Source organism: Amycolatopsis sp. cmx-4-83 (assembly GCF_046548815.1).
Lineage (GTDB): Bacteria > Actinomycetota > Actinomycetes > Mycobacteriales > Pseudonocardiaceae > Amycolatopsis > Amycolatopsis pretoriensis_A.
Genome location: NZ_JAEBEF010000017.1, coordinates 110,944 through 219,487, shown reverse-complemented (window position 1 = coordinate 219,487; position 108,544 = coordinate 110,944). Strand labels below are relative to the sequence as shown.

The window sequence follows — 108,544 nt, the reverse complement described above, 5'->3', positions numbered from 1 at the left end:
CATCCGCTGCCTCAAGCGCTACATCGCCCGCGAAATCTACGCCAACCTTCCTCGAACAACACCCCACTCACAACCACCGCACCCCCATGCCGCTTGACGAATATAGGAGCATCGAACGGTTCCACCGGACACTGACCGAGGGATGGGCCTACGCCCGCTTCTGTCCCTGCGAGCAGCAACGCCGAGCAGCGCTACCGGGCTGACTGCACTTTTACAATCACCACCGACCCCACAGCTCAACCGGCGGCAAGCCGCCGGTCACCCGGCTGACCAACTTCCCCGGACATCACAGCTAGGTCCGCAGCAGGCTCCCGAGCCAGCCGCCCAGTACCTGCTGGACCTCGGCGCGGGTCGTCGCGGGGTCGGCCGCCGCGGCGATCATCCGCGCCGCCTCCATCACCGCGCTGAGCACGAGCTGGGCCAGGGCGCGGACGGGCTGCTCGACGATCAGCCCGTCCGCCCTGGCCTGCTCCAGCACGGTGACGAGCAGGCCGAGGCCGTACTCCGCCTCGATCTCGCGCCAGACCTCCCAGCCCAGCACGGCCGGGGCGTCGGTGAGCGAGATGCGGCGGACCTCTTCGCGCAGGCAGGCGTCGAGGAAGACGCCCAGGCCCTGCAGCATGCCGGTCAGCGGGTCCGCGGCACCGGCGAACGCGGCTTCGACCTCTTGGGTCAGCTCGCGCTCGAGCTCCTCGACGACGGCGCGGAACAGGCCCTGCTTGTCGGCGTAGTGGTGGTACAGCGCGCCCCGGGTGACGCCGGCGGCGCGGGTGATCTCGTCCGCCGGCACGGCCTGGTAGCCACGGCTGGCGAACAGCTCGCGCGCGGCGGTGACCAAGGCGGCCTTCGTGCCGGCGGAACGGTCCTGCTGGGTACGTCGCACCCGCCTAATCTGCCACGGCAACCGCGAACTCGACGACGTGGCGGGCCAGCACGGCGGGCTGGTCCTCGGAGATGAACGTGTAGGAGTCGGGCACCTCGACGAGTTTCGCGTCCGGCAGCAGCGCGGCGAGCCGGTGCGCGAGCCGGATCGGGAACAGCTTGTCCTCGGCCGCCCAAGCCAGGAGCACCGGCCGGTCGAAGGTCCGCAGCTTTTCGGCCGCGGCCAGGGTGTGCCGCGGATGGACTTCCCGGAGCAGCTTGCGCAGGTCCCGCCGCACCCCGGCCGACTTCCGCAGCTGCCCGAGGTAGGCCTGCGCGACCGCGTCCGGCAGCGGCCGCTTGGTCACCCAGCCGAACAGCAGCGGAAGCCGGTACAGCGCGCGGATCCGCAGCAGCTGCCCCAGCACGGCCATCGACCCCGGGATCCGCGCGATCGGCGGCAGCGCCTTGAAGATCGGCGGGAAGAAGTACTCGAAGCAGTCGGACGGCGTGAGCACCACGCGCCCGACCCGCTCCGGACGGCGGCTGAGCACGATCTGCGTCAGCGCGCCGCCGGTGTCGTTCGCGACGAGCGTGACGTCGCGGAGGTCGAGCACCTCGAGGAAGCCGGCGATGACGTCGGCGTTCCCGGTGGGGGACAGGTCGGCGTCCGCGCGCATCGGCAGGTCGTGCGCGCCGAGCGGCAGGTCGGGCGCCAGGCACCGGAACCCGGCCGCGGCGATGTCGGGGACGACTTTCCGCCAGAGTTCCGCGTTCGTCAGCACCCCGTGGACGAACACCACCGGGGCGCCGGAGCCCCGCTCGAAGTACCGCACCTCGCCGGCGGGCAGCCGGACGCGGTGCTCCTGACCCAGGGTTTCGCTCCGTTGCGTCATGCGGTCAGGTTACATACATGATGTATGTATGTAAATCAGTTCGCGACGGTGAACCGGGTCCGGTGGTGGCGCGGCCGTTCCGCTTCGTCCAGCAACGCGACCGCGAAGTCCTCCATCGAGATCGCCGACCGGCCGTCGGAGTCGACGAGCAGTTCGTCGCCGCCGAGGCGGTAGTGGCCGGTCCGTTCGCCCGGTTCCAGGAGTGCGGGCGGGCTGGCGTAGGTCCAGTCGACGGCGGTGTCGGTCCGGTATTCGTCGTGCTGCGCCTGGCATGCCGCGGCGATCGGGCGCAACTCGGCGGGGAAACCCGGGTCTTCGAGCACCGTCGTGCCGGCGGGGGTGAGCAGGCTCGCCGCGCCGCCGACGGCCAGCAGCCGGATGCCGGTGCCGGCGAGACCTTTGAGCAGGCCCCGGGTCGCTTCGACCAGCTCGTGTTCCCGGCCGGGTGCGGGGCGGGTCGCCGTGATCACGAGGTCCTGGCCCCGGCCGAGCGCGGCGACGTCGTCGGGGTTCGCGGCGTCGCCCGGGCGGACGGGGACCGGCAGATCCTCGGCGCGCCGAGGATCGCGGGCGACGGCGGTGACTTCGTGACCTCGGGCGACGGCTTCGGCGACGACGCGGCGGCCGACGTTGCCGGCCGCGCCGAACACGGTGATGCGCATGGGGACTCCTCTGCGTCAAATTGCTTAGCGCTAAGAAGTCTAGCTTAGGGCTAAGGTAACTGTGCGCGTCAGGAGCCGGGTACGAAGGACTGGCGACGGGAAGGCGGCGCGATCGGCCGGGGAGGCGCGGCGGTGCCCCGGACTTGGCTTCGGGGAAAGGTCGGACCCGGGGCCCCGCCGCCCGCGGGACAGCTGACACGGTGTCCTGCGGTGGATCCACCCTACGAACCGCCGGGGCGCCTGACCAGGGCCTCGATCCGGTGTCGAAGGTTTGTCGCCCGGTCGGTCACGACACCTACCGAGAGTGGTCCGTGGTAGCCTGAAGTTGAAACTTCAATCGATTACGTACCGCGTGCGGGAGTCCCGATGTCGATCTTTCGCCTGAACCACGCCGTGCTCTACGTCCGGAACCTGGCGGAGAGCGTCGCTTTCTACCGGGACGTGCTGGGTTTCGGCTACATCGACGGCGGCGACGCCCACCGCGGCGCGGCCTTCCTGCGCGCCCCCGGCTCGACCAACGACCACGACCTCGGCCTCTTCGAGATCGGCGCGCACGCCGAGGATTCCGGCGCGGGCCAGACGTCGGTGGGGCTCTACCACCTCGCGTGGGAGGTCGACACCCTCGGCGACCTCGAGCGGATCGCGGGCCGGCTCCGCGAGGCAGGCGCGCTGGTCGGGTCGTCGGACCACGGCACCACGAAGTCGCTGTACGCCAAGGACCCCAGCGGCATCGAGTTCGAGGTGGTCTGGATCATCCCGCGCGAGCTGCTGACCGACGCGGACCGCGCGAAGAGCGCGGCCATCGGCCGGCTGGACCTCGCGGGCGAGCTGGCGAAGTACGGCCCGGACGCCCGCAGCGGCGTGGGCATCTCCCGCTAGGCGAACCCGGCGGCGCACCGGTGGAGCGGGCGCCGCCGAGCCCTCCCTTCGTCAGGCGGTGACGCTGGTCCGGTCCGGCTGTGCTTCCCGCTGTCGCGTCGCGAGGTTGCCGAGCGCGAAGCGGCCGGGGCCCACGAACGCGACGATGAGCAGCGACCAGCAGAACAGCGTCGCCGCTTCGCCGCCGTTCTGGATCGGGAACAGGCCGTCCGGGGCGTGCGAGGAGAAGTACGCGTAGGCCATCGAGCCGGAGCCGAGCACGGCGGCGACCCGGGTGCCGAAGCCGACGCAGACGAGCACGCCGCAGACGAGCTGGATGAGCGCGGCCCACCAGCCCGGCCAGGCGCCGACGGCCGTGGGGGCCTTCGCGCCGAACAGGCCGAACAGGGTCTTGAGGCCGTGGCAGGCGAACAAGAAGCCGATGACGATGCGGTACAGCCCGATGACGTGCTCGCGGGCCGGGTCCAGGCGGTGCATGGTGCCTCCGGTGTCGGTGCTGGGCGGCATCGAACCGGCCGGGGGAGGGACCGGCCGCTGCGAATTCGGTACGCGCCCAGATATACCGTCCGTCAGTGACTCGTCACAAGGTCCTAAGGTCGGTTAAGCACATTTAAGTAATGGTATTCACTGGAGTTTCCGGCCGCAGGCAACGTAAAACCGCCGTCCGGGTGATCTTGATCCAGTGGTCCAGACCAGTTTGCGGAGTGGTCCGCTCCGGTGTTTCGGGAATGTTTCCGAACCATTGACCCTGAACATTGTTCTGAGAAAATTCTGAGGACTCGAACCGTACCCTGACGGTGACGTGGCACACCCGAACACGTTCGTCACGAACATGTTCGCTATGGTGGTGGCATGGCACCGGACAGCACGTACAACCGGCGGGAGCGCCCGGCGAAGCCGGCGTTGACGCGGGACGGCATCGTGGCGACAGCGGTCGCGCTGATGCGCGCCGAAGGCGTCGAGCGCGTCACCATGCGACGGCTCGCCAAGGAGCTCGACACCGGGGCCGCGTCGCTCTACGTCTACGTCAAGGACACCGAGGAACTGCACGCCGCGGTGCTCGACGAGCTGCTCGCCGAGGTCGACCTCGGCGGGGAGGGGGACTGGCGCGAACGCCTGTGGGCGGTGCTGGACTCCTACCGGGCGGTGCTGTTCGCGCACCCCAGCCTGGCCCGCGTCGCGCTGGTGACGCGGCTGAGCGGGCCGAACTACTTCACGCTCGTCGAGCGCGTGCTCGCGCTGCTCGACGAAGGCGGCATGGCACCGGGGCAGGCGGCGTGGGCGGTCGACGCGCTGCTGCTGAGCGCCACCGCGGCCGCCGTCGAGCACGGCAGCCGCCGGGAGAAACCCGGTGCCGCCCGCGAGCACGACGTCCTGGTCGAGTCGGTGGCGACGGCGTCGCCGCGGACCCACCCGCACATCGCCGCGCTGGCCGCCGACCTGGTGTCCGGCCCCGGCCCCCGCCGCACGAGGTGGGCGTTCGACGCGCTGCTCAACGGCGCGCTCGCCACCCCGCGCCCCGAACCCGAGGAGTCCTGATGCCCGCGATCGCCATCACCGGCGGCGGCCTGGGTGGGCTCACCCTGGCCCGCGTCCTGCACACCCGCGGCATCGCCGCGACGGTGTACGAACTGGACGCCACGCCCACCGCCCGCGACCAGGGCGGCACGCTCGACCTGCACGAAGAATCCGGGCTGCGTGCCCTGGCCGAAGCCGGCCTGCTCGACGGATTCCGGGCCCTCGCCCGGGAAGAAGGCGAAGCCCTGCGGATCCTCGACCGCCACGGCGTCGTCCGGTTCGAAGAGGCCGCCGAAGACAGCGGGGGCACCCGGCCCGAGATCGACCGCGGTGCCCTCAAGCGGATCCTCGTCGAATCGCTGCCGGACGGAGTGGTCCGCTGGGGTGCCAAGGTGACCGCGGTGGCGCCCGGGCGGCTCACCCTGGACACCGGCGAAGTCGTCGAAGCCGATCTGGTGGTCGGCGCGGACGGCGCGTGGTCGAAGGTCCGCCCGCTGCTGTCGGACGCCGTGCCGCGCTACTCCGGGCTGTCCTTCGTGGAGGCCCGGCTGTCCGATGTGGACGACCGGCACCCGGCGGTGGCGGCGCTGGTCGGCGCCGGGTCGATGTTCGCGCTCGCCGCGGGGAAGGGGCTGATCGCCCAGCGCACCGGCGGCGGGTGGATCCGGGTGTACGCCGCCGTCGAGACCGCGGATCCCGCCGCGGTCGCGGACTTCGCCGAGCGGGACCGGTTGCTCGAGGTCTTCGCGGACTTCGACGCCGGGCTCCGGGCGCTCATCGCGGAAAGCGACGGTGCCCTGATCCCGCGGCCGATCCACGCCCTGCCGGTCGGGCACCGCTGGGCGCGCGTCCCGGGTGTGACACTTCTGGGCGATGCCGCACACGTGATGTCACCCTTCGCCGGCGAGGGCGCGAACCTCGCCATGCTCGACGCCGCCGAACTGGCCCTCGCGCTGGCCGGGCACGACGACGTCGAAAGCGCTCTCTCGGCCTACGAAGCCGCGATGTTCCCCCGTGCGGAAGCCGCCGCCCGGGACTCGGCGGACAACCTCGAAGCCTGCTTCGCCCCCGGCGCGCCCGCCGCGATGGTCGAGCAGATGACCCGGTTCGCCGCCCACCGCTGACGAAAGGGACCACCATGACCTTCGACCTTCTCGACACCGGTGCCGGCGACCGGACGGTGCTGGTGCTGCACGGCGGCGCCGGACCCCGCGGCGTCACCTCGATCGTCGAGCACTTCGCGCCGCGCGCCCGGGTGCTCGCCCCGACGCACCCGGGCTGGTCGGGCACCCCGCGCCCCGACTGGTGCACCGGCGTCGACGACCTCGCGCTGGCCTACCTCGAACTGCTCGAGGACGAAGACCTCACGGACGTCACCGTGGTGGCCAGCTCCTTCGGCGGCTGGGTCGCGGCCGAGCTGGCCGTCCGCGACCGGGGGCGGCGGCTCGGCAAGCTCGTGCTGCTCGACGCCATCGGTCCCGAGGTCGACGGCGTCCCCGTGCGGATGCCGCAGCCGCCGGCCGGTGCGCCGCAGCCGCCGCCCGGCGCGCCGGGGCCGAACCCGGCCGACCTGGAGGCGCTGCGGACCTACGCCGGCCCCGGCCTGGCCGATCCGAAACTGTTGCGCCGCCTGGCGCGGGTCCGGATCCCGGCGCTGCTCATCTGGGGCGAGGACGACACCGTCGTCCCGCCGGCCTTCGGCAAGGCCTACGCGGCCGCGTTCGCCGACGCCCGGTTCGAGGTCGTCCCGGGCGCCGGGCACATGCCGGCGCTGCAGGCTCCCGATGCGACGTTCGACTTGATCGACGTGTTCCTCGAATAGCTTGATCCATACCCCGTAGAGTGGCTCCATGGTGGACGAAGAAGTCGTCTCGGAGCGCATCCGGCAGATGGCCGCCGCACTGGCGGGCCGCGCGGACGAACTCACCGGCGAACTGATCCAGCTGTACGCGGCCGACCTGCCGCAGCTGGTCAACGACGACGAGCGCATGGTGAGCCTGCTGTCGGCGAGCGTCTACCAGAACATCGAGACCGCGCTGCAGATCTTCCGGCACGGCATCGACCCGGCGACCGTCGAGCCGCCGGCCGCGGCGATGGAGTACGCGCGGCGGCTGGCGCAGCGCGGCACGCCGGTGTTCGACCTGATCCGCGCGTACGACCTCGGCCAGGCCGCGATGCTCGACTTCGGGTTCCAGGAGTGCATCCGGGTCGTCGACGACGCGGCGCTGCTCGGCGCCATGATGCGCCGGCTGCTGAAGGTCGCCTACGAGTTCATCACCCGGGTGGTCCGCCAGCTCGTCGGCGTCTACCAGGACGAACGCGACCGGTGGCTGCTCAACCGGAGCGCCGCGCGGGCGGCCAAGGTGCTGGACCTGCTCAGCGAGAACGGCGGCCCGCCCGACGTCGACGCCGCCGAGGCGGTGATCGGCTACCGGCTGCGCGGCACGCACGTCGGGCTGGTCGTCTGGCACGCGTCCGAAGCCCACGACGTGCTGTCGCACCTGGAATCGGTCGCGGGCGCGGTGCTCGAACGCGCCGGTGGTGCGGGCCGCCCGCTGTTCGTGCCCCGCGACGAAGCCGGCGCGTGGGCGTGGCTGCCGGTCGAGGCGGTCCGGCGGGAAGACCTCGACGCGGCCCTCGCGGACGCCGATCCGGGCGTGCGGGTGACCGTCGGCGACCCCGGCACCGGCGTCGACGGCTTCCGCGACACCCACCAGCAGGCCCGCCGGGTGCACGCGCTGGCCCTGGCCGCCGGCGAACACTGCGACCGCGTCCTGACGTTCCGGGAAGTCGGCACGGTCGCGCTGATGACGAGCGACCTCAACGCGGCGCGCCTGTGGGTCGCGAGCACGCTCGGGCCGCTGTCGGCCGACGACGAGAACTGCGGGCGGCTGCGCGAGACGCTGCGGGTGTTCCTCGCTTCCGGCGGCAGCTACACCGCGTCGGCGGCCGAGCTGACGATGCACAAGAACTCCGTCCAGTACCGCGTCCGCAAGGCGCAGGAGCTGCTGCCGCGCGGGCTCGGCGAGGGACGGCTCGACGTCGAGCTGGCGCTCAACCTGTGCCGCCGGCTCGGGGCAGCCGTGCTGGCCGCGGCGTGACTTTGGTGCCGCGGACCACCGGTGGCGGAGATCATTGGGTCGCGGGCACGAAGCCGTGATCGGCCGTTCGGCCTACCGTTCGGCTATGGGTGAGAACGGTGGGATGCTCGCGCTGGTGCGGCTTCGCCGAGGCGTCGTGGGCGAAAGCAGACGCGTCTGCCACCTGATCCCCGTCCCGGCGGGCCCGGTCCCGGGGCACCTGACGGCGCTGTGCGGCGAGGCGATCTTCCCCGGCGAGGCCGAGGTGCTCGACGGGCTGCGCGGCATGCCGTGCCACGCGTGCCTGATGCAGAGCGCCCCGGCGGGCGGAGACCTCCTGGCCAACGCGGGCTGAGCCGCGCGCGGCGGGGAGTGAGCGCGGCGGGAGCCCGCTAGAGCGAGCCCCAGGCTTGGGCGCGCTGGAGCAGGCGGTCGCGCACCAGGCTCACCGCCGGGCGGGGCGGCGTCGTGCGGGTGACCAGGTACCAGGTGTTGAGCGGTGGGGTCTCGGGCTCGTGGACCAGCTCGACCGAGCCCGCCTCCAGCGCCGCCGCCGCGAGGTAGCGGGGCAGGACCGTCGCGCCCGCGCCCGCGATCACCACCGCCAGGACCGCGCGCAGGTCCGGGACCACCACCGCGACCCGGTTCGGCGGGCGCCTGCCGAACTCGCTGCGCCAGTAGCGGCGGATGATCGGCAGCTCCTCGGCGTAGGCCACGAGCGGCAACGCCGCCAGCGCGCCGATCGGGTCGGCCGCCAGCCGGGCCGGGTCGACGCCGCGGGCCAGGGCCGGGGCGGCGACCAGGACGAACTCTTCGTCGATCATCGGGGTCGCGGTCAGCGCGCGGTCGCGCGGCCGCACCGACGAGACGACGAGGTCGAGGCGGGCCGCGGTGAGCGCGGCCAGCAGTTCCTCGGCGAGGCCGAGTGTCACGGTGAGCTGGAGCCCGCGCGTGACCAGCGGGGTGAGCGCGGGCAGCACCCGGGTCGCCATCGCGTCGCTCGCGCCGCCGAGCGCGACCTTGCCGAGCGGGACGGCGTCGTCCGGGCCGGGCGTGAGCGCGCCCCGCAGTTCGTCGATCCGGGTGCCGACGCGCGCGGCCAGCTCGACCGCGCGGGCAGTCGGCGCGGCGCCGTGGCGGGACCGGGTGAACAGCGGCTCGCCCAGCTCCTTCTCCAGCCTCGACAGCTGGCCGGTGACGGCGGGCTGGGTCAGGCCCAGCTCCGCCGCGGCGGCCGAGAGCGAGCCGCGGCGGTAGACCGCGACGAACGTGCTGAGCAGATCCAGACTTGGCACGCAAGCCACCTTCCATAAGCACCGTTATGGATGGTACCGGCCGCGGCGGACTACCGGCCGGGCTCGCGCGGTTGACCCCGGCGTGCGGGGCACCGGGTCCCGCGGACAAGGAAAACCCCGACATGGCACGGATCCTGATGATCGTTTCGGCCGCCGGCCGGCTGCGCCTCGCCGACGGCACCGACCACCCGACCGGCTTCTGGGCCGAGGAGGTCGCCGAGTCGCACCGGGTGCTCACCGAGGCCGGGCACCGCGTCGACGTCGCCACCCCGGAGGGGCGGCAGCCGGTCGCCGACCCGGTCAGCTTCGACGAGCGCGGCGGCGTCGACCCCGTGGCCGGCGCGAAGTACCGCGCGTACCTCGACGCGCTCGACGACCTGGCCGCGCCGCTGAAGCTGGCCGACGCGACCGTCGACGGCTACGACGCGCTCTACCTGCCCGGCGGGCACGGGCCGATGGCCGACCTGGCCACCGATCCCGCGCTCGGGCGGCTGCTGGTCGCCGCGGACGACGCGGGCAAGCTCGTCGCGGCGCTGTGCCACGGCGTCGCCGGGCTCCTCGCCGCCCGCCGGGACGACGGGACGTTCGCCTTCGCCGGGCGCGTGATGACTTCCTTCAGCGACGACGAAGAACGCCAGGGCGGCCTGGGGGAGCGGACGCCGTTCTTCGTCGAGGCGCGGCTGCGTGAGCAGGGTGCCGCCGTGACGCCGGGCGCGCCGTGGTCGAGCACGGTCGTCGCCGAGGCGAACCTCGTCACGGGCCAGAACCCGCAGTCCAGTGTGGACACCGCGGCCCGCGTCGCGCGGCTGCTCGATTCTGGATCGATTTCGTGAAATGGATTGTCGGTGAATATCCGACCGGCAAAGGGAACAATTCGCCGGTGGTCACGTGCAGTAGTGGATCGGGTGTCCACAGTGGCGGGTGGGCCGGGTTCGATCATGGATCGCGTGGCGAACTCGTGCGTCTGGTCCAGGATCGATAGGTCATTCGGCTGAACTCTGCGGATTGCGTATCCCCCTGCGGCGTCTTGAGCCTTAACCTTGCGTGATTCTTCACCATGAATCGCACTGGGGAGTGAGATGAAGTCGACGTCACCGCCGTGGTTTCCGCGCGCCCATTCGCCGTCGGGAGCCGATACCCGGCGATGACGCAAGACGGCTGCATCAGACGTTTCGCGGGAATCGCGCGGCAGTCACCCGACCGGATCGCCGTGGTCGAGCACGACTCGGTGGTCAGCTACGCGCGGCTGGCGGAGCTGGCCGGCGGGCACGCCGCCCGGCTGCTCGACGCCGGCGTCCGGCCGGGTGAGTTCGTCGGCCTGCTCACCGGGCACGGGACCGCCGCGATCGCCGCGATCCTCGGCACCCTGGCCGCGGGCTGCGCGTACGTTCCGCTCGACCCGACGTTCCCGCGGGACCGCCTCGCCCACCAGGTCGCGGCGGCCCGCGTGTCGGCCGTGCTCACCGTCCCCGAGCACGGCGACCTCGCGGAAGCGTTGTGCCGCAACGCTTCCGCGCGGGTCGTCCGGTCCGGTGCGGACACCGCGCCGCTGCCGGTGCCCGACCCGGACCCGGCCGCGCCGGCCTACGTGCTGTTCACCTCCGGCTCCACCGGCACGCCGAAGGCGGTCGCGCAGACCCACCGCAACCTGCTGCACGTGGTGGACAACCAGATCGCGACGCTCGCCGTCACCGCCGCCGACCGGCTCAGCCTGCTGGCTTCCTTCGGCTTCGACGCGGCGATCCCGGACCTCTACCCGGCGCTGCTGACCGGCGCCGCCGTGGTGCCGGTGGACGTGCGCGCCCACGGCGTGGCCCACGCCGCGCGCGAACTCGCCCGGCACCAGGTCACCGTCTACCACTCGACGCCGACGGTCTACCGCTACCTCCTCGACGCGCTCGAGGGCGACCTGCCCGCGGTGCGGACCGTCCTGCTGGGTGGTGAGCAGGCGACCTACGCCGACGTCCGCCGCGGCCGCTTCGCCGCGGATTGCGTGTACGTCAACGGGTACGGCGCGACCGAGGTGACCTTCGCCGCGCAGTACCGGCTGACCGCCGCCGACGTCCCGGCCGACGCCACCGGCCCGCTGCCGATCGGCACCGCGCTGCCCGGCTACGCGCTCACCGTGCTCGACGGCGGCGAACTCGAAGTCAGCGGCGAGTACCTGGTCGACGGCTACTTCGACCAGCCGGGCCCAGCGTTCGGCACCACGGCCGGCGGCGTCCGCAGCTACCGCACCGGCGACCTCGGCGAGGTCCGGCCGGACGGCACCCTGGTCTGCCTCGGCCGGCTCGACCGGCAGGTCAAGGTACGCGGGTTCCGCGTCGAGCTGACCGAGGTCGAGGCCCGCCTCGGCGAACAGCCCGGCGTCGCCGAAGCGCGCGCGATCGTGCGGGACGGCGAGCTGCTCGCCTACGTCGTGCCGGCCGGGGAACCGGACGTGACGGCGTGGCGGGCCGCACTGGCCGACGTGCTGCCCGCGCATTCGGTGCCCGCCGCGGTCGTCGCCGTCCCGGCTTTCCCGCTCACGGTCACCGGGAAGCTGGACGAGGAAGCTCTTCCGGACCCGCGCCCGGCCGCGCCCGTCGAGGCCGGGCCGATGACCGCGGCGCAACGGCGGGTGCACGCGATCTGGGCCGCGGTGCTGGGCCACGACGGGTTCGGCGTCGACGACGCCTTCTTCGACGTCGGCGGGCACTCGCTGCTGCTGGGCCGGGTCCAGCAGCGGCTGGCCGCGGCGTCCGGCGCGGACGTCCCGCTGCTCGGCCTGCTGGAGCACCCGACGGTCGCGGCGCAGGCCGCCTACCTGGAACCGGCTGCTTCGGACGGTCCGCGCACCGCGGTGGCCGAGCCGGACGACGACGAGCCGGGCAGCGACCTGATCGCCGTCGTCGGCCTCGCCTGCCGGTTCCCCGGCGCGCCGGACGCGGACGCGTTCTGGTGGAACCTCTGCGCGGGCGTCGACGCGATCCACGACTACGCCGACGACGAGCTGGCCGCGCTCGGCATCGGGCCCGGCCTGCGCGCCGACCCCGCGCACGTGCGGGCCGGCGGCCGCCTCGACGGGGTCGAAGACTTCGACGCCGGGTTCTTCGGGTTCACCGCGGAGGAAGCGGCGCGCACCGACCCGCAGCACCGCCTGTTCCTGGAGACGGCGTGGCGGGCGCTGGAGGACGCGGGCCGCGACCCGGCGCGGGAACACGGCCCGGTCGGGGTGTTCACCTCCGCCGGGGTCAACCGGTACTTCCTCTTCCACCTCTTCGGGAACCCGGCGGTGACCGGCGACGTCGACCCGGACGACTGGGAAGGCCGGCTGCTCGGGCGCCAGCTCACCGACCACCTGCCCGGCCAGGTCGCCTACCGGCTCGGGCTGACCGGGCCCGCGCTCGCCGTCCAAAGTGCCTGCTCCAGCTCGCTCGCCGCGGTCGGCCTGGCCGCGCAGAGCCTCGCCGAATACCGCTGCGACCTGGCGATCGCCGGAGGCGTGAGCGTGACGTGGCCGCGGTACCGCGCGGGCGGAATGGCCTCGGCGGACGGCCGCTGCCGCTCGTTCGACGTGGCCGCGGACGGGGCCGGCTTCGGGTCCGGCGCCGGGGTCGTCGTGCTGCGGCGGCTGTCGGACGCGCTCGCCGACCGCGACCACATCCACGCCGTGCTGCCCGGCTGGGCGATGACCAACGACGGCGCCGACCGCGCCGGGTACGCCGTGCCGAGCCCGGCGGGCCAGGCGGCCGCGATCGCCGAGGCGCTCGCCGTCGCCGAGGTCGATCCGGCCGACGTGGGCCTGATCGAAGCGCACGGCAGCGGCACCCCGCTGGGCGACGCGATCGAGGTCGCCGCGCTCAACCGGGTGTACCGCGACGTCCCGCCCGGGACGTGCGCGCTCGGTTCGGTCAAGACGAACATCGGGCACCTGGACGCGGCCGCCGGCGTGGCCGGGCTGATCAAGGCCGTGCTTGCGGTGCGCCACGGCGTGATCCCGCCGAACCTGCACTTCACCGCGCCGCACCCGGAGGTCGACCTGGCCGGCGGCCCGTGCTTCGTGCCGGTCAAGGCGACCGACTGGCCCGACGCGCCCCGCCGGGTGGCGGGGGTCAGCGCGTTCGGCATGGGCGGGACCAACGTCCACGTCGTCGTCGAAGAAGCACCGGCGCCGGGCCCGCGCGTGACCGCCGAGGGCCCGCACGTCCTGCCGATCTCGGCGCGCGACCCGCAAGCGTTGCGGGAAGCGCTGTCCGCGGTGCGTGACCGGCTCGCGGCCGACCCGCCGGACCTCGCCGACGCCGCTTACACCCTCGCCGTCGGCCGCCGGGAGTTCGCCAGCCGCGCGGCCGTGGTCGCTTCGACCGCCGAGGAAGCCGTCGAGGCCCTCGACACCCTGCTGGCCGAGGCCGGCGACGTCGCCGGCCCGCCGGGCGCGGCCAGGGAGCTGGCCCTCCGCTGGACCGGCGGCGCCGACGTCGACTGGACCGCCCGCCACGACGGCGCGGAGCCGGGCCGGGTGCCGCTACCCGGCTATCCGTTCCAGCGCGGCAGGTTCTGGATCGACCCGCCGGTTCCGGGACACCACCCGTGAGCCGCACGCACCACCACCCGGCCGCCACCGCGGCCGGACCGAACTGGGGAGTTCTTCGTGACCGACACGCTGCCCGTCGCGGGCACGCACGGCCCGCCGCCGTCCTTTCCGGACACCACGGTCGCCGGCCTGGTCCTGGCGCAGGCGGAGAAGACGCCGGACGCGCTCGCCGTGCGGCAGGGCACCACCCGGCTCACCTACGCTGAGCTCGTCGCCGCGGCCTGGGGCGTCGCGGCCGCCCTGCGCGAACGCGGGGCAGGCCCGGGAAGCCGGGTCGGGGTGTGCGCCCACCGGACGCCCGCCCTCGTGAGCACGGTGCTCGGAGTGCTGCTGTCGGGCGGCGCCTACGTCCCGCTCGACCCGGGCGGGCCACGTGCCCGGCTGACGGGGATCGCCGCCGACGCCGGGGTGTCCGTCGTCGTCGGCGACGCCGCGGTCGCCGAATTCGGTGCGGGAACGGGGATCGGCGTCCCGCCGCCCGCCGCGCCCGGCACCTGCCCGGCCACGCCGGACACGACCGCGCACGTGCTCTACACCTCCGGCTCGACCGGACGGCCCAAGGGCGTGCTCACCAGCCACCGCAACGTCGTCGCGTTCGTCACCGGGTTCGCCGGCCGGCTCGGCGTCGGCCCCGGCACCCGCACGCTCGGCATCTCCTCGCTGGGGTTCGACGCCTTCACGATGGACGTCTTCGTGCCGCTGGCGGTCGGCGGCTCGGTGCAGCTGGCCGGGACGGCCGACCGGGCGGACCCGGAACGGCTGCGCCGGTTCGTCGTCGAGCACGACGTGAACTGGGGCTTCATCACCCCGACGCTGCTGTCGCTGCTCGACCCCGCCGACGTACCCGGCTGGCGGGCCGTGGCCTGCGGCGGCGAGCCGGTGCCCGCCGAACTGGCCGCCCGCTGGCTGCCCGGGCGCCGGTTCTTCCACGTCTACGGCCCGACCGAGACCACCGTCGTCGTGGTCACCGACGAGGTGACCGGCGTGCCCGCCGACCCGCTGCCGCTGGGGACGCCGACGCCGTGGCACCGCGCCCACGTCGTCGACGGCGAACTGCGGCCCGTCGCGCCGGGTGAGGTCGGCGAACTGGTCATCGGCGGGCCCGGGCTCGCCGCGGGCTACCTCGGCAGCCCGGAGCTGACCGCGCGGAAGTTCGTCGAGGACCCGTTCACGCCGGGGGAGCGGCTCTACCGCACCGGCGACCTGGCCCGGCTCCGCCTCGACGGCAGGCTGGAGTTCGCCGGCCGCGCCGACCGGCAGGTGAAGATCCGCGGACAGCGCATCGAACTCGGCGAAGTCGAGGCCGCGCTGGGCGCGCACCCGGACGTCGGTGCCGTCGCCGTCGAAGCCGTGCCCGGTCCGGGCGGCACCCGGCTGGTCGCGTTCCTCAGCCCGGCGTCGGCACCGTCCGATGTGGACCTGCACGCGTACGCGGGGGAGCGGCTCACCGAGGCGATGCGCCCGGCCGTCGTCCGGCGGCTGGACGTGCTGCCGGTCAACCCCGTCACCGGGAAGGTCGACCGGCCCGCGTTGCGGGCGCTCGCCGAAGAGGCACCGGTCGGTGACCTGGGCGGCTCGCCGGTCGCCGAGGTGTGGCGGCGGGTGCTGGGGGCCGGTGCCGGACCCGACTTCCTGCTGTCCGGTGGCGACTCGATCGCGGCGATGCGGCTGGTGGCGGCCCTCCGGAAGGACCTCGCCGCCGATGTGTCCGTCGAGGACGTTTTCGCGGGGCGGACGCTCGAGGAGCTGACGCGGCGGGTGGCCGCGGCCGCCCCGCTCACCGGCCCGGGCTTGACCACCGGTCACGCGCCCGCGCTGTCCCCGCCCCAGCGGCGGCTGTGGTTCCTCGACCAGCTCGCCCCGGACGCGGCGCCGTACAACATCGCGATGGCGTTCCGGCTGACCGGACCGCTCGACGTCGGCGCGCTGCGCGCGGCCCTTCGCGCGGTCGCCGAACGGCACGACGTGCTGCGCTGGCGGATCCGGCCGGTCGACGGCGTCCCGCGGGCGGACTGCCTGCCCCCGGCCGACGTCGAGCTGCCGGTGCGCCCGCTGACCGAAGCCGCCGTCGGTGAGCGGCTGGCCGCCGACGCGGCGGCACCGGTCCGGCTCGACCGCGAAGCGCCGTGGCGCGTGCGGCTCTACGAGCTGGGGCCCGAGGACCACGTGCTCGGCTTCACACTGCACCACGCCGTGTTCGACGGCTGGTCGCAGGAACTGCTCTGCGCGGACCTCGCCGCGGCCTACCGCGGCGAACCCCTGCCGCCGCTGCCGGTGTCCTATGCGGACTACGCGGTGTGGCGCGCCGAGCGCGACGGCCGTCGCGAAGCCGTCGACCTCGCCTGGTGGACCGAGCACCTCGCGGGCGCGCCGTCCACAGTGGACCTCCCGCGGGACCGGCCGCGCCCGGCCGTCCAGACCTACCGCGGCGCGACGCACCACCAGACCTTCCCCGACGGCGTCGCCGAGGCCGTCGCAGCGCTGGCCACCCGCACCGGAACCACCCGCGCGGGCGTGGTGCTCGCCGCGTTCGGGCAGCTGCTGCACCGGCTCACCGGCGGGGACGACCACCTGGTCGCCACCGTCGTCGCGGACCGGCAGCTGGCCGAAACCCAGGACGTCGCCGGGTTCTTCGTGGACATCGTCCCGGTGCGGCTGCGCGCCGCGGACGCGGACTTCACCACGCTCGTCCGGCGCGGCGGCGAGGAGCTGCTGGCCGCCACCGCGCACCCGGCGGCGCCGATCGACCGGCTCGTCGGCGCGCTCGGCGTACCCCGCGATCCTTCGCGAGCGCCGCTGGTGCAGGTGATGGTGAACGTCCTCAACTTCACCGAACCCCGGCTCGACCTGCCCGGGCTGCGGGGAACGTGGGTGCCGGTCGAGAAGCCCGGTTCGCCGTTCGACCTGACCGTCTACGTCCTCGGGCACGGCGTCGAGCTGCTGTACAACCCGGACCTGTTCGACGCGGCCCGGGTGGCGGCGCTCGCCGAGGACTTCACCGCGCTCCTCGCGGCGCTGGCCGCCGAGCCGGACCGGCCGGCCGGGGCGTGCGCGCCGGAACTCCCGCGGGCCTCGGTCCGCACGGCCGCACCGGAAGCGGCCGCGCGGCCGAAAGCCGAGCCGGCACCGGTCGTCGACCCGGCCGCGCTGGCGGCGACCGAGGCGCTGATCGCCGCCACCTGGCGGGAAGTGCTCGGCCTCGACGCCGTCCGGGTGACCGACAACTTCTTCGACGTCGGCGGGCATTCGCTCGCCCTGGCGAAGGTGCACGCCGAGGTCACCGCCCGGCTCGGCCGCCGCATCCCGATGGTCGACCTGTTCACCCACCCCACCGTCCGCGCCCTCGCCACCCACCTCCACGCGGGGGCCGCGCCCAGCCCGGAACTCGCCAGGGCCGCCGAGCGGGTCGCCGCCCGCCGGGGGCGCACCCCGTCCAGAAGACCCCGCCGCAGTGCCGGCACAACCGGCCACGAACAGGAGCGACACCAGTGACGAACGACCTCGAACCGGGCGCCGAACCCATCGCCATCGTCGGCATGGCCGCCCGTGTCCCCGGCGCCGGTGACCTCCGGCAGTTCTGGCGCAACCTCGTCGACGGCGTCGAGTCCATCAAGCCCGCCACCCGGGAAGAACTGCTCGCCCGGGGCGCCGACCCGGCCACTTTGGACGATCCCAGCTGGGTCAACGCGACGACCGTGGTCGACGGCTTCGACGAGTTCGACGCCGACCTGTTCGGGATGACCAGCCGCGAAGCCGAGATCACCGACCCGCAGCACCGGGTCTTCCTCGAGGCGTGCCATTCGGCGCTGACCGACGGCGGCTACGACCCGGCCCGCTACGGCGGCGCGATCGGCGTCTACGGCGGCACCGGGCGGACCGGCTACCTGATCGAAAACCTGCTGCGCAACGAGCGTGTGCTGGCCTCGCAGCACGGCGGCATCGGGATGTCCACCGGCAACCAGCCCAGCTACCTGACCACGTCGGTGTCCTACAAGCTGAACCTGCGCGGCCCGAGCCTCGCGATCCACACGGCGTGCTCGACGTCGCTGGTCGCGGTGCACCTGGCGTGCGAGGCGCTGCGCAACGGCGAGTGCGACCTCGCGCTGGCCGGCGGCGTGAACCTGGAGATGCCGCACGGCATCGGGTACATGGGCGTCGAGGGCTTCACCTCGCCGGACGGGCACGTGCGCGCGTTCGACGCCGGCGCCAACGGCACGGTGTGGAGCAGCGGCGTCGGCGTCGTCCTGGTCAAGCGGCTCTCCCAGGCGCTGGAGGACGGCGACCACATCCGCGCGGTCGTGCTCGGCAACGCGATCAACAACGACGGCGCCACGAAGGTCGGCTTCTCCGCGCCCAGCGTCGCCGGGCAGACCGAGGCCATCGCGCAGGCGGTCGGCATGGCCGGGGTCAACCCGCGCACGATCGGCTACGTCGAGGCCCACGGCACCGGAACGGCGCTGGGCGACCCGATCGAGATCACCTCGCTGTCCACTGTGTACGGCCACGGCGTCCCGGACACCGGCTGGTGCGCGATCGGCTCGGTGAAGTCGAACATCGGCCACCTGTCCCAGGCCGCCGGTGTCGTGGCGCTGATCAAGACCGTGCTGGCGATGGAACACGGCCTCATCCCGCCGACCATCAACTACGAAGAAGCCAACCCGGGCATCGACTTCCCCCGGAGCCCGTTCCACCCGGCGACCACCGTGACCAAGTGGGAAGCCGCCGACACCCCGCGCCGGGCGGGCGTGAGCTCCTTCGGCGTCGGCGGCACCAACGCCCACCTGGTGCTGGAAGAGGCACCCGCGCCGCGGCGGCACCGCCGTCCGCGCCCGGCGCACCTGCTGCGGGTGTCGGCGAAGACGCCGGAAACGCTCGCCACCGCGGTCGAGCGGCTCGCCGACCGGCTGGCCGGCGACGTCGACCTCGACCTGGCCGACGTCGCGCACACCCTCGCCGCCGGGCGGACCGAGTACCCGCACCGCGCGGTCGTCGTCGCCCGCGACTCCGAAGACGCGGTCGACGGCCTGCGCGACCCCCGCCGGCTCGCCACGGCCCAGGCCGGTGAGCTCAAGGTGGCGTTCCTGTTCTCCGGGCAGGGATCGCAGTACGCGGGGATGGGCGCCGAGCTGTACCGCAGCGAGCCGGTCTTCGCGACGGCGTTCGACGAATGCTGCGAGCTGTCCGGTCTTCCCGGCCTGAAAGAGCTGGTGCTCGGCCGCGGCGGGGACGCCGAGCTGAAGGAGACGCGCTACACGCAGCCCGCGCTGTTCGCCGTCGAGTACGCGCTGGCCCGGCTGTGGCGGAGCTGGGGCGTGCGGCCGGGCGCGATGATCGGGCACTCGGTCGGCGAGTACGTGGCTGCGACCGTGGCCGGGGTGTTCACCCTCGCCGACGCGATGCGGCTGGTCGTGCGGCGCGGCGAGCTGATGCAGGCGATGCCCGCCGGCGCGATGCTCGCCGTCCAGCTCGACGAGGAATCCGTCGCGAAACGGCTGCCGGAAGGGCTTTCGATCGCCGGGGTCAACGGGCCGGGGACGTGCGTCGTCGCCGGGCCGTCCGGTGCCGTCGCGGACTTCGCGTCACTGCTGAAGTCGAGCGACGTGCAGTGCCGGGAACTGGTGACCTCGCACGCCTTCCACTCGCCGATGATGGACCCGATCCTGGCGGAGTTCACCGAGGCCGTCGCCGCGGTGCCGCGGTCGGCGCCGTCGCTGCCGTTCCTCTCGAACCTGACCGGCGGCTGGATCACCGCCGAGCAGGCCACCGATCCCGCGTACTGGGCCGCGCACCTGCGCCGGGCGGTCCGGTTCGGCGACTGCGTGCGGACGCTGGCCGGCGGCGGCGAGCGGTGGGCGCTCGTCGAGTGCGGCCCCGGCCACCAGCTGGCCGGCCTCGCCCGTGGCCAGGTGCCGAAGGGCTCGCCCGCGCCGCAGCCGAGCCTGCCCGGCCGCAGCGACCGCGAGGGCGACGTCGAAACGCTGTACGCCGCGGCCGGTCTGTTGTGGACACACGGGGTGTCGGTCGACCTCACGACGGACGGCCACCGCGTGCCGCTGCCCGGCTACCCCTACGCGCGCAAGCGGTACTGGGTCGACCCCGATCCGAAGGGGACACTGGCCGAGCTCGCACAGCCGAGCGGGCCGCTGCCGCTCGACGAGTGGTTCGCGGTCCCGTCCTGGCGGCAGGCGGGTCCGGAACTGCGGCGCGAGCCGTTCGCGTCCTGCCTCGCGTTCGTCGGCGACGACGTCCTCGCGGACCTGCTGCGGGACGCCGGGGTCGCGGTCACCGAGGTCCGTCCCGGCGACGCCTTCACGACGACCGAGCGCGGCTTCACCGTCCGGCCCGGGGTGCGCGAGGACTACGACGAACTGGTCGCCGCCCTCGGCGACCGCCCCGAGCGGGTGGTCCACGCGTGGGCCCTCGACGGCACCGAAACCGGGATGGCCGCCCAGGAGCGCGGGTTCTTCAGCGTGCTCAACCTGGTCCAGGCCTGGGGCGAGCCGGTCCGGATCGACGTGCTGAGCACCGGCACCGCGGACGTCACCGGCACCGACCTCACCCGGCCCGAACACGCGACCCTGGCGGGCATCGCGCGGGTACTGCCCCTGGAAGTCCCCGGCACGCTCGTGCGGCGGATCGACGTCGAGGCCGTGACCGAGGACGTCGTCGCCGAGCTGTTCCGCGCGGCCGGCACCGAAGCCGAGGTCGCCCTGCGGCGGGGCCGGCGCTGGGTCCTGGAGCACACGCAGCTCACCGTGCCCGAAGCGGCGCCGGTGCTGCGCGACGGCGGCCGGTACCTGATCACCGGGGGCACCGGCGGCATCGGCGTCACCCTCGCCGAGGACTTCGCCCTGCGCGTGCGCGCGAAGCTCATCCTGCTGACCCGCAGCGGCCTGCCGCCGCGCGAGGAGTGGGACGCCCATGACGGAACCGACCGGACCGGGCGCGCGATCCGCGCGATCCGGCGGATGGAGGCCGCCGGGGCGGTGGTGCTCGTGGTCGCCGCCGACGTGACCGACCCGGCCGCCCTGCGGCGGGTCCGCGAGCTGGCCGAAGCCGAGTTCGGCGGGCTGGACGGCATCGTGCACGCGGCCGGCCTGCCCGGCGGCGGCGTCGCGGAGGTCAAGGAGCGGGCGGCCGCGGAAGCGGTGCTGGCCCCGAAGATCGGCGGCACCCTGGCGCTGGCCTCGGCGTTCGCCGATTTGCCGATGGACTTCGTGGCCCTGTGCTCGTCGGTCACCGCGGTCTCCGGCGACTTCGGGCAGGTCGACTACTGCGCGGCCAACAACTTCCTCGACGCCTACGCGCGCGGCGACCACGGCTGGCGGGCCCGGGTCGTCTCGCACAACTGGGGTGGCTGGGACGAGGTCGGTATGGCCGCCGAAGTGGCCGCGCCGGCGACGATCCGGTCCACCCGCACGAAGGCGGACGGCCCGATCGCGCACCCGGTGCTCAGCACGCGCACCGGCGAGGACTGCCACGGCCTGGTCTCGGCGGCCGCGCACTGGCTGCTCGACGAGCACCGGATCGCCGGCGTCCCGGTCGTGCCCGGCACCGGGCACCTGGAAACCGTGCGGGCGGCCGTCGAGGCGGCGCTGCCGAAGCCCGGCGACGGCCACGTCGTCGAACTGCGCGATGTCGCCTTCCTCGAACCGTTCTCGGTGCCCGAGGGCACGGTCGCGGAGTACCGGGTCGGCTTCGACGGTGACGGGTTCGCGGTGACCAGCCGCGCGGGTGGCGTGACGAAGACGCACGTCCGGGGTTCCGCGGGCTGGGTGCCGGCGCCCACGGCGTCCACTGTGGACCTCGACGCGGTGCGGGACCGGACGAGCGTGCTCGACGACGGCAACGCGTTCGGCACCGGCCGGACCAGCATGGTCACCTTCGGCCCGCGGTGGGCCGCGCTGCGCACCCACCACGTCGGCGCGCACGAGGAGCTGGCCTCGCTCGTCGCGCCGGTCTTCGACACCGGCTGGGGGCTGCACCCGGCGCTGCTCGACGTCGCGACCGCGTTCGGCCGCGGCCGGGGGAGCGGCACGTACCTGCCGATGAGCTACGGCCGGGTGGTCGTGCACGACGTGCTCCCGGCGAGCTTCCACAGCCACCTGCGCTACCGCGACTCCGGCGGTGACCAGGTCATCGCCGCCGACCTGACGCTGTGCGGCGACGACGGCCGCGTGCTCGTCGAGATCGAGGACTTCGTGCTCCGCCAGGTCGACGAGGGCGCGGTCAGCGGCGGGCTCACGGCGCCGGTGGCCAGGTCCACTGTGGACTCCAGCGGGATCCGGCCGGTCGACGGCGCCGAGGCGTTCCTCCGGGCGCTGACGCCGGGGCTCGGCGGCCAGGTGGTGATCAGCACCCGCCCGGTGCGCGACCTGTTCGCCCGCCGGGTCACCGCCGAAGCGCTGGAAGAAACCGAAGAGGTCGCCGAAACCGTCCAGCCGACGGCCCAGGACGACTACGTCGCCCCGCGGACCGACCTCGAAGCCGAGATCGCCCGGCAGTGGGCCGAGGTGCTCGGCGTCGAGCGCGTCGGCGTCGACGACGACTTCTTCGCCCTCGGCGGCAACTCGCTGGTCGCCATCCAGCTCATCGCCCAGGTCCGCAAGACCACCGGCGCCCGGCTGGCCATGAAGACGCTGTTCGAATCCTCCACGGTGGCCGCGCTGGCCGAGCGGATCGAGGAGCTGCGGACCGCCGCGGCCCCCGCCGCCGAGGCGCCGGCCGCCACCACCATCCCCAAGCTCGAGCGCTGAAGCAGGAGACATGACCGACACGAAGGAATGGACGTTCCCGGCCTCGTTCGGGCAGGAGCGGATCTGGCTGTCGAACCAGCTCGACCCGGCGTCCCCGGTGTACAACCTCCCTTGCCAGGTGCGGCAGGACCTGCCGCTCACCGAGGGGCAGTGGCGGGCCGCGCTCGGCGTGGTCGTCGGGCGGCACGAAGCCCTGCGCACGGCGTTCCGGATGGACGGCGGCGAGCTCGTCCAGGTGGTGCACGCCGACGTCCCGATCGACCTCGAGGTGCACGACCTGCGTGACCTCCCGGAGCGGGAGGCCCGCGCGGCCGAGCTCGCCGAGGCGATCGCCCGCCGCCCGATCCCCCTGGACTCGGCCCCGCCGTGGCGGGCCCAGCTGTGCCGGCTCGGCGACGCCGACTGGCTGCTGACGTTCGTCGTGCACCACACGGTGTTCGACGCCGGCTCGGTCCTGGTGCTGGCGAGCGAACTCGACGAGGCCTGCGACGCGGCCGCGGAGGGCCGGCTGCCGAAGCTGCCCGAGCTGGCCATCCAGTACCCGGACTACTCGGCGTGGCAGCGCGGCCAGCTGCCGCTCGTGCGCGCGCAGCTGGACTACTGGCGCGAGCGCCTCGCCGGGCTCCCGCCGGTGCACAGCCTGCCCACCGACCGGCCGCGGCCCGCGGGCTTCGGCTTCGACGGCGGCCAGGTCGACTTCACCCTCCCGGACGGCCTGCTCGACCGGGTCGGGGAGGTCGGCCGCGAGCTGTCGGCGTCGCCGTTCATGGTGCTGCTCGCCGGGTACACCGCGCTGCTGGCGCGGCTGTCCGGGACGACCGACGTCGTGGTCGGGGTGCCGGTCGCCGGGCGCGACCTGCCCGAACTCGCGCCGCTGATCGGCATGTTCGTCAACCAGCTCGCCATCCGCGTCGACTGCGGCGGCGACCCGGCGTTCGCCGAGCTGGTCGGCCGGGTCCGCACCGCCGTGCTCGACGCCATCGAGCACGGCCGCGTCCCGTTCCAGCTGGTCGCCGACGCGGTGCGCCCGGAGCGCGACCCGGCGGTGCAGGCGCTGTACCAGATCGGCTTCAACTTCATCCCCGACTCGGGCATCGAGCCGGTCCGCTACGCCACCGCCAAGGACGACGTCGCGATCGACCTCACCGCGACCGGTGGCCGGCTGCTGTACCGCACCGACCTGTTCGACCGCGAGACCGCGGAGTCGATGGCGGAGCGGTTCCTGCGCCTCCTCGTCGCGGCGGTCGAGGACCCGGCCGTCGCGGTCACGGACCTGCCGCTGCTGTCGGACGCCGAACGCCGTCAGGTCGAAGAGTGGAGCGGCTCGTCCACCGAGGACGCTCCGCTGTTCGTCGAGCGGTTCGAAGAGCAGGTGCGGGCGACGCCCGACGCGGTCGCGGTGGACCTCGGCGGCACATCCCTGACGTACGCCGAGCTGAACGCGCGGGCCAACCGCGTCGCGCACCGGCTCGGTGCCGGCGGGGTCGTCGGCGTCTGCGCACCGAACTCGGCGGAGCTGGTCGTGGGCATCCTGGCCGCGCTCAAGAGCGGCGCGGCCTACGTCCCGCTCGACCCGGCGAACCCGGCCGCGCGGCAGGCACTGGTCCTCGCTGACGCCGGGGCCGGCGTCGTGCTGACCGCAGGCGACGGCACCCTCGACGTCGAGACGCTGGACCTGGGCGATCCGGCGGTGTGGGCGGAGTCGTCCGAAGCGGACCCCGCGCGGCCGGGGCCGGACGACGTCGCCTACGTCATCTACACCTCCGGCTCGACCGGGCGGCCCAAGGGCGTCCAGGTGGGGCACCGGGCGCTCGCCACCTACCTCGGCTGGGCGCGGGAGGCGTACCCGAGCCTGGCCGGCCGCGCGCTGCTGCACACGTCGGCGTCGTTCGACCTCACCGTCACGACGCTGCTCGGCCCGCTCACCGCCGGCGGGTCCATTGTGGACTCGGGGCGGCCGGACTTCGTCAAGGCCACCCCGACGCACCTCGCCGTGCTGCCGGAAGAGTCGTACCCGACCGGTGACCTGGTCCTCGGCGGCGAGGCGTTGCCGGGCGAGGCCGTGCGGCCGTTCGCCGAAATCTCCGTCACCAACGAATACGGGCCGACCGAAGCGACCGTCGGGTGCATCGCCCACCGGCTGGACGGCCCGGTCGACGGGCCGGTGCCGATCGGCCGCCCGACCCCGGGCACCCGCGCCTACGTCCTCGACGAGCGCCTGCGGCCGGTGCCGCCGGGCGTCGTGGGCCAGCTCCACCTGGCGGGCGCCCAGCTCGCCCACGGCTACCTCGGGCTGCCCGAGCTGACCGCGGAACGGTTCCCGGAGGGCCCGTACGGGCGGATGTACGCCACCGGCGACCTCGTCCGCTGGCGCCGCGACGGCACCCTCGACTACCTCGGCCGGACCGACGACCAGGTCAAGCTGCGCGGCTTCCGAATCGAGCCGGGGGAGGTGGAAGCCGCCCTGCGCGAGCTGCCGGAGATCCGGGACGCGGCCGTCGCGGTCCGCGAAGGAACCCTCGTCGGGTACGTCGTCGGCAACGCGGACGGCGCCGCGGAGGCGCTGCGGGCCACGCTGCCCGAGTACCTGGTGCCGACAGTGTTCGTCACGCTCGCCGCGCTGCCGGTGGCGGCGAGCGGCAAGCTCGACCGGGCCGCGCTGCCCGATCCGCAGCTCGGCGGCGAGGCGGAGTACGTGGCCCCGAGCACCGCGGCCGAGGAGCTGGTCGCCGAAGTGCTGGGCGAACTCCTCGGCATCGAGAAGCTCGGCGTGCACGACGACTTCTTCGCCCACGGCGGCAATTCACTGCTCGCGATCCGCGCGATGGCCCGGATCCGCAAGCAGGTCGGCGTCGAACTGCCGGTTCGCGGCCTGTTCTCGTTCACCACGGTGGCCGGGCTCGCCGCCGAGGTCGAACGGCGGCTCGAAGCCGACCTCGACCAGCTCAGCGACGAAGAGGTCCGGGCCCAGCTGGCCGAAGGTGAGCAGGCGTGACGACGATCGACGAAACCAGCAGCGCGGCCGCGCGCCGGGCCCTGCTGGAACGGCGGCTGCGGCGGCGCGCCGAGCCGGCCGCGACCATCACCCCGCGGCCGGAGTGCGACGACGTCCCGTTGTCGTACCAGCAGGAACGCGTCTGGTTCATGGAGCAGTTCGCGCCCGGGACCACGTCGTACAACATCCCCGTGCCGATCCGGCTCACCGGCCGCCTCGACGTCACCGCGCTGCGGGCGGCCCTCGATTCCCTGCCCGTGCGGCACGAGGCCCTGCGCATGCGGTTCCCGGCCGGGGACGACGGGCAGCCGTCCGTCCACGTCGAACCGGTCGTCACCGTCCCGCTGTCCCTGGTGGACGCGGCGGACGAGGAAGCCGCCCGGGCGGCCGTCGACGCCGCCGCGGCCGAGCCGTTCGACCTGGCCGGAGGACCGTTGCTGCGCGCGACCCTGGTGCGTGTTGCCGATGACGAGCACCTCCTCGCCGTGTGCACGCACCACATCGTCGGCGACGGCTGGTCGGTCGACCTGCTGCTGCGCGACCTCGCGGCGGGCTACCACGGGACGGCGGCCGCGTTGCCCGCGCTGTCCATCGGCTACGGCGACTTCGCGCACTGGCAGCGCCGGACGCTGACCGGCGCCGAACTGGACCGGCAGCTCGACCACTGGCAGGAGACCCTCCGCGGCGTCGAACCCCTGGAGCTGCCCACCGACCGGCCGCGGCCGGCGACCCAGACGTTCGACGGGGCGATCCACGAGTTCTTCGTCGAGCAGGACCTCGTCCGGGCGCTCGGCGACCTGAGCCGCGAGCACGGCGTCACGTTGTTCATGACGTTGCTGGCCGCCTACCAGGTGCTGCTGTCCCGGTATTCCGGGCAGGAGGACTTCGCGGTCGGTTCGTCGTCGGCCGGGCGCGGGCTGCCGGAGCTGGAAGGCGTCGTCGGCATGTTCATCAACATGCTGCCGCTGCGCGCCCAGCTCGAGGGCGACCCGGGCTTCACCGAGCTGCTGGCCCGGACCCGGCGGCACGTGCTCGACGCGTTCGACCACGCCGACGTCCCGTTCGAGCGCCTGGTGAACGCGCTCGGCGTACCGCGTGACGTCAGCCGCTCGCCGGTGTTCCAGGCGATGTTCGTGCTGCAGAACTACGAAATGGGCCGGCTGGGTGCGGCGGGGACGTCCGAAGTGGACTTCCGCTGGCTGCCGATGGACCTGCCCTCGACCCGGTTCGACTTCGAGTTCCACGCCATCGAGGTCGAGTCCGGGCTGATCGGCAAGTTCGTGCACAACACCGCGCTGTTCGGCGCGGAGACCGTCGCCGGCATGGCCGGGCGCCTGGTCACGCTGCTGCGTTCGATCGTCGCCGACCCCACGCGGCCGCTGTCCGGGCTGGACATCCTGGGTGACCAGCGGGACCTGGTCGTGCACCGGTGGAACGACACCGCGGGGGAGATCCCGCCGGGCACGCTGCACGGCCTCGTCGAGGCGCAGGTCGCGCGCACGCCGGACGCGCCCGCGCTGACCTTCCGCGGTGAGTCGCTGTCCTACCGGGACCTGGACGCCCGGGCCAACGGGCTGGCGCACCGCCTGCGTGAGCTGGGCGTCGGGCCGGGCGCCCTGGTGGGTGTCTTCGCGAACCGCTCGTTCGAGCTGGTCACCGGCCTGCTCGGGGTGCTCAAGGCGGGCGGCGCCTACGTGCCGCTCGACCCCGAGTACCCGGCGGACCGGCTCGCGTTCATGCTCGAAGACGCGGCCGCGCCGGTCGTGCTGACCCAGGCCGCCCTCCGGGACACCCTCCCGCCCGGCGACGCGACCGTCGTGGTGCTGGACGAGCTGACCGGCCCGGCCACCCCCGTGGAACCCCTGGCGAGCGCGGAAGATCCCGCGTACGTCATCTACACCTCGGGCTCCACGGGACGGCCGAAGGGCGTGCCCAACGGGCACCGCGGCATCGTCAACCGGCTCGACTGGATGCAGCGCGAATACGGCCTCGACGGTTCGGACGCGGTGCTGCAGAAGACCCCGGCGAGCTTCGACGTCTCGGTGTGGGAGTTTTTCTGGCCGCTGATGACCGGCGCCCGGCTGGTGCTGGCCGAGCCCGGCGGGCACAAGGACGCCGCCTACCTGCGGGAACTCCTGGGCACCGAGGGGATCACGACCGCGCACTTCGTCCCGTCGATGCTGACCTTGTTTTTGAATGAGCGGGGCATCGAGTCGGTGACGGCGTTGCGCCGGGTCGTCTGCAGCGGCGAGGAACTCCCGCTCGACACCGCCCGCGAGTTCGTCCGGCGGCTGCCGCACTGCGAGCTGCACAACCTGTACGGCCCGACCGAAGCCGCGATCGACGTCACCGCCTGGCACTGCACGCCCGAAGCGCTGGCCGAGGTGGCGTCCGTGCCGATCGGGGCGCCGATCCGCAACCTCCGCGTCTACGTCCTGGACGGGCGCGGCAACCCGTGCCCGGTCGGCGTACCCGGCGAACTCCACATCGCCGGCGTGGGCTTGGCGCTGGGGTACCACAACCGGCCGGAGCTCACGGCGGAGCGGTTCGTCACGGATCCGTTCCACGGCGGCCGGATGTACCGCACCGGCGACCTCGCGCACTGGCGATCCGACGGCACGATCGCGTTCCTCGGCCGCCTCGACCACCAGGTCAAGCTGCGCGGGCTGCGCATCGAGCTGGGCGAGATCGAGGCCCGGCTGCGGGAACAGCCCGGCGTGGCCGACGCCGTCGTGCTCGTCCGGGAGGACACGCCGGGGGACAAGCGGCTGGTCGGGTACGTGGTCGGCGAGGTGGAAGGCCTGCGGACCGCGTTGAAGGAGACGTTGCCGGACTACATGGTGCCGCCGTCGTTCGTCACGCTCGACGCGCTGCCGCTGACGCCGAACGGGAAGCTCGACCGCAAGGCGCTGCCCGCCCCGGTCGCCGCCCGGGACGCGAGCACCGCGCTCGTCGCACCGGCCGGCGCCCTCGAAGTGCTGCTCGCGGACATCTGGCGGGACGTGCTCAAGGTCGAGGAACTGGGCGTCGACGACGACTTCTTCGACCTCGGCGGCCACTCGATGCTCGCCACGCAGGTCGTCGCGCGGATCGCGAAGGCCGGGCACCAGGCCGGCGTGATGGACCTGTTCCAGCACCGCACGATCCGCGAGCTGGCCGGGTTCCTCGACGGCGACCGCGACGACTCGGGACACCTGCTGTACGAGCTGACCAAGCCCGTCGCTAAGCCGACCCTGACGTACGTCTGCTTCCCGTACGGCGGCGGCAGCGCGATCGTCTACCAGCCCCTCGCCGACGCGCTGCCCGGCGGGTATTCGCTGTTCTCGGTCGCGATCCCCGGTCACGACGTCGGCCTGTCCGAGGAGGCCGTGCCGTTCGACGAACTGGTCGAGCGCCTCGCCGGCGAGGTCCTCGAGCGGATCGACGGGCCCCTGGCCATCTACGGCCACTGCGGCGTCGGCAACGCCCTCGCCGTCGGCGTGGCCCGGCGCCTGGAGGAGCGCGGACGGGAGCTCGAAGTCGTGCACATCGGCGCGATCTTCCCGTTCGCGCGGATCAAGGGTGCCGTCGGGACGCTGCGGACGCGGCTGGAGAAGCTGCGCAGCAACCGGTACTACGCGAACTGGCTCAAGGGCATGGGCGTCGACACCGACGACCTCGACCCGGCGCAGGCCGACCGGATCATCAGCAACATGCGGGCCGACAGCCGCGCCGCCGAGGAGTACTTCAGCGGCCTGCTCGACGCCCGCGTCGCCAAGCTGCGCGCGCCGATCATCTCGGTCGTCGGCTCGGAGGACCCGGTCACCGACTACTACGCCGAGCGCTACCGCGAATGGGAGTTCCTCACCGACCGCACCGCGCTCGTCGTGCTCGACCAGGCCGGGCACTTCTTCCTCCGCTACCGCGCGGAAGAACTGGCGGAGATCATCACCCGGGTGCACCCCGCCGTGGACGAGCCCGGCGACCTGCACGTTTCCGCCCGGGGCGAGGACGCGGGCTGGGCGGTGCACGACACCCACCGGTCCGAAGTGGACGACAAGCCCGCCGTGCAGCCGAGCATGGCCCGGTTCGTCACGGTCACGGTGGGCCAGCTGGTCTCCTCGACCGGCTCCGCGCTGACGTCGTTCGCGGTGCCCATCTGGCTCTACACCAGGACCGGCTCGGTCACCGACCTCGGCCTGCTCTGGGCGCTGGCCCTGCTGTGCGGGGTGCTGGTGCTGCCGGTGGCGGGCGCGCTCGTCGACCGTGGCGACCGCCGCAGGATCATGATCGCGGCCAGCGCGCTCGCCGGCGTCATCCAGCTCGCGCTCGCGGTGCTGCTGACGGCGGGGAACCTGCAGCTCTGGTGGCTCTACACGCTGATCCCGCTCGGGTCGGTCGCGGGGTCGATCCAGCGCATCGCCTACCAGTCGTCGGTCGCGCAGCTGGTGCCCAAGCAGTACCTGGGCCACGCGATGGGGCTCGCCCAGCTGTCCAACGGCTTCGCGCAGCTGCTGATGCCGGTGATCGCGGCCGGGCTGCTGGCGGCGATCCAGCTGACCGGGATCCTGGTCCTCGACATGGCGAGCTACGTGTTCGCCATCGTCAGCCTGCTGTTCGTCCGGTTCCCCGACCTGCTCGGCTGGCGCCCGCGCGAGCCGCTGCTGACGGCGATCGCGGGCGGGCTCAAATACTCGTGGAACCACCGCGGCTTCCGCACGATGCTGCTGTACTTCGCGCTGGCCAACGTCTTCCTGGCGCCCGCGCTGGTGCTCGTCTCGCCGCTGGTGCTGTCCTTCGGCACCGTCACCGACGTCGCCCAGGTCGCGCTGGCCGAGGCGGTCGGCGCGGTGGCCGGCGGCATCGGCATGGCGCTCTGGGGCGGCCCGCGCAAGCGGCGCATGGTCGGCGTCCTCTTCGGCAACGTCGGCATCGCGCTCGGCAGCCTCGTGATGGGGCTGCGGCCGTCGCTCATCGTCGTCGCCGCGGGGGTGTTCCTGCTGGCCGCGGCGATGGCCGTGTCGCAGGGCATCTACGCGACGCTGGTGCAGGTCAAGGTGCCGCAGCGCTACCACGGGCGGGTGTTCGCCATCAACCAGACGATCACCTGGTCGACGCTGCCGATCGGGTTCGCGGTGCTCGCGCCGCTCGCGGTCGGCTGGTTCTCGCCGCTGCTCGCGCCCGGCGGCGCGCTCGCCGGGTCGGTCGGCACGGTCCTCGGCACCGGCGAAGGCCGCGGGGTCGGGCTCGCCTTCGTCGTCTACGCGCTGATCCTGCTGCTGATCAACGCCGGCGGGTTCGCCGTGAAGCTGCTGCGCCGGTTCGACACCGAGGTCCCGGATTCGCTGCCGGACGACCTCGTCGGCGCTCAGGAACGGGAGCGCAAGCTCGCCGGGAAGGAGGCCGCGTGAGCGACGTCGTGCTGATCAGGGAAGCGCGCGGGCACTGGGTCGGCGAGGTCGCCGCCGCGGTGCACGCGGCCGGGCACCGCGCGGTGCTGTTCGCGCCGTCGGTGGCCGCGGCCGAGCGGACCTCGCTCGCCGCGGTCGTGGACGAGGTGGTCGCCGTCGACGACGTCTACGACGCCGAAGCCGTCGCCGCCCGGATCCGCTCGGCGGTCGGGGTGCCCGCCGCCGTGCTGACCGGTTCGGACGGGGCCATCGCGAGCACCGCCCGGGTCGCCGAGCTGCTCGGCGTCGCGCGGTGCCCGGCGTCGGTGTTCGCCCTGTGCGCGGACAAGTTCGCGGTCCGGGAAGCGCTGGCCGCGGCCGGCCTGCCGGGTCCCGCGGTGGCGCTGATCTCCTCGGCCGCTTCGGCGGCCGAGGTGGCGGAGCGGGTCGGGCTGCCCGCGATCGTCAAGCCGGTCAACGGCGCCGGAAGCAACCTCGTGCGCACAGTGTCCACTGTGGACGAGCTGGCGGCCGCGTACGAGCTGCTGGCCGCGCGGCTGCCGGAGTCCGCGGACCCGCGTTATCACCGCCGGTTGGGGACGCTCGACCCGGCGTCGACGTTCCTCGTCGAAAGCCTGCTGCGGGGGCCGGAGTACGCGGTGGACGTGCTGGTCCGCGACGGCGTCGCCGAGCCGGTCGAGATCCTCGACAAGCCGCTGATCGACGAGCGCAAGTTCGAGCTGGTGCTGTCCTGCCCGCCGGCCGGGCTCTCCGGCGAGCGGGCCGCACTGGTCACGTCGGCGGCGTCCGCCGCGGTCCTCGCGCTGGGGCTCGACAACACGATCGCGCACGTCGAGGTGATCGACGACGAGCGGCGCGGCCCGACGATCGTCGAGGTCAACGCGGGCCGCCCGGCGGGCTCGATCATGCCGCTGCTGGCCAAGCTGCGCACCGGCGTCGACGTGTTCGCCGAGCTGACCGCCCTCGCCCTCGGCGCGCCGCCGCCCGCGCGCGAGCCGGCGAAGCTGCCGATCCCGCTGGGCATGCTGATCCTCTACGCGACCGGGTCCGGCACCCTGACCGGCATCGGCGGCCTCGACGAGGTCGCCGCGCTGCCGGAGGTCGTCGACGTGGTCACGACGGTCTCGCCCGGCCAGGTGCTCACCGACGAGCAGGAGACGTACGCGGTCAACCTCGTCGTCGCCGGGTTCGCCGACCACGAAGACCTGGCCGCGCTGCACGCCGAAGCGAGCAACCTGATCCGGCTGGAGGTCGCGTGAAGACCGCGTTCATCGTGCGGGAAACGCACGGGCAGTGGATCGCGGACTTCGCGGCCGCCGTCCGGGACGCCGGCTGGCGGGCCGAGCTCGTCACCGAGCCCCTGGACGACGGCGAGCCGGAGTACCAGGTCGACGGCTTCGTCGTGGTCGACGACGTCCGGGATGCGCCCGCGGTGGCCGAAGCGCTCCGCGACCGGGAGCCCGCCGCGGTGCTGACCGCGGCGGAGGGGATCATCGCGAGCACCGCCCGGATCGCCGAGCTGCTCGGTGTCGCCCGCTGTCCGGCGGACGTGTTCACGCTGGCGCACAACAAGTTCGCTGTCCGGCAGGCCCTCGCCGCGGCCGGGTTGCCGGGGCCGCGGGCCGCGTTGTTCGCCGATCCGGCGCAGGCGCCCGCGATCGCCGCGGAGGTCGGTCTCCCCGCGATCGTCAAGCCGGTCAACGGCGCCGCCAGCACGCTCGTCCGCACGGTGTCCACCGTGGAGGAACTGGTCGCGGCCTACCACCTCCTGGCCACCCGGCTGCCGGAGAACCCGGACGCGCGCTACCACCGCCCGCTGCCGGGACCGCTCGACCCGTTGCGGGTGTTCCTCGTCGAGAGCCTGCTCGACGGGCCGGAGTACGCGGTGGACGTGCTCGTCCGCGACGGGGCCGCCGAACCCGTCACCGTGGTCGGCAAGCCGCTGATCGACGAGCGGAAGTTCGAGCTGGGCATGGTCTGCCCGCCGTTCGGGCTGGCCGGGGAGCGGGCCCGGCTCGTCACCGAAGCCGCGTCCGCCGCGGTGCTCGCCCTGGGGCTGGACTCGACGTGCGCGCACGTCGAGGTGATCGACGACGCCGTCCTCGGCCCGGTGGTCGTCGAGGTCAACGCCGGGCGGCCCGCCGGGGGAGCGCAACCGGCGCTGCTGAAGCTCGCCACCGGCATCGACGTCACCGCCGAAGCGGTTTCCCTCGCGCTCGGTACGCCGCCGCCCGCGCGCGGCACCGGGCTGCCCGTGCCGGTCGGCTACCTCGTCCTCTACGCCGAGGGCACCGGACGGCTCGTGCGCGTCGAAGGCACCGAAGAAGTCGCGGACCTGCCGGAGGTCCTCGACGTCGTCACCATCGTTTCGCCCGGCCAGGTGCTCAGCGACGACCAGGAGATCTACGCCGTGAACGTCCTCGTCGCCGGCTTCGCCGACGTCGACGACCTGGCCGCGCTGCACGCCGAGGCCGCCAAGCTTGTTCGATTCGAACTGGAGGGGTCATGACCGCCGATCTCGCGGCGCCGCTGGGGCAGCTGCAGGGCAACGAGCACACCAAGATCGCCGTCTTCCCGGCCGCGGACTTCGCGGCCGTCGAGGCGCAGCTGCCGCAGGTGCGGGAGCACCTGCGCGACCACGGCGCGATCCTGCTGCGTGGCCTGCCCGCCGACCTCGACCTGTTCAACCGGGTCACCGAGACGATCGGTGGCGCGCTGCTCAGCTACACCGAACGCTCGACGCCGCGGTCGAACGTGGCGGGCAACATCTACACCTCGACCGAGTACCCGCCCGCCGAGTCGATCCCGATGCACAACGAGAACTCGTACTCGGCGAGCTGGCCCGCGCGGCTGTTCTTCCTGTGCGACACCGCGGCGGAAACCGGTGGGGCCACGCCGATCGCGGACAGCCGGGCGATGTACCGGCTGCTGCCGGCAGACCTCCGCGAGCGGTTCGCCGGCGGCGTCACCTACGCGCGTGCTTTCCGCGAGGGGCTCGGGCTGACGTGGCAGGAGGCGTTCCAGACCGAGGACCGCGCGGTCGTCGAGGACTACTGCGCGCGCAACGGCCAGACGTTCGAATGGACCGAGGAGGGGCTGCGCACCCGGCACGTCCGGCCGTCGTTCGTGGTGGAAGAGCACACCGGGGACACCGTGTGGTTCAACCAGGCCAACCTGTTCCACGTCTCGAGCCTCGGTGAAGAGGTCAGCGAGGCGTTGCTGGAGCTGTACCCGGAGGCGGACCTGCCGCGCAACGCCTACTTCGCCGACGGCAGCCCGATCCCGGTCGAGGACCTGGCGAAGGTGCGGGAGGTCTACGACGAGGTCAGCTACGCGTTCCCGTGGCAGGCCGGCGACATCATGGTGATCAACAACATGCTGATGGCGCACGGCCGCGAGCCGTTCACGGGCAAGCGGCGCATCCTGGTGGCGATGACGGGATGACCGCCCCGGTGGTGGTACTGCTCGCGCACCCGCGGCCCGGGAGCTTCAACCACGCGCTCGCCGGCCGGGTCGTCGCGGCGCTGGAGCGGGCCGGGGTGCCGGTGCGGTTCCACGACCTGTACGCCGAGGGCTTCGACCCGGTGCTCACCGCGGAAGAGGCCTACACCAGCGGCACCCGGGCGGAGGAGTTCCTCGCCGCCGAACCGGACCCGCTGGTGCGGCGCCACCGCGAGGAACTGCGCGAAGCGGGCGGGCTCGTCGCGATCCACCCGAACTGGTGGGGCAAACCACCGGCGATCCTCAGCGGCTGGCTCGACCGGATCCTCGTCCCCGGCGTCGCGTACCGCCTCGACGACGCGGGCGGCGCCCCCGAGTCGCTGCTTTCGTTGCGTCGGCTGCTGGTGGTGAACACGTCCGACACGACGGAGGAGCGCGAGCGAACGCTGTTCGGCGACCCGCTCGACGCGATCTGGCGGCGCTGCCTGCCGCCGTACCTCGGCGAGCCGGAGGTCCACCGGCTCGTGCTGCGGGTGGTGGCCGACGCGGGCGGAGACCGCCGTGCGGAGTGGCTCGACGAGGTCGAAGCAGCGGCGGCCCGGCTCTTCGGGGCGCGGGTGACGTCGGACGGCGGGTCTTGACCTCAGCGCGGTAGGGCGGCCGGGTGGCCAATCCGCCAACCCGACGCCTTCCCCGACCCGCCAACCCAACGCCCGACCCAGCGCTCGCCCGACCCGGCAACCCAGCGCTCGCCCGACCCAGCGCTCGCCGGACCCGCGCAACCCCCTCGGCCGCCCGAGCCGCTACCCGCCTACCGGCGGCCGCCGCCCGCTGGCGGGGTTGGCCGGGGCCAGGGAGCCGGTGCGGTGAACGACCCTTTCATGAGCTTCTCCGGGCCCTCAGCGGTAGGTGTCGAGGGCCAGCTTCGCCGCCTGGGCGAGCAGGCGGTCGTCCGGCTTGGCGTTCTTCGCCTTGCGGTCGGACAGCACCACCAGCACGATCGGCGCGCGGCCCGGCGGCCAGACGACCGCGATGTCGTTGCGCGTCGCGTAGTCGCCGGTCCCGGTCTTGTCGGCGACCGTCCAGCCGGCCGGGGTGCCCGCGCGGATCACCGCGTTGCCCGTGAGGTTGGCGCGCATCGTGTCCGTGTAGAAGGTCCGCTGCTCGGCGGGCAGCGCCGTGCCGACGGCGAACGCGCGCAGGTCGGCCGCCATCGCGTGCGGGGTGCTCGTGTCGCGGACGTCGCCCGGGGCCAGGTCGTTGAGGCCCGGCTCGATCCGGTCGACGTGCGTGGTGGTGTCGCCGATCCCGCGCAACACCGCAGCCAGCCCGGCCGGGCCGCCGAGCTCGCGGAACAGCAGGTTGGCGGCGGTGTTGTCGCTGTAGCGCAACGCCGCGTCGATCGCGTCGCGCAGGGACAGCCCGGTGTGCTTTTCGCCGATCGGCGAGTTCGGCTGGACGTCGACCTTCGTGTAGGGCAGCACCTTCGCCAGCCCCGCCATGTTCGTGCGCTGGAGGACGGCCGCGGCGGAAAACGCCTTGTGCGTCGACGCGTAACCGAAGCGCTCGTCGGCCCGGTGGGCGATCTCGCGGCCGGAGCCGGTGTCGATCGCGTACACGCCGAGGCGGGCGTCGAATTCGCGTTCGAGCGGAGCGAAGTCCGGTTGAGGCGCCACCGCGATCGAGGACGTCGACGGCGCTGCCGGGGCCGGCGTTTCGGCGGCGCACGCGGTGAGCGGGACGAGGGCCAGCGCGGCGAGCGCGGCCCACCGGACGTGGGGGAACGGCACGGTGCTTCCTTCCGGTCTTGATCGACATCCGCAGTGTCGCCGCAGCCGCTCATGCTGTCCAAGACGCGAACGCACGGTTTGATGCCGGAATCGCATAGAGTGAGGTCGTGGACCTGGTCGGCGGCTGCAGAGCGTTCGTGAGCGTGAGCGAGACGGGGAGCTTCACGGCGGGCGCGGCGCTCGCGCGCATCCCGCAGCCGGTCGCGAGCCGGCGGATCGCGGCGCTCGAGCGGCACTTCGGCGAGCGGCTCTTCGACCGCTCCACCCGCCGGGCTCGGCTGACCGCGTTCGGGCGTGACGTGCTCCCGTCGGCCCAGCGGCTCGTCCGGCTGGCCGACTCGCTGGAGCACGACGCCCGGCGCGCGCGGCTGCGGCCGATGCGGGTGGCGGTGCCCGGCACGTGCGGGGTGCGCGAGCTCGCCGAACTGGCCGCCGAAGCCCGGGCGCTCGACGTCCACCTGGAGTTCCGCGCCGCGGAGCCGGGGGAGCGGGCCGAACTCGTCCGGACGAGCGAAGTGCGGGCCGCGCTCACCGCCGTCCCGGCCGAGGAGGGCGTGTGGTCGGTGCCGCTGGGCGTCGCCGGGGTGGCGCCGCCGGGAGCGCGGGTCGTGCACCTGGAGACGCTGCGGGCGGGCCGGTCCGGCGGCCCGCGGCGGCGCGTGTGGATCCAGCCCGAGGACGACGTCCCGCACGTCCGCGACCGGGTGCTGCGGGTCCGCGACGCCGTCGGGCTGCCCCCGGCGCAGGTCGCGGTGGCCGGCTCGCTGACCGCGGCGGCCGCGGAGGTGTTCGCCTCGGCGGACCTGCTGGTCTGCTCGGTCGCGCAGGCCGCCGACCTCGGGCTGCACTGGCGCCCGATCGGCGAACTCGACCTCGCGCGCGGCTTCGGCGTCGCGGCCACGCTGGGCGAAGACGCCGAACGGCTGCGCACGGTGCTGCGGGAAGCCGTCGGACGCTGCCTGGGAGCCGCGTCGTGAGCACCGAAGCACTGGTCCGCGACCTGCGGGCGGAACTGGACGACGGCGGCCTGCGCGGCTCGTTCCTGGTGCGGGACCTGCGGTCGGGCGCCGAGGTGGGGATCGACCCGGACCGCGAGTACCCGATCGCGTCCCTGGTGAAGGTCCCGCTGGCGGCGGCGACCCTGGAGCGCATCCGCCGCGGCGAGCTCGATGGCGCCACTCAGCTGGAGGTCCCACCCGGCCGCGTCACCACGCCCGGCCCGATCGGCGTGACCCGCTTCCGCCACCCGGCCCGCATCGCCGTCGAGGACCTGCTGTACCTGAGCACGTGCCTCAGCGACGGCCAGGCGGCCGATGTCCTGTTCGGTCTGACGCCGCCGGCCGAGGTGGCGGCCCTGCTGACCGGCTGGGGCCTGAGCGGGATCGCGCTCCGGCACGAGCTCCGCGACCTGGTGGACACCCCGGCCGAGCGCTTCGACGCGGCCGAAGCCGACCTGGCCCACGCCCTGGCGATCGGCGCGGGCACGGCGGGCCAGGGCCACCGCCTGGCGCAGCTCGACGTATCGCGCGCGAACACGGCGTCCGCCCGGGCGGTGCTGGAGCTGTTACAGGCGCTGTGGACCCCGTCGAAGATCGACCCGACGGTGGCCGCGGGGGTGCGCGAGCTGATGGCGAACAACGTGATCCGCCACCGCCTGACCCCGGACTTCGCCTCCGACGCGGCGAAGTGGTCGTCGAAAACGGGAACGCTGCTGAACATGCGCCACGAGGCCGGCGTCGTCGAGCACGCGGACGGCGGGGTGTTCGGTGTGGTGGCCTTGACTGAATCCCGTGTACCGGCGGCGGTCCAGCCGGAGGCGGACGTGCTGATGTCCCGCGTCGCGCGGGCGTTGCGTGACCACTTGCGTGGTGCGTGAACGTCGATGGCTACGCGGCAATGGACGAGCACGGACGCGAGCTGACGGTCCTGTACTACCGCGACGCGGCGGCGATCGAGGGCTGGAAACAGCAGTGGTACGCGAACTACTACATCGAGGTGACGAGGGTGGAGCGCGCTTACGGCTTCACGCGGCAGGAGGAGCCGAGCGAACCGGCGTGGCTCGGCAGGCGCGCGGGAGGACCTGCGCGCGAAATCGACCGTTGGCCGACGAGCTTTCCTGTTGCGCCTTCGCTCGCGCGCGGATCGGCCTGAGTCCGCAACCCGCTGTCGCACCGCGCTCGGCTCACCCAGAGCCCTCGGCCCGCCGTCGGACCTCGCGTCCGAAGCCCTGCCGACCCCAGCCGCCGGCCCGCAACCCGGTCTCTCTCAAGCCGGCGTGGTCACCCCGAACTCCACCTCCTCCGTGGTCATCGCGCCCGCCGTGCGGCCTGGCGCCGTCTGGTACTGCCAGTACAGGTTCGTGTGGGCGATCACCTGCCCCGGCGGCGGAGCACCATAGGCCGACAGGTCCTCCGTCGTGTGCGCGTCCGAAACCAGCGCCGCGTCGTACCCCCGCGCGAGCGCCCCGTGCAGCGTCGACCGGATGCACGCGTCCGTCTGCGCCCCAGCCACCACCAGCGCACCTACCCCTCGTTCGGCCAGCACCGCCTCGAGATCGGTGGCCTCGAACGAGTCCCCGTATTCCTTGTGCACCAGCGGTTCCGCCTCCCGCCGCACCAGCTCCGGCACATAAGCCCACGTCTCGCTGTCTCGTGGCAGCTCGTCGCTGGTGTGCTGCACCCACACCACCTCCGTCCCCGATGCACGGGCTTTCTCCACCAGGGTCACGATGTTGGCGAGCACGGACGAGCGGTCGTGGGCCGACGCCATCACGCCGTTCTGGACGTCGACGACGAGCAACGCGGTCTTCGGCCGGTCAGTCAATGTGGTCATGGCGGAACCCTAGCCACCACCACCGACAATTTCCGGAAGTAGCATGTCCCGCCATGGACTACGGGATGGTGTTGCTCGGTGTCGCCGTGCTGGCCGGGGTCGTCGCGCTGGGAACGTCGGCCACCGACCGGCGGCTGACGCGGGTCGACCGGCGGCTGGCGCGCGTGGAGCGGAAGCTCGACGCCATCGCCGAAAAGCTCGGGGTGGCCGTCGAGGAGCCGGCGCTGCCGGAGGTCGTCGCGCTGGTGCGAGAAGGCAAGAAGATCCAGGCGATCAAGGTCTACCGCGAACGCACCGGCGCCGACCTCAAAGACGCCCGTGACGCCGTGGAGCGCCTCGGCTGACGCCTACGGCGCCCCGCCGATGTGCTTGGCCGACACCGCCTCCCAGACGGCGTCGAAGTTCTCGTACCGGTCGCTGTGCGGCAAGCCGCCCAGTGAGCCGAGGACCGAGTCGCCGCCGCCGGCCGCGGCCGCTCGGCGGAGGAGTTCGTCGCGGCCGCATGGGTACTCCGTCTCGGCCAGGTGCTGTTCGAGGCTGGTTCGGTCCGGTGCAGGCATGCTCGTCGCGTACCCGCCGCGCCCGGCCCGAAACTCAGCCGACGACGATCGTGTGGTCCCCGCGCGGGACCAGCTCCCCGATCACGGGGTGCCCCGGCAGCTCCCCGGCGACCAGCAGCCCGCCGGACGTCTGCGCGTCCGCGAGCAGCAGCGCCTCGTCCTCGGACACCCTCGACAGGTCCGTGTGCGGCCGGACCCAGTCGAGGTTGCGCCGGGTGCCGCCGCTGACGTACCCCTCGCGCAGCGCCGAACGCGCGCCGTCGAGGTACGGCACCGCTGCCGGGTCCAGCCGGGCCGTGACGCCGCTGGCCCGCGCCAGCTTGAACAGGTGGCCCAGCAGGCCGAACCCCGTCACGTCGGTGGCGCACGTGGTCCCGGCCGCCAGCGCCGCGCGGGAGGCGGGCGCGTTCAACGTCGTCATGACGTCGATCGCCTGCTCGAACCGTTCCCCGGTGGCCTTGTGCCGCGAGTTCAGCACGCCGACGCCGAGCGGTTTCGTCAGCGTCAGCGGCAGCCCGGCCCGCCCGGCGTCGTTGCGCAGCAGCCGCGCCGGATCCGCAATGCCGGTGACGGCCAGGCCGTACTTCGGTTCCGGGTCGTCGACGCTGTGCCCGCCGGCGAGGTGGCAGCCCGCCTCGCCGCAGACGTCCAGGCCGCCGCGCAGCACTTCGGCGGCCAGCTCGAACGGCAGCGTCTCCCGCGGCCAGCCGAGCAGGTTGAGCGCCACCACCGGCGTCCCGCCCATGGCGTAGACGTCGGAGAGCGCGTTGGCCGCCGCGATCCGGCCCCAGTCGTAGGCGTCGTCGACCACCGGGGTGAAGAAGTCCGTCGTCGCGATGAGCGCGGTGTCCCCGGAAATCCGGACCGCGGCCGCGTCGTCGCCGGTGTCCAGCCCGACGAGCAGCTCGCCCGGCGGGTCGACGGGCGAGGCGCCGGTGAGGCCGCGGACGGCCGCTTCGAGTTCGCCGGGCGGGATCTTGCACGCGCACCCGCCGCCGTGCGCGTACTGCGTCAGTCGGTAACCCACGGGTTCATCGTGCCCGCTCGCCGCGACCTTGGCAGGATGGCTGCCATGGTTCAGGGAGGCGTATCCGGCCTGGTGACCGGCGCGATCTTCAAAATCGCCGAGCGGCAGGTCCTGCCGCTGGCGGGTTCGATTCCCGTCCGCCTCCGCCATGCCTGACCCCCGCCGCGCGATCCCGCGCACCGACGCGCTCCTGGCCGAGCCCGGGATCGCCGAAGCCGCCGCTGAACTGGGTCGTGACCTGGTGAAATCCGTCGTCCAGGACGTCCAGCGGGCGGCGCGGGCGGGGGAACTCGCCCCGGCCGACGTCACCGCCACCGTGCTCGCGCGGTTGCCCGGGAGTGCCGCTTCGCTGCGGCCGGTGATCAATGCGACCGGCGTCGTCGTGCACACCAACCTCGGCCGCGCCCCGCTGTCGGCGGCCGCGCTCGCCGCCCTCGTCGCGGCCGGCGGCGCCACCGATGTCGAGTTCGACCTCGCGACCGGTGACCGGGCCCGCCGCGGCCGGAGCGCGCTGTCCGCGCTGGCCGCCGCCGTGCCGGACGCCGGCGCCGTCCACGTCGTCAACAACAACGCGGCCGCCCTCCTGCTCTGCGCGCTCGCTATGGCCCCCGGCCGCGAGATCGTCGTCAGCCGCGGCGAGCTGGTCGAAATCGGCGACGGCTTCCGCATCCCGGACCTCCTGGCGTCGACCGGCGCGCGGCTGCGGGAAGTCGGCACCACGAACCGGACGTCGGTCCGCGACTACGCCGCCGCGCTCGGCCCGGACACCGGCTTCGTGCTCAAGGTCCACCCGTCGAACTACCGGATCACCGGGTTCACGGCGGAAGCACCGCTCGAGGAGCTGGCGAAACTCGGCGTACCGGTCGTCGCGGACATCGGCTCCGGCCTGCTCGCCCCGCACCCGCTCCTGCCGGACGAACCGGACGCGGCGACCGCGCTGCGGGCGGGCGCCGCGGTCGTCACCGCGAGCGGGGACAAGCTCTTGGGCGGTCCCCAGGCCGGGCTGCTCTTCGGCGACGAGGACGTGATCGAACGGCTGCGGCGGCACCCCGCGGCCCGCGCCCTGCGCGTCGACAAGCTCACCCTCGCCGCGCTCGAAGCGACCCTGCGCGGCCCGGTGCCCCCGGTGCGCGCCGCGCTCGAAGCGTCCGTCGAGGACCTGCGACGCCGCGCCGAAGCCTTGGCGCGGAGCCTGCGGGACCTCGGCGCGGAAGCCGTCGAATCGGCCGCGGCGGTCGGTGGCGGTGGCGCGCCCGGCGTCGAACTGCCCAGTGCCGCGGTCAGCCTGCCCGCGCGGTACGCGGCGGCCCTGCGGACGGGCGAGCCGCCGGTCGTCGGCCGGGTCGTGCGCGACCGCTGCCTGCTCGACTTGCGGACCGTGCGCCCGGACGAGGACGCGAAGCTGCGGGAAGCCGTGCGCCGATGCGGGTGATCGTCACCGCCGGCCACGTCGACCACGGGAAGTCCACACTGGTCCGCCGGCTGACCGGGATGGAGCCCGACCGGTGGGCCGAGGAGCGCCGCCGCGGGCTCACCATCGACCTCGGGTTCGCGTGGACGCGGATCGGCGGGGAGGACGTCGCGTTCGTCGACGTGCCGGGCCACGAACGGTTCGTGCCCAACATGCTGGCCGGGGCCGGACCCGCGCCGGCCGTGCTGTTCGTCGTCGCCGCGGATGAGGGCTGGATGCCGCAGTCGGCGGAGCACCTCGCCGCGCTGGCCGCGTTCGGCGTCCGCCGCGGCCTGCTGGTCGTGACCAAGGCGGACCGCGCCGATCCGGCCGCGGCCACCGGGGCGGCGCTCGCCGAGATCGCCGGGACGTCGCTGGGCACCGTGCCGAGCGTCGCCGTCAGCGGCCGGACGGGCGAGGGTCTCGACGAGCTGCGCACGGCGATCGGCGAGCTGACCGGCGGCCTGTCCGCACCCGATCCCGCCGCCGACGTCCGGTTGTGGATCGACCGCGCCTTCACGGTGTCCGGGGCGGGCACGGTCGTCACGGGCACCCTGGCCGCGGGGACGATCGCCGTCGGCGACGAGTTGCACCTGGGCACGACGCCGGTGAAGGTCCGCGGCCTGCAGGCGCTCGGGGAGCCGCACACCAGCGTCACCGCCGTGGCCCGGGTGGCGGTGAACCTCCGGGGCACGCCGCGGGGTGACGTCGGCCGCGGCGACGTCCTGCTGACGCCCGGCCGCTGGCGCACCACGGCCGAGTTCGACGTGCGGCTGCGCGGTGCGGCGGCCGCCGACCTGCACCGGGACCTCGTGCTGCACCTGGGAACGGTGGCGCGGCCGGTGCGCGTCCGTCCACTGGGGACGGACACCGCACGGCTCACCACGACCACCGCGCTGCCGTTGCGCGTGGGGGACCGGGGCCTGGTGCGCGACCCGGGCGAGCACCGGATCGCCGCCGGGTTCGACGTCCTGGACGTCCGCCCGCCGCCGTTGTCGCGCCGCGGCGCCGCGCGGGACCGCGGCCGCGAGCTGACCGACCCCGACCTCGCCCGGAGTTACCTGCGCCGCCACGGTTTCGTCCGCGCGGACGACTTCACCGCGATGGGCCTGCCCGAGACGGGGGAGCGCCTGGGCGGCTGGTGCGCGGACCAGGACCGGTTCACGGCGTTGCGCGCGGAGGCGGCGGAGATCGTGGGCGGCTGGGACCGGATCGCCGCGGGCGTGCCGGTGGAAGCGCTGCGGCAGCGGCTCGGCTTGCCCGCGCCCGAACTGGTCGTCCCCGTCCTGCGCGGGACGGGCTTCGAGGTCGCGGGCGGGCTGGTCCGCCGCCCCGGCGCCGGGCTCGCCCCGGCGGTCGAGGAAGCCCTCGAAGCGGTGGCGAAGCGGCTGGTCGAGCACCCGTTCCGCGCCCCGGAAGCGGACGAACTGCGCGCACTCGGCCTCGGCCGACGCGAACTGGCGGCGGCGACCCGCCTCGGCCGGCTGACAGCGCTCGCCGAAGGGGTCGTGCTCGGCCCGGACGCGGAGGACCGCGCGGTGGCCGAGCTGAGCAGGCTTCCGCGCCCGTTCACGGTTTCCGAGGCGCGCAAGGCGCTCGACAGCACTCGCCGGGTGATGATCCCGCTGCTGGAACGCCTCGACGCGGCGGGCCGCACGGAACCGCTCGGTGACGGGACCCGCCGGGTGCGCTAGATCCCGCCGTCACGCGTCCGAGGTGCGTCGACCGCGGCCCGGCTCGGCCCGGCCGTCGAACAATCGCGACCCTGGATCCCGCCGAAGAAGTCGCCGAGCGCGGTGGCCAGTGCTTCCGGGTTCTCCTCGGCCATGTGGTGCCCGGACTCGATCGCGTGCCCGCGCAGGTCGGTCGTCCACCCGCGCCAGACGTCCAGGACGTCGCCGTAGAGGTCTGCCAGGTCGTCGTCGCTGGACCACAACACCAGTGCCGGGCAGGTGATCCGCCGCCCGGCGGCTTGGTCCGCGTCGTCGTGGGCGCGGTCGATGCCCAGGCCCGCGCGGTAGTCCTCGAGCATCGAGGTGACCGTCGCCGGGTTGTGGATCGCGCGGTGGAAGTCGGCGAAGTTCGCTTCGCCGAGCCGCTCGGGCGTGTTCTTGGTGCCGACATTGTACCAGGCGTCGGGGTCGGCGGTGATCACCCGTTCGGGCTTTTCCGGCTGGGCGAAGAAGAACCAGTGGAACCACTCGCGCGCGAACCGCGCGTCGCAGCGGGCGAGGGCCTCACCGATCGGGACGGCGTCCAAGATCGCCGCGCCGCGCACCACCGTGGGGTGGTCGAGCGCCAGCCGCGTCGCCACGTACGCGCCGCGGTCGTGCCCCGCCACGAAGAACCGGGGGTGCCCGAAGTGCTCCATCAAGGCGACGCAGTCGGCCGCCATGACGCGTTTGCTGTACGGCGTGTGCCCGGCGTCGGTGGGCGGCTTGGTGGACTCGCCGTAGCCGCGGGTGTCCGGGCACACCACCGTGAACCGCTCCGCCAGCCGCGGGGCTACGCGGTGCCACGTCGTGTGCGTGCGCGGGTGCCCGTGCAGCAGCAGGACCGGCGGGCCGGAACCGCCGTGGCGCACCCGCAGGGTCACGTCGCCGACGTCGACGTGGTCGAGCGTGAAGCCGTCGAACATGGTCGCCCCCGAACGCGAAAAGCTGCCGCACCCCGGGAAGCCCGGGGTGCGGCAGCGGCAGGACAGGTCAGTTCTTGTCCTTGACGCCCTTCACGGCGTCTTTGATCTTCTCGCCGGCCTGCTTCAGCGAGCCCTTGGCCTGGTCGGACTTGCCCTCGGCCTGCCACTGCTCGTTGCCCGTGGCGTCGCCGACGGCTTCCTTGGCCCGGCCCTTGAGCTCTTCGCCCTTGTTTTCGATCTTGTCGTTCATCGGGGTGCACCTTCCCGTTGCGGCGACATTTCCGGATCGGCCAGTCGCCAAAAGGGCCTTGACAAGTGGTTACCCGGCCGTCGCGGATCTACACATCAGGTCGCCGGGAGGTGGCCGCCCATCCGTTCGATCCGCTGGATCGCCGGTTCCGCGATAACGCCGTGCACCAGCACCGACACGGCGACGGCGAGCGCGCCGACCCGCCACAGCACGTCCTGCTGCGGCACCGGGAGCCGGTTGAGCGCGTAAGCCAGGTAGTAGAGCGTGCCGATGCCGCGGACGCCGAAGAACGCGATCGCCGCGGTGGCCGGGCGCCCGGCGGAGCTGCCGAACAGCGAGAGCCAGCCGATCACCGGCCGCACGACCAGGACCGCGGTGACGGCGATCACCACTTCGAGCACGCGCAGGCCGCGCAGCAGCCCGTCGCCGATGGCGAGCCCGAGCCCCAGCAGGGCGAGCGGGACGAAGAGCCGCTCCAGCTGGTGGCCGAAGGCGTGCAGGACGCCGTGGTAGTCGTGCTCCCGCTCCAGCTTGCGGACGACGACCGCCGCGACGAACACGGCGGCGAAACCGTTGCCGTGGGCCACTTCCGCCAGCGCGTACGGCAGGAAGGCGAGCGCGAGCAGGACCAGTCCGTCGCCGTATTCGGCCAGCCGCAGCCGGTCCGACGACGTGTGGAAGATCGCCCAGCCGAGCGCGCGCCCGGCGAGCAGCCCCACCAGCACGCCGATCGCCACGGGCAGCAGGAGGTCCACCAGCACCCACGAGAAGTCGAGGTTCGGCCTGCTGCCCGCCAGGGCGAGGCCGAGGAGGACGAACGGCATGGTCAGGCCGTCGTTGAGCCCGGCCTCCGTGGTCAGCGTGAAGCGGATTTCGTTGTTCCTGGCCAGGTCCGGTTCGACGTCGGGGTGCGGCACGCCGACGTCCCCGGCCAGCACCGGGTCGGTCGGCGCCAGCGCGGCGGCCAGCAGCAGCGCCACCCCGGGGGCGAGCGCGAGCCACCAGTACCCGAGCACGGCGATCACCGCGATCGACAGCGGCATGGTCAGGGCCAGCAGCCGCCACGTCGAGCCCCAGCGCTTCAGGCCGAACCGGCGGTCGACGGACAGGCCGGCCCCGGCGAGCGCGACGAGGATACCCAGCTGGGTGAAGGATTCGACGCCTTCCAGGTGGGCGGCGGGATCGCTCCAGCCGTTGCCGTAGGGCGCCGGCAGCGGCAGCAGGCCCAGCACGATCCCGGCGATCAGCATCACCAGCGGTACCGAGAACGGCCGGTCGGCCACGAGTTTCGGGACGATCGCGGCGGCGAGGGCGAGCAGTCCGGCCACACCGAACAGCACCGTCAACGACGACAAGGGTTCCTCCTGCCCGCTCAAGCCGTGCCGCCCGGGCGGGAGGTCCGTGCCGGGACCAAGCCGAGCGTGAGCCGGGTCCGCCGTCGCCCCGGATCGGCCGTGCCGGAGTAGCGTTGGCCGTCAAGGTGCGTCGCGCCCGGAGTTCCCGGCTGTGCGTGCGGCGAAACCGGTGAGGAGGCGGCGTGACGGCGAGCAACGGGGCCGGCCGGCCGTGCCGGTTCTGCGGCCGGAACCTCTACCCGCGGGTCCCCGGCCGGTCCGGGCCGATCTGCCTGGACTGCGTGCGGGCCGGCCTGCGGGTGATCCGGGACGGCGCGGACCGCCGGACTCCGGCGGGTGACGTGCTGGCGGCGGTGACGTCGCCGCTGGCCGCGGTCTGCGACTTCTGCGGCCGTCGCGAGCGCCGGACGTTCCTCGGCCTGCGGCGTCCGCTGCTGCGCGTGGACTGCGCCGCGCGGGACGCGGTGATCTGCGCGGACTGCCTCGACCACGCGGGGGACGTGCTGAACGTCGCACTGCGCGGCTGACGGCGTTTCCGGCGGGGCGGCCCAGGGTAGCCGGGCGCCATGACCTCCACCCAAGGGAAGATCGACACCGCTTCGGTGGCCGAGACGGTCAAGGTCGCCATCGGTGTGGCACTGCCCACTTTGGTCGGCGGGGTGATCAAGCGCCGCCCGCCGGCGATGGCGCTGGTTGAGAAGCTGCAGGCCGACCGCCCGGCCGTGAAGCTGTTGCGGCGCCTGCGCGAGCGCCACGAGGGGCGGCCGCTGAAGCTGCGCGTGCCCGGCCGGTCGGTGGAGCTGGCGTTGTCCGGTGAAGACGTCGGCGCGCTGCTGGCCGCCGCGCCGACGCCGTTCAGTCCGTCCACAGTGGAGAAGCGGGCCGCGCTGCGGCACTTCCAGCCGCACGGCCTGCTGATCTCGGACGCGGCGGAACGCGAGCCGCGCCGGGCCTTCACGGAAGCCGTGCTCGAGCCGGGCCGTCCGCTGCACGAGCTGGCCGGGCCCTTCGCCCGGGCGATCGCGGACGAGACCGCCGTCCTGCTGGGTGAGGCGACCCACGAGGGCGAACTGAACTGGGACGCCTTCAACGTCGCTTGGTGGCGGCTGGTCCGGCGCGTGGTGCTCGGCGAGCGGGCCCGCGACGACGAAACGCTCACCGACCTGCTGGAGAAGCTGCGCTTCGACGCGAACTGGGCGTACGCGCACCCGCGGCGGAAGCGGGTGCGCGCGGAGTTCCACGAACGCCTGACCGCCCACCTCGGCCGAGCGGAGCCGGGCAGCCTGGCCGCGGCGATCGCCGCCACGCCCGGCGACGGCACGGCGGCCGACCAGGTGGCGCACTGGCTGTTCGCCTTCGACGCGGCGGGCATGGTGGCCTTCCGGACCCTCGCCCTGCTGTCCACCCACCCGGCGGCGGCCGATCGCGCCCGCGGGGAAATCGCCGGGATCGACCCGGGGGAGCCGCACCAGCTGAGCTACCTGCGGGCGTGCGCACTGGACGCGATCCGCCTGTGGCCGACGACGCCGATGCTGCTGCGCGAGAGCACCGAAGAGACGCCGTGGGGCCCGGCGGGGACGACGGTCCTGGTCTACACGCCGTTCTTCCACCGAGACCCGGAGCTGCCCTACGCCGACAGCTTCGCCCCGGACATCTGGCTGGACGGCCGCGCGGCGGCGAACCCGGCCCTGGTCCCGTTCAGCGCGGGCCCGGCGATCTGCCCGGGTCGTGACCTGGTCCAGTTCTGCGTCAGCACGCTGCTGGCGAACCTGCTGCGCAACCACGCGTTCGAGCAGACGGCGGGCGGGGTACTGGCCCCGGACCGCGCACTCCCGGCAACCCTGGACAACTTCCACCTGAAGTTCACCGTGCGGCCGGTGCCGCCCCGCGAAGGCGGCGGCACCGGCTGACTCCCTACGCGGGAGCGGTGAACACGTACGAACCCGCCGGCACGAAGTACGTCCCCGCCGCCGACGGGACCGCCTCCGCCGGGGCCACCACCGCGCCCGGGTTCGACGTCGGGACCTTGACCGTCGCCGACGACCCGGGCGGGACAGTCACCCGCAGCGTCAGCCTCCCGGCCGACACCGACCAGTCGCTGACAGCGCCGCCGTACGGCGTCTCGTAGGCCGACTTCGCCGACGTCAACCCACCGCCCGGCCTGGGCGCCACCAGCAGCGACCCGTACCCCGGGGACGCCGGTGACAGCCCGCCGACCGAGCGGTACAGGAAGTCGCCCACCGAGCCGAGGCCGTAGTGGTTGAACGAGTTCATGCCCGGGTCGTTGAAGGTGCCGTCCGGCTTGATGCCGTCCCAGCGCTCCCAGATCGTCGTCGCGCCGTGGCCGATCATGTAGCCCCAGCCGGGGAAGCCCGGCTGCAGCAGCACCTGGTACGCGACGTCGGCGTGGCCGTGCGCGGCCAGCACCGGCAGCAGGTTCTCGACGCCGAGGAAGCCGACGCTGAGGTGCCCGTTCGCCGCCGCCACCCGGGCGGCCAGCTTGTCCGCCGCCGGCTGGACGCGGGCCGCCGGGAGCAGCCCGAACGCCAGCGCCAGGACGTACCCGGCCTGGGAACCGGACCCCACCGTGCCGTCGGCCTGCGAGAAGCGCGAAGTGAACGCCGCCCCGATCTGGTCGGCGAGCGTCCCGTACTTCGCCGCGTCCGCCGTCCGGCCGGTGGCCGCCGCCATCCGGGAGACCAGCCGCGCCGACCACGCGAAGAACGCGGTCGAAATCAGGTCCTGCGCGGTGTTGTCGTTGACGTTGAGCCAGTCCCCGAACGTCTGGTGGTCGCGGATCAGGTCCGCGCCGGAGGTCGAGCGCAGGTACTCGACCCACTTGACCATCGCCGCGTAGTGCTCGTCGATCACGCCGGTGTCGCCGTAGCGCTGCCACAGGGTGTAGGGCACGATGACGCCCGCGTCGCCCCAGCCCGCCGTGCCCGAGCCGCCCAGCACACCCGGCGCGACGTCGGTGAACGAGCCGTCGTCGTGCTGCGCGTCGACCAGGTCGTCGCTGAACTTGCCGAGGAAGTTCGCGACGTCGAGGTTGAACGTCGACGTACCCGCGAAGATCCCGATGTCGCCGGTCCAGCCGAGCCGCTCGTCGCGCTGCGGGCAGTCGCTCGGGACGGACAGCATGTTCGACCGCTCACCCCACAAGATGTTGTGCTGCAGCTGGTTGACCAGCGCGTTCGACGTCGTGAACGTGCCCGTCTGCGCGCCGGACGTCCACATCGCCCGGCCGGTCAACGTCGAGGCCGTCGGAGCTGACGGCAGGCCGGTCAGCTCGACGTACCGGTAGCCGTGGACGGTGAACCGCGGCTCGTACGTCTCCGCGCTCCCGGTACCCGCCAGGGTGAAGCGGTCGGTCGCCTGCGCCGCGCGCAGGTTCGTCGTGTAGATCGTGCCGTCCGGGTTGAGTACTTCGGCGTGCCGGACGGTCACCGTCGTACCCGCCGCTCCGGTGACCGAAAGCCGGTTCCAGCCGCTGAAGTTCTGGCCGAGGTCGGCCACCCACACACCGGGCTTCGGCTGCGTCCACGCGACCGGCTCGAACTCCTGCTGCACCGTGACGCGGTTGTCCACTTGGGACACCAGGTTCGGCTTCGCACCGGACCGCAGGCGGGGTGCCGCCCAGCCGCGGTCGTCGAAGCCGGGCCGGTCCCAGCCCGCCGGGGCGAGCCGGGCGTCGTACGTTTCGCCCTGGTAGAGGTCGTCGGCGCGGATCGGGCCGTCGGCGGTCTTCCAGGTGCCGTCGGACGCGACCGTCGTGCTGGTCCCGTCGGTGAACGTCAGCACGAGCTGCGCCGAGTACCACGGCTCGGTGCCGTACTTCTGGCTGCCGGCGATGCCGACGCTGCCGGAGTACCAGCCGTTGCCCAGCATCGCGCCCAGCGCGTTCTCGCCCGGCCGGATCTGCCCGGTGACGTCGGAAACCCGGTACTGGACGCGTTTTGCGTAGTCGGTCCAGCCGGGTGCGAGGACCTCGTCGCCGACCTTGACGCCGTTGAGGTGCGTCTCCTGCAGTCCGAGCGCGGTGGTCAGCAGCCGCGCGCTGGCCACCGGCTTCGAGACCGTGAAGCTCTTGCGCAGCAGGGGAGAGGGCGCCGAGACGGCGACGTTCGCGCCCCACGGACCGGTGCCGTACGCGGTCAGCGCGCGGGCCGCGGTCCACGAGCTGTCGTCGAACGTCCGCTGCTGCCAGCCGTCCGGGCCGGTCTGGCTCGCCTTCCACGAGCCGTCGGTGCTCACGGCCGGTCCACCGGGGACGGTCAGCTTCGCGATCAGCCCGGCCGGGCTCTGCGTGGTGTTCTCGGCGCTGATCGCGACCGTGTTGGACCCCGCCGTGAGGAGGCTGCCGACGTCGACGACGGCGGCCGTCTTCCACGAGTCGGTGACCCGCGGGGAATCGCTCACCTTCGTGCCGTTGACCCACACGGTCGCGGTGTCGTCGCCGGTCACGACCAGCGTCGCCTTCCCGGGCGCCGCCGCGAGGTCCACGGTCTTGCGGAAGAACCGCGTGGCCGGGGGCACTCCGCCGAGCGGATCGCCTTCGGGGTACCAGATCCAGTTCGCGCCGGCCAGGTCCGGGCCCGCGGTGGCGCGGCCGAGGAACGCGCCGGTCCATTCCGTCGTCGGCGCGCGCAACGCGGTTTCGAAGCGCTGCACAGCGCTCCAGCCGCTCTGCCGTCCCTGGCCATCCCAGACGCGGACGCGCCAGGTGTACGCCGTGAGCGAGGCCAGCGCCGGACCGCCGTAGGCCACGTCGGCCTGCTGCGCGGAAGCGACGCGGCCGCTGTCCCAGACGTCCGTCCCGCCGGCGGACACCACGAGCTGGTACGCGGACTGCCGTTGCTGCGGTGCGGAAGAGCCCAGTTTCCAGCCGAACCGCGGCTGCGCCGGGTCGACGCCGAGCGGGTTGACCCGCTGCCCGACCGTGGCGCTCGCGACCGACAGCGGGGTCTGGTCCGAGCCGTTCGGCGCACTGATGCCGGTGCCCCACGGTGCCGTGCCGAACGCGCCGAGGTCTTGGGCCGCGGCCCAGCCGCCGTCGGCGAAACCGGGCTGTTCCCAGCCTTCCGGCGCGGTGGTCGCGCTCTTCCAGGTGCCACCGGTGGTCACGTCCGTGGTGCCCGAGCCGGTGGTGACGCGCAGCCGCCCGAGCAGGCCCGCCGGTCCGCCGGCGTTGCGGGCGGCGACGGCGAGGGTGTTGACGCCGGGCTTGAGCGCCGGCTTCAGGTCCACGGTCAGCGCCGTCCGCCAGGAATCCGCGGTGCGCGCGGAGGAAGCGAGCGGCGTGCCGTTGAGCCAGACGTCCGCGGTGTCGTCGCCGGTGACGGCGAACCGGGCGTCGGTGACGGCGCCGGCCGGGATGGTGAACGTCGTGCGGAAGTACCGGGTGGCGGCGGGCGCCGAGACGCGGGCGTCGCCTTCGGGGTACCAGATCCAGTGCGCGCCGGCGAGGTCGACGGGTGGCGCGGCGCCGGCCGGGGGCACCGCGGCGGCCGAAAGGACCAGGATCGCGGCGAGCGTGGTGGTGGTCGCGCGCCAAAGCTTGGAGGGCAGCATACGGGCTCCCTGGTGGCGGGGATGGGCGACGAATTTGAACGTTTCAATAAGACGTGATACGTGACTGTAATGACGAACTCACACGTTGGCAATACTCCACCGGGGCGCACGCGCTGCATCGGTGCAGGTAAATGTAAATCGTTTTAGATCGCAAGGATGTCCGTTTCGCGACTGATGGGGGCGTTGACGAACGGGGGATCGGACTGGATAGTGCTCGCTGGTAACGCTCACATCATTCGGCCAAGCCATGGAGGCTTTTATGTCTCACCGTCGAGACGGCAAGAATGTTAGCGCTAACAGTCGGCCGAGGTTTTGGCTCTCGCTCGCCGGTGCCGTGGTACTGGCACTCGCGAGCTTGATGACCGCCTCGACCGCGTCGGCCGCCGCTTCGCTGCCGTGCGACATCTACGGGGCCGCGGGCACACCGTGCGTCGCCGCGCACAGCACCACCCGCGCCCTCTACGCCGCCTACAACGGCCCGCTCTACCAGGTCCAGCGCGCGTCCGACGGCGCCAAGACGAACATCGGCCTGCTGGCCGCGGGCGGGTACGCCAACGCCGCCGCGCAGGATTCCTTCTGCGCCGGGACGACGTGCCTGATCACCGAGCTCTACGACCAGTCGCCGCGCCACAACGACCTGACGATCGAAGGCCCCGGCGGCGCGGGCGGGCAGGACACCGGCGTGCCGGCGGACGCCCTGCCGGTGACCGCGGGCGGCCACCAGGTCTACGGCGCTTCCTTCTCCGGCCGCATGGGCTACCGCGACAACTCGACGTCCGGCGTCGCGAAGAACGGGCAGCCCGAAGGCATGTACATGATCACCTCCGGCACCCACGTGAACGGTGCCTGCTGCTTCGACTACGGCAACGCCGAAACGAACAACCAGGACACCGGCAACGGCCACATGGACGCCCTCAACTTCGGCACCGAGTGCTGGTTCCAGCCCTGCCACGGCGCCGGCCCGTGGGTGCAGGCCGACCTCGAGAACGGGTTGTTCCAGTCGAGCGCGGGCGGCAGCCAGAACACCGCCAACACCGGGATCACCGCGCCGTTCGTCACCGCCCTGCTGAAGAACAACGGCCAGAACTTCTTCGCGCTCAAGGACGCCAACGCCCAGTCCGGCGGCCTGCGGACGACGTACTCCGGTCCGGAACCGACGCGCGCCGGGTATTCGCCGATGCACCAGGAAGGCGCGATCGTGCTGGGCACCGGCGGGGACAACAGCAACGGCTCGATCGGCTCGTTCTTCGAAGGCGTCATGACCGCCGGGTTGCCGTCGGACGCGGCGGACAACGCGGTCCAGGCCAACGTCGTGTCGGTCGGTTACGGCGGCCCGACCGGCTCCACCGGCACCTTGAACCCCGCTTCGGAGATCTCCCTGCGCGCGACCACCGCGTGCTGCACGAGCGACTACATCCGCCACCAGAACGACAACGCGGTGATCTCGGCCGTCAGTTCCACTTTGGACAAGGGCGACGCCACCTGGATCGTCCGCCGCGGGCTGGCCAGCGCGTCCTGCGTGTCGTTCGAATCCCGCAACTACCCCGGTGACTTCCTGCGGCACTTCAACTTCCAGGTGTACCGCCAGCCGATGGACGGCAGCGCGGCCTTCCGCGCCGACGCGACGTTCTGCCCGGTGACCGGGAAGAACGGCCAGGGTTCGTCGTTCCGGTCCTACAACTACTCCGGCAAGTACCTGCGGCACTACAACAACACCCTCTACATCGCCGACACCAGCGGCGCCCACGCCTGGGACGCCGCCGGATCGTACAACGACGATGTCAGCTGGGTCGTGGCCCAGCCCTGGGCGCCCTGATCCGGCGCACGGCCACGACCACCGCCGCGCCGAGCAGGATCAAGACGATCGGCACGGCGGTGGGCAGCCACGGCCAGGCCCGGCCTTCGAACACGACCCCGTCGGTGGGCAGCTCCAGCACCTTCGCCGTCCAGCGGGCGGTGGCCACGTCGGTGCTGCGCGCGAGCCGGCTCACCGCGGTGTCGTAGGCGAAGCCGGGCCGGTCGTGGACGTACTCGGGGGCCGGCCCACCGGCCGGTGGCGTGATCCCGCGGGCCGCGCCCGGCACGAGCAGCCGGTCGAGGCCCGGCGCGGTGAGCGCCGCCCGCGGCAGGAACGTCAGCCCGTGCCGCGACCGGACCGGGCCGCCGCCGGCGCTGAGGGCGAGCGTGCGCGAGGACAGCGACTGCCCCTCGGTGTCGAACACCGAGGCCAGCTCGATCTCCCCGACACCGTCGGTGAGCAGCACCCCGACGGTGTCGGGGTTCCAGCGGAACCCCGCGTTGACGATCGCGGCGGCGTCCGGGACCCCGGCGGGCGGCGTCACCGGCACCTGGGTGCCGTAGTGGCGCCAGCCGATCTTCGCAGCGGTGGCGGCCGCCACCGCGGGCCCGGCGAGCCGCTCGACCCAGTGCAGCGTCCCGTCGATGCCGGAGAGGACCCCGGCGGTGGTGACGACGTCGCCGTCGTCGACGAACCGCTGCCCGCGCACCCACTTCACGGCCGGGTACTCCTTCGCCCAGTCGTCGAGCTTCAGCCAGTGCGCGGTGGCCGGGCGCCCGTCGAGCAGCCCCGCCGAGGCGAGCACCCCGCCGCCGTTGCAGACGCTCAGCAGGTTCGCGCCGTGAGCGGCCTGGGCGCGCAGCCACGCCGTGACGACGTCGCTGCCGGGCTCGCCGACGTCCGGCAGAGCGAGTACGACGACCAGGTCCGGCGCCTTCGGGCCGAGCCGCGCGGCCAGGTCGTCGAAGCCGAAGTCCGGCACCAGGTCGAGGCCGCCGGTCAGCGGCTCCGGCTCGCGGTGCGGTGCGACCGTGTAGACGTTGAACTTGCCGGTCGAGGCGAGGATTTCGTACGGCGCCAGCGCGTCGGAGACGACGGCGCCGTGGTCGCCGACGACGATCACCGCGGTCGGCTTCGCCGGGTCGTGGGGGACCGGCGCCGCGGCCGGGAGGGGCCGCGCCGGACCGGGGGCGTAGAGGGCATCGAACGCCGAGAGGGCGGAGACGGTCGCGCCGACGGCCGGGACGGCGAGCACGGCGACGACGAGTGCGCACCACTTCAGGAAGGTCCGCACGTCAGTGCCAGTACTCGGCGCGGCGCCACACCATGGCGGCGAGCATCAGCGGGACCATGAGCACGTGCCCGGCGACCATCAGCGCGGTGCCGGAGAGCGCGCCGAGCCAGTAGGGCACGAGCAGCGCCACGAACGGCAGGTACATGGCGGCGGCCATCTCGGCGATCCGTGGCCAGGAGTGCCGGCGCAGCGCCATGGCGAGCACCATCGCGACGGTCATGTCCGTGGCCATCACGAGCGCTTCGACATCGGCCCGCTCGAGCCAGGCCGACGGCCACAGCGGGGCGAGCGCGACCATGCCGATCAGCATGGCGACGACCATTTCGACGTAGTGGCCGGCGAACCGGGCGAGCTTGCGGGTGGTGGATCTCGGTGTCTCGGCGGTGGTCATCGCGGGTCCCTCCAGGTTTCGTCCTGGACGAGAATCCCGGTCCGGCGCCGTGCTGCCAGGTGCCGGAAGTCATGACCCGGGTCATGTGACCGCGTCAGAGCAGGCCGAGGTCCCTCGCGCGCAACGCGGCTTGCGTGCGGTCGCGGGCACCGAGCTTGCCCAGCAGGTTCGTCACGTGGTTCTTCACCGTGCCCTCGGCGAGGAACAGCGTCGTGGCGATCTCGCGGTTGCTGCGGCCGCCGGCGAGCAGGCGCAGCACCTCGAGTTCGCGGTCCGACAGCGGTACGACCAGCGGCTGCGGCCGCGGCTCGGGCGCGTCGGCCAGCTGCGCGAACCGCGCGACGACCTTCGCGGCGACCGAGGGCTGCAGCACGGACTCCCCGCGCGCGGCGGCCCGCACCGCCTCGATCAGCCGCGCCGACGAGACGTCCTTGAGCAGGTAGCCGACCGCACCCGCGCGCAACGCGGCGAAGACGTCTTCGTCGTCGTCGAACGTGGTCAGCGCGATGACCTGGACGGCCGGGTGCGCCCGCCGCAGCCGCCGGGTGGCGCCGACGCCGTCGAGGACCGGCATGCGCAGGTCCATCAGGACGACGTCCGGGGTCAGCGCGGCCGCCTGGCTCAGCGCTTCCTCGCCATTGCCCGCTTCGCCGACGACGTCGATGCCGTCGTGGGTGGCGAGGAGGGTGCCGAGGGCTTCGCGGAAGAGGGCCTGGTCGTCGACGAGCAGGACGCGGACCGGCGTCATCCCGGGACCTCCATGCTCAGCGCGCTGCCCTCGCCGGGCGCCGAGGTGAAGTCGAGCTTGCCACCCAGGTTCTCGGCGCGTTCCCGCAGCCCCAGCAGCCCGAAGCCGGCGGGCGCACCGTCGTCGCTGCCGACGCCGTCGTCGCGCACCGAGACCCGCACCGACGTCTCGGCGTAGTCCAGCAGGAGGTCCACCCGCCCGGCGGACGCGTGCTTCCGGACGTTCGTCAGACCCTCCTGCGCGGCCCGGAACAGGGCCTCCCGGTGTGCTTCGGGCAGCGGGCGTTCGGCGCCGGACACGGTGAGCCGCGCCGGCACCCCGGCTTCGGTGGCCAGTGCCTCCAGGGCGTCCGGCAACGGCGCCGGCCGCGGTTCGCGCAGCGCCTTGACCGACCGGCGGACTTCCGCGAGGGCGTTCTCGGCCTGGTCCTGAGCCTTGGCCAGGACTTCGTCGGCCTTGCCGGGATCGGTCGGCAGCACCGCCCGCGCGGCCTTGACCTGCATCTGGACGACAGTGAGCGAATGCCCGAGCCCGTCGTGGATGTCCCGGGCGACCCGGTTGCGCTCCTGCGCCGTGGCCAGCCGTTCCGCCTGGGTGGCGTAGTCGCGCAGCTTCGCGTGCGCTTCGGCGAGTTCGCCCCGGGACCGCTGCTCGCGCACGAGGAGTTCGGTGATGACGGCCGCGAACAGCACCGAAACCAGGGTGCCGAGCCCTTCGCGCAGGCCTTCGCCGAGCGACATCCCGAGGTGCACGAGCGGCACCACGGCGATCACCAGCGCGACCACCGGGAGCGGCAGCCGCAGCAGCACGCACTGGCTGACCAGCACGACCAGGAACAGCGTCGCCCCGACGCCGGCGTTGACCGTGAAGACGAAGAAGGACAGCGGGAGCTGCACGGCGACGTAACCCGCCGCCCAGCCGAGCCGGCCGCGGTCCTGCACCCAGCCGAAGCCCAGTGTGGCGAGGGCGGCGAAGACGGCGCCCAGCACGAGGGAGAGCACGGGTTCCCCGGAACCGAGGACCCCGAGCACGACGGAGAGGAAGGCGCCGCAGGTCAGCACCCCGAGGGCCCGGTTCGTGGAGCCACTCTGGGGCGTCGCCGGGCCGCGGTCAACCACCGCGGACCGGAGGAAAGCGCTCTCTGCTCACGCGGCCGCCCGCCGCCACAACCCGTAGGCTGGCGGTGACGGCGAAGCCGAGACGGGAGTCCGACATCGATGTCAGTGCTCTGGGGCGTGTCCTTCGACGCCACCCCGCTATCCGGGGTCGTGGTGGAGTTCCTCAAGACGGCGGGCCGGCTGCGCGGGCGCCGGGTGCACCTCGACCTCGGCTACGACATCAAGGCCGACAAGGGTGCTTTCTTCCGGCCCTACCGCGACGAAGCGGGCCTGCTGCCGGACTGGGTCACGCTCGACCGCGTCGAGGGCGTCGAGCAGATCCGCGGCTACGACCGCGCGTTCGTCGAACGGGTGCTCCGGGAAGTGGTCCAGGGCGGTGACGAGACGCTGCGCCCGGAGATCGACCGGATCGCCGGGGAGCTGGCCACCCGCATCGTCGCGACCTGGGAACGCCTCGGCGTGACCATGGTGGCGGTCGAAAACGGGACCCTGCCGGAGAACCTGACCTACACCGAAGCGCTGTACCGGGCGATCGACCGCTACGGCGCCCGGCACCGGCTCGGCCGGTTCGTGTTCTGGCGCGACCACGACCTGATGTGGCAGAGCGAACCGGGGATCGCCAAGTACGGCCGGTTCCCGTACCCCGGCGTCCCCGCGCCGCGGAACTCGCCGCACATCCACTACTTCGCGCTCCACGAGCAGGCGAAGGCCCGGACCCTGGAATGGGTTCCCGGTCTGCGGAACATCGACGTCCTGCCCAACGCGTTCGCCATCGCCCCCGCGCGGATCGACGAGCGCAACGCCGGTTTCCGCCGGGACCACGGCATTCCCGCGAACGTCCCGCTGCTGGCCCGGATCACCCGGATCATCCCGCAGAAGCGCGTCGACCGGGACCTGCACCTGCTGGCGCTGCTGCCGGACGCCTGGCTGTTCGTCGCCGGCGACGTCGAAGAGGCACCCGCCGAGCACACCCGGCTCGTCGCGCTGGCGGACCGCCTCGGTGTGCGCGACCGCGTCGTCTTCGGCGGCTGGCTGACGCCGTACGACACGGCGCTGCCCGGCCGCTACTCGGTGCGCGACCTGCTCGCGCACGCGACGGTCGTGTCGTTCCTGACCTCTTACGACTACGAGAGCTACGGCAACCCGGTCAGCGAAGCCATCGCCTCCGGGACGCCGTACATCACCAGCGGGTACGAGCTCTACGACGTCGTCTACGGCGGGTTCCGGGCCCCGGTGCTGGACATCCGGGCGCGCGACCTGCCGGACGCGGCGTTCGCCCGCGAGGTGGCCGAGCTGATCACCGACGAAGGGAAACGGGCGGAAGTGGTGCGGGCGAACTCGGAACTCGGGCGGGCGCGGTTCGGCACGCCGGTCGTCGACGGCCTCGTCGACCGGCTCTACCCGCCGCCGATGGGGGCGGGCACGCGGCTGAGCGTCGTGCTGCCGGTGTACAACGAAGCCGCGAACCTGCCGGAGGTGCTGCGGACGCTGCACGACCAGCGCGACGGCGACGGGCCGCTCGACCGGGGCCGCTACGAGGTCGTGCTGGTGGACAACAACTCGACCGACGACACCGTGTCGATCGCCCGCGACTTCGCGGCGGCCCACCCGGACCTGGCGCTGCACGTCATCCACGAGTCCGAGCAGGGGGTTTCGTGCGCGCGGCGGGCCGGGATGGACTTCGCCGCGGCGCGCAGCCGCAACCGGCCCGACACCGATCCGGGGGAGCGGTTCTACCTCGTGTCGGCCGACGCCGACTGCCGCGTCGACGCGCACTGGCTCAGCGAGCTCTTCGCCGCGATGGAGACGAGCAAGGCCGCGATCGGCGTCTGCGACTACTACTACAACGCCGGGCACTTCACCGGCCGCCCGCGGCTGTGGGACGCGATCCAGCGGACGCTGCGGTGCCGCGCGGTGACGTTCTCGCTGTTCGGCGGCTTCCCGGACGGCAAGGGGTTCGCCGTCGAGCGCGACGCCTACGAGCGCGCCGGCGGCATCGAGATCTTCTACCAGCTGCAGGACGGGAAGTTCGTCAGCCACCTCTCCGACGACTGGGACTTCGGGATCAAGGTGGCCAGCGGCGGCGACGCGATCACGTACGCGCCGCGCTCGCGCGTCGAGATCAACCCGCGGCGCGTGGACCACGCCATCGACGAGGTGATCGCGGGCCGGGCGTACGGCTCGGACGGCATCATCGTCATGCGCGACATCCGGCCCGCGACGCCCGCCGCCGCGGCGGACCTGACCGAAGCCGAGGCGCGGCAGGCGTGGGAGTTCTCGATCAAGGACTTCACGCCGAAGAACACCATCCTGCCGGTGCTGCTGACCCCCGCGCTGCTCGAAGACGACGCCGTCATCGCGTTCTTCGGCGCGGAGCTGGCCGCCCGGCTGGCCCGGCGGATCGCGGAGATCCGGGACGAGATGCGCGTCGTCGACTTCACGCCGATCCACGCCTACAAGACGCCGTCGTACCGGCTGTACTTCGAATTCGCCGACGAGCTGTTCGCGTGCCTGCGGGAGCACGTCGGCGAAGACATCGGCTTCCCGCCCCCGCTGCCGCCGTGCTTGGCGGAGATCCCTCCCGCTCGCTTCGCGGAGTTCGTCCACTACTACTGCGAGGATCGCGAATCGGGGGAAGCCCACAACTACTTCGGCAACGGAGGGGTGTTCTGATGACGCTCGCCTACGAAGCGGCGATCGGGTCGCTGCACGGTCTCGACCCGGCGTGGCCCCGGCCCGCCGTGCTCGACGCCCTGGAAGCGCCCGAGAACCGGCACCTGCTCGAGTTCGTCCGCGAGGACCCGTTCGGGGCGCACGTGTTCCCCGGCAACGTCCCCGGCACGCCGGCGGAGTTCCTGCGCGACCTGGACGCGCAGCTCGCGTCCGCCGGCCCGATCCACCTCTGGTCCTACATCCCGACGTGCGCCTACCGCTGCCGCTTCTGCCAGTACCCGGTGGTGCTGGTGAAGGGCAAACCCGAGGTGACGTACGAAAAGGCGAAGCACTGGGTCGACCTGAACATCGCCGAGGCGAAGCTGTGGCTCGACGCCGTGCCGAACCTGGCCCGGGCCGAAGTGGGGGAGTTCAACGTCTTCGGCGGCACGCCGTCGCTGCTGCCGGAGCCGGAGATCCGCCGGCTGCTGGAGTTCTACCGCGCGCACTTCGGGTTCACCGGCGACACCACGATCCGCTTCGAGGGCGATCCCAGCACGTTCACCCCGGCGAAGCTGGACCTGCTGCGGGAACTGGGCTGCACCAAGCTGTCCAGCGGCGTCCAGTCGTTCGACGACCACGTGCTGGAGCTGTGCGGCCGCGAGCACAGCGCGGCGATGTGCGTCGACTTCGTCCGCAACGCGCAGCGCGCCGGGTTCGACTGGATCAGCATCGACCTCATGTACGGCCTGCTCGACCAGACCCTCGACAGCGTCCGGCGCGACCTGGACGTCGTGCTGGAGAACGAAGTCACCGCGGTCGTGTGCACGAAGCTGCACCTGGCGTCCTACAGCGACACCCGCACCGGCGTCACGGGGGAGAAGCCCGCCGCGTGGCAGCTGCCGTCCTACCGGGACAAGCTGGTGCGCGACGGCCACCGCTGGCCGACCCTCGGCGAGCAGTACCAGATGCGCGAGCTGCTCACCGACGGCCTGCGCGCGGCCGGCTACACCGAGCACCCGACGATGTACTTCGCGCGCGACGGCCTCGGGCCGGAGAAGTGGAAGTCCATCATGGTCGACCAGGACAAGCAGGAGGCCGAAGTCGCGATCGGGCTCGGCGGCAGCTCGAGCTGCCACGCGTCCGAGGCGATCACCGACGTGAACTCCCGGCGCTACCCCGAAACCGTGGCGGCCGGGCGCATCCCGCTGGGGTCGGCGACGCGGTTCACCCCGGAGGCACAGGAGGCGCGGGCGGTCAAGATGGCGCTGACGACGTTGCAGCCGCTGCGGGACTCGCTGCACCGCTCGCGGTTCCCCGGCCGGTCGCTGTTCGCGGAGCCGTGGCTGGGCAAATTCCGCTCGCTGGCCGCGCGCGGGCTCGTCCGGTTGGACCCGGACGACGGCGTCGTCGAACTGACCCGGGTGGGGGAGGTCCTCGTGGAAGCGATCATCACGACCGAGCTGTGAGTCACTACATCGAGTGACAGAAGTGTCGCGAAGAGCGACACGGGCGGGCAGCATGGGCTTCGGACGTGCCAGTACCGAGATCGGAGCCCGGATGAGCCGAAGCCTGGCCGAACAACCGAAGTGGCGGGCGCGGCTCGCGGGAGCGGGCGCGCTGGCCGCGCTCGCGGCGGTCGTCACCGCCCCGCCCGCGGCGGCCGCCCCCGACTATTCGCTGGCGGACGCGAACTACGCCGGCACGCAGATCGCGCTCCACGAAGGCGTCCAGGGCACCCCACGCCTGGACGACGTCGGGCAGACGCTCGGCCACGACGTCAGCGGGCACCAGGGCCCGGTCGACTGGGCCGCCGCGGCCGGCGCCGGCGCGCAGTTCACCTACGTCAAGGCGACCGAAGGCACCGGGTTCGTCAACCCGCAGTACGGGCAGCAGTACGACGGCGCGCACGCGGCGGGCATCATCCGCGGCGCCTACCACTTCGGCCGCCCGGACGTCTCCGGCGGCGCCGAGCAGGCGGAGTACTTCATCGCCCACGGCGGTGGCTGGCGCGCCGACGGCACGACCCTGCCGGGCGCGCTGGACATCGAGTACAACCCGTACGGCGAGGTCTGCTACGGCAAGAACGCGGCCGACCTGACGGCGTGGATCGCCGACTTCACCCGCACCTACCTGGCGAAGGTGAAGCGCAGCGCGCTGATCTACACGAGCACGGCGTGGTGGAAGCGCTGCACCGGCAACGCGGGGCAGTTCGGGAACACCAACCCGCTCTGGCTCGCGCGTTACGGCGCGGACGTCGGCGAACTGCCCGCCGGCTGGGACAAGCAGAGCATCTGGCAGTTCGCCCGCGGCGGCGGCCTGCCGGGGGACCAGAACTACTACAACGGCCCGTTCGGCCGCGTCCAGGCACTGGCCAAGGGCGCGGCGGCCGGCGGCGCTTAACGGCGCAGGGAGACGTCCGGCCACGGCGGCCGCCGCAGCACCGCGAGGGTGCCGAGCGTCGCGGCCACCAGGCCGGTCGTCACCGCCAGCAGGGCGACGCGCGTGGCGTCGACGGCCGGTTCCCACTTGACCTGGCCCTCGCGGATCGCGAACACCCCGACCGGGCGGCTGACGGGGATCACCGTGGTGCCGTCCTGCGTTTCGTACGGTTCGCCGAAGAGTGGCGGCAGCTGCTCCATCACGCCATCGAACCGTGCGGGTGCCTCCGCTGACAAGATCGGACAGAATCCTGTCGGTTCCGTGATCGGCTGCTTACGATCGGCTGCAGGGCCGTCGCCGCCGACTGTCCTCAGTGGACAAGGGAGCCGCCGTGCGCAGGATCGCCCTTCTGACCGCGTTTTCCGTGGCCGCGGCCGTCGTCGCGTCGGCGCCGGGAGCTGCCGGGGCCGGGCCCGCGTGGTTCACGTCGTGGGCGCAGTCGCAGGACGGCCGGGCCGACGCGCCGGTGTCAGCGCAGTCGGTGCGCATGATCACGCACCTCAGCCAGGGTGGCGACGCGGTCCGCGTCCGGTTCCAGAACACGTTCGGAACCGGCCCGCTGACCATCGGCCACGCGACCGCCGGGCCGAGCGCGGGCGGCGCCGCGGTGTCGGCGGTGCGCGGGCTGACGTTCGCCGGCCGCGCGGGCGTCACGATCCCGGCGGGCGGTGAGGTCTGGAGCGATGAGACCAAGCTGGTGACGAAGCCGGACACGAACCTGGCCGTGAGCATGTCCGTCGAGGGCACGGCGGTGGTGGGCCGCCACGGCGCGGCCCTGCGCGACAACTACCTCACCCCGCCGGGCTCGGGCGACCACACGGCCGACGGTCCGGGCACCGCTTATACGTCGACGGTCGGGTCCACGTACGTCGTCAGCGCGGTCGACGTGCACAACACGGCGCTGAAGGGCACGGTCGTCCCGTTCGGCAGCTCGGTGGTCGACGGCATCGGCAGCACGAACTGCGGCCCGGGCTGCACCCAGCTCGGCGCGGATCGCCGGTGGACCGACGACCTGGCGCGGCGGTTCGTCGCATCGTCGGCGCCGCTCGCTGTCGCCAACGCCGGCGTCTCGGGTACGACGAGCGCCCCCACGTGTCCCGGCATGCCGCCGTCGGTCGCGGGCCTGGACGCGGCGAGCCGGCTGGACCGCGACGTCCTGGCGCTGCACGGCGTCCGGTCGGTGATCTACTACTACGGCACGAACGACCTCGCGTACGGCTGCGACGCGGCGGCGATCCTGGCCAGCTACCGCGCGGTGTTCCAGCGCCTGCGCGCGGCGGGCATCGCGGTGTACGTCACGCCGAGCACGCCCCGCCCCGGCTACGACGACGCGGCGAACCTGGCCCGCCACGAGATCGGCCTGTTCGTGTCCAAGTGGAGCAGTTGCGGCGGAACGTGTTCGGGCGTCGTCGACTTCGACCAGGTGCTGAAGGACCCGTTGAAGCCGAACAGCATCCTCCCGGCGTACGACAACGGCGACGGCATCCACGCCAACGCGGCGGGTCAGCAGGCACTGGCCGATTTCGTGTCGGTTTCGCTGCTCGCCCGATAGGGGCCGGTTCTTCACACGATGGGCTGACCACGCGAGTCGGACCGGCGGTTTTGTGCGGGGATGCGCAGAGTACGCCGTGTGATCGCTGACTCGATGGACGACGCCGGGTGCTGCCTGCTGTCGGTGGCCTGGAACGTCGCCCCGTTGGCCGAAGCCCACCCGGATTCCCGCCGCGGCTCCTTGCGACGCCGCGTCGTGGCCGCGTGCCGCACGGCGGGCCACGGCGCCCGCGACTGGGCGGCGGCGCACGGGCCGGGTGTCGAGGCGGAGTACCGCCCGTTCCTCCAGCTGGCCGACGTCGCGTACGAGATCGCGACGTTGTTGTTGCTGGTGGAGGACTTCCTGGTCCCGGACCTCGAGAGGGAGCACCGGCGCTGGGCCGAGATCGAGGAGCTGACGGTCCGGTTCACGGAGCTTTCGGAGTGGACGTCGTCGTTCCTCTTGTCAGGCGCTCCCTTACGCTTGTAAGGTCAGCCCTGACAAGGGAGGTCCCATGGCGGTCATCGCCCGCTGTTCGTTCTGTTCGAAGCCGAACACGGAAGTGGAGACGTTGGTCGGCGGCCCAGGCGTCTTCATCTGCGACGGCTGTGTGCAGCTCTGTGTGTCGGTGATCGAGGGCAAGCCTTCCGACGCGCCGCTGATCGCTCCGTGGGAGCACGACCTGCCGCTGGCACAGGTCCTCCAGAACCTGGCTCCCGTGTCCGCGGCGACCACCCAGGTCCAGCAGAACCTGGCGGCGTGGGTCGGAAAGGCCCGATCACTGGGCGGCACGTGGTCCCAGATCGGCGAGGCATTGGGAATGACCCGCCAGTCGGCGTGGGAGCGCTTCGGTTCTACCGCTTGACGCCCACGCCGGCGTAGAGCCCGTCTTCCTCAGGATCGACGACGGCGGCCAACCGGTCCGGTCGCCAGTTCGCGGAGGTCGTCAGCCCGGGTTCGACGAGCTCGAAGCCGTCGAAGAGTGCCAGTACTTCGCTCTTCGTCCGCGGGAAGATGTGGTCCTGGGTCGACCGCATGGTCTCGGCCACCCGCGGATCGTTCAGGACGGCGAAGTCGTTCGTCAGGTGGGTGAGCGCGAGGTGGCTGCCGGGCGCGAGGACTTCACGGTAGTTTTTGAAGATCTCGCTGACGTCGGGGAGGTAGTGCCCGAGGGTGATGGCGAGCAATCCGACGGGTTTCCCGAGGTCGAGCAACCTCTTGGTGGCTTCGGCTTGCAGGACCGCGTCGGTATCGGTGGCATCGGCCTCGACGGCAGCGGCGTTGCTGTTCCCCTTGAGCAACATCCGGCTGTGCGCGACGGCGACGGGTTCGTAGTCGACGTAGACCACTTTCGCCGCGGGGTCGGTGGCTTGGGCGACCTCGTGGACGTTGCCGACGGTGGGGATGCCGGAGCCGAGGTCCAGGAACTGCCGCACGCCTTGGTCGAGCAGGAACCTGACTGCCCTCCGGAGAAAGGCCCGGTTCCGCCTGGCCACGGCGGCGACTTGGGGCTGGATGGCCTCGAGCCTCCGCGCGACCTCCCGATCGGCGGTGAGGTTGTGGGCCCCGCCGAGAAGGTAGTCGTAGATGCGGGCGGCGCTGGGCCGGGAAAGATCAGCCCCGGGCGGGATCCAGTCCGCCCCCTCCTGCTCGGTCATGGTCCATCCCCTGCAATCGGCTGCGGTCACCCTAGCTGGTCTGACTGTCGCTGTGCTTGTGCTTCGGGAGAACCAGTCCGGCAGGTGGGCTGTCCCACTCGTCAAACAGCGGTGGCCGGGACCAGTCCGCGGGGTCACGGAAAACGACGCGGGTCCCGGCGAATTCAGCCCCTTCGAAGGTCACAGGAGTTCCGCTGAAGGCGGACTCCGCGAAGAAGACGATCCCCTGCCTCAACTTCGCGCCGCCGAAGCTCACGTTGCCGTCCTGGAACTTCGTGTCCTTGAACGCGACCGTTCCTCCCTCGAAGCGTGCGTCGTTGAACAAGACGCGGCCCCCGGAAAATTCGGCCTCGGTGAAGTTGACCGTGCCGCCGGCGAACTCGGCCGTGTGGAAGCTGACGAGCGCACCGGAAAACTTCGCGTTTTGGAAGTGCACGTAGCCGCCGGTGAACCGGGCTCTCTCGAACAGGACCATACCGCTGGTGAACTCGGCGTTGCTGAAGTCCCCGCCGTCGAAGTGTGCCCCGGTGAAGTCGAGGTTTCGGCCACGCCACGAAACCTGCGCCTGAGGACGAAGGTGCGTGGAGATCAGCCGGATGATGGTGTCGCGGACGTGCCGCTCGCCACGATCGGCCGGATCGTGCTCGCTCCCCCTCGGCGCGGACGACGCGCCATGGCCGGGTTGTCGCAGTCCCAGTGTTCTGCTGTGACCGGCGGCCGGAAGGGAATTTTCCTCCGATCGATACGGCATGCGCAGGTACGCGCAGAGTACATCGATGCACGTCTGCCGCCCGGCGTACCAATCATCGGCCAGCCCACCCATGGCGTACACCCCGGCCAATCGCACGGCGGCCTTGTCCGACCCGAGCTGTTCCGCGGCCTTGGTGAACCGTTCGGCGAAGAACTTGGCTTCCTCGCGCCGTTCGGCCGCCTCGTTGAGCTGTTGCTTCCGATACGCGACGACCAGGGCCACGATCCCACCGATCCCACCGACGACGGTCAGCGTGATCTTCAGCAGGTTCAGGCTCTGATCCGCCGTCCACGGGGCGGTGACACTGATCCGCGGCCGTCCGAAGGCCCACCACAAGAGGGCCGCGATCCCGGCCGCGGTCGCAATGGCAGCCACGAGCAGAACGGCAAGGTTCACCCCGAGCGACATCCGCACCGTGTGCCGCGGAACATCGGAACGGCGTCGGCGCTTGAACGACGGCACCGCGAGCCTCCTCGTCGAAACTGTGATCACCCGGATCACGAGTAGTCGGCACCGCCGGGCTCCGCGTTACGGCCTCGGATACGACGAAAGCCACGTTCACCTGAGTGAACGTGGCTTGTCCGTCGGGCTGACAGGATTTGAACCTGCGACCCCTTGACCCCCAGTCAAGTGCGCTACCAAACTGCGCCACAGCCCGGACCCGCACTCGCTGAGTGCGTGAGAAGTACTCTAGCGTGCCCCTCAACTCCCTCTGCAGGCAGGGTCCCCAGTCCGCCTGACCTGCGGAAACAAGCCAGGCGGACCGGAGCCCAAGATCAAGCCGGGTTGCTCGCGTGGGTCAACGTCTGCCAAGCCACGAACAGGTTGTTCGACCCCGCCGGCCGCTGGCGTTCCGTCAGCGTCTGCGTGTTGGACATGGCGATGCCCAGGCGCGTGTGGAGCGCGTTGAACCCCACCTCGGTCACCGGACCCAACCCCAGCTTCAGGGAGCCCGAGCAAAGCCAGGACGGCGCCGCAGTCCCCAGCTGGTACTTCGACTGGAAGCCCAGCGCCTGACGCAGCCGCTCGCCGACGTCGGTTCCGTAGACGTCCTGGCCCTGGATGCGGAGCGTCTCCGCCACGTCCGCGATCGCCGCGATGCCGTAGCCCGTGTGGGTGAAGTCGCGGCAGGTCTCCTGGGTCAAGCCGTCCACGAAGGTCGACTGGCCCTGCCAGTAGCCCACGATCTGGTCGCGCGACGACAACCCACTGCCAGGGACCGTCTTCGGCAAGGCGCCGTCCGAAGACAGGTACACGTACGCCGCCACTCGGTTGCGGTACCGGGTTACCGCCTTGTCGAAGTTCGGCTTGTCCTCCAGGAACACCGTGATGCCGACCGCGGCCTCCATCATGGACAGTTCCCAGTTGCCGTTGCTGTTGCTGCCGTTGATGAGTTTGTTCAAGTACACGTTGCGCAGCATCGTGCCGAAGCGCCCCGAATTGGGCCAGCTCGTGTACGTATATTTGATGATCTCCGCCGCTCGGGGCCACGACGAGCCGGCCCAGCCCGTCTGCAGGGGTGCGTTGCTGTTGGTGTGGCTCGTAATCGTCGCCGACCACGCGTCCATCAGCGCTATCGCCTTCTGCGCGTAGCGGGCGTCACCCGAGATGTACCAGATCAGGGCATCCGTGTACGCCGCGATTGCGTCTTCGCGCTCGTCCGTGCAGCCGTAGTTCGGGTTCGAATAGGAGCCGCATTCCACGACCGCGCGGGGTTTCGGGGTTCGGGACAACGAGGCGTACGGGCTCGCCAATGCCTGGTCGTACGCCGCTTTCCAGGGTTGGGCGCCCGCGTTCACCTGGGTTTTGACGAAGTCCAGCTGGGGGCGGCTCACCAGTACTCCGGGGTGGGTGAACGTCGCCGGGGCGGCCGGGGCCGGGGTGGCGATCAGCCCCAGTGCCAGCGGGATCGCTGCACCCAAAGCAAAAAACAAGCGTAAGCGGGACATGGCTCTCCTCGAGACGACGGTGTCCTGGATCCCCTGTGCGCTGCGCCCAGTTTCATGGTCCAGACCATCGGGAGTCAAGAAGTTGAGAGCCTTTGTTCGCGATTTGAAGGAAAGGTTCAGCCCGCTGAACGGAAAGGCCGATTCCGTTCAGCGGGCTGAACAACTTAACCGAGTCCGGCGCTGACCGCGTTCATCAAGCCGCCGGTGTCACCCGACATCTCCCACGCCATCACGCCGAGCAGGCCGCGCTGCTTCAGCCACGTCGTCTTCAGCCCGATCGACCACGCGTCGTCGAACGTCCACCACTGGCCGCCGTTGCCCGTGTAGCAGGACGTCGCCACCGCCGCCGTGTCGTGGTAGACCGTGCAGTTCGGGACGCTCGCCAGCAGGTTCGCGTAGCCGCGCGTTCCCGCTTCCTCGGCGAACTGGCCCGGGGCCGCGCCGGTCGCCGACTGCCACTCGCCGTTCTTGCCGCCCGCCGCGACGCCTTGCCAGCCCCGGCCGTAGAAGGCCAGGCCCAACGTCAGCCTTCGCGGATCCACGCCCGCGTTCGTGTACGCGTTGATCGCCGCCTCGGCGCTGAAGTGGAACGGGTACGGGTCGTCCGCGTCGGCGTACAGGTTGCCCTGGTGGCCGGTGCGGTTCGGTTCCCACGAGTTGTCGCTGCCCGAGCCGTGGAAGTCGTACCCCTGCACGTTCGCCACGTCCAGGTAGTTGAACACCTTCGAGAGGTCCCACCCGGACGCGACCTTGTTCGGGTCGGCCGGCGTGAACGCGTGCAGCTGGTAGCGCTTGCCGGTCGTCGCGCCGTACGCGTCCATCTGCGTGCGGAACTCCGCCATCAGCGCGGTCAGGTTGTCCTTGTCGTTCGGGCTCCAGTGGTTGCCCGGGTGGCCGTCGGCGCTCGCCGGCCACTCCCAGTCGAGGTCGATGCCGTCGAAGATGCCGGCCGCGGTGCCCGGGCCGCCCGCGCCGCCGTAGGACGCGATGTTGCCCTTCAGCCACGTGTCGACGCACGACGAGACGAACTTCTTGCGCGACGCGTCCGTGGCCGCGACGTCGGAGAAGTACTTCGAGTACGTCCAGCCGCCCAGCGACACCAGCACCTTCAGGTTGGGGTGCTTCGCCTTGAGCTTCTTCAGCTGGTTGAAGTTGCCGCGCAACGACTCCCAGCCCGTGTCGGCCACGCCGTCCACCGACTGCGCCGCCGAGAACGGCCGCGAGTAGTCGGCCTCGGCGTCGCCGGCGCCGTCACCCTGGTTCGGGTCCTGCGGGTTCGCCGTGGTGCCCTTCGTGACGCCGGACAGGCACGTCAGGTTCACCGGGTCGATGTTCTCGAACGCGTACAGCAGATGCGTCAGCTTGGCCGCCGCGCCCGACGTCTCGAGGTTCTTCACGAAGTACTGGCGCCCGTAGATGCCCCACTGCACGAAGTAGCCGACCTTCGCGTAGCCCGAGACGATGTCGCCGGTCTTCGCGGTCACCGCGGCGCTCGGCGCCGACACGTTGTCGTAGCCGTCGCGCGCCCGCACCGTGAACGAGTACGAAGTGGACGGTGCCAGCCCGGTCACGACGGCGGACGTCGTGGTCACCGTGGTGGCCAGTACCGATCCGCGGTACACGTCGTAGCCGATCACGCCGGTGTTGTCCGTCGACGCCGTCCAGGACAGGGAGACGCTGCCCGAGTCCGCGGCCGTCGAGCGCAGCCCGGCTGGGGCGGACGGCGCCTGCGTGTCGTCGGAGGGGCTGTTCGTCGTCACGGCCAGTGCGGCGCTCGCCGGGGACGTGTTCCCCTTGGCGTCCTTGGCCTTCACCGTGAACGAGTACGCCGTGCCCGGGGTGAGCCCGGAGATCGTCGCGCTCGTCCCGGTCACCGACGCGGCCAGGGACGTGCCCTGGTAGACGTCGTACCCGGTGACCGGCAACGATCCGGCCGCCGACGCGGTCCAGGCCAAGGCGACCGTCTTGGTCGTCTTCGTGACCAGCCTGAGCCCGCCGGGCGCACCCGGTGGCGTGTCCGGTGAACCGTCGCAGTTGGCGTTGTCGACGCGGCACTGCGCGGGTGCCGCGGCGGCGCTGAGCCGGAACGTCGGGCTGTACGGGTAGGTGGTCCGGCCCGGCGCCAGCGTCGCGATGTAGTACGCGGGGGTCAGCGTGACCTGCGTGCCGTTCTGGGTCACCGTGCCGTTCTCGCCGGTCGACGCGGTGACGCCGGCGGGCAGCGTGAAGGTGATCGCCCAGTTGCTCACCGAGGCGGTGCCGGTGTTGGCGACGGTGTAGGTCCCGGTGGTGCCGCTCATCGCCAGGGTGGCGGTCAGCGAGCCGGCCGCGGCGGCGGGTGGCGCTAGCGCCGCGGTGCCGCCGAGCGCCACCAGCAAGGCGGCGAGCGCGGAGCGTAGTCGTACGGGGGTGCGTCTCATGGCGGTTCTCCAGACGGCACGGGGGCGGGGACGACGTGGTCTAGACCACATCGAATGTAACCCGGTGCGGGGAAAACCGCGCAGGCCCGAACGGCGGCAACCGCCGTCCGAACGGCCGGTTAACGGCCCGAGAACGTCGCCTTGCCCGGCCCGTCGGCCAAGAACGACTTCACGGCGCCGCGGAGGTCCTCGGTCTCGAAGAGCTCGGCCGCGATCGACGTGATGTGCGCGTTCGCCTCGGGAACGCCGCCGGCGGAGAAGTGGTCGAGCACGCGCTTGGTCGCCGCGTGGGCCCGGGTCGGCCCGGCGGCGAGCTGCCGCGCGAACTCCCGCGCGGCCTCGTCGAAGCCCTCGTCCGGCAGGACGCGGTTGACGACGTTCCAGCGCTCCAGCGTGGCCGCGTCGTAGGTGTCGCCGGTCATGACGAACTCCTTCGCGCGGCCCACTCCGGCGCGCGAAGCGAGCCGCTGGGTGCCGCCCATGGTCGGGGTCAGCCCGACGACCTTCTCGACCAGCCCGAACTTCGCCCGCGACGCGGCCAGGATGAGGTCACACGCCACGGCGACCTCGAACGCCCAGGTCAGGCACAGGCCGTGCGCGGCGAACACGGTCGGGAACGGCAGCGCCGCGATCCGGTCCGGCACCGCGAGCATCTCGTCGAACAGCACCTTCGCCTCGGCGGGCGAGCCCTGGGCGTCGAACAGCGAGACGTCCACGCCGCCGCTGACGATCTTGCCCTCGGCCCGGATCAGCAGGGCCCGGGCGGGCGCCTCCTCCAGCGAGTCGAGCGCCGAAGCGAGCTGGGACTGCAGCGAAGCCGTGTAGAGGTTCAACGGCGGAGCGTCGACGGTCAGGACGGCGAGCCCGCCGTCACGATCGAGGCGGACCTGCTGAGTCATGTTCACCCTGCTTCTTCGGCTTCGACGATGTCGTCCCAATACTGCTGGGCCTCGGGGCGCCAGTCGACGTGTTTGTGATGGAACAGTTCCCCGGCTTTCGTCCCGCTCCACTTCGCCGGGAGGAGCTCGGCGGGCAGCTGCGGGTCGAGGAACGGGAACCGCCGCCACTCGTGGACCAGCTCGGTCTGCGCGCGCAGCACCGCCCGGCCGCCGGTCGGGTGCAGGCCGGTGAACCGGTCGATGAAGTCTTCGTAGCGGTCCTTCAGCTCGGTCAGGTCCCAGGAGCGCGAGACCATCGACTCCTGTTCGCCGACCTCGCCGTACGCCGCGGTGAACGACATCGCCTGGGCGTCGAGGCCGAGCTCGCTGACGATCTGCTGCGCCTCGCGCTGGCGGGACAGGTCCGGGCTGACCCACACGCCGGCCACCGGCGAACCGAAGCCCGCCCAGGTCAGCCGCGTGCGCAGCCGGTGCCGCAGGTCGCGCTTGGCCTCCGGGACGGACACGATCAGCATCAGCCACTGCCCGTTCCACGGCGGGCGCTCGCGGCCGAAGGCGTAGATCCGCTCGGCGCCCTCGGTCAGCAGCCGGCGCCCGGGCGGGGTCAGCGACCAGCGGACGCGGCGCCCGACGCGCTCGGAGACGACCCAGCCCTCGGCGGCCGAGCGGGCCAGCGCCTGCCGGGCGGACTTCTCCTCGATGTCGAGGATGCCGAGGACCTCGACCAGCATGGACGTCCACACGGGCTTGTCACGAGGCAGCGCGTACTCGCCGAGCACGGTCATCAGCAGCGACCGGGCGCTGGCGTGGCTCACCTCGCGGCGCCGGCTCACCGTGGGCCGGGGCGCGGATGGGCGGCCTTCCCTCGGTTTCGGCCTGCGGCCGAGGGTCACCGGGGGAGCGGGTTCGCCCATCTGTGTTCACCAACCTCACTGCACGGAAGACGCGACAACCGAACAGGGTACCCACACTCAGTGATCAAAGCGCCACCCGACACACACAGCCGGTGGCTTTGACCTTGATCTGACAGTCCACCACGGCCCCGTAGACTCGGCGATCTCATGAGCGCAACACTCGTCGCGAAGGACCTGGCCGCGGGCCACGGTGACCGCATCCTCTTCTCCGGCCTCGATCTCGTCGTCGCCCCGGGCGACGTCGTCGGCCTGGTCGGTGTCAACGGCGCCGGCAAGTCGACGCTGCTGCGGACCCTCGCCGGGCTCGCGAAACCGGACGGCGGCGAGATCCGGCTGAACCCGCCGTCGGCGACCGTCGGGCACCTGCCGCAGGAGCCGGAGCGGCGGGACGGCGAGTCGGTGCGGGCGTTCCTCGCGCGCCGCACCGGCGTGTCGGCGGCCCAGGCGGACCTCGACGCGGCGACCGAAGCCCTCACCGCGGGTGAAGCGGGCGCGGACGACCAGTACGCGACGGCGCTCGACCGCTGGCTCGACCTGGGCGGCGCCGACCTCGACGACCGCGCCGCCGAAGTGGCCGCCGACCTCGGTCTCGCCGTCGGCCTCGACCAGCCGATGACGTCGCTCTCGGGCGGTCAGGCCGCGCGCGCCGGGCTCGCGTCGCTGCTGCTGAGCCGCTACGACATCTTCTTGCTGGACGAGCCGACCAACGACCTCGACCTGGACGGCCTGGCCCGGCTGGAGCGGTTCGTGACCGGGCTGCGGGCGGCGACCGTGCTGGTCAGCCACGACCGCGAGTTCCTGGCCAGGACCGTCGACCGCGTCGTCGAGCTGGACCTGGTGCAGCAGCAGGTCAACAGCTACGGCGGCGGCTACGAGGCCTACCTCGAGGAACGCGAGGTCGCGCGCCGGCACGCGCGTGAGGACTACGAGGAGTTCGCCGACACGAAGGCCTCGCTCGAGGCGCGCGGCCGGATGCAGCGGGCGTGGATGGAGAAGGGCGTCAAGAACGCCCGCCGGAAGCAGCCCGACAACGACAAGAACGCCCGCAAGTTCCGCGCCGAGGCCACCGAGAAGCAGGCGTCGAAAGCCCGGCAGACCGACCGGATGATCGAGCGCCTGGACGTCGTCGAGGAGCCCCGCAAGGAGTGGGAGCTGCGGATGGAGATCGCCGCGGCCCCGCGCGCGGGCGCGGTGGTCGCGACCCTGCGCGGCGCGGTCGTCCGCCGCGGCGGCTTCACGCTCGGGCCGGTCGACCTGCAGATCGACTGGGCGGACAAGGTCGCCATCACCGGCGCCAACGGCGCGGGCAAGTCGACGCTGCTGGCCGCGCTGCTCGGCCGGGTCCCGCTCGACGAGGGCAACGCCGCGCTCGGGCCGGGGGTCGTGGTCGGCGAGGTCGACCAGGCCCGGCGGCTGTTCCTCGACGACGTCCCGCTCGCCGACGCGTTCGCGCGCGAGGTCCCGGAGCTGGCCGACGCCGACGTCCGGACGCTGCTGGCGAAGTTCGGGCTCAAAGCCGCGCACGTGCTCCGGTCGGCGGCGACGCTGTCGCCGGGGGAGCGGACCCGCGCGGCGCTGGCGCTGCTGCAGGCCCGCGGGGTCAACCTGCTGGTGCTGGACGAGCCGACCAACCACCTCGACCTGGCCGCGATCGAGCAGCTCGAGTCGGCGCTCGACAAGTACCCGGGCACCCTGCTGCTGGTTACGCACGACCGCCGGATGCTGGACGCCGTGCACGTGACGCGCCGCCTGGAGGTCGACGGCGGGCGGGTCCGCGAGCGGTGAAGCTCCGCCCGGCGACCGCCGACGACGCCGACTTCCTGGCCGACGTGCTGGTGGCCGCGGTCAACTGGTCGCCGGAGTGGCCGCCGAAGAGCCGTCGCCGCGTGCTCGCGGCTCCGAACACCGCCTGCTACGTCGCCGGCTGGCCGCGGGAAAGCGACCTGGGCGTGGTCGCCGAGGCGGACGGCAAGAGGGTCGGCGCCGCCTGGCTGCGCTTCTTCGCTCCCGACGCGCCGGGGTACGGGTTCGTGGCCGCCGACGTCCCCGAACTCACCATCGGCGTGGCCGAGGAGTGGCGCGGCCGGGGTGTCGGACGCGCGTTGCTGCACGCCGTCGAGGACCGCGCGAAGGAGGCAGGGATCGCGCGGATCAGCCTCAGCGTCGAACGGAAGAACTTCGCGCAGCGGCTGTACTTCGCGGCCGGTTACGAGGTCGTGGGCGCGGGGTCCGAGCAGTCCGACACCATGGTGAAGGTTCTGTGAAGAAGCGGCACTTTCACGTGAAAGTGCGCGCTAGCCCTTCGTCGCGCCGCCGGTCAGGCCCTTCACGAACTGCTTCTGCAGCGCCAGGTAGAAGATCAGCACCGGCAGCGTCGCCAGGAACATCAGGGCGAACACGCTGCCCAGGTCCGCCTGGTACTGGCCGATCGAGCGGTAGATGCCCGTCGTGATCGTCGTGCCCTGCCCCGGGCCGAGGATGATCAGCGGGTCGATGAAGTCGTTCCAGATCCACACGCCCAGGAAGATCAGCACGGACGCCGTCGCCGGGCGCAGCAGCGGGAACACCACGCGCCAGAACACCTGCATCCGGCCGGCGCCGTCGAGCAGCGCCGCCTCCTCCAGCTCGACCGGGACCCCGCGGACGAACCCGCTGAACACGAAGACCCCGAACGGCACGTAGTAGCCGACGTTGAACAGGATCAGCCCCGGCAGCGACGCCATCAGGTGGGTGACGCGCAGGACGTCCGTGATCGGGATCAGGATGACCTGCGGCGGGATCATCAGCCCGGCCAGCAGCACCAGCGTCAGGACCTTCGTCCACCGCTTGCGCGAACGCGCCAGGTAGTGGCCGAGCATGGCCGACAGGACGGTCAGGACCAGGATCGACGACACCGTCACGACGACGCTGTTGGCCAGGCTGACCCAGAACAAGCCGTCCGGGCGGGTCAGCACCGCGTGGATGTTGGCCAGCGTCGGCGGCAGCGGGAGCGACGCGGGTTCCTTCGCGATCAGGTCGCCCCGCTTGAAGACGTTGGCCAGCACCAGGTACAGCGGCACGAAGAACACCGCGCCGACGAGCAGGGCGACCAGCCGGCGGGTCACAGGTCCACCTCTCGGCGGCGGAGGAAGTTCAGCACGACGGTCGTCACGACCGCGACGATCACCAGCATCAGCACGGCCATCGCGGACGCGTAGCCGACGTGGTTGGCGTCGAAGCCGGTCTGCAGCACGTCGAACGCGATCGTCGCCGTGGCCCCGGAACCCGGGCCGCCGTTGGTGATCACCTTGACGTAGTCGTAGGTCTTGAACGCGGAGATCAGCAGCACGACCGTAGTGATCGTCAACGACGGCGCCAGCAGCGGCCAGGTAACCGCGCGGAACCGGCGCAGCGGCCCGGCGCCATCGATCTCGGCGGCTTCGAGCAGTTCGGCCGGCACGCCCTGCAGCCCGGCCAGGTAAACGACGACGCAGAACCCGAGCATCTGCCAGCACACGATCGAGGCGACCGAATACAGCGCCAGATCGGGGTCCGAAAGCCAGCCCGGCGGGTGCTCGACCCCCAGCGCGCGCAACAGGTTGTTCAGCGGCCCGGCGTCGTCGAGCAGCCGCGACCAGACGATCGAGACGACGACCGAGCTGAGGATCACCGGGGTGAAGAACACGCTGCGCAAAGCGTTGTACAGCCAGCCTTTCCGGTCGAGCAGCAGCGCGACGCCGAGACCGAGCACGTTGGGCACGACGACCACGATCAGCGTCAGGATCGTGGTGACCTCGAGCGCGGTGAGGAACTGCTCATCGGTGAAGAGCAGCCGGTAGTTGTCGAAGCCGACGAACCGCACCGGCGGGTGGAACGGGTTGTAGTTCGTCAGGCTGTAGCCGAAGCTGATCAGGATCGGAGCGAGCACGAAGCACACGTAGACGAGCACGCCCGGGGCGCCGAACGACGCGAAGTGCCCGACCCGCGGCAGGACCGGCTTGCGGGTGCCGGCGGTGGCCAAGTCAGCCCGCCTTCGCCCACTCGGTGTCCAGGAACGCGCACGCGTCGGCCACCGTCTTGCGGCCGGTGATGACGTCCTGGGCGGCCTGGTCGACCTTGTCCTTCATGCCGGGCAGCAACCCGTCGTCGGCGGTCTCCCAGCGGAACGCGTGGACGACGGCGTTCTGCCGCACCGCCTGGGTGTAGAGGTCGTACCCGGCCTTGAACGTCGGGCCCACGTCGGCCGGCGGGGTGTAGCCCTTGATCGCCGGGAACAGGCCGTCCGCCTTGACCGACGCGTCGAGCTGGTCCTTGTCCAGCTGGAAGCCGAGCGCGAACTTCCTGGCGGCGTCGAGGTTCGCGGCCTTCGCGTTCACGATCATGCCGCCGCCGGTGTAGGCCGGGACGACGAGCTTGCCGTCCTCGGTGGGGAAGTCGAACACGCCGACTTCGAAGTCGTGCTTCTTGGAGTCGGCGTTGGCGGCGAACCAGTTGCCCATCGGGTACATCGCGCTCTTGCCGTCGAGGAAAGCCTGCTCGGTCGCCGCGTAGTCGCGGGAAACGCTCGTCTTGTCCACGTACCCCCGCGCGACGAGGTCGGCGAGCTTCGAGAAGGCGTGCTGGAACGCGGGATCGGCGAACTTGACCTTGTCCTGGCGCCGCTGGGTCAGCCAGTCCGGCGTCGTGGGGTAGACCTCGGTGCCGACCAGGCCGGAGAGGATCATCGACGACGGGAAGCCGTCCTTGCCGCCGCCGATGGTGAACGGCGCGAAGCCCTTGTCCTTGAGCTTGCCGGCGTCGGCGACCAGCTCGGCCCACGTCTTCGGCGGCGCGGCGACACCCGCGTCGGCGAACATCTTCTTGTTGTAGTAGACCGGCGGGATGGTCTGGGTGTTCGCCGGCAGCTGGTAGTACTTCCCGTTGACCGGGTTGGCCTCGGGGAACTGGAAGTCCTTGAGCTCGTCGGGCGTCCAGGCGTAGAGGTTGCCGGCCTCGGCGAAGCCCGCGGAGTCCACGGCGATCAGCACGTCCGGGAACTGGCCGGACTGCAGCAGCTGCTTCGCGTACGACGTCCGGCCGTCGGCGGTGGGGGCGACGAGCTTCTTCACCTTTATGCCGGGGTTCTTTTCGGTGACGCGCTTGATCGCGGCGTCCCAGTAGGCGGGCGTGAGGTTCGGTGTCTCGAAGGTGAGGAAGGTGATTTCGGTGCCACCGCCGGTGTTCGACCCGACCGAGCACGCGCTCACCGCCAGGAGTACCGCGGCGCCCAGCGCCAGTGACCTTCTCATCGAGCCTCCCACCAGATGTGATGTATGACGCATTTGATCTGACGTCTGATGGGCTGTCAAGCGTTCAGAGGCGGTGAAACCGTCGAAGGGTGGCTGATAGATCCGATCTCTAGCGCGAAATTCGCTCCAGCCGGACGACTGCGCTCGCGAAGTCGCCGGTCGGGAGCCCGAGGCGCAGTCCGTGGGCGAGCAGCACGGCGCCGGAGTGCGTGGTGCCGGAACCCGGATCGAGGTACCGGTCAGCGGAATCGAGCCCGCCGAGCCGCAGCGGCCGGTCCGGCTCGGCGAAGTGCGCGGCCTGCCGGTAGGCGAACACGACCGACCGGTCGCCGAGGACGTACTGGAGCGCGACGAGGCCGTCGTCGACCGGTGGCCGGAGCCGGTGCAGCGCCCCGTGCTGCACCACGGGCCGGATGTCCCGGTACAGCGCGATCATTTCCCGGGCGAGCGCGAGGTCTTCGTCCGGCCAGTGCGCGATGTCGCCGCCGAGACCGAGCACGCCGGCCATGGCGACGTGGAACCGGAAGCGCAGCGGCACCGAGCGGGCGGTGACGAAGTTCGGGCCGTCGGTGACCCAGGCCGCCATCGCGCGGGCCGGGTAGAGCTGGCTGTAGCCGTGCTGGACGCGGAGCCGGTCGAGGGCGTCGGTGTTGTCCGACGGCCAGACCTGGTCGGTGCGGGCGAGCACCCCGAGGTCGACCCGGCCGCCGCCACCGCTGCACGCTTCGATCCGCAGGCCGGGGTGATCGCGGCGGAGGCGGTCCAGGATCGCGTACACCGCACGGGTGTGCTCGACCCACAGCCGGTCCTGGTCCGCTTCGCCCGGCCAGCCCGCTTCGCTGAACGGGCGGTTCATGTCCCACTTGAGGAAGTCGACGCCGTGGTCGCCGACGAGCCGGTCGAGCCAGCCGTGCGCCCACGCGGCGACGTCGGGCCGCGCGAAGTTGAGGACGAGCTGGTTGCGCAGTTCCGACCGGCGCCGGTGCGGGTGGTGCAGCACCCAGTCCGGGTGGGCGCGGTGGAGGTCGCTGTCCGGGTTGACCATCTCGGGCTCGACCCAGAGCCCGAACTTCATGCCCAGCGCGTGCACCGCGTCGACCAGCGGCCGGAGGCCACCGGGGAAGCGCTCGCGGTTGACGTGCCAGTCGCCGAGCCCGGAGTGGTCGCCGGTGCGGGCGCCGAACCAGCCGTCGTCCAGCACGAACAGCTCGACGCCGAGCGCCGCGGCCCGCTCGGCGAGGGCGAGCTGGCCGCCTTCGGAGACGGCGAATCCCGTGGCTTCCCAGGAGTTGTAGAGGACCGGACGCAGCTCCGCGGGGTGCGGCAGGACGTGTTCGCGGACGTAGGCGTGCCACGCGCGGCTCGCGGCGCCGAACCCGCCGCCGGTGTGCAGGCCGGCGGCGACCGGGGTGGTCAGCGGCCGGCCGGGCCCGATCCGGTGGACGACGCCGTCTTGCCCGAAGCCGCCGCTGACCGTCAGGCGCCCGGTCGAGGAGCGGGTCGTGGTGAGGCGCCACGAGCCGCTCCACGCGAGCGCGACGCCGTAGACCTCGCCGTGGTGTTCGGTGGCGGTGCCGTCGTCGACCATGACCCAGGGGTTGGCGTGGTGACTGGTGATCCCGCGGCGGCTGCCGAAGACGGTCTCCCCGTGCGGGGTGGGTTCCCGCCGCAGCTGGGTTTCCGCGGCCCAGCGGCCGGTGGCGTGGCTGAGCCGGTAGTCGTCGAGGACGGGCAGGGCCCAGGTCGCGGAGTCGGCCCGGGCGATCTCGACGTCGGTGTCGGCGGACAGCTCGGTCCAGCGTTCGAGGACGTCGGACCGGAACCGGTAGTGGAGGGTGATCCGCACGGAGTAGTGGCGGTCGGTGAAGTGGATCGCCAGGTGGCGCTCGGTGATTTCGTGGCGCTGGTACCGCCATTCGAGGCCCCGGGTGCCGTCGGCGAAGCGGAGTTGCAGGGCCGGGGTCCAGTAACGGGTGCCGCTGTCCGCCGCGAGTTCGTCGAGGCCTTCGTTCGGGTCGTTGAAGCCGTCCCAGCGGGGAGGCGTTTTCTGCGTGAGTTCGACGACCTGGGGTGGGGACAGGCGCGGACCCCAGTACACGTGGGTGGGGACGTCGTCTTCGTCGAGCCGCAGGGCGTAGGTGGTCGTCGTGCCGGTGAGCACCCAGGTGCGGTGGGCGTCGAGGAAGCTGATCCCGGGCATGCGGGTCATCCTGGCCGCCGGGACACCGCGGCGGCCAGGAATTCCCGCTCACCGGATCAAGGCCGGTCGGTCAGGTACCCGCCCATGGTCTTGAAGTACTCGTGCGCCGGCAGTTCCGTGCCGTCGGCGGTGCGGACCCGCTCGACGACCAGACCGGCCGACCGACCGCGGCGCGCCTGCGGGCCGGCCACGATCACGACGCCGTCGCCCTCCTTGATGAAGATCCGGCCCGGCGTGCCGCCGTAGTGCCCCTTCGACACCGATGCCTTGAGGATCCGCAGCTCCTCGCCGCGGTGGTGGGTGAACGCGTTCGGGTACGGGTCGGACAGCGCACGCACGAAGCGCTCGAGGTCCTCGGGCGGGAGGGTCCAGTCGATCAGGCTGTCGCGGCGGGCGCGCTTGTGGAAGAAGCTGGCCTTCGAGCGGTCCTGCGGCACCGGGGTGTACCCCGTCTCGATCTTCGAGATCGCTTCGGCCGTGAGCGGGGCGATCAGGTCGACCGTGCGGTGGAACAGATCCGTCGTGGTGTCCGCCGGGCCGACCGGGATCGCGCGCTGCAGGACGATGTCGCCCGCGTCGAGCTCGCCGTCCATCATGTGGGCGGTGACGCCGACCTCGGGCTCGCCGTTGATCAGCGCCCAGATGAGCGGGGAGAAGCCCGCGTACGACGGCAGCAGCGAGTCGTGGATGTTGAGGGTGCCGTGCCGCGGGAGGTCGAAGATCTCCGGGGGCAGCCAGGTGCGCCAGTTGTTCGCCACGATCAGGTCGAGGTCCGCGGCGTTGAGCTCGGCCAGCAGTTCGGCGTCGTCCGGGCGGGTGCGGAGCAGGACGCGGATGCCGTTGGCCTCGGCGAGGTCGGCGACCGAATCGGCCCAGATCCGCTCGTAGGCGTGGTCGCTCTTCGGGTGCGTCACCACGAGGGCGACGTCGTGCCCCGCGTCGATGAGCGCCTGCAGGGTCCGGTGCCCCCAGGTCTGGTAGCCGAACATCGCCACGCGCATTCGAGAGTGCCCTTTCGTGATCGGGGGACGAACATCACCACGAACGTACTAGGCGAGGCTCGCCTAAGTTAGGTTAGGGTTCCCTGAACGGTACCGGAGCACGCGAGGGAGCAACATGACTGCAGAGGTCCCGATCTACGACATCGTCGGCGTGGGCTTCGGACCGTCGAACCTGGCCCTCGCGATCGCCCTCGCCGAGCACAACGCCGGCGCCGGGGAGCCGGTGACCGCGCACTTCCTCGAGCGGCAGCCGAAGTTCGGCTGGCATCGCGGGATGCTCATCGACACGGCCACGATGCAGGTGTCGTTCCTGAAGGACCTGGTCACCATGCGGAACCCGACCAGCGAGTTCAGCTTCCTGAACTACCTGCACTCAGCGGGGCGGCTGGTCGACTTCATCAACCACAAGAACCTCTTCCCGCTGCGGGTCGAGTTCCACGACTACTTCGAGTGGGCGGCCGCGAAGGTCGACGACGTCGTCTCGTACGGCACCGAGGTCGTGTCGGTGAAGCCGGTGTACGACGGTTCCGAGGTGGCCTACTTCGACGTCGAGGCTTCGGACGGCTCGTCGTTGCGCGCCCGGAACCTGGTGGTGGGCACCGGCTTGCGGCCGCAGCTGCCCGAAGGGATCACCGCCGGGCCGCGGATCTGGCACAACAGCGAACTGCTGTTCCGCGTCGACGCCCTGCGCGGAACATCGCCCCGGCGCCTGGTCGTGGTGGGCGCCGGGCAGAGCGCCGCCGAGGTGGCGGCGCTGCTGCACGACGAGTTCCCGCAGACCGAGGTGTGCGCGGTGTTCGCCCGCTACGGCTACAGCCCGGCCGACGACAGCTCGTTCGCGAACCGGATCTTCGACCCGGACGCCGTCGACCAGTTCTACCGCGCAGGCGAACCGGTCAAGGACCGCCTGATGCGCTACCACGGCGCGACGAACTACTCCGCGGTCGACATCGACCTGATCGACGAGCTGTACCGGCGGGTGTACCGCGAGAAGGTGCTCGGGGTGGAGCGGTTGCGGCTGCTGAACGTCTCCCGCCCGGTCGAGGTGATCGACACGGGCACGGCGGTGTCGGCGACGATCGAGTCACTGACGACGGGCGAGCGCACGGTGCTGGAGGCGGACGCGATCGTCTACGCGACCGGTTACCGCCCGGCCGACCCGACGCCGTTGCTGGGCGAGCTCGGCCCGCGGTGTTCCCGGGACGAGGAGGGCCGCTTGCGCGTCGAGCGTGACTACCGCTTGACCACGGAACCTGTGCTGCGCGGCGGGATCTACCTCCAGGGCGGAACGGAGCACACGCACGGCATCACGTCGTCGCTGCTGTCGAACACGGCGGTGCGGGTGGGGGAGATCCTGCAGTCCGTCGTGGACCGCCGGGTGGTGGCGGCGCCGGCGGGGGAGTACGCGGTCAGCGCCCGCTGACCCGCCAGACGGAGATCGTAAACGCTGTTCGAAGTCGGAAGGACACTTCGGGTGGGCGTTGTGTCAGTCCTTGGCAGATTTTGTGGCTGCTGGTGACGCTCGCGGCCGCGGCGGCAGGCGTGATGTTCGCTTCTGACGTTCAAAAATCACCTGCTCACGTGATCGTATGATGAAGGTCGGGCCGGCCTGAGCGCGCTCGAGCGGGCCGTCGAGCCAGGTCGTTCACGCCGCAGGCTACGGGGTCAGCGGGCGGCCAGCTGCTCCCGCAGGATGTCGCCGTGGCCGGCGTGGCGGGCGAAGTCCTCGATCAGGAGCAGGTAGACGAACCGCAGGTTCACCTCGCCGAGGACGTCGTGCGTCCACGTGTCGTCGAGGTCGAAGCGGGCCGCGATCTCCCGGGACCGGGCGCCGGCCCGCTCGAACTCGGCGATCACGTCGGCGACCGTTTCCCCTTCGGTGACGACGAAACTGGGGTCGCCCGGCGTCGTGGGACCGTCGCATTCGGACTCGGCGCGGCCCAGCAGCAGGCACTGGAACCACCGCCGCTCGGCCATGGCCGCGTGCTTGACCAGCCCGATCGGCGTGGTCATCGACGCGACCAGCCGCACGCGGGCGTCGGCCTCCGACAGTCCGCGGGCGGTCTCGGCGACGGCTCGCCGGTTGCGGTCCATCGTGGCCTCCAGCAGGTGGCGCTCGGGACCGGTGGTGATTTCGGGCAGCACGAACATGGCTCTGCTTCCTGGAGGGGGTTTCGGCCGGACGTTCCTCGGAACACGCGAGGCGGGCCGGGGCCCAGGATAGCCGAAGTCGGGCTCGGCGCGAAGAAGGCCGTCCCTGCCAGTTTGCCGGGGTCAGCCCTGGTGCACCGGCGCCGGGTGGTGGCGGCTGATCGGGATCACCATCGGCGTCCCGCTCACCGGGTCCGCGGTGATCCGGCAGCGGACGTCGAACACCTCGTCCACCAGCTCCTCGGTGATCACCTCGGTCGGCGCGCCCGAGGCCACGATCCGGCCGGACTTCATCGCGATCACGTGGTCGGCGTAGCGGCACGCCTGCGGCAGGTCGTGCAGCACCATCACCACCGTGCGGCCCTCGCCGCGGTTGAGGTCGACGACCAGGTCGAGGACGTCGATCTGGTGCGCCAGGTCGAGGTACGTCGTCGGCTCGTCGAGCAGCAGCACCGGTGTGCCCTGCGCGACCGCCATCGCGATCCACGCGCGCTGGCGCTGACCGCCGGAAAGCTCGTCCACCGGGCGGTCGGCCAGGTCGGTCATCTCCGTCGCCGCCAAGGCTTCGCGCACCGCGCCTTCGTCCGATGTGGACCACTGGCGCCACCAGCTCTGGTGCGGGGCGCGGCCGCGGCCGACGAGGTCGGCGACCGTCATGCCCTCCGGCGCCACCGGTGACTGCGGGAGGATGCCGAGCTGCTGGGCGACCTGGCGGGTCGGCAGGTCGTGGATCGGCCGGCCGTCGAGGTAGACGCCCCCCGACTTCGGCGTGAGCAGCCGGGCGAGCGTGCGCAGCAGCGTCGACTTCCCGCACGCGTTCGGGCCGACGATCGCGGTGATCCGGCCCGGCGGGATCTCGAGGTCGAGGCCGTCGATGACGACCCGGTCGTCGTAGGCGACGCGGAGGTCCCGCACGCGCAGGGACGGTGTCATCTTCTCAGCCTCCGGAACCGGAACGGTTGGCCCTGGCCAGCAGCCAGAGCAGGATCGGAGCGCCCAGCACGCCGGTCACGATGCCGACCGGCAGCGCGGACGCGGTGAGCTCGCGCGCGATGATGTCGCTGCCCAGCACCACGACCGCGCCGGTGAGCGCGGACGCGGTGATCGGCGGCGACGACAGCCGGGCGAGCCGCTGCGCGATCTGCGGTGCGGTCAGCGCGACGAACGAGATCGGCCCGGCCGACGCGGTCGCGAACGCGACCAGCCCGGCGCCGGCCAGCAGCAGCCCGAGCCGGACCGGCTGCACCGGCGTGCCGAGCCCGGCGGCCACGTCGTCGCCGAGCAGCAGCGTGCCCATCCACCGCGACAGCGCCAGCACCAGCGGGAACAGCACGACCAGTGCGGCGAACAGCGGCACGACGTGGTCCCAGCCGCGGTTGGCGAGGTTGCCGACCAGCCAGCCGATCGACGCCTGCGCCTCGGTGATCTGCGCCTTGCTCAGCAGGTAGTCCGTGAGGCTCGTGCACATCGCGAAGATCCCGATGCCCACCAAGAGGATCCGGTACCCGGTGGTGCCGCGCCGCCACGCCAGCGCGTACACCAGCAACGCGGTCAGCAGGCCGCCGGCCAGGCCGAGGGTGGTGGTGCCGAGCCCGCCGCCGAAGCCGAACGCGATCCCGGCGACGACGAACGTGGCCGCGCCCGCGTTGATGCCGATCATGTCCGGGCTGGCCAGCGGGTTGCGGGTGATCGTCTGGAACACCGCGCCGGACGCGCCGAACGCGAGCCCGGCCAGCAGCCCGGTCAGCGCCCGCGGCAGCCGCAGTTCCTGCACGATGTAGGTGTTCCCGGTGTCGCCGCCGCCGAAGAGGCCCGAGAGGACGTCGGACACGCTCATCGGGACGTCGCCGATCGTCATGCCCAGGCAGAACAACACGAACGCGAGGACGGCGAGGATCCCGGAGACGAGCAGCAGCCGCGGCCGGACGCGGCCGGACACCGGGGGTGCGGCGAGGCGGAAGGTGACGCGGTCGCGCCGGAGGTGCAGCAGGCTCATGCGCACGCCTCGCTGACGCTCGGCGCGGCCTGAGCCGAAGGCGCGGTGTTGGTCGATTCGCTCGCAAGCTCGCTCATGTCAGGACTCCGCGAGCTTGCGCCGGCGGACCAGGTAGATGAAGAACGGCGCGCCGAGGAACGCGACGATCACGCCCGCGCGGATCTCGCTCGGCCGCGCCAGGACCCGGCCGAGGATGTCGGCGGCGAGCAGCAGGCTCGGGGCGAGCACCGCGGTGTAGGGCAGCAGCCAGCGATGGTCCGGGCCCAGCACGAACCGCACCGCGTGCGGGACGATCAGGCCCAGGAACAGGATCGGCCCGGCGACGGCGACGGCCGCGCCGGTCAGCAGGGTGATCGCCAGCGCGCCGCGCAGCCGCAGCGGGCCGAGCTTCCGGCCCAGCGCGATCGCGACGTCGTCGCCGAGGGCCAGGCTGTTGAGCGCCGGGCCGCTCGCGATCGCGAGCACCACGCCGACGACGAGGAACGGCAGCACCTGCAGCAGGGCGTTCGCGTCCACGCCGGACAGCGAGCCCGACGACCAGAAGCGGTAGCGGTTGAGCGCCACCGGATCCGACAGCACCATCGCGCTGGTGAAGGAGGCCAGCAGCGCCGTGACGGCCGCGCCCGCCAGCGCCAGCTTGACCGGGCTCGACCCGGCCCGCCCGCGCGTACCGAGGAAGTAGACGACGGCGGTCGCGGCGAGCGCTCCCGCGAAGGCGAACCAGATGTAGCCGTAGAGCGAGCTGATGCCGAGCACGGTGATCGAGAAGACGATCGCGAACCCGGCTCCGGCGCTCACGCCCAGCAGACCGGGGTCGGCTAGCGGGTTGCGGGTCAGGGCCTGCATCACCGTGCCGGCCAGGCCGAGCGCGGTGCCCACCAGGACGGCCAGCAGGGTTCGCGGCATCCGGACACTGTGGATGATGACCGCGTCGGCCGAGCCGTCGTCGTGCCACAGCACCTGCCAGACGGCGCCGAACGAGATCTCCTTCGAGCCCAGCCAGACGCTCAGCAGGCACAGGAAAACCAGGACACCGAGGGCGGCCAGCAGACCGAGCGCACGTCCCGTGTGTGGCGGGCGTCGCGTGAGAGCGATCCCTCCGGGGTCTGTTCGCACCGCACCTCCGACTGGTACTCATTTTAGGTAAGGCTAACCGATGGTACAGGAGTGCATCCTCACCATCCGTTTGTTAGGGTCACCTAAGTTCGCGCCTTGTCGGAGGCGCCGCGAGCAGCGGGAGGCTGGTCTACCGGTGAGCAACGGTGACGCTGTGCAGCAGGTGTCGAGGCTCGGTTTCTGGCGTGATCGCCTCGCCTCGGCGCCGAAGGAGCTGGCGCTGCCGGTCGACCGGCCGTACCCCGCCGAGCCCGTCTCCGCGGTGACGCGCACCCGGCCGTTGCCCGAAACGGACGAGCTGACGCTCCTCGCCGCGTTCACGGTGCTGCTGTCCCGGTACGCGGGAACCACCGACGTCCTGCTCGGGATCGGCGCGCTGGTGCCGCTGCGGGTGGATCTCGGTGGCTCGCCCGGATTCGCCGACGTCGTCGCGCGCGTGCGTGCGGTGCGGGAAGAGGCGCTGGCGCACGAGGTGCCGTTCGCCGACCTGGTCACCGAGCTCGAGCCGGAGCCCGGGAGGGGTGGCTCGCTGCTCGTCAACGTCGGCTTCCACGCCGGGACCGACCTGCCGCTCGACCTGAACCTGACCACCGGCGGCCTGCGCTACCGCCCCGACGTGCTCGACGAGTCCACTGTGGACCGGATGCTCGACCACCTCGGCCACCTCCTCGCCGAAGCGGCGGAACGTCCACAGTGGCCGGTGGAGCGGCTCGCCCTGATGTCCGCGCCGGAACTGCACCGAATCCTGGCCGGGTGGAACGACACGGACCTCGCCGAGCCGCTCTCGACCCTGCCGGAGCTGTTCGCCGCCCGGGTCCGGGAGACCCCCGGCGCCGTCGCCCTCGTCTTCGAAGACGAAGAGCTGACCTACGCCGAGCTGGACGCGCGCGCCAACCGGCTCGCCCACGTCCTCGTCGGCCGCGGCGCCGGGCCGGAACGAGTCGTCGCCCTCGCCGTCCCGCGTTCGCTCGACATGATCGTGGCCGAGCTGGCGGTGCTCAAGGCCGGTGCCGCCTACCTGCCGCTGGACCAGGACTACCCGGCCGAGCGGATCGCCTTCATGGTCGCCGACGCCCGCCCGGTGTGCGTGGTGACCACCAGCGACCTCGCCGGCCGCTTCGACGGTGACGTCCTGCTCCTCGACGAGACGGACCTGACCGGCGTCCCGGCCACCGACCCGGCCGCGCGGATCGTCCCGGCGAACGCGGCCTACGTCATCTACACGTCGGGGTCGACCGGGCGGCCCAAGGGGGTCGTGGTTTCCCACGCGGGCGTGGCGAAGCTGGTGGCGACGCAGACCGAGCGGTTCGGCATCGGGCCGCACAGCCGGGTGCTGCAGTTCGCGTCGCCGAGTTTCGACGTCGCGTTCTGGGACCTGTGCCTCGGGCTGCTCTCGGGCGGCCGGCTGGTCGTCGTCCCGGCCGAGCGGCGGGTGCCCGGCCCCGAGTTGGCCGAGTACGCCCACGCCAAGGGCGTCGACTTCATGATCCTGCCGCCCGCGCTGCTCGCCGAGTTCCCGGAGGACTGCGATCTGCCGCGGGACAGCGTCCTGCTCGCGGGTACGGAACGGGTGTCGCCGGAGCTGGTGCGGCGGTGGGCGCCGGGGCGGCGGATGTTCAACGCCTACGGCCCGACCGAGGCCACGACCAACTCGACGCTCGGGCTCTGCGACCCGGAGATCGCGCCCGGCTCGGCCGTGCCGATCGGCGTCCCCGACCCGGGCACCCGTGCCTACGTCCTCGACGCGCACCTCGCGCCGGTCCCGGTCGGCGTCGTGGGCGAGCTGTACCTCGCGGGTTCGGGGCTGGCGCGGGGTTATCTCGGGCGGCCGGGACTGACGGCGGAGCGGTTCGTGGCGGACCCGTTCGGTGCGGGCGGACGTCTCTACCGCACGGGTGACCTGGTGAAGTGGTTGCCGGACGGCCGGCTGGTGTTCCTGGGGCGCGCGGACGACCAGGTGAAGATCCGCGGTTACCGGATCGAGCTGGGCGAGATCGAGTCCGTCCTCGCCGAACACCCGCGCGTCGGGCAGTCGGTCGTCGTCGCGCAGGACGGCCGGCTGATCGCCTACGCCGTGCCGGTGCCCGACCGCGACCAGGCGGCCGAGCAGGGCCACGTCGACGAATGGCACGACGTCCACGAAGAGATGCTCGCCGGTTCCCAGGGCATCGAGGAGAACTTCGCCGGCTGGAACTCCAGCTACGACGGTTCGGACATCCCCCTCGCCGAGATGCGGGAGTGGCACGCGGCGACGATCGAGCGGATCCGGTCCCTCGAACCGAAGCGGGTGCTGGAGATCGGCGTCGGCAGCGGGCTCATCCTCTCGCGGATCGCGCCGGACGCCGAGGAGTACTGGGGCGTCGACCTTTCCGAGAGCGCGATCGAGAACGTCCGGCGCGAGGTCGCGGCGACACCGTTCGCGGGCAAGGTCCACCTGGCCGCGCGTCCGGCGCACGACCTCGGCGAGCTGCCCGGCGAGCCGTTCGACACGGTGATCATCAACTCCGTCGCGCAGTACTTCCCGAGCGCCGATTACCTCACCGAGGTGGTGAAGACCGCGGCCGGTGTTCTGGAGCCCGGCGGGACGATCTTCCTCGGCGACATCCGGAACCTGCGTTCGCTGCGGGCGTTCCGCACCGCCGTCGAGCTGCGGCACGGCCGGGGCGACGTCGCCGCGGTCGACCAGGCCATCGCGCGCGAGGGCGAGCTGGTGCTCGACCCGGACTTCTTCCCGGCCCTGGCCCGCGGTCTCGACGGCTTCGACGACGTCGACCTGTGGGTCAAGCGCGGCACCGCCCACAACGAGCTGACCCGGCACCGCTACGACGTCGTGCTGCGCCGGGGTTCCCGGCCGGAGCCGGCCGAAGAGCAGGTCGTCGCGTTCGGCGATCTCGGTGCGGTCGAACGGTTCCTGGCCGCGGAGGCACCGGAGCGGCTGCGCCTCACCGGTGTCCCGGACGCGCGGCTGTCCGGCGAGCTGGCCGCGGTCCGCGCCCTCGACGCAGGCACCCCGGCGGCCGCCCTCGAAGCCCTCGACGGGCGCGACGGCGTCGACCCGGAAGCCCTGCACCGGCTCGGCGACGCCGCGGGCTACCGGGTCGCGGTGACCTGGGCCGCCGAAGCCGGCGAGCTGGAAGCCGTCTTCTCGAGGGGGGAGGACGGCACCGCCTACCGGCCGGGACGCCGGAGTGGTGCGCCCGGGTCGTACGCCAACAACCCCGCGGCGCGGCGGGAGACCGGTGCGTTCGTGGCGTCGCTGCGCGCGCACGTGCGGGACCGGCTGCCGCTGTACATGGTGCCGTCGGCGTTCGTCGTGCTGGACAAGCTGCCGGTGCTGGCGTCGGGGAAGCTCGACCGCAAGGCGCTGCCGAGCGCCGAGCGGTTCACCGCCGGGCCGGGCCGGGCGCCGCGCAACCCCGTCGAGCAGCTGCTGTGCGAGATGTTCGCCGACGTTCTCGGCGTGCCGCAGGCCGGCCCGGACGACGACTTCTTCGCCCTCGGCGGGCATTCCCTGCTGGCCACCCAGCTGATCCAGCGCATCCGCGCGGCCGTCGGCGCCGAGGTGCCGGTGCGCGCGGTGTTCGACGCGCCGACCCCGGCCGCCCTCGCCGAACTCCTCGCCGGGGCCGTCACCGGGTCCGAACGCCGTCCGCTCACCCGCGTCACCGAGCGGCCCGAGCGGCTGCCGCTGTCGTTCGCGCAGCAGCGGCTGTGGTTCCTGCACGGACTCGAAGGCGGGTCCGCGACCTACAACGTCCCGCTCGTCATGCGCCTGTCCGGCGAGCTGGACGTCGACGCGCTGCGCTCGGCGCTGAACGACGTCCTCGCCCGGCACGAAGCCTTGCGCACGACCTTCCCCGTCGCCGACGGGGTTCCGTACCAGGAGGTCCTGCCCGAAGGCACGGTCGAACTGACCGTGCGCACAGTGTCCGATGTGGATTCCGCAGTGGACTCCCTCGTGCGCGGGGTGTTCGACCTCGGCGCCGGCGTGCCCGTCCGCGCGGAGCTGCTGAGCGCCGGCCCGCGCCGGCACGTGCTGGTCCTGGTGGTGCACCACATCGCCGCCGACGGCTGGTCGCTTTCGCCGCTCTGGCAGGACATCGCCACGGCGTACCGCGCCCGGCTCCGCGGCGACGCTCCCGGGTGGACACCGCTGCCGGTGCAGTACGCGGACTACACGCTCTGGCAACGCGAACTCCTCGCGGCCGAAGAAAGCACCCAGCTCGACTACTGGCGCGGCGCCCTCGACGGCCTGCCCGAGCGGATCACCCTCCCGCTCGACCGCCCGCACCCGGCCGTCTCCGCCTACCGCGGCGGGTTCTTCACCTTCGCCTGGGACGCCGGGCTCCAGGCCGGGCTCGCCGACCTCGCACGGGCGTGCGGCGCGAGCCCGTTCATGGTCGTGCACGCGGGCCTGACCGCGCTGCTGTCCCGCCTCGGCGGCGGCACGGACATCCCGATCGGCACCCCGATCGCGGGCCGCACCGACCCGGCGCTCGACGACCTGGTCGGGTTCTTCGTCAACACCTTGGTCCTGCGCGTGGACACCGGCGGCGACCCGTCCTTCCGCGACCTCGTCGCGCGGGTGCGCGAGCGCAGCCTGGACGCCTACGCCCACCAGGACGTGCCGTTCGAGCGGCTGGTCGAAGCGCTGAACCCGGCGCGGTCGCTGGCGCACCACCCGCTGTTCCAGACCATGCTCGCCTGGCAGAACACGCCCGGCAGCGGCGTCGAGCTGCCCGGGCTGACCGTCACCGAGCAGCCGGTCGGCACCGGGACGGCCAAGTTCGACCTGTGGTTCTCCTTCACCGAACGCGCCGACGGGCTGCACGGCCAGGCCGAGTTCAACGCCGAGGTGTTCGACCGGGCCACCGTGACCGGCCTCCTCGACCGGCTGGAGGTCCTGCTCCGCCAGGTCGTCTCGGCCCCGGACCGCCGCCTCGGGACGCTCGACGTGCTCACGCCGGCCGAGCGCGACGGTCTCGAAGCGACCTGGTCGGGCGCGGCCGGGGACGTGCCCGCGGTGACCGTGCCCGAGCTGTTCGCGGCGCAGGCCGCCCGCACGCCGGACCACCCCGCGCTGGTCTTCGAGGAGGAAGAGCTCAGCTACGCCGAGCTGGACGCCGTCTCGAACCGCCTCGCCCACGTGCTGGCCGCGCGGGGCGCCGGGCCGGAACGCGTGGTCGCCCTCGCGCTGCCGCGCTCGACGCACCTGGTGATGGCGATCCTCGCCGTGCTCAAGACGGGCGCGGCCTACCTGCCGCTCGACCCGGGCTATCCGGCCGACCGCATCGCGTTCATGCTCGAAGACGCGGCCCCGGCCCTGGTGCTGGCCGTCGAGGAGACCGCCGTCACGGGCGCGCTCCTGCTCGACGACCCCGGCACCCTCGCCGACGCCCCGGACACGCCGCTCGATGTCGTGCTCCGGCCGGGCAACCCGGCGTACGTCATCTACACGTCCGGGTCGACCGGCCGCCCCAAGGGCGTCGTCGTCCCGCACGCGGGGATCGTCAACCGGCTGCTGTGGATGCAGGACGAGTACGGCCTCACCGGCGACGACCGCGTGCTGCAGAAGACGCCGTCCAGCTTCGACGTCTCGGTGTGGGAGTTCCTCTGGTCGCTGCTCACCGGCGCCACGGAGGTCCTCGCGCGGCCCGACGGGCACAAGGACCCCGCCTACCTGGCCCGGCTGATCCGCGACCGCGGGATCACGACCGTCCACTTCGTCCCGTCGATGCTCCAGGTCTTCCTGCAGGAACCGGCGGCGGGGGAGTGCACGAGCCTGCGCCGGGTCCTCTGCAGTGGCGAGGCGCTGCCGCCGGACGCCGTCGCGCAGTTCGGCCGGGTGCTCGACGCCGAACTGCACAACCTCTACGGCCCCACCGAAGCCTCGGTCGACGTCACGGCCTGGCGGACCTCCACTGTGGACATCACCGTCCCGATCGGACGTCCGGTGTGGAACACGCGGACCTACGTGCTCGACGCAACCCTGCGCCCGGTCCCGCCCGGCACCCCCGGTGAGCTGTACCTCGCCGGGATCCAGCTCGCCCGCGGCTACCTCGGCCGGCCCGGGCTCACCGCGGAGCGGTTCGTCGCCGACCCGTTCGGCGCGCCCGGCGCCCGGATGTACCGCACCGGCGACCTGGCCCGCTTCCGCGCCGACGGCGTCCTCGAGTTCCTCGGCCGCGGTGACGAGCAGGTCAAGATCCGCGGCTTCCGCGTCGAGCCCGGCGAGATCGCCGCGACGCTGTCCGCGCACGACGACGTCGCCCACGCGGTGGTCGTGGCCCGCGAAGACCGCCCCGGCGACGTCCGCCTGGTCGGGTACGTCGTGCCCGCCGACCTGTCCCCTGGGGACGAGACCGAGCAGGTCGGCGAGTGGCGCGAGCTGTACGACTCGATGTACGCGAGCGCAGCCGACGAATTCGAAGGCTGGAACTCCAGCTACACCGGCGAGCCGATTCCGCGGGCCGAGATGCGGGAGTGGCGCGACGCGATCGTCACGCGGATCCGGTCGCTGAAGCCGAAGCGCGTGCTGGAGATCGGCGTCGGCACCGGCCTGCTGCTGACCGAGCTGGCTCCGGACTGCGAGTCCTACTGGGGCACGGACTTCTCCGCCGAGGTCATCGCTTCCCTGGGCGCCCGGGTCGCGGCCGACCCGGCGCTCGCCGGGCGCGTCGAGCTGCGCACCGGAGATGCCGCCGACGTCACCGGGCTGCCGTCCGGATTCTTCGACACCATCGTGCTCAACTCCGTCGTCCAGTACTTCCCGAGCGGGACCTACCTCCTGGACGTCGTCCGGAAGGTACTGGACCTGCTCGCCCCGGGCGGGGCGCTGTTCGTCGGCGACGTCCGCGACCTGCGCCAGGTCCGGGCGTTCCACACAGCGGTGGCCGAGGCGCGCGGCGGTGACGTCGAGCAGAACCTGCTGCGGGAGAAGGAGCTCCTCGTCGCGCCCGAGTTCTTCGCCGGGCTCGACGGGGTCGCCGCGGACATCCGGGTCAAGCGCGGCCGGGCGGTCAACGAGCTGACCCAGTACCGCTACGACGTGGTGCTGCGCCGCGGTTCGGTGGAGGTCCCCGAGGTCCCGGCGCTCGCGTGGGGTACCGATCTCTCCAGCGTGGACGAGGTTGCCGGCCCGAGCCGGATCGAACGCGTTCCGAACGGCCGCACCGCAGCGGGCGGGGTGGACCCCGAAGACTGGTACGCGTTCGGCGACGCGCACGGCTACCGCACGGTGGTCACCTGGTCCGCCGAGGGCGACGGATCCGTCGACGTCGTGTTCACGACCGGCGAGACCGCCGGTGGGTTCCGGCCCGGCCCCGGCCCGCTGCTGTCCTACACCGGCAACCCCGGCCGGTTCCGCCGCGTCAGCACGCTGTCCGCGGACCTGCGTGCGCTGGCCGCCGAACGGCTGCCGGAGCACATGGTGCCCTCGGCGATCGTCGTCCTCGACGCGCTCCCGGTGACCGCCAACGGCAAGCTCGACCGCCGGGCCCTGCCGTCGCCCGACCCGGTCGCGCCGACGTCGGACCGCGAGCCGCGCACGCCGCTCGAGCGGCAGCTGTGCGAGCTGTTCGCCGACGTCCTCGGCCTGCCGCGGGTCGGCCCGGACGACAGCTTCTTCGCCCTCGGCGGCCATTCGCTGCTGGCCACCCGGCTGATCACCCGGATCCGGACGTCCCTGAACGCCGAGCTGGAAGTCCGGTCGGTCTTCGAGACGCCGACCGCCGCGGGCCTCGCCGGGGTGCTGGCCACGGCCGGCGGGTCCGCCCGCCCGCCGCTGGTCCGGCAGCCCCGGCCCGAGCGGGTGCCGCTGTCCGGCGCCCAGCAGCGGCTGTGGTTCCTGCACCACCTCGAAGGACCGTCGGCCACCTACAACGTGCCGCTGATCATGCGCCTCGACGGCGACCTCGACGTCGAAGCGCTGCGCGCGGCGCTCACCGACGTGGTCGCCCGGCACGAAGCCCTGCGCACCCGCTTCCCGCAGCGGGACGGCGTGCCGTACCAGGACGTCCTCCCGGCCGAAGACGTCAGCCTGCCGGTGCGCGAGGTCGCGGACCTCGACGCGGCCCTGACCGGGCTCGTCCGCGGGCCCTTCGACCTCGAGCACGAGGTGCCCGTGCGCGCGGAACTGCTCCGCCTGGGCGCGCGCGAGCACGTGTTCGCGCTGGTGTTCCACCACATCGCCTCCGACGGCTGGTCGATGGCCCCGCTGTGGCGCGACATCGCCACCGCCTACGCCGCCCGCCGGTCCGGCGAGAATCCACAGTGGACTCCGCTGCCGGTCCAGTACGCGGACTACACGCTGTGGCAACAGGAACTGCTCGGCCGCGAGGACGACCCGGACAGCGTGCTCAGCGCGCAGCTGGACTACTGGCGCGACGCGCTCGACGGCCTGCCGGAGCGGATCGAGCTGCCGCTGGACCGGCCGCACCCCGCGACCGCGACCTTCCGCGGCGAGCTGCACACCTTCGGCTGGGACGCCGGGCTCCACGCCCGGTTGGCCGAGCTGGCCCGCGAGTCCGGCGCCAGCGTGTTCATGGTCGTCCACGCGGCCCTCGCCGCCCTGCTCACCCGGCTCGGCGCGGGCACCGACGTGCCGATCGGCTCGCCCATCGCCGGGCGCACCGACCAGGCGCTCGACGACCTCGTCGGGTTCTTCGTCAACACCCTGGTGCTGCGTGTGGACACCGGCGGCGAACCGTCGTTCCGCGACCTCGTGGCCCGCGTCCGCGAGCGCAACCTGGACGCGTACGCCCACCAGGACGTGCCGTTCGAGCGGCTGGTCGAGGTGCTGAACCCGGCGCGGTCGCTGTCGTACCACCCGCTGTTCCAGGTGATGATCGCCGGGCAGAACAACACCCGCGCCGAGGTGACCCTGCCCGGCCTGACCGTGTCGGAGATCCCGGTGACCACCGGGACGTCGAAGTTCGACCTGGCCATCTCCCTGACCGAACGGGAAGCCGGGATCGACGGCGTGCTGGAGTTCAACGCCGACGTCTTCGACCACGCCGGCGCGGACGCGATCCTGCACCGCCTCGAAGTGCTGCTGCGCGCGGCCCTGGCCGAGCCGGACCGGCCGGTCGGCGCGCTCGACCTCCTCACCGGGGACGAGCGGGACCGGGCGCTCACCGAGTGGGCCGGGTCGCTCGACCCGGCGGGCACGGAGACGTTCCCCGCGATGTTCGCCCGCCGCGTCGCCGAGGCGCCGGACGCGGTCGCGCTCGTCTTCGAGGACGAGGAACTCACCTACGCCGAGGTGGACGCGCGCGCCAACCGGCTGGCGAACCTGCTGCTCGCCCGCGGTGCCGGCCTCGAGCGGGTGGTCGCGCTGGCCGTGCCGCGGTCGGTCGACATGATCGTCGCGGAGCTGGCCGTCCTCAAGGCCGGGGCCGCCTACCTCCCGGTCGATGTCGACTACCCGGCCGACCGGATCGCCTACATGACCGAGGACGCGGGCCCGGTCTGCGTGGTGACGACCCGGGAAGTCGAGGCGAAGCTGCCCGCGAGCCTGCCGCGGATCCTGCTCGACGACCCGGCACTGGCCGAATCATCCACTGTGGACCCGCGGGTGCCGGTGCGGCCGGAGAACGCGGCCTACGTGATCTACACGTCCGGCTCGTCCGGGCGGCCGAAGGGCGTCGTGCTCCAGCACTCCGGCGTCGCGAAGCTGGTTGCCACGCAGGTCGAGCGGTTCGGCGTCGGGCCGCACAGCCGGGTGCTGCAGTTCGCGTCGCCGAGTTTCGACGTCGCCTTCTGGGACCTCTGCCTCGGGCTGCTCTCCGGCGGCCGCCTGGTGGTGGTGCCGGCCGAGCGCCGGGTCGCCGGGCCCGCGCTGACCGAGTACGCGCACCGGCACGCCGTCGACTTCATGATCCTGCCGCCGGCCCTGCTCGACGCCATGCCGGCGGACCTCGACCTCCCGCGCGACAGCGTTCTGCTGGCGGGCACGGAACGGGTGTCGCCGGAGCTGGTGCGGCGGTGGGCGCCGGGGCGGCGGATGTTCAACGCCTACGGCCCGACCGAGGCCACCACCAACTCCACGCTCGGCGAGAGCGACCCGGCCGAGCTGGCGGACGCTACGGTCGTCCCGATCGGCATCCCGGATCCCGGCACCCGGGCCTACGTGCTCGACGCCGGGCTGCGGCCGGTCCCGCCCGGCGTGGTGGGGGAGCTGTACCTCGCGGGCTCGGGCCTGGCGCGGGGTTATCTCGGGCGGCCGGGGCTGACGGCGGAGCGGTTCGTGGCGGACCCGTTCGGTTCGGGCGGACGCCTTTACCGCACGGGCGACCTGGTGAAGTGGCTGCCGGACGGCCGGCTGGTGTTCCTGGGCCGGGCGGACGACCAGGTGAAGATCCGCGGTTACCGGATCGAGCTGGGCGAGATCGAGTCCGTGCTCGTCGAGCACCCCGCGGTCGGGCAGGCGGTCGTCACCGCGCAGGACGGGCGGCTCATCGCCTACGCCGTGCCCTCGGCCGGGCGCGACGAAGAAGCGGAGCTGGAGCACGTCGGCGAGTGGCGTGAGCTGCACGAGAACGTCTTCACCGACGCGGCGGCCGGCGGGCTGGAGGAGAACTTCACCGGCTGGAACTCCAGCTACGACGGCACCGAGATCCCCCTGGCCGAGATGCGCGAGTGGCACGCGGCGACGATCGACCGCATCCGCTCCCTCGCGAAACCCGCACTTTCACGTGAAAGTGCGGGTTTGGGGCGGGTGCTGGAGATCGGCGTCGGCAGTGGCTTGATCCTGTCCCGGCTCGCGCCGGACGCCGAGGCGTACTGGGGTGTCGACCTGTCCGAGAAGGCCATCGCCAACCTGCGGCGGGAGCTGGCCGGGACGCCGTTCGCGAGCAAGGTCCACCTGGCCGCGCGCCCGGCGCACGACCTGGGCGAGCTGCCCGACGAACCGTTCGACACCGTGATCATCAACTCCGTCGCGCAGTACTTCCCGAGCGTCGGCTACCTCGCCGAGGTGATCCGCACGGCCGCCGCGCGCGTCCGGCCGGGCGGGGTCGTCTTCCTCGGCGACATCCGCAACCTGCGCTCGTTGCGGGCGTTCCGGACCGCAACCGAACTGCGCCACGGCCGCCGGGACACCGCGGCCCCCGACCAGGCGATCGCCCGCGAAGGCGAGCTGGTGCTCGACCCGGACTTCTTCGCGGCGCTGAGCCGGGAGCTCGACGGGTTCGACGACGTCGACCTGTGGGTCAAGCGCGGCCACGCGCACAACGAGCTGACCCGGCACCGCTACGACGTCGTGCTGCGGAAGGCGCCGAAGCCGGCGCCGCCGGCCGAAGACGTCGTCGCGTTCGCTTCGCTCGAGGAGCTGGCTGAGCGGCTCGAGGCGCGGCCGGCGCGGCTGCGCGTCACCGGGGTGCCGAACGCGCGGCTGTCCGGTGAGCTGGCCGCCGTCGCGGCGCTGGCCGGCGGGGACGCCGACGCCGCACTGTCCGCTTTGGACGGCGAGCCGTCCGGAGTGGACCCCGAAACCCTGCACGCGCTCGGCGAACGCCACGGCTACCGCGTCCACGCGACGCTCACCGCGGACGCAGGCACGCTGGAGGTCGTGTTCACCACCGGTGCGCCGATCCGGATCCACCGCACCCGCCCGGTCCGGGCCGCCCTGGAGGCGCTCGGCAACCACCCGGCCGGGCAGCGGGACACGAGCGGGCTGGTGGCGGCGCTGCGGGCGCACGTGCGCGACCGGCTGCCGCAGTACATGGTGCCCTCGGCGTTCGTGCTCCTGGACCGCCTGCCGCTGCTGGCTTCCGGCAAGCTCGACCGCCGCGCGCTGCCGAGCCCGGACAAGCAGGCCGCCGGCACCGGACGGGCGCCGCGGACCCCGGTCGAAGAAGTCCTGTGCGGCCTGTTCGCCGAAGTCCTCGACACGGCCGCGGTCGGCGTCGACGACGACTTCTTCGCCCTCGGCGGGCATTCGCTGATGGCGACCCGGCTGGTCGCGCGGCTGCGCGCGGTCTTCGGCGTCGAACTCCAGGTGCGGTCGGTGTTCGAGACGCCGACCGTGGCCGGGCTCGCCGCGCTGCTCGCCGCCGCCGACGCCTCGGCCGCCCGGCCCGCCCTGGTGCGCGCCGACCCGCGGCCGGCGGTGCTGCCGCTGTCGTTCGCCCAGCAGCGGCTGTGGTTCCTGCACCGCCTCGAAGGTCCGTCGGCGACGTACAACATGCCGACCGCGGTGCGGCTCACCGGCGCCCTCGACGCCGACGCGCTGCGCACCGCGCTGTCCGATGTCGTCGAACGCCATGAAGCCCTCCGCACGGTCTTCCCCGAGGTCGAGGGTGAAGCCCGGCAGCGGGTGCTCGACGACGTCACGATTCCCCTGCCGGTCCGCGAAGTCACCGGCGCGACGCTCGCCGACGCGGTGTCGGAAGCGGCCCGGACGGTGTTCGAGCTGGAGTCCGAAATCCCGCTGCACGCGGAACTGCTCCGCCTGGGCGCCCGGGAACACGTCCTCGTGCTGGTGTTCCACCACATCGCCTCGGACGGCTGGTCGACCGCGCCGCTGTGGCGGGACCTCGCCACCGCCTACACCGCCCGCCACGCCGGTGAAGCTCCTCAGTGGACGCCATTGCCGGTGCAGTACGCCGACTACACGGTGTGGCAGCGGGACGTCCTGGGCGAGCCGGTGATCGAACCGCAGCTCGACTACTGGCGGCGCGCGCTGGCGAACCTGCCCGAGCGCATCGAGCTGCCGACCGACCGGCCGCACCCGGCGGAGGCGTCCTACCGCGGTGAGCAGTTCGCCTTCGGCTGGGACGCCCGCCTCCACAGTGGACTCGTCGACCTGGCCCGCGCCTGCGGGGCCAGCGTGTTCATGGTCGTGCACGCCGGGCTCACCGCGGTGCTCACCCGGCTCGGCGCGGGCACCGACGTCCCGATCGGCACGTCCATCGCCGGGCGTACCGATCAGGCCCTCGACGACCTCGTCGGCTTCTTCGTCAACACCCTGGTGCTGCGCGTGGACACCGGGGGCGATCCGACGTTCCGCGACCTCGTGGCCCGCGTGCGGGACCGCAGCCTCGACGCCTACGCCCACCAGGACGTGCCGTTCGAGCGTCTGGTCGAAGCGCTGAACCCGGCGCGCTCGCTGGCGTACCACCCGCTGTTCCAGACGATGCTGGCGTGGCAGAACAACGCGGTCGCCGACCTGACCCTGCCGGGGCTGACCGTCGCCGAGGAGCCGGTCCGCACCGGTACCTCGCGCGCCGACCTGGTGTTCTTCGTCGGCGAGAGCCCGGGCGCGCAGGCCGGGATCCGCGGCACCGCCGAGTACAACAGCGACGTCTTCGACCGCGCGAGCGTCGAGGCGATCCTGACCCGGCTCCGGACCCTGCTGACCGCCGTCGTCGCCGACCCGGACACCCGGATCGGCGCGGTCGACCTGCTGACCGACGCCGAACACGACCAGCTCACGCCCGATCCCGCGACACCGCTGCCCGCGGAGACGGCCGCCGGGCTGTTCGCCGCGCAGGTGAGCCGGACCCCGGACGCCGTCGCGCTGGTGTTCGGCGGCGAGCGCGTGACCTACGCCGAGCTGGACACGCGGGCCACGACGCTCGCCCGGGCGTTGCTCGCCCGGGGTGCCGGGCCGGAGCGGGTCGTCGCGGTCGCGCTCCCGCGCTCGGCCGAGCTGGTCGTCGCACTCTTGGCGGTGCTCAAGACCGGTGCCGCCTACCTGCCCCTCGACCTCAACCACCCGGCCGAGCGCGTCGAGCTGATGCTCACCGACGCCGCGCCGCACCTGGTCATCGCCGAGGACGGCTTCGGCGACCGGCTGGTCCGGCCGGGTGACACCGGGCCGGCACCGGTGTGGCCGTCGATCAGCCCGGACCACCCGGCGTACGTGATCTTCACGTCCGGCTCGACCGGCCGCCCGAAGGCGGTCGCCGGCACCCAGCGGGCGCTCGCCAACCGGCTGCACTGGGGCCGCGACGCCGCCCGGGGCGTCCGCGTGGCCAAGAGCGCGCTGACGTTCATCGACGGCTCCACCGAGCTGCTCGGCGGCCTCGTCGCGGGCGACAGCGTGGTGCTCGCCGACGACACGACGGCCACCGACCCGATCGCGCTCGCCGAGCTGGTCCGCACGTCCGGCGCCCAGGTGCTGACCGTGGTGCCGAGCCTCCTCGACACGTTCGCCGGAGACACCGAAGCTGACGCGTTCGCCTCGGTGACCACCTGGATCACCAGTGGCGAACCGCTTTCCGAGGCCCTCGCGGAAAAGTTGGCGCGGCGGTGGCCGTCGGCGGAACTGGTCAACCTCTACGGCTGCTCGGAAGTCGCGGGCGACAGCCTGGCCCAGGTCTGCGGCCCGGTGGCCATCGGACGGCCGGTCGCGAACACCCGCGCGTACGTCCTCGACGCCGGTCTCCGGCCGGTCCCGCCGGGCGTCCGCGGCGAGCTGTACCTGGCCGGCGCCGGGCTCGCCCGGGGTTACCTCGGCCGTCCGGCGCTCACCGCGGAACGGTTCGTCGCGTCGCCCTTCGAGCCGGGGGAGCGGATGTACCGCACCGGCGACGTCGTCCGCCGCCGTCCCGACGGCGCCCTCGACTTCGTCGGCCGCGCCGACCAGCAGCTCAAGATCCGCGGCTTCCGCGTCGAGCCCGGCGAGGTCGAGGCCGTGCTGACGACGGACGCCGCGGTGGCCCGCGCGGTGGTGATCGCCCGCGAGAACCGGCTCATCGCCTATGTCGCACCGTCGGGCGACCCGGCCGCGTTGCGGGCGGCAGTGGCCGCGCGGCTGCCGGAGTACGCGGTGCCCTCGGCGATCGTCGTGCTGCCGGAACTGCCGGTCAACGCCAACGGCAAGCTCGACCGCGCCGCGCTGCCCGATCCGGCGGTCCGGACCTCGGGCCGCGTCGCGCGGACCCCGGCCGAGCAGGCGCTGTGCGAGCTGTTCGCCGACGTCCTCGGGGTGCCCGCGGTCGGCCCGGACGACGGCTTCTTCGCCCTCGGCGGGCATTCCCTGCTGGCGACGCGCCTGGTCAGCCGGATCCGCGCGCTGCTCGGCGTCGAAGTGCCGATCCGGGCGGTGTTCGACGCGCCGACCCCGGCCCGGCTCGCCGAAGTCCTGGACCCGGGCCGCCGCAGCCGCCCGGCGCTGGTCCCGGCCGAGCGGCCGGCCGTCCTGCCGCTTTCGTTCGCGCAGCAGCGGCTGTGGTTCCTCGACCGCCTCGACGGGCCGTCCGCGACCTACAACATCCCGTGGGCGTGGGAGCTGACCGGGCCGGTCGACGCGTGCGCGCTGGAGGCGGCGGTGCGCGATGTCGTGGCGCGCCACGAGGTCCTGCGGACGCTGTTGGTCGAAGAGCAGGGCACCCCGCGCCAGATCGTGCTCGACCCCGCGGATGACCGCGCCCGCCCGGCTATCGTGACGGAAACGGCCACCGACCTCGACGAGCGCGTCACGGCGGCGGCGTCGTACTGCTTCACCCTCGACGCCGAAATCCCGATCCGGGCGACCCTCGTCTCGGCCGGGACGGAGCGGCACGTGTTCGTGCTGCTGGTCCACCACATCGCGGGCGACGGCTGGTCGCTGCCGCCGTTGAAGCGCGACCTCGACACCGCCTACGCGGCCCGGCTCCGCGGCGAAAGTCCACAGTGGACGCCGTTGCCGGTGCAGTACGCGGACTACACGCTGTGGCAGCGCGAGATGTTCGGCCGCGCCGACGACCCGGACAGCCTGCTCGGGCGGCAGGCGGCGTTCTGGCGGGACACCCTCGCGGGCCTGCCCGACGAGCTGGCGCTCCCGGCCGACCGGCCGCGCCCGGCGCGCTCGACCAACCGCGGGGCCGCGGTGCCGTTCACCGTGCCCGCGGAAGTCCACCGTGGACTGCGCGCGCTGGCGAACGGCAGTGGCACCAGCACGTTCATGGTGCTGCAGGCGGCGCTGGCCGCCCTGCTGACCCGGGTCGGCGCGGGCACCGACATCCCGCTGGGGACGCCGGTGGCCGGCCGCACCGACCACGCGCTGGAGGACCTCGCCGGCTTCTTCGTCAACACCCTGGTGCTGCGCACCGACACCGGCGGCGATCCGACGTTCCGGGATCTCCTGGCCCGCGTCCGGGAGGCCGACCTCGCCGCGTACGCGCACCAGGACCTGCCGTTCGAGCACCTCGTCGAGCTGCTCAACCCGGCGCGGTCACTGGCCCGGCACCCGCTGTTCCAGGTGATGCTCGCGGTGTACCACTCCGGCCGGGAGCGGGAACGGCTGCTCGGCCTCGACGCGGCCTACCGGGACACCGGGTTGCGGCAGGCGAAGTTCGACCTGTCCTTCGACCTGGTCGAAACCCCCGACGGCATCGAGGGCGACCTCGAATTCAGCCTCGACCTCTTCGACGAGCCGTCCGCCCGGACGCTCGCCGAACGCCTGGTGCGGCTGATGACCGCCGTCGTCGCGGACCCGGACCGGCCGCTGAGCCGGATCGACGTCCTCGAAGCCGGCGAGCGGGACCGGATCCTGCGCGAGTGGGGGAGCGGCGCCCCGCTGACGACGTCGGCGCCGACGGTCGTCGACCGGCTGGCCGCGCAGGTGGCGGCGACGCCGGACGCGACCGCGCTGAGCGACGCGGATTCGAGCGTCACGTTCGCGGAGTTCGCCGCGCGGACCGACCGCCTCGCGCGGTGGCTCGCGTCGCGGGGTGCGGGCCCCGAGAAGGTCGTGGCGCTCGTGCTGCCGCGGTCGGCGGCGGTCGTCGAGGCGATCTTCGGCGTGTTCAAGACCGGCGCGGCGTACCTGCCGGTGGACCCGGACCAGCCGGCCGGCCGGATCGCCGCGATCCTCGCCGACTCCGGCGCCGCGCTGGTCCTCACCAGCCGCGCGCTGGCGTCACCGGTGCCGGGTGCGCTGTTCGTCGAGGACGTCGTGGACACCGGCGCGGCCTTGAAGCCGCCGTCGCCCGCGAACCCGGCGTACGTGCTCTACACGTCCGGCTCGACGGGCAAGCCCAAGGGTGTCGTGGTCCCGCACGCCGGCCTGGTGAACCTGTTCCACAGCCACCGCGAGACGCTCTACCGCCCGGCGGTCGCCGCGGCGGGCGGGCGGCGGCTGCGGGTCGGGCACGCGTGGGCGTTCTTCTTCGACGCGTCCTGGCAGCCGCAGCTGTGGCTGCTCGACGGGCACGAGGTGCACGTCGTCGACGACGAAACCCGCCGCGACCCGGCGCGGCTGGCGGCGGTGGTGCGCGAACGCGGGCTCGACTTCCTCGAACTCACGCCGTCGCACTTCACGCAGCTGGCCGAGGCGGGCGTGGTCGAGGACGGGCAGTGCGCCCTCGGCGTCGTCGGTGTCGGCGGGGAAGCCGTGTCCCAGACGTTGTGGGAGACGCTGCGGTCGATGCCGGGCACGGCGGCGTACAACCTCTACGGGCCGACCGAGGCCACCGTCGACGCGCTGGTCGGCCGGTTCGCCGATGCCGAGCGCCCGGTGGTCGGCCGCCCGGTGCACAACGCCCGCGCGTACGTCCTCGACGGCGGCCTGGCGCCGGTCCCGGCCGGGGTGCCGGGCGAGCTCTACCTGGCCGGCGCCGGGCTGGCCCGCGGGTACCACGAACGTCCCGCGCTCACCGCGGACCGCTTCGTCGCCGACCCGTTCGGGCCGCCCGGGGAACGCATGTACCGCACTGGTGACCTCGTGCGCTGGCGGCCGGACGGGCAGCTCGAATACCTCGGGCGCACCGACGACCAGGTCAAGATCCGGGGCTTCCGGATCGAACCCGCGGAGATCGAGACGGCGCTGACCCGGCACGAAGACGTCGCCCAGGCGCTCGTCGTCGTCCGCGAGGACCGGGACAAGCGCCTGGTCGCGTACACGACGCCGTCGACCGCGGACCCGGTGCGGCTGCGGGAGTTCGTGGCCCGCTCGCTGCCGGAGTACATGGTGCCGGCGGCGATCGTCCCGCTCGACGCGTTCCCGGTGACGCCCAACGGGAAGCTCGACAAGGCCGCGCTGCCGGTGCCCGAGTTCGGAACCCGGGGCCGGGCCCCGGAAACACCCCTGGAGAAGTCCCTCTGCGAGATCGTCGCGGAGGTCCTGGACGTCGCCGCCGTCGGCGCCGACGACGACCTGTTCACCCTCGGCGGTCACTCGATGCTGCTCGTGGTCCTGCGCAACCGGATCACCGAGCGGCTCGGGACGGAACTCCCGATCGCCGAGTTCTTCCGCACCCCCACCGCGGCGGGCCTCGCCGCGCTGTTGACCCGAGACCCGAGGTAACCGATGCACCGCACCCTGATGAACGCCAAGATCCACCGTGCCACGGTGACCCAGGCCGACCTGCACTACGTCGGTTCGCTGACCATCGACGCGGACCTGATGACCGCCGCGGACATCGTCGAAGGCGAGCGGGTCCAGGTCGTCGACATCACCAACGGCGCCCGGCTGGAGACCTACGCCATCACCGGCGAGGCGGGCTCCGGCGTGATCGGCGTCAACGGCGCGGCCGCGCACCTCGTGCACCCCGGCGACCTGGTCATCATCATCACCTACGCCCAGGTCCACGAGGCCGAGCGCGCCGCGCACCGGCCGCGGGTGGTGCACGTCGACGCGGGCAACCGGCAGGTCCACCTGGGACACGACCCGGCCGAGCCCGTCCCGGGCGCGGAAGCCCAGTTGTCCGGCCGGAATTGACGCAGGTGGGCGTGGACACAGGTCGGTCGCGGCGGTTGCTTTTGCCAGGCTTCCCTAAATAAGGTGTGCCTATCCTAAAAGCTGGTGAGAGGTTCACATGTCCGTGTTTCAAGGCACTGCCGGGCTCAGCCGGCGTGGATTCCTGATCGGCGCGGGCGGCGTCGCCGCCGCGGCGGCCCTGACCGCGTGCGGCAGCGGCGGCGGCGACGGCAAGCAGGCCGCCTCCGGTCCGTGGGAGTTCACCGACGACCGCGGCCAGAAGGCGGCGCGCGACCAGCGTCCGACGCGGGTGGTGGCCTACGCCAGCTCGGCCGCCGCGCTGTGGGACTACGGCGTCCGCCCGGTCGGCGTGTTCGGCCCGCAGAAGACCGCCGACGGCAAGAAGGAGATCCAGGCCGGCAACATCGACCTGAACTCCGTCACGTCGATCGGCAACGCCTGGGACGACTTCAGCATGGAGAAGTTCGCCGCGCTCAAGCCCGACCTGGTCGTCACCGGCCTGACCGGCACCAAGCCGACGGACCTGTGGGTGCTCAAGGACGACCTCGGCCCCAAGGTGCAGCAGATCGCCCCGATCGTCGCGATCTCCGAGTACAAGGTCACGCTGCCCAAGGTCATCGAGCGCTTCGAGCAGCTCGCCGTCGCCCTCGGCGGCGACGCGAACACCGACGCGATCAAGAAGGGCAAGGACGACTTCAAGAAGGCGTCCGACGACCTCAAGACCGCGATCCAGGGCAAGCCGGGCCTCAAGGTGCTCGTGGTGTCCAGCGACAAGGACAACCTGTACGTCTGCAAGCCGGAGTACTTCGCCGACCTCGCCTACTACCGCGAGCTCGGCCTGGACATCGTCGCCGGCGGCGGCTCGGACGACTACTTCGAGACGCTCAGCTGGGAGCAGGCGGGCAAGTACCCGGCCGACCTGATCCTCACCGACAGCCGCACGTACGCGCTGACGCGCCAGCAGATGGCGCAGTTCCCGACGTGGGCGCAGCTGCCCGCGGTGAAGGCGAACCAGCTCGCCGACTGGTCGACCGAACCCCGGTTCAACCCGGTGCTCGCGGCCCCGGTCCTGCAGCAGCTGACCGAGGTCGTCAAGGGCGCCCGCACGGACATCACCGCCTGAGGAGGCCTGGCATGACCAACCCGTTCGAAGACCCCGACGGCACGTACCTGGTGCTGGTCAACGCGGAGAACCAGCACAGCCTCTGGCCGGCGTCCGCCGACGTCCCGGCGGGCTGGACGGTGGCCTTCGGGCCGTCCGGCCGCCAGGCGTGCCTCGACCACGTGGAAGCGAACTGGACGGACATGCGGCCGAAGTCCCTGGCCGACGCCATGGACGACTGACCCTTCCGGGAAGACGAAGGCGCCGGGAGCCCCTGCGGCTCCCGGCGCTTTTGCTGTGTCGCGGCCAGGGCGCGCGATGCGAGGGACGAGTCTTCGTGAGCGGAGCCGGGCGCGACCGCTGGTCAGGACATCCGCCACCGCGGTGAACGCCTTCCCCACCGCCAGCCGGGTAAATCCGCTGATGTCACGCTCACGGACACCCGATCCAGGGCCCCGCCAAAGTCGGATCGGCACGGCGGTCCCGGGAATCATGGTCGGGTGTCCGGCCTGTCCGGCGACTTGCCGGGACCTTGGACGCCCGGTCCGTCAACGTGGCATTCACGGCCGTCAGGCGCGCTGGCCGGACCAGGCCGTCCAGAGCTTCGCGTACTGGCCGCCCGCCGCGACCAGTTCGTCGTGGCTGCCGGACTCCACGACGGCGCCCGCGTCCAGCACCACGATCCGGTCCGACGCCGCCGCCTGCGTGAGGCGGTGCGCCACCACCAGCGCCGTCCGGCCCTCCAGCGCCGCCGCGGCCGCGGACTCCAGGACCTTCGAACCCGCGCTGCCGGCTTCCGCCGTGGCCTCGTCGAGGATCGCGATCGGCGGGTCGGCCAGCACCAGCCGGACCAGGGCCAGCTGCTGCGCCTGCGTCACCGTCAGCTGGTGGCCGCCTTCGCCGACGACCGTCGCGAGACCGTCCGGAAGGGACGAAACCCAGGTCAGCGCGCCCACTTTCGCCAGTGCTTCCCGCAGTTCGGCGTCGGTCGCCGCCGGGCGCGCGAGCCGGAGGTCATCGGCCAGCGGCCCGGCGAAGACGTGGACCTCCTGGCTGATCAGCGCGACCGTCCGCCGGGTCGCCTCGGGGCCCAGCTCGTCGAGCAGGACGCCGCCGAGGGTGATCGAACCCGTGCCGGGGCGGTGGATGCCGGCGATCAGCTTGGCCAGCGTCGTCTTCCCGGCGCCGCTCGCCCCGACCAGCGCCACCCGTTCGCCCGGGGCGACGGCGAGGTCGACGTCGCCGAGCACCGGGTGACCGTCCACATAGGAGTACCCGACGCCCGCCGTCTTCACCGACGCGTCGACCGGCCGGGCCGGCTGCGCGGGCGAGGCTTCGGCGGGCAGGTCGGCGACGCCGATCAGCCGCGCCAGGCTCGCCGCGGCCGCCTGCGCGTCGTCGACGAGCGCGAGCGCGGTCGTGATCGGGCCGAACAGGCTGTGGAAGTACAGCGCCGCCGCGGTCGCCACGCCGACCGTCACCGCGTCCGCGCCGACCAGCAGGAACCCCATCGCCAGCACGGCGGACAGCCCGAGGAACTCGGCGAGGTTGAGCCGCGCGTAGAACCTCGTCACCAGCCGGATTCCGCGCAGGGCCAGCTCGACGGCGCCGTCGGACCGCTGCCGCACCCGCTCCAGGTGCGCATCGGCGAGCCGGAACGCGCGGACGGTCTTCGCGCCGCCGATGGTGTCCAGGAGTTGCTGCTGCTGCGCGCCGACGGCCTCGCGCTGGCTGGCGTACAACGGCTTCGCGCGCGGCACGTACCAGCGCACGGTCCACAGCTGCACCGGCACGGCGACCAGCGCGGCCAGCAGGAACCGCCAGTCGAGCACGGCCAGCGCGCCCAGCGTCAGGACGACCGTCAGCACCGACCGGCCCAGCTCGGGCAGCGCCTGCCGGACGCCTTCCGCGACCACCGAGACGTCGTTGGTCACGCGGGCGGTCAGGTCGCCGGAACCGGCGCGCTCGAGCTGTTCCAGCGGCAGGCCGAGCGCGCGCTCGACGAAGCGTTCGCGCAGCTCGGCCAGGATCGTCTCGCCGAGGCGCGCCACCATCGACACCCCGATGGCGGTCGCGACCGCCTGGGCGAGCGCGACCAGCACCAGGCCGACGACCGGCGTGACGAGGTCGGCGCCCGGGTGGCGCGTCGCGACCAGGTCGACGACCCGGCCGAGCAGGGGAGCGGTGAGCAGGCCGATCGCGGTCGCCGCGACGAGCACCGCGGCCGCCGCGGCCGTGCGGCCCTTGGCGCGGCCGAGCAGTTCGCCGACGACGGCGCGGATCCGGCGGCCGTCGGCCACGGGGAGGAGTTCACGGGTCACGAGAGCACCGCCGCCCGGTAGTCGGCCCGGCCCGCCAGGTCGGCGTGGCTGCCTTCGCCCGTCACGCGCCCGTCGTCGAGCAGGACGACGCGGTCGGTCGCGGCGAGCAGCGCCGGGCTGGTGGTCACGAGGATGGTCGTGCGGCCTCGCCGCAGCTCCGCCAGTCCCGCGGCGATCCGCGCCTCGGTGACGGTGTCGACGGCGGTCGTCGGGTCGTGCAGCACCAGCACCGGCGCGTCCGCGGCGAGCGCGCGGGCGAGGGCGACCCGCTGGCGCTGCCCGCCCGACAGCGACCGCCCGCGTTCGGTGACGGCGGTCGCGACGCCGTCGGGCAGCGCGCCGGCCACCTCGTCGACG

73 protein-coding genes, 2 tRNA genes and 1 pseudogene (1 of these 76 cut by a window edge) are annotated in these 108,544 nt (G+C 72.6%); 40 read left to right on the top strand and 36 right to left on the bottom strand.

Going from position 1 to position 108,544, the window contains the following annotated elements; genetic code table 11:
- Positions 1-188: 188 nt before the first annotated feature.
- A pseudogene (locus tag ACLJQM_RS41780) lies at positions 189-296 on the top strand (IS481 family transposase); the annotation flags it as partial.
- Here the strand turns inward: ACLJQM_RS41780 and ACLJQM_RS41775 are convergent.
- The 3 genes from ACLJQM_RS41775 to ACLJQM_RS41765 are packed head-to-tail and all read right to left on the bottom strand — an operon-like array spanning position 293 to position 2,419.
- On the bottom strand, positions 293-883 hold the full coding sequence (locus ACLJQM_RS41775) for a TetR/AcrR family transcriptional regulator (protein WP_410635864.1): 591 nt from the start codon (positions 881-883) through the stop codon (positions 293-295). The pseudogene ACLJQM_RS41780 and the gene ACLJQM_RS41775 sit on opposite strands and share 4 nt — an antisense overlap.
- 4 nt (positions 884-887) lie before the next feature.
- A complete protein-coding gene (locus tag ACLJQM_RS41770) occupies positions 888-1,757 on the bottom strand; it encodes an alpha/beta fold hydrolase (RefSeq protein WP_410635863.1) in 870 nt (289 codons plus the stop codon).
- 35 nt (positions 1,758-1,792) lie between these two features.
- Complete coding sequence (locus ACLJQM_RS41765) at positions 1,793-2,419, bottom strand: NAD(P)-dependent oxidoreductase (protein ID WP_410635862.1); 627 nt, start codon at positions 2,417-2,419, stop codon at positions 1,793-1,795.
- Between the two features lie 366 nt (positions 2,420-2,785).
- Between ACLJQM_RS41765 and ACLJQM_RS41760 the strand changes: the two genes are divergently transcribed.
- Positions 2,786-3,298 carry a VOC family protein gene (locus tag ACLJQM_RS41760; RefSeq protein ID WP_247023045.1) on the top strand — a complete coding sequence of 171 codons (513 nt, stop codon included), beginning with the start codon at positions 2,786-2,788 and terminating at the stop codon, positions 3,296-3,298.
- 51 nt (positions 3,299-3,349) lie between these two features.
- Here the strand turns inward: ACLJQM_RS41760 and ACLJQM_RS41755 are convergent, their stop codons facing one another.
- On the bottom strand, positions 3,350-3,775 hold the full coding sequence (locus tag ACLJQM_RS41755; protein ID WP_360770737.1) for a DoxX family protein: 426 nt from the start codon (positions 3,773-3,775) through the stop codon (positions 3,350-3,352).
- Between the two features lie 375 nt (positions 3,776-4,150).
- Here ACLJQM_RS41755 and ACLJQM_RS41750 point away from each other — a divergent pair, with 375 nt between their 5' ends.
- From ACLJQM_RS41750 to ACLJQM_RS41730, 5 genes are all read left to right on the top strand, one after another.
- Entirely contained in the window at positions 4,151-4,837 is a 687-nt protein-coding gene (locus ACLJQM_RS41750) for a TetR/AcrR family transcriptional regulator (protein ID WP_360770740.1), read from the top strand.
- Positions 4,837-5,940, top strand: coding sequence for an FAD-dependent oxidoreductase (locus ACLJQM_RS41745; protein ID WP_410635860.1), 1,104 nt, complete (start codon positions 4,837-4,839; stop codon positions 5,938-5,940). Before ACLJQM_RS41750 ends, ACLJQM_RS41745 begins: the two co-directional genes overlap by 1 nt.
- A gap of 14 nt (positions 5,941-5,954) precedes the next feature.
- Positions 5,955-6,638 (top strand): alpha/beta fold hydrolase, encoded by a 684-nt coding sequence (locus ACLJQM_RS41740; protein ID WP_247023048.1) that lies wholly within the window; start codon positions 5,955-5,957, stop codon positions 6,636-6,638.
- A gap of 28 nt (positions 6,639-6,666) precedes the next feature.
- A complete protein-coding gene (locus ACLJQM_RS41735; protein WP_360770747.1) occupies positions 6,667-7,917 on the top strand; it encodes a PucR family transcriptional regulator in 1,251 nt (416 codons plus the stop codon).
- Between the two features lie 85 nt (positions 7,918-8,002).
- The gene (locus ACLJQM_RS41730) at positions 8,003-8,251 is read left to right on the top strand and encodes a hypothetical protein (RefSeq protein ID WP_410635858.1); all 249 of its coding nucleotides are present in this window, start codon (positions 8,003-8,005) and stop codon (positions 8,249-8,251) included.
- A 37-nt stretch (positions 8,252-8,288) separates the two neighbouring features.
- Here the strand turns inward: ACLJQM_RS41730 and ACLJQM_RS41725 are convergent, their stop codons facing one another.
- Positions 8,289-9,191: a LysR family transcriptional regulator gene (locus ACLJQM_RS41725; RefSeq protein ID WP_410635856.1), complete on the bottom strand. Its 903-nt coding sequence runs from the start codon at positions 9,189-9,191 to the stop codon at positions 8,289-8,291.
- Between the two features lie 122 nt (positions 9,192-9,313).
- On the opposite strand from ACLJQM_RS41725, the gene ACLJQM_RS41720 reads away from it, so the two are divergent.
- The 10 genes from ACLJQM_RS41720 to ACLJQM_RS41675 all read left to right on the top strand — a co-directional run bounded on the left by ACLJQM_RS41720 (position 9,314) and on the right by ACLJQM_RS41675 (position 34,990).
- Entirely contained in the window at positions 9,314-10,024 is a 711-nt protein-coding gene (locus ACLJQM_RS41720; protein WP_410635855.1) for a type 1 glutamine amidotransferase domain-containing protein, read from the top strand.
- A gap of 311 nt (positions 10,025-10,335) precedes the next feature.
- Positions 10,336-13,767 carry a beta-ketoacyl synthase N-terminal-like domain-containing protein gene (locus tag ACLJQM_RS41715; RefSeq protein WP_410635854.1) on the top strand — a complete coding sequence of 1,144 codons (3,432 nt, stop codon included), beginning with the start codon at positions 10,336-10,338 and terminating at the stop codon, positions 13,765-13,767.
- 57 nt (positions 13,768-13,824) lie between these two features.
- Positions 13,825-17,259, top strand: coding sequence for an amino acid adenylation domain-containing protein (locus ACLJQM_RS41710; RefSeq protein WP_410635852.1), 3,435 nt, complete (start codon positions 13,825-13,827; stop codon positions 17,257-17,259).
- Positions 17,256-22,523 carry an SDR family NAD(P)-dependent oxidoreductase gene (locus tag ACLJQM_RS41705; protein ID WP_410635851.1) on the top strand — a complete coding sequence of 1,756 codons (5,268 nt, stop codon included), beginning with the start codon at positions 17,256-17,258 and terminating at the stop codon, positions 22,521-22,523. Before ACLJQM_RS41710 ends, ACLJQM_RS41705 begins: the two co-directional genes overlap by 4 nt.
- 10 nt (positions 22,524-22,533) lie before the next feature.
- Complete coding sequence (locus tag ACLJQM_RS41700; protein WP_410635850.1) at positions 22,534-25,518, top strand: non-ribosomal peptide synthetase; 2,985 nt, start codon at positions 22,534-22,536, stop codon at positions 25,516-25,518.
- Positions 25,515-30,908, top strand: a complete 5,394-nt coding sequence (locus ACLJQM_RS41695) for an amino acid adenylation domain-containing protein (RefSeq protein ID WP_410635848.1) — start codon at positions 25,515-25,517, stop codon at positions 30,906-30,908. Before ACLJQM_RS41700 ends, ACLJQM_RS41695 begins: the two co-directional genes overlap by 4 nt.
- Positions 30,905-32,167: an ATP-grasp domain-containing protein gene (locus ACLJQM_RS41690; protein WP_410635847.1), complete on the top strand. Its 1,263-nt coding sequence runs from the start codon at positions 30,905-30,907 to the stop codon at positions 32,165-32,167. Before ACLJQM_RS41695 ends, ACLJQM_RS41690 begins: the two co-directional genes overlap by 4 nt.
- Positions 32,164-33,417, top strand: coding sequence for an ATP-grasp domain-containing protein (locus ACLJQM_RS41685; protein ID WP_410635845.1), 1,254 nt, complete (start codon positions 32,164-32,166; stop codon positions 33,415-33,417). The genes ACLJQM_RS41690 and ACLJQM_RS41685 overlap by 4 nt, the downstream gene beginning before the upstream one ends.
- Complete coding sequence (locus ACLJQM_RS41680) at positions 33,414-34,352, top strand: TauD/TfdA family dioxygenase (protein ID WP_410635843.1); 939 nt, start codon at positions 33,414-33,416, stop codon at positions 34,350-34,352. Before ACLJQM_RS41685 ends, ACLJQM_RS41680 begins: the two co-directional genes overlap by 4 nt.
- Positions 34,349-34,990, top strand: a complete 642-nt coding sequence (locus tag ACLJQM_RS41675; protein ID WP_410635841.1) for an NAD(P)H-dependent oxidoreductase — start codon at positions 34,349-34,351, stop codon at positions 34,988-34,990. The genes ACLJQM_RS41680 and ACLJQM_RS41675 overlap by 4 nt, the downstream gene beginning before the upstream one ends.
- Positions 34,991-35,248: 258 nt before the next feature.
- Here ACLJQM_RS41675 and bla read toward each other — a convergent pair whose 3' ends face one another.
- The gene (gene bla / locus ACLJQM_RS41670) at positions 35,249-36,139 is read right to left on the bottom strand and encodes a class A beta-lactamase (RefSeq protein ID WP_410635840.1); all 891 of its coding nucleotides are present in this window, start codon (positions 36,137-36,139) and stop codon (positions 35,249-35,251) included.
- Between the two features lie 107 nt (positions 36,140-36,246).
- Here bla and ACLJQM_RS41665 point away from each other — a divergent pair, with 107 nt between their 5' ends.
- Genes ACLJQM_RS41665 through ACLJQM_RS41655 form a run of 3 tightly spaced genes read left to right on the top strand, consistent with a single transcriptional unit; the run spans position 36,247 to position 38,290 of the window.
- Positions 36,247-37,116, top strand: a complete 870-nt coding sequence (locus ACLJQM_RS41665; protein ID WP_360770782.1) for a LysR family transcriptional regulator — start codon at positions 36,247-36,249, stop codon at positions 37,114-37,116.
- Positions 37,113-38,015, top strand: a complete 903-nt coding sequence (locus ACLJQM_RS41660; RefSeq protein WP_410635839.1) for a serine hydrolase — start codon at positions 37,113-37,115, stop codon at positions 38,013-38,015. Before ACLJQM_RS41665 ends, ACLJQM_RS41660 begins: the two co-directional genes overlap by 4 nt.
- Positions 38,012-38,290 (top strand): hypothetical protein, encoded by a 279-nt coding sequence (locus ACLJQM_RS41655; protein WP_410635838.1) that lies wholly within the window; start codon positions 38,012-38,014, stop codon positions 38,288-38,290. Before ACLJQM_RS41660 ends, ACLJQM_RS41655 begins: the two co-directional genes overlap by 4 nt.
- Positions 38,291-38,404: 114 nt before the next feature.
- Here ACLJQM_RS41655 and ACLJQM_RS41650 read toward each other — a convergent pair whose 3' ends face one another.
- Positions 38,405-38,971, bottom strand: coding sequence for an isochorismatase family protein (locus ACLJQM_RS41650; RefSeq protein ID WP_410635837.1), 567 nt, complete (start codon positions 38,969-38,971; stop codon positions 38,405-38,407).
- 53 nt (positions 38,972-39,024) lie between these two features.
- Here ACLJQM_RS41650 and ACLJQM_RS41645 point away from each other — a divergent pair, with 53 nt between their 5' ends.
- Complete coding sequence (locus ACLJQM_RS41645; RefSeq protein ID WP_360770790.1) at positions 39,025-39,315, top strand: hypothetical protein; 291 nt, start codon at positions 39,025-39,027, stop codon at positions 39,313-39,315.
- Positions 39,316-39,318: 3 nt separating this feature from the next.
- Here the strand turns inward: ACLJQM_RS41645 and ACLJQM_RS41640 are convergent, their stop codons facing one another.
- Together ACLJQM_RS41640 and selD are read right to left on the bottom strand one after the other, a co-directional pair.
- Entirely contained in the window at positions 39,319-39,531 is a 213-nt protein-coding gene (locus ACLJQM_RS41640; RefSeq protein ID WP_410635836.1) for a DUF2795 domain-containing protein, read from the bottom strand.
- Between the two features lie 34 nt (positions 39,532-39,565).
- Entirely contained in the window at positions 39,566-40,558 is a 993-nt protein-coding gene (gene selD, locus ACLJQM_RS41635; RefSeq protein WP_360770796.1) for a selenide, water dikinase SelD, read from the bottom strand.
- A gap of 54 nt (positions 40,559-40,612) precedes the next feature.
- Here selD and ACLJQM_RS41630 point away from each other — a divergent pair.
- From ACLJQM_RS41630 to ACLJQM_RS41620, 3 genes are all read left to right on the top strand, one after another.
- Positions 40,613-40,707: transfer RNA gene (locus ACLJQM_RS41630), tRNA-Sec, on the top strand.
- Positions 40,707-41,990 carry an L-seryl-tRNA(Sec) selenium transferase gene (selA, locus tag ACLJQM_RS41625; protein WP_410635834.1) on the top strand — a complete coding sequence of 428 codons (1,284 nt, stop codon included), beginning with the start codon at positions 40,707-40,709 and terminating at the stop codon, positions 41,988-41,990. The genes ACLJQM_RS41630 and selA overlap by 1 nt, the downstream gene beginning before the upstream one ends.
- Positions 41,981-43,702, top strand: coding sequence for a SelB C-terminal domain-containing protein (locus tag ACLJQM_RS41620; RefSeq protein WP_410635833.1), 1,722 nt, complete (start codon positions 41,981-41,983; stop codon positions 43,700-43,702). Before selA ends, ACLJQM_RS41620 begins: the two co-directional genes overlap by 10 nt.
- Here ACLJQM_RS41620 and ACLJQM_RS41615 read toward each other — a convergent pair.
- From ACLJQM_RS41615 to ACLJQM_RS41605, 3 genes are all read right to left on the bottom strand, one after another.
- The gene (locus ACLJQM_RS41615) at positions 43,699-44,646 is read right to left on the bottom strand and encodes an alpha/beta fold hydrolase (RefSeq protein ID WP_410635832.1); all 948 of its coding nucleotides are present in this window, start codon (positions 44,644-44,646) and stop codon (positions 43,699-43,701) included. The two genes, ACLJQM_RS41620 and ACLJQM_RS41615, sit on opposite strands and share 4 nt — an antisense overlap.
- Positions 44,647-44,713: 67 nt before the next feature.
- Positions 44,714-44,896, bottom strand: a complete 183-nt coding sequence (locus tag ACLJQM_RS41610) for a CsbD family protein (RefSeq protein WP_247023071.1) — start codon at positions 44,894-44,896, stop codon at positions 44,714-44,716.
- Positions 44,897-44,991: 95 nt separating this feature from the next.
- The gene (locus tag ACLJQM_RS41605; protein ID WP_410635830.1) at positions 44,992-46,251 is read right to left on the bottom strand and encodes a cation:proton antiporter; all 1,260 of its coding nucleotides are present in this window, start codon (positions 46,249-46,251) and stop codon (positions 44,992-44,994) included.
- Positions 46,252-46,433: 182 nt separating this feature from the next.
- Here ACLJQM_RS41605 and ACLJQM_RS41600 point away from each other — a divergent pair, with 182 nt between their 5' ends.
- Both ACLJQM_RS41600 and ACLJQM_RS41595 read left to right on the top strand, forming a co-directional pair.
- Positions 46,434-46,778, top strand: a complete 345-nt coding sequence (locus tag ACLJQM_RS41600; protein WP_410635828.1) for a hypothetical protein — start codon at positions 46,434-46,436, stop codon at positions 46,776-46,778.
- 39 nt (positions 46,779-46,817) lie between these two features.
- On the top strand, positions 46,818-48,161 hold the full coding sequence (locus tag ACLJQM_RS41595; RefSeq protein ID WP_410635826.1) for a cytochrome P450: 1,344 nt from the start codon (positions 46,818-46,820) through the stop codon (positions 48,159-48,161).
- A gap of 4 nt (positions 48,162-48,165) precedes the next feature.
- On the opposite strand, the gene ACLJQM_RS41590 is transcribed toward ACLJQM_RS41595, so the two are convergent.
- The gene (locus ACLJQM_RS41590; RefSeq protein ID WP_410635824.1) at positions 48,166-51,822 is read right to left on the bottom strand and encodes a family 78 glycoside hydrolase catalytic domain; all 3,657 of its coding nucleotides are present in this window, start codon (positions 51,820-51,822) and stop codon (positions 48,166-48,168) included.
- A gap of 358 nt (positions 51,823-52,180) precedes the next feature.
- Here ACLJQM_RS41590 and ACLJQM_RS41585 point away from each other — a divergent pair, with 358 nt between their 5' ends.
- Positions 52,181-53,638, top strand: a complete 1,458-nt coding sequence (locus tag ACLJQM_RS41585; RefSeq protein WP_247023076.1) for an alpha-L-arabinofuranosidase B — start codon at positions 52,181-52,183, stop codon at positions 53,636-53,638.
- On the opposite strand, the gene ACLJQM_RS41580 is transcribed toward ACLJQM_RS41585, so the two are convergent.
- The 4 genes from ACLJQM_RS41580 to ACLJQM_RS41565 form a co-directional block, all read right to left on the bottom strand.
- Positions 53,604-54,914, bottom strand: a complete 1,311-nt coding sequence (locus tag ACLJQM_RS41580) for a DJ-1/PfpI family protein (protein ID WP_410635822.1) — start codon at positions 54,912-54,914, stop codon at positions 53,604-53,606. The two genes, ACLJQM_RS41585 and ACLJQM_RS41580, sit on opposite strands and share 35 nt — an antisense overlap.
- A gap of 1 nt (position 54,915) precedes the next feature.
- A complete protein-coding gene (locus ACLJQM_RS41575; RefSeq protein WP_410635820.1) occupies positions 54,916-55,305 on the bottom strand; it encodes a hypothetical protein in 390 nt (129 codons plus the stop codon).
- 94 nt (positions 55,306-55,399) lie between these two features.
- Positions 55,400-56,053 (bottom strand): response regulator, encoded by a 654-nt coding sequence (locus ACLJQM_RS41570; RefSeq protein WP_410635819.1) that lies wholly within the window; start codon positions 56,051-56,053, stop codon positions 55,400-55,402.
- Entirely contained in the window at positions 56,050-57,171 is a 1,122-nt protein-coding gene (locus ACLJQM_RS41565) for a sensor histidine kinase (protein ID WP_410635817.1), read from the bottom strand. The genes ACLJQM_RS41570 and ACLJQM_RS41565 overlap by 4 nt, the downstream gene beginning before the upstream one ends.
- Before the next feature lie 99 nt (positions 57,172-57,270).
- Between ACLJQM_RS41565 and ACLJQM_RS41560 the strand changes: the two genes are divergently transcribed.
- From ACLJQM_RS41560 to ACLJQM_RS41550, 3 genes are all read left to right on the top strand, one after another.
- Positions 57,271-59,844, top strand: a complete 2,574-nt coding sequence (locus ACLJQM_RS41560; protein WP_410635815.1) for a glycosyltransferase — start codon at positions 57,271-57,273, stop codon at positions 59,842-59,844.
- A complete protein-coding gene (locus tag ACLJQM_RS41555; RefSeq protein ID WP_410635814.1) occupies positions 59,844-61,292 on the top strand; it encodes a radical SAM protein in 1,449 nt (482 codons plus the stop codon). Before ACLJQM_RS41560 ends, ACLJQM_RS41555 begins: the two co-directional genes overlap by 1 nt.
- A 91-nt stretch (positions 61,293-61,383) precedes the next feature.
- Positions 61,384-62,226 (top strand): GH25 family lysozyme, encoded by an 843-nt coding sequence (locus ACLJQM_RS41550; RefSeq protein WP_360770836.1) that lies wholly within the window; start codon positions 61,384-61,386, stop codon positions 62,224-62,226.
- Here ACLJQM_RS41550 and ACLJQM_RS41545 read toward each other — a convergent pair.
- Positions 62,223-62,465 carry a hypothetical protein gene (locus ACLJQM_RS41545; protein WP_410635813.1) on the bottom strand — a complete coding sequence of 81 codons (243 nt, stop codon included), beginning with the start codon at positions 62,463-62,465 and terminating at the stop codon, positions 62,223-62,225. The genes ACLJQM_RS41550 and ACLJQM_RS41545 overlap by 4 nt on opposite strands.
- Before the next feature lie 131 nt (positions 62,466-62,596).
- Between ACLJQM_RS41545 and ACLJQM_RS41540 the strand changes: the two genes are divergently transcribed.
- The 3 genes from ACLJQM_RS41540 to ACLJQM_RS41530 all read left to right on the top strand — a co-directional run bounded on the left by ACLJQM_RS41540 (position 62,597) and on the right by ACLJQM_RS41530 (position 64,661).
- Positions 62,597-63,817: a GDSL-type esterase/lipase family protein gene (locus tag ACLJQM_RS41540; protein ID WP_410635812.1), complete on the top strand. Its 1,221-nt coding sequence runs from the start codon at positions 62,597-62,599 to the stop codon at positions 63,815-63,817.
- 81 nt (positions 63,818-63,898) lie between these two features.
- On the top strand, positions 63,899-64,285 hold the full coding sequence (locus ACLJQM_RS41535) for a hypothetical protein (protein WP_410635868.1): 387 nt from the start codon (positions 63,899-63,901) through the stop codon (positions 64,283-64,285).
- Positions 64,286-64,310: 25 nt separating this feature from the next.
- The gene (locus ACLJQM_RS41530; protein ID WP_247023087.1) at positions 64,311-64,661 is read left to right on the top strand and encodes a ClpX C4-type zinc finger protein; all 351 of its coding nucleotides are present in this window, start codon (positions 64,311-64,313) and stop codon (positions 64,659-64,661) included.
- On the opposite strand, the gene ACLJQM_RS41525 is transcribed toward ACLJQM_RS41530, so the two are convergent.
- The 7 genes from ACLJQM_RS41525 to ACLJQM_RS41495 all read right to left on the bottom strand — a co-directional run bounded on the left by ACLJQM_RS41525 (position 64,651) and on the right by ACLJQM_RS41495 (position 72,387).
- Entirely contained in the window at positions 64,651-65,484 is an 834-nt protein-coding gene (locus ACLJQM_RS41525; protein WP_410635811.1) for an SAM-dependent methyltransferase, read from the bottom strand. The two genes, ACLJQM_RS41530 and ACLJQM_RS41525, sit on opposite strands and share 11 nt — an antisense overlap.
- Position 65,485: 1 nt before the next feature.
- Positions 65,486-66,706 (bottom strand): pentapeptide repeat-containing protein, encoded by a 1,221-nt coding sequence (locus tag ACLJQM_RS41520; RefSeq protein WP_410635810.1) that lies wholly within the window; start codon positions 66,704-66,706, stop codon positions 65,486-65,488.
- A gap of 83 nt (positions 66,707-66,789) precedes the next feature.
- Positions 66,790-66,863 (bottom strand) — tRNA-Pro (locus tag ACLJQM_RS41515).
- Positions 66,864-66,981: 118 nt separating this feature from the next.
- The gene (locus tag ACLJQM_RS41510; protein ID WP_410635809.1) at positions 66,982-68,154 is read right to left on the bottom strand and encodes an alginate lyase family protein; all 1,173 of its coding nucleotides are present in this window, start codon (positions 68,152-68,154) and stop codon (positions 66,982-66,984) included.
- A gap of 164 nt (positions 68,155-68,318) precedes the next feature.
- Positions 68,319-70,532 (bottom strand): glycosyl hydrolase family 18 protein, encoded by a 2,214-nt coding sequence (locus ACLJQM_RS41505; protein ID WP_410635867.1) that lies wholly within the window; start codon positions 70,530-70,532, stop codon positions 68,319-68,321.
- 161 nt (positions 70,533-70,693) lie between these two features.
- Complete coding sequence (locus ACLJQM_RS41500; protein ID WP_247023109.1) at positions 70,694-71,473, bottom strand: enoyl-CoA hydratase/isomerase family protein; 780 nt, start codon at positions 71,471-71,473, stop codon at positions 70,694-70,696.
- A gap of 2 nt (positions 71,474-71,475) precedes the next feature.
- Positions 71,476-72,387, bottom strand: a complete 912-nt coding sequence (locus ACLJQM_RS41495) for a PaaX family transcriptional regulator C-terminal domain-containing protein (protein WP_281506287.1) — start codon at positions 72,385-72,387, stop codon at positions 71,476-71,478.
- A 147-nt stretch (positions 72,388-72,534) separates the two neighbouring features.
- Here ACLJQM_RS41495 and ACLJQM_RS41490 point away from each other — a divergent pair, with 147 nt between their 5' ends.
- Positions 72,535-74,172, top strand: a complete 1,638-nt coding sequence (locus ACLJQM_RS41490; RefSeq protein ID WP_410635807.1) for an ABC-F family ATP-binding cassette domain-containing protein — start codon at positions 72,535-72,537, stop codon at positions 74,170-74,172.
- A complete protein-coding gene (locus tag ACLJQM_RS41485; protein WP_410635806.1) occupies positions 74,169-74,651 on the top strand; it encodes a GNAT family N-acetyltransferase in 483 nt (160 codons plus the stop codon). Before ACLJQM_RS41490 ends, ACLJQM_RS41485 begins: the two co-directional genes overlap by 4 nt.
- A 30-nt stretch (positions 74,652-74,681) precedes the next feature.
- On the opposite strand, the gene ACLJQM_RS41480 is transcribed toward ACLJQM_RS41485, so the two are convergent.
- The 5 genes from ACLJQM_RS41480 to ACLJQM_RS41460 form a co-directional block, all read right to left on the bottom strand.
- Positions 74,682-75,491: a carbohydrate ABC transporter permease gene (locus ACLJQM_RS41480; protein ID WP_247023112.1), complete on the bottom strand. Its 810-nt coding sequence runs from the start codon at positions 75,489-75,491 to the stop codon at positions 74,682-74,684.
- Positions 75,488-76,387 carry a carbohydrate ABC transporter permease gene (locus ACLJQM_RS41475; RefSeq protein ID WP_410635805.1) on the bottom strand — a complete coding sequence of 300 codons (900 nt, stop codon included), beginning with the start codon at positions 76,385-76,387 and terminating at the stop codon, positions 75,488-75,490. Before ACLJQM_RS41475 ends, ACLJQM_RS41480 begins: the two co-directional genes overlap by 4 nt.
- Position 76,388: 1 nt before the next feature.
- Positions 76,389-77,654, bottom strand: a complete 1,266-nt coding sequence (locus ACLJQM_RS41470; protein WP_410635804.1) for an extracellular solute-binding protein — start codon at positions 77,652-77,654, stop codon at positions 76,389-76,391.
- Positions 77,655-77,763: 109 nt separating this feature from the next.
- On the bottom strand, positions 77,764-79,854 hold the full coding sequence (locus ACLJQM_RS41465; RefSeq protein WP_410635803.1) for an alpha-galactosidase: 2,091 nt from the start codon (positions 79,852-79,854) through the stop codon (positions 77,764-77,766).
- 56 nt (positions 79,855-79,910) lie between these two features.
- The gene (locus tag ACLJQM_RS41460) at positions 79,911-80,855 is read right to left on the bottom strand and encodes a methionyl-tRNA formyltransferase (protein ID WP_410635801.1); all 945 of its coding nucleotides are present in this window, start codon (positions 80,853-80,855) and stop codon (positions 79,911-79,913) included.
- 115 nt (positions 80,856-80,970) lie between these two features.
- On the opposite strand from ACLJQM_RS41460, the gene ACLJQM_RS41455 reads away from it, so the two are divergent.
- A complete protein-coding gene (locus tag ACLJQM_RS41455; protein ID WP_410635799.1) occupies positions 80,971-82,278 on the top strand; it encodes a lysine N(6)-hydroxylase/L-ornithine N(5)-oxygenase family protein in 1,308 nt (435 codons plus the stop codon).
- 242 nt (positions 82,279-82,520) lie between these two features.
- Here ACLJQM_RS41455 and ACLJQM_RS41450 read toward each other — a convergent pair whose 3' ends face one another.
- From ACLJQM_RS41450 to ACLJQM_RS41435, 4 genes are all read right to left on the bottom strand, one after another.
- Positions 82,521-83,006 (bottom strand): DinB family protein, encoded by a 486-nt coding sequence (locus ACLJQM_RS41450; RefSeq protein WP_247023118.1) that lies wholly within the window; start codon positions 83,004-83,006, stop codon positions 82,521-82,523.
- Between the two features lie 123 nt (positions 83,007-83,129).
- The gene (locus ACLJQM_RS41445; protein WP_360770882.1) at positions 83,130-83,939 is read right to left on the bottom strand and encodes an ABC transporter ATP-binding protein; all 810 of its coding nucleotides are present in this window, start codon (positions 83,937-83,939) and stop codon (positions 83,130-83,132) included.
- A 4-nt stretch (positions 83,940-83,943) separates the two neighbouring features.
- Positions 83,944-85,002, bottom strand: a complete 1,059-nt coding sequence (locus tag ACLJQM_RS41440; RefSeq protein ID WP_247023120.1) for a FecCD family ABC transporter permease — start codon at positions 85,000-85,002, stop codon at positions 83,944-83,946.
- 78 nt (positions 85,003-85,080) lie between these two features.
- Complete coding sequence (locus tag ACLJQM_RS41435) at positions 85,081-86,118, bottom strand: FecCD family ABC transporter permease (RefSeq protein WP_410635798.1); 1,038 nt, start codon at positions 86,116-86,118, stop codon at positions 85,081-85,083.
- Positions 86,119-86,254: 136 nt separating this feature from the next.
- Here ACLJQM_RS41435 and ACLJQM_RS41430 point away from each other — a divergent pair, with 136 nt between their 5' ends.
- From ACLJQM_RS41430 to ACLJQM_RS41415, 4 genes are all read left to right on the top strand, one after another.
- Positions 86,255-104,350, top strand: coding sequence for an amino acid adenylation domain-containing protein (locus ACLJQM_RS41430; RefSeq protein ID WP_410635796.1), 18,096 nt, complete (start codon positions 86,255-86,257; stop codon positions 104,348-104,350).
- 3 nt (positions 104,351-104,353) lie between these two features.
- On the top strand, positions 104,354-104,764 hold the full coding sequence (panD, locus tag ACLJQM_RS41425) for an aspartate 1-decarboxylase (protein WP_360770892.1): 411 nt from the start codon (positions 104,354-104,356) through the stop codon (positions 104,762-104,764).
- Between the two features lie 97 nt (positions 104,765-104,861).
- Positions 104,862-105,887 carry an ABC transporter substrate-binding protein gene (locus ACLJQM_RS41420; RefSeq protein WP_360770895.1) on the top strand — a complete coding sequence of 342 codons (1,026 nt, stop codon included), beginning with the start codon at positions 104,862-104,864 and terminating at the stop codon, positions 105,885-105,887.
- A gap of 11 nt (positions 105,888-105,898) precedes the next feature.
- Positions 105,899-106,108 (top strand): MbtH family protein, encoded by a 210-nt coding sequence (locus ACLJQM_RS41415; protein WP_247023125.1) that lies wholly within the window; start codon positions 105,899-105,901, stop codon positions 106,106-106,108.
- Positions 106,109-106,435: 327 nt separating this feature from the next.
- On the opposite strand, the gene ACLJQM_RS41410 is transcribed toward ACLJQM_RS41415, so the two are convergent.
- Complete coding sequence (locus tag ACLJQM_RS41410; protein ID WP_410635794.1) at positions 106,436-108,187, bottom strand: ABC transporter ATP-binding protein; 1,752 nt, start codon at positions 108,185-108,187, stop codon at positions 106,436-106,438.
- A protein-coding gene (locus ACLJQM_RS41405) for an ABC transporter ATP-binding protein (protein ID WP_410635792.1) crosses the window boundary here: on the bottom strand, positions 108,184-108,544 show its final stretch. The gene runs 1,310 nt beyond the window's last position; only the last 361 of its 1,671 coding nucleotides appear in the window; the start codon falls outside the window, past its right edge — the gene reads right to left on this strand; it ends in the stop codon at positions 108,184-108,186. The genes ACLJQM_RS41410 and ACLJQM_RS41405 overlap by 4 nt, the downstream gene beginning before the upstream one ends.

What these genes read in the sequence shown, in the direction of transcription:
- ACLJQM_RS41770 (WP_410635863.1), bottom strand. Translation starts at nt 1,757, where the DNA reads ATGACGCAACGGAGCGAAACCCTGGGTCAGGAGCACCGCGTCCGGCTG.
- ACLJQM_RS41765 (WP_410635862.1), bottom strand. Translation starts at nt 2,419, where the DNA reads ATGCGCATCACCGTGTTCGGCGCGGCCGGCAACGTCGGCCGCCGCGTC.
- ACLJQM_RS41760 (WP_247023045.1), top strand. Translation starts at nt 2,786, where the DNA reads ATGTCGATCTTTCGCCTGAACCACGCCGTGCTCTACGTCCGGAACCTG.
- ACLJQM_RS41755 (WP_360770737.1), bottom strand. Translation starts at nt 3,775, where the DNA reads ATGCACCGCCTGGACCCGGCCCGCGAGCACGTCATCGGGCTGTACCGC.
- ACLJQM_RS41750 (WP_360770740.1), top strand. Translation starts at nt 4,151, where the DNA reads ATGGCACCGGACAGCACGTACAACCGGCGGGAGCGCCCGGCGAAGCCG.
- ACLJQM_RS41745 (WP_410635860.1), top strand. Translation starts at nt 4,837, where the DNA reads ATGCCCGCGATCGCCATCACCGGCGGCGGCCTGGGTGGGCTCACCCTG.
- ACLJQM_RS41740 (WP_247023048.1), top strand. Translation starts at nt 5,955, where the DNA reads ATGACCTTCGACCTTCTCGACACCGGTGCCGGCGACCGGACGGTGCTG.
- ACLJQM_RS41735 (WP_360770747.1), top strand. Translation starts at nt 6,667, where the DNA reads ATGGTGGACGAAGAAGTCGTCTCGGAGCGCATCCGGCAGATGGCCGCC.
- ACLJQM_RS41730 (WP_410635858.1), top strand. Translation starts at nt 8,003, where the DNA reads ATGGGTGAGAACGGTGGGATGCTCGCGCTGGTGCGGCTTCGCCGAGGC.
- ACLJQM_RS41720 (WP_410635855.1), top strand. Translation starts at nt 9,314, where the DNA reads ATGGCACGGATCCTGATGATCGTTTCGGCCGCCGGCCGGCTGCGCCTC.
- ACLJQM_RS41715 (WP_410635854.1), top strand. Translation starts at nt 10,336, where the DNA reads ATGACGCAAGACGGCTGCATCAGACGTTTCGCGGGAATCGCGCGGCAG.
- ACLJQM_RS41700 (WP_410635850.1), top strand. Translation starts at nt 22,534, where the DNA reads ATGACCGACACGAAGGAATGGACGTTCCCGGCCTCGTTCGGGCAGGAG.
- ACLJQM_RS41680 (WP_410635843.1), top strand. Translation starts at nt 33,414, where the DNA reads ATGACCGCCGATCTCGCGGCGCCGCTGGGGCAGCTGCAGGGCAACGAG.
- ACLJQM_RS41675 (WP_410635841.1), top strand. Translation starts at nt 34,349, where the DNA reads ATGACCGCCCCGGTGGTGGTACTGCTCGCGCACCCGCGGCCCGGGAGC.
- ACLJQM_RS41650 (WP_410635837.1), bottom strand. Translation starts at nt 38,971, where the DNA reads ATGACCACATTGACTGACCGGCCGAAGACCGCGTTGCTCGTCGTCGAC.
- ACLJQM_RS41645 (WP_360770790.1), top strand. Translation starts at nt 39,025, where the DNA reads ATGGACTACGGGATGGTGTTGCTCGGTGTCGCCGTGCTGGCCGGGGTC.
- ACLJQM_RS41640 (WP_410635836.1), bottom strand. Translation starts at nt 39,531, where the DNA reads ATGCCTGCACCGGACCGAACCAGCCTCGAACAGCACCTGGCCGAGACG.
- selA (WP_410635834.1), top strand. Translation starts at nt 40,707, where the DNA reads ATGCCTGACCCCCGCCGCGCGATCCCGCGCACCGACGCGCTCCTGGCC.
- ACLJQM_RS41620 (WP_410635833.1), top strand. Translation starts at nt 41,981, where the DNA reads ATGCGGGTGATCGTCACCGCCGGCCACGTCGACCACGGGAAGTCCACA.
- ACLJQM_RS41615 (WP_410635832.1), bottom strand. Translation starts at nt 44,646, where the DNA reads ATGTTCGACGGCTTCACGCTCGACCACGTCGACGTCGGCGACGTGACC.
- ACLJQM_RS41610 (WP_247023071.1), bottom strand. Translation starts at nt 44,896, where the DNA reads ATGAACGACAAGATCGAAAACAAGGGCGAAGAGCTCAAGGGCCGGGCC.
- ACLJQM_RS41595 (WP_410635826.1), top strand. Translation starts at nt 46,818, where the DNA reads ATGACCTCCACCCAAGGGAAGATCGACACCGCTTCGGTGGCCGAGACG.
- ACLJQM_RS41590 (WP_410635824.1), bottom strand. Translation starts at nt 51,822, where the DNA reads ATGCTGCCCTCCAAGCTTTGGCGCGCGACCACCACCACGCTCGCCGCG.
- ACLJQM_RS41585 (WP_247023076.1), top strand. Translation starts at nt 52,181, where the DNA reads ATGACCGCCTCGACCGCGTCGGCCGCCGCTTCGCTGCCGTGCGACATC.
- ACLJQM_RS41575 (WP_410635820.1), bottom strand. Translation starts at nt 55,305, where the DNA reads ATGACCACCGCCGAGACACCGAGATCCACCACCCGCAAGCTCGCCCGG.
- ACLJQM_RS41570 (WP_410635819.1), bottom strand. Translation starts at nt 56,053, where the DNA reads ATGACGCCGGTCCGCGTCCTGCTCGTCGACGACCAGGCCCTCTTCCGC.
- ACLJQM_RS41560 (WP_410635815.1), top strand. Translation starts at nt 57,271, where the DNA reads ATGTCAGTGCTCTGGGGCGTGTCCTTCGACGCCACCCCGCTATCCGGG.
- ACLJQM_RS41555 (WP_410635814.1), top strand. Translation starts at nt 59,844, where the DNA reads ATGACGCTCGCCTACGAAGCGGCGATCGGGTCGCTGCACGGTCTCGAC.
- ACLJQM_RS41550 (WP_360770836.1), top strand. Translation starts at nt 61,384, where the DNA reads ATGAGCCGAAGCCTGGCCGAACAACCGAAGTGGCGGGCGCGGCTCGCG.
- ACLJQM_RS41545 (WP_410635813.1), bottom strand. Translation starts at nt 62,465, where the DNA reads ATGGAGCAGCTGCCGCCACTCTTCGGCGAACCGTACGAAACGCAGGAC.
- ACLJQM_RS41530 (WP_247023087.1), top strand. Translation starts at nt 64,311, where the DNA reads ATGGCGGTCATCGCCCGCTGTTCGTTCTGTTCGAAGCCGAACACGGAA.
- ACLJQM_RS41510 (WP_410635809.1), bottom strand. Translation starts at nt 68,154, where the DNA reads ATGTCCCGCTTACGCTTGTTTTTTGCTTTGGGTGCAGCGATCCCGCTG.
- ACLJQM_RS41500 (WP_247023109.1), bottom strand. Translation starts at nt 71,473, where the DNA reads ATGACTCAGCAGGTCCGCCTCGATCGTGACGGCGGGCTCGCCGTCCTG.
- ACLJQM_RS41495 (WP_281506287.1), bottom strand. Translation starts at nt 72,387, where the DNA reads ATGGGCGAACCCGCTCCCCCGGTGACCCTCGGCCGCAGGCCGAAACCG.
- ACLJQM_RS41490 (WP_410635807.1), top strand. Translation starts at nt 72,535, where the DNA reads ATGAGCGCAACACTCGTCGCGAAGGACCTGGCCGCGGGCCACGGTGAC.
- ACLJQM_RS41470 (WP_410635804.1), bottom strand. Translation starts at nt 77,654, where the DNA reads ATGAGAAGGTCACTGGCGCTGGGCGCCGCGGTACTCCTGGCGGTGAGC.
- ACLJQM_RS41465 (WP_410635803.1), bottom strand. Translation starts at nt 79,854, where the DNA reads ATGCCCGGGATCAGCTTCCTCGACGCCCACCGCACCTGGGTGCTCACC.
- ACLJQM_RS41460 (WP_410635801.1), bottom strand. Translation starts at nt 80,855, where the DNA reads ATGCGCGTGGCGATGTTCGGCTACCAGACCTGGGGGCACCGGACCCTG.
- ACLJQM_RS41455 (WP_410635799.1), top strand. Translation starts at nt 80,971, where the DNA reads ATGACTGCAGAGGTCCCGATCTACGACATCGTCGGCGTGGGCTTCGGA.
- ACLJQM_RS41450 (WP_247023118.1), bottom strand. Translation starts at nt 83,006, where the DNA reads ATGTTCGTGCTGCCCGAAATCACCACCGGTCCCGAGCGCCACCTGCTG.
- ACLJQM_RS41445 (WP_360770882.1), bottom strand. Translation starts at nt 83,939, where the DNA reads ATGACACCGTCCCTGCGCGTGCGGGACCTCCGCGTCGCCTACGACGAC.
- ACLJQM_RS41440 (WP_247023120.1), bottom strand. Translation starts at nt 85,002, where the DNA reads ATGAGCCTGCTGCACCTCCGGCGCGACCGCGTCACCTTCCGCCTCGCC.
- panD (WP_360770892.1), top strand. Translation starts at nt 104,354, where the DNA reads ATGCACCGCACCCTGATGAACGCCAAGATCCACCGTGCCACGGTGACC.
- ACLJQM_RS41420 (WP_360770895.1), top strand. Translation starts at nt 104,862, where the DNA reads ATGTCCGTGTTTCAAGGCACTGCCGGGCTCAGCCGGCGTGGATTCCTG.
- ACLJQM_RS41415 (WP_247023125.1), top strand. Translation starts at nt 105,899, where the DNA reads ATGACCAACCCGTTCGAAGACCCCGACGGCACGTACCTGGTGCTGGTC.